This is a genomic window from Thalassospira sp. CH_XMU1448-2 (assembly GCF_037027285.1).
GTDB lineage: Bacteria > Pseudomonadota > Alphaproteobacteria > Rhodospirillales > Thalassospiraceae > Thalassospira > Thalassospira profundimaris_C.
Genome location: NZ_JAYMEA010000006.1, coordinates 173,015 through 265,068 on the forward strand (window position 1 = coordinate 173,015; position 92,054 = coordinate 265,068).

Sequence of the window (92,054 nt, forward strand, 5' to 3'; positions counted from 1 at the left end):
ACGTCTTCCGGGAACGGGAACGGAAAGCGCGGAATGTTACCCGGACTGTTGGCATAGGTGAAATCGTTGCGGAATGTCTCGTTTCTGAACTGGATGGTCATGTTGCCAATCCCCCTTACAGATCAAGCTCAAGGCGTTCACCGCGAAAACGCGAAACGCAGGGCATGATGAATTGCTTGGATGCACGCTGTTCGTCGTCAAGCCAATGGTCGTTATGGGCAATATCGCCTTCACAACTGACGACCTTTGTTTCGCACTGACCGCACGCCCCGCCACGACACAGGCAATTGACCGGGGTCCCGGATGCCTCGATGGCTTCAAGCAGGCTTTGTTCCGGCCCGACCGTGATATCAATTCCGGCCTTTGCCAGATGGACCGTGAATGCCTGTCCGACGGGCGGAGAAAGGAAATGTTCGAAATGGATGTGGGCAGCAGGCCAGCCAAGACCGGTTGCGGTTTGCACCACGGCTTCGATCATGCCCCTGGGTCCGCAAACATAGACATGGGTGCCAAGCGGCTGATCAGATAAAAGGCCCACCAGATCGGGGCCACCGCCCGCATCATCACAATAGCAACGGACATTATCGCCAAAGCGATCCTGCAGGCTGTCCATATAGGCCGCCTGCGAGGCGCTGCGTGCGGCGTAATGCAGTTCGAACGGCACCCCAAGCTCGGTCGCCTGCGTCATCTGGGCAATGAACGGCGTGATGCCGATACCACCGGCAATCATCAGATGTTTTTTGGCCCGCAGATCAAGCGCAAACAGGTTTACCGGGGGCGAGATTTTCATCTTCATCCCGGCTTTGACCTTTTCATGCATGAATTTTGAACCACCGCGCCCCTCATCATCCCGCCGGACCGAGATGGCATATTGGCCGCGTTCAAAGGGCGAGCTCATCAGCGAATAGGCATTTTTGCGCCTGGTCGGACCATCAAGCATTTCAACAACGATATGCGCCCCGCCCGAAAAGGCCGGAAGTTCGTTGCCGTCGATATGCTTGAATTCAAAGCGTTTGATGATCGAATTGACTTCGACAACCTTTGAAACCACCACCGGGATCAGATGATCGGATGCACTCATTTGAACATCTCCCTGATTTCGATGTCTTCGGTCGGGTCTTCGGCATTGATGCAAACGCCCTGAAAGGCAGCAAGGCGACGTGAATAATGATCGCGCACCAAAAGCAGCAGGTCACAAGACGGGCATTTTACCGGCTGGGTGGTGACTTTTTCGATCATGGTTTTGCAGTGAACGCATTGAACCCGCCGGGCCAGACTGCCGCGATGCTCACACTGGACCGCACTATGATCCAGACCGCATTCCTCGGCCACAGCCACAGCCTTGCCAATCAGGGTTTCCGTCCCGGCAAGGTAAAGCTGACTGCCCATTCTGGCATCGGACAACCAGTCACCAAGCCTGGCAACGGCATCATCAATGGTCGGGAAATGTTCGAACCGTTTTGCACCCAATGCATAAAGGGCGGTGATCAGTGCATTTTCACCGGGCGTTGGCACATAAAGAATATGTACCTTTTCCATGAAGTCCCTGGGGGCGGCTTCGGCCACACGAATAACGCATTCTGCGCCCGATGCATCGGCAACGAAATAATGTGCAAGGCCTGGCGCGATGGCCAAAGTGCCATAGGTCGGGCGGGAAAGAATGCTTTCTTCTATCAAACTCTCAGACATGGTAGCGGGGTCCCGTTCTGTCAGAAGCCAAAGGATCGGCTTGGCGATCCGGGGGCCTCTGACGGCCCCCGGCGCGGCGCATCAACCCTTGGCAGTTCTTTTGGACTTGGTCGGATCATCGAACGGCATGGTATGGGCCATGCCACCCAGCATGCCGTCGGCACCAGCGATTTCCAGACGCACGCCCTGTTCGGCACACTCAACGGCCAGTCGGGCAATTGCCATGGTCTGATCCTTAAGCGGGCTATACATCGCACAGGTCACAACGCCGACCTTCTCGCCGTCCCTGAAGACAGCAGCCCCCTCGGCCGGGACTTCCTTGCCATCAAACAGGATGCCGAAAATCTTGAATCGTTCCTTGCCCTTCAGACGGTAATGTTCCTCAGCCCCGCGGAAACCGGTCTTGCCGGGACTGACCGTGAAATCAAGGCCAAGCTCCCAAAGGGTGTCACCCGGTCCTTCGTTTTCGAACGGATACATCTGCGAGTTATCATAAGGGTAAAACAGCAGGTAGCTTTCAACACGCAGCATATCAAGCGTGGTAAAGCGGGTCGGAATGATGCCCATATCAGCACCCTCGGCAACGATACGGTCCCAGATCATTCCGGCATCCTGTCCGCGACAGAAAATCTCGTAACCGCGTTCACCGGTATAGCCGGTGCGCGAAATCATTACCGGTGCACCAAACAGCTGGGTTTGCATGTGATGAAAATAGGGAAGATCGCGAATGCCCGGCACATATTCGGCCAGATAATCCACCGCAAGCGGCCCCTGCAATGACAGGTCATGCAGATTGTCATCAAAGCGCACCGATACATCGCGTCCCATGGCCGCACGGGTCAGTTCTTCGTGGCCGGTGCCCGACCCATGAACCACCATCCATGAATTCGGCCCCATGCGGTAAATCACGCAATCATCGGTAAATTTGCCCTGATCATTGAGCATGCAGGCATAGACCGACTTGCCGGGATAGATTTTTTCGACATTGCGCGTGGTGGCGTAGTCAATGACATGCGATGCATGGGGACCGGTGATGTGAACCTTTTTCAGGCCCGAAACATCCATGATTCCGGCCTTGGTACGGATGGCGATATATTCCTCGTCCCAATCCTTGTCATAGGTCCATGCCGTTCCCATTCCGCTCCAGTCTTCAAGATTGGAACCGAGCGCCCGGTGACGGTCGGCAAGTGCGGAAAATCTCCAGCTTGCAGTCATTGTGATGGCCTCCTGATTTTGATCGCCCTTTCGCGCAATCAGCGCGCAATTATTGGCTTTTTATGTTCTCCATTCTGGCGGCAAGTTGTTCGCGAACGCAATAATTATTTTTCATCTAGTTAAATATTTATTCCTCAAGTGCTATTTTCTGCGGCATCGCAATAATTTATTTGCCCTGCGGGAAACCTGCGAAGTCGGAAAATGATTTTCCCTGTAGTTGATAAATCTTTCCTGGCAGTTTAAATGAATCAGCAAGGCATGATTGTCGTTCGACAGCACAATTCGTTGCAACGCAATGGCCAAAAATAAAAGACAGCCGCAAAGGCGGTCCGACAGGAAACGATCAGGAAATGCACCGGCCCGCCTGACTGCGGCCCCGGTGGCGAAGGAAGCCGCCACGATGGCAGATACGAATTCGAAGACGCCGAAACACAGCAATTCAAATAGCGAGCAAGGACACAGCATGGACTCCATGAACAAACCGGCCGCCCTCACCCAGGACCCGCATGCTCTTCGTGAGCCGAAGGAGAACAATCTGGAAATCGCGATCGGGCATGAAGTTCGCGCCTTGCGCAAGAAACTTGGCATCACCATCGCCGATCTGGCATCGGCAACCGGCATCTCGATGGGGATGCTGTCAAAGATTGAAAATGGTGTGACATCGCCGTCGCTGACATCGCTTCAGGCGCTGGCAAGTGCGCTGGGCGTGCCGCTGACCGATTTCTTCCGCCGCTATGAGGAACCGCGCAATGCGGTGTTTGTCAAATCGGGCGAAGGCATTGCCATTGAACGGCGCGGCACGCGCGCGGGCCATGAATATAACCTGCTTGGGCATATTGATAACAATACCAGCGGTGTTGTGGTCGAACCCTATTTGCTGACACTGACCGAGGAGTCGAGCAGCTTCCCCGCCTTCCAGCATGAAGGCATGGAATTCATCTATATGCTTGAGGGTGAAGTGCGTTATCGCCACGGGGACCAGCTTTATTACATGCAAGCCGGTGACAGCCTGTTTTTTGACGCAGATGCACGCCACGGACCGGAAGAACTTCTGTCATTTCCAATCCGTTACCTGTCGATCATCTGCTATCCCGCACGGGCGTAAACTTTCTTCACGGTGAAGAATATAATTCACCCTGATGAAATTTTTATTCTTAAGAGTTGATTCCGCAATCGCGAGCAGTTAGTCTCCATTCCAGCAACAGAATGGAGACTGTCCTGCCATGTGCGGCATTGTTGGTTTATTCCTTAAAGATAAAAGTCTGGAACCGCAGCTCGGCACTTTGCTGTCGGAAATGCTGGTGACCATGACCGATCGCGGCCCTGATAGTGCGGGGATCGCCATTTATGGTGCAGATCAGAACAATCTGGCCAAACTCACAATTCAGTCCCCGGACCCTGAAACCGACTTCGCCGGTCTGACCGATGAATTGCGCGCAGCCGGGATTTCAAATGCATCCATCCTGCCCAAAAGCACGCATGCGGTCATCACGGTTGCCGCCGACCAGATCGATGCCACCCGCAAGGCGCTTGGCGAATTGCGCCCGAATGTCCGGGTGATGGGCACGGGCAGTGTCATGGAAATCTATAAGGAAGTCGGCCTTCCCAAGGATGTGCTCGAACGGTTCAAGATTTCCGACATGTCGGGCACGCACGGCATTGGCCATACCCGTATGGCAACCGAAAGTGCGGTGACCACCCTTGGCGCGCATCCGTTTTCGACCGGACTGGACCAGTGCCTTGTCCATAACGGGTCGCTTTCCAACCACAACAACCTGCGCCGTGAACTGTCCCATCAGGGCATTCACATGGAAACCGAAAACGATTCCGAGGTTGCCGCAGCCTATCTGACCGGTGAAATGGCCAAGGGCAAGAACCTTGGCGAAGCACTGACCAGCGCGCTTGATGACCTTGACGGGTTTTTCACCTTTGTCGTTGGCACCAAGTCGGGCTTTGGCGTGGTACGCGATCCGATTGCCTGCAAGCCCGCCGTGATGGCCGAAACCGATGCCTATGTCGCGTTCGGGTCGGAATATCGCGCGCTTGTGAACCTGCCTGGCATCGAGGATGCCCGGGTTTGGGAACCGGAACCGGCCACGGTTTATTTCTGGGAACACTGATTATCAAGAACCCTGTCGGGTGCAGCGATAGCGCGCCCCGACCCGACCGCCCGATTGGTGCGGTCGCTTAAGGAAGGAACACACATGCCAGTGTTTGATCTTGCAACCACCGAACTGCGCGCGCTGAATGCGTCACTTCATGCGCTTGATAAAAATGGTGAGAACGCGGAATTCGAAGTCATCAATCCGCGTGGCGCCCATGCGGTTGCTGTCGGGATTGATGCCCCGGTCGATGTCCATATCAAGGGCAGTGTCGGCTATTACTGTGCGGGCATGAATGAAACCGCCAATATCACGGTCCACGGCCATGCCGGTCCGGGTGTGGCGGAAAACATGATGTCCGGCAAGGTCGTGATCAAGGGCGATGCCAGCCAGTATGCCGGGGCAACCGCCCATGGGGGCTTGCTGGTGATCGAAGGCAATGCCTCGTCACGGTGCGGCATCTCGATGAAAGGCATCGACATCGTGGTCAAAGGCAATATCGGCCATATGTCGGCCTTCATGGCGCAATCGGGCAATCTTGTTGTTCTTGGCGATGCCGGGGACGCGCTGGGTGATTCACTTTATGAGGCGCGGCTTTTCGTGCGCGGCAAGGTCAAATCGCTGGGTGCTGACTGCATCAAAAAGGACATGCGCCCCGAACATATCGAGCTTCTGGGCAAGCTTCTGTCCGATGCGGGCATTACCGATGTGAAACCCGAAGAGTTCACGCGATATGGCTCTGCCCGCCAGCTTTACAACTTCAATATCGACAATGCCGACGCTTATTGACGCGCAGCGCTGAAACATCGTTTCAGCCCAGAAACAGGATCAGACCATGAGCCACAAACATCCCGTTACCACGCCGCGCAAATCGGCAACCTTTGATGATTACACCCTTTCGGAAATCCGTCGTGCGGCTGCCACGGGCATCTATGACATTCGCGGAAGCGGCACCAAACGCAAGGTCCCGCATTTTGACGACCTTCTGTTCCTTGGTGCATCGATGTCGCGTTATCCGCTCGAAGGATATCGCGAGAAATGCGAAACCTCGGTCACGCTCGGCACACGCTTTGCCAAGAAACCGATTGAGCTGAAAATTCCGATTACCATCGCGGGGATGAGTTTTGGCTCTCTTTCCGGTCCGGCCAAAGAGGCACTTGGACGCGGGGCCACCCTTGCGGGCACGTCGACCACAACGGGCGATGGCGGCATGACCGAAGAAGAACGCGGTCATTCCGAAACCCTTGTATATCAGTATCTGCCGTCACGTTACGGCATGAACCCGCGCGATTTGAAACGCGCCGATGCGATTGAAATCGTCATTGGTCAGGGTGCAAAGCCGGGCGGCGGCGGCATGTTGCTGGGTCAGAAAATCTCGGATCGTGTCGCCCATATGCGCAACCTGCCCAAGGGCATTGACCAGCGTTCCGCCTGCCGTCATCCGGACTGGACCGGCCCGGATGATCTTGAGATTAAAATTCAGGAACTGCGCGAGATTACCGACTGGGAAAAGCCGATCTTTATCAAGGTTGGCGGGGCACGCCCCTATTACGATGTTGCCCTTGCGGTCAAGGCCGGTGCCGATGTCATCGTACTTGACGGGATGCAGGGCGGCACGGCCGCAACCCAGGAAGTGTTTATTGAACATGTCGGTCAGCCGACCCTTGCCTGCATCCGCCCGGCGGTAAAAGCGTTGCAAGACATGGGAATGCATCGCAAAGTACAACTGATCGTATCTGGCGGCATTCGCAATGGCGCAGACGTGGCAAAGGCATTGGCCCTTGGCGCGGACGCTGTTTCCATCGGCACCGCCGCACTGGTCGCCATCGGGGACAATGACCCCAAATGGGAAGAAGACTATAACGCGCTTGGTACCACTGCCGGTGCGTATGACGATTGGCATGAAGGCCGTGATCCCGCAGGCATCACGACCCAGGATGCCGACCTGATGAAACGGGTTGACCCGATTGCCGCCGGTCGGCGTCTGGCCAACTACCTGAAGGTCATGACACTTGAAGCGCAAACAATTGCGCGCGCCTGCGGCAAAAATCATGTGCACAACCTCGAACCCGAGGATCTGTGCGCACTGAATATCGAAGCGGCGGCCATGGCCGGTGTACCGCTTGCCGGGACCAGTTGGATTCCCGGTCAGGGAGGATTCTAGAACATTAACGCACCACCGGAACCGGTGTGCCTTTTGGCACGCCGGGATAACCGTTGGCACTGCATAAAATTCGTCAGGGGACTTCAATGACCAAGGATCTATCAGCCTTTGCCCGGGAACGCGGCATAAAGTATTTCATGATCAGCTATACCGACCTGTTTGGTGGACAGCGCGCCAAACTTGTTCCCACCCAGGCGATTGCTGACATGCAGGAAGACGGCGCAGGATTTGCAGGATTTGCCACATGGCTTGACCTCAGCCCGGCCCATCCGGACATGTTTGCTGTGCCCGACCCTGATTCTGTCATTCAATTGCCGTGGAAACCCGATGTTGCCTGGGTAGCCGCCGATTGCGTGATGGAAGGCCAGCCTCTTGAACAGGCCCCGCGCAATGTCCTTAAGGCCCAGATTGCCAAGGCCGCCAAGCTTGGCCTGAATGTCAAAACCGGGGTCGAGGCGGAATTCTTCCTGATCACCGAGGACGGCGCATCGATCTCCGATGCTGCAGATACCGCGGAAAAGCCCTGTTATGACCAGCAGGCGGTCATGCGCCGCTATGACGTGATTGCAGAAATCTGTGATTACATGCTGGAACTGGGCTGGGGTGCGTATCAGAACGACCATGAAGACGCCAATGGCCAGTTTGAAATGAACTGGGAATTTGATGATGCGCTTAAAACCGCAGACAAACATTCCTTCTTCAAGTTCATGGTCAAATCGATTGCCGAAAAGCACGGCCTGCGTGCGACCTTCATGCCCAAGCCCTTTGCCGGGCAGACCGGCAATGGTTGCCACTGCCATGTGTCGGTCTGGAACGATGCCGGGGAAAATGCCTTTTCCGACAAAAATGCGCCGTTCGGCCTGTCGGCCAAGGGCAAGCACTTCCTTGGCGGCATCATGAACCATGCATCCGCGATGGCGGCAATTACCAACCCGACGGTCAATTCATACAAGCGTATCAATGCACCACGGACCATCTCGGGGGCAACATGGGCCCCGAATTCCGTGACCTGGACTGGCAATAACCGCACCCATATGGTGCGCGTACCGGGACCGGGACGTTTTGAATTGCGCCTGCCAGACGGGGCTGTAAACCCCTATTTGTTGCAGGCCGTGATCATCGCAGCCGGACTGGATGGCATGGCCAATGCCGCCGATCCGGGACCGCATTACGACATCGACATGTATGAAGAAGGTCATCTGGTCAAGGACGCGCCGCGTTTGCCGCTTAACCTTCTTGATGCCGTGCGTGAATTTGGCCGCAACGAGGCGCTTCAGGCCGAATTGGGCATGGCGTTTTCCAAGGCGTTTCTCAAGCTCAAGCAAAAAGAATGGAATTCATACGTATCGCATTTCTCGCAATGGGAACGCGAAAACACGCTTGATATCTGATGCTTCTGCCCGGCCCCAAGACATTCCCCGATGGACGGGGCCGGGTTATTTTCAATCACTGCCAATTTGAAAGCCAGACGAGATGAAAAGCTACGTTCTGACAGTCACCTGTGACTCCCAGCGCGGTGTTGTTGCCGCCATTTCAACCTATCTGGCGGAACAGGGTTGCAACATTACCGACAGTTCCCAGTTCGACGACATGGAGACCGGCCTGTTCTTTATGCGGGTTGCGTTTGTCAGCGAAGAAGGCGTGGATCAGGAAACCCTGTCACGTGGCTTTGATGGTCCGGCAACCCAGTTTGGCATGAATTACCAGTTCCACGACAGTGCCGAAAAGATGAAGGTTCTTCTGATGGTGTCGCGGTTTGGCCATTGCCTGAATGACCTTTTGTATCGCTGGAAGATCGGGGCCTTGCCGATTGATATCGTCGGTGTGGTTTCAAACCATTTTGACTATCAAAAGGTCGTTGTTAATCACGACATCCCGTTCCACCACATTCCGGTGACCAAGGACAACAAGCCCGAAGCCGAGAAAAAGCTTCTTGATGTGGTTGCCAGCAGCGAGGTCGAGCTGATTGTTCTGGCGCGCTATATGCAGGTTCTTTCGGATAATCTTTGCAAGAAAATGAGCGGCAAGATCATTAATATCCACCATTCCTTCCTGCCAAGCTTCAAGGGGGCCAATCCCTATCGTCAGGCCTATGAACGGGGCGTGAAACTGATCGGGGCGACGGCGCATTATGTGACCGCCGATCTTGATGAAGGCCCGATCATTGAACAGGACATTGCGCGCATCACCCACGCCCAGAATTCGGCCGATTATGTTTCAATCGGGCGTGATGTTGAAAGTCAGGTTCTTGCGCGTGCGGTCCACGCCCACATTCACCACCGATCCTTTATCAACGGCAATCGCACGATTGTCTTCCCGCCTAGCCCGGGAAGCTATGCGTCCGAACGCATGGGGTAAGCTGCATCCCGAACATAAAAAAACGCCCCGGCCTTTCGACAAGCCGGGGCGTTTTGCTTTACCTGTGCATTAACGCCAGGACTTGATTGCACGGCGGTCAACTGCGCGTGGGACGATGCCGCGCGCCGCATTTCCAATCGCATCAAGGACGTTACTTGCCGCGATATCACATTGCCGGGCTTCCATCCGCAGCATCCGCCCTTCGAACAGTTCGGCCCGTTCCTTCATATCCCGCGGATCGGCAGCACGTTCTTCGCCTTTCAGGAAGGCCACCGGATCAAGCCAGTCGAGTTTCAGGGTCGTCAGGTTAAGACGCAACACATCCCCGTCACGCAAATATCCGATCCCGCCACCGGCAAAGGCTTCGGGCACCATATGGCCGATACAGGCCCCCTTGGTCACCCCGGAATAGCGCCCGTCGGTGATCAGCATTGAGGATGCTTCAAGAATGCGGTGATGGCGCAAATTCTGGGATGGGGAAAACATTTCAGGCATGCCATAGGCTTCGGGCCCCTGCCCGCCGATCACAAAGGCAAAGGACAAGTGCCCCTGCGCCAGCATGTCTTTGGGGGCATCCATATCCACATTATTGCCGCCATTGCGGCGCACGACCGCAGCAATCAGGTCTTCATCCACCCCATCGGTTTCAATCAGGCGCGTGACCAGATCAGGTGATGCGAAATCACCGTTACAGACATGTTCGTTCTCGTAATAGCGAACGATGAAAACATGGTCGTCGAAATGCGACAGCAAATGGTCGCTCATACCCGACGTCTTGACCGCGCAATTTTCAAAGAAACTGCCGGTGATCACATCCACCCCGGACCGACTGCGAACCGGGGTCGCACGAATAACCGATGCATCACCAAGGGCCAAATCAACCGGATTTTCCAGACCGGCAATCCGTTCGGCCCAGGATTTTCCCAGAACCGTTGGCGCATCAAGATCCATCGCCACACCCAGATCGGCCAGAATGCGATAGATGCTTTCCATGCCGCGATTTTTACCCTCGGCCATTTGCCGGGCCAGGACAAAGGTATCGCGATTTTCAGTCAGGCTATGGGCGAAGATTTCCGGTACCGGCGTATTCGTGCGGACATCCTGATAATCATCAATCGATACATCGAACCCGGCATAGCGCATCATGAAAGGCAGATGCAAAAGCATGTTACTGCTTGATCCCGTCGCATTATGGATGCGCACGAAATTGGCAAAGTTGGATTTCAACAAATTGCCAATCGCATATTCCGGCTTGTTGAAAACATTAAACAGCGCATCAACACCCACGGCCACGGCACTAAAGGGTGGCACATCGGTCAGAAGTTCGAGTTCCGGCGGGGTCAGACCAAAGGCCGCCAACATGGTGCGCGACGAATTGCCCGTGCCGTTAAAGGCACAAATTCCGCCCTTTGAATCGCATGTTGCCGCCGCAAGCTGATCAAGTACACGGCGCTCAAGACCGGCGTCAATCAGCCCCAGCAATCTTGCGCGTTCAAGCAACCCGGCAAAAGCCTCGTCCGAGGTGCATTGCAGGATATAGCGCATGTTTTCGCGAATATCGGAGCCCAGATCATCATGTCCGGCCTGATCGGCGTCTGACGCGATTTGATCAAGCATCCGTCGCGTGCCTTCGGGAATTTCCCCGCCCTTGAGAACATGTGACGGCGCAAAGACCGCCCAGACCGGGGCCTGATCCCCGCGATAGGCACGCGCATGATCGGCGGCGGCCAATCCGGCAACAACCGCAGCGGGGGATTTGTCGCAGCCTGCAATCACATAGGCCGCGTGATAACTGTGGCCTTCAAACGTGATATTGACGGCAGCAGCCGTGTGATTGCGCGATGCCAGCGAGTAGCTTTGCCCGATATTGTTTTGCGCCGTGCCATCACAGATGACCGGCACATGAAACAGAAACGGCACCCCGCCCATTTCCCATATGCGGATTGCCGCCATCAGGGCCTGAGGCCGATCCAGAAGATGAGCCGGATGATCGGGTGCCCCGCCAATGATTGCGATGCGCGGCCGGTTTTCGACCAGTCGCCCGACCACATCCTTTATTTCCGGCACAGCGAAACTGCGGTCGCGTGCAACCACCGGATTTTCATTGACCGCATCGCGCAGCAACTTGACAACCGTGATCGGCTGATTGGCGAGACCCTGAATACAATCGCGATACGGGTTGGCTTTTTCATCAATGATGATCGGAGATGCGGGCAGGTTCGTGGGCGACATAATGGATGTTTCTCAATCGAAGCGAAAACGGACGTGAAAGGTGAAACGGCAGGGCTATCTGTCTGACTTTGCCATTAATCAGACAATGCCGCCATCCACAATGAAGTTTTGCGAAGAACAGGCCGATGACACATCAGAGGCCAGAAACAACACCATCTGCGCAACATCATCACCAACCAGTCGACGCTTGACGCATTGCTGTTGCTGAATGCGTTCCTCATCCTCGGGCGAAATCCAAAGATCCAGCTGTCGCTGCGTCATGATACAGCCCGGCGTCACGGCATTTACGCGAATACCGTCATGCCCCCAATCACGCGCCAAAGCACGGGTCAGACCAATGATCCCGGCCTTTGCGGTTTCATAGGTCACAAGGTCAGGCAGCCCCATCATATAACTTACGGAACTGAAATTAATGATGCTGCCAGCCCCCTTTTCCTTCATGCCCGGCGCCACGGCCTGCGCACAGAAGAAATGATGGTTCAGGTTGACATCGAGCCCGTCGCGCCATTGATCCGGTCCGACATCTTCGGGGGAGTGACGATCATCGCGGGCCGCGTTATTAACCAGAACATCAATGGTTCCAATGGCGGAAGATATTTCGCGAACAGCGCCGGGAATCGCCGTTTGCATGCGCAAATCAAGCGATTTGTAGACAGGTGCGACACCTGTTTCGTCGCGGATCGAGTCAATCAGCTTTTGCGCTGCATCGTCATCAATATCGAAGAATCCGACACGTGCCCCCTGGGCACAGAATGCACGGACAATAGAAGCCCCGATCCCCGACGCACCGCCGGTTACAAGCACGGATTTCCCGTCAATGTCGTGATAACTCGCTGTCATAACGTTCCCTGTCATCTCTTTGTTTTATTTTAGGCAACCAAATTAAATGATGCGGTGCACCATGAACAAAACAGCCAAAAATCAACTGAAGATACCCGGTTTGGGGTCAATTTGATCGTCTAAAGGTCAGTTTTTAATTTATTCACTAAAAAAAATTTGACAGGACGCTCACTTCGCGTCAACATTTTTTCGACAACAAAAATAAATGTCATCACAAGACACACTCATTCAGGGAAGAAACCGATGAAAAAACTCCTTTCAACGGCCATGCTGGCCGGTACCGTACTGCTGTCTGCCAATGCCTTTGCCGCTGACCTGACGGTTGGCGTCAGCTGGTCGAACTTCCAGGAAGAACGCTGGAAAACCGATGAAGGCGCAATCAAGGCTGCTCTCGAAGCTGCTGGCGCGGAATACATCAGTGCCGACGCACAGAGCAATCCGTCCAAACAGCTTGCCGATATTGAAAGCCTGATTGCACGCGGTGCTGATGCACTGATCGTTCTGGCACAGGATTCCGCATCGATCGGCCCGGCCGTCGAACAGGCACTGAACGAAGGCATTCCGGTGGTTGGCTATGACCGCCTGATCGAAAATCCGAACGCCTACTACATTACGTTCAACAACAAGGAAGTCGGACGCCTTCAGGCCGAAGCCGTATTTGGCGCACAGCCCAAGGGCAACTACGTCTTCATCAAGGGCGCACCGACCGACCCGAACGCCAACATCCTTCACGAAGGTCAGCTTGAGGTTCTTCAGGCAGCGATTGATTCCGGTGCCATCAAGGTTGTCGGCGAGGCCTATACCGACAGCTGGCAGCCGGCCATTGCTCAGCGCAACATGGAACAGTTCCTGACCGCTGCGGATAACAAGGTCGATGCAGTTGTTGCCTCCAACGACGGCACGGCTGGCGGTGTGGTTGCCGCCCTTTCCGCACAAGGCATGCAGGGCATTCCGGTGTCCGGTCAGGATGGTGACCATGCTGCGCTGAACCGTGTTGCACTTGGCACCCAGACGGTTTCGGTCTGGAAAGACGCACGTCTTCTGGGCAAGCAGGCTGCCGAGATCGCAGTCAAGCTGGCCAAGGGCACCAAGCTTGGCGAAGTTCCGGGCACCGAGGACTGGAACAGCCCGAATGGCGTAACCATGAAATCCTTCTTCCTTGATCCGGTTGCGATCACCCAGAACAAGCTTGATCTGGTGATTGATGCCGGATGGGTTTCCAAAGACGTCGTATGCAAAGGCGTTCCGAGCGGCAAGGTATCTGCCTGCAACTAAGGTTCGCTTTTAGTTCCTTATGCCTAGCTTAACCCGGGGTCGGCTGCTGTTGCCGTGCGCAGATTACAGCATGTCGGCCCCGCTGCCTTACGAGCGTTTTCATGTCACGACTACTTTCTAAAATGGAAGTCGACCGCCGACTGGTTGGCCTTGCCGTTGTTCTGCTGGTCATCTGGATCGGTTTTGATATCGCATCGGGCGGGCGTTTTATTACCCCGCGCAACATCTTTAACCTGTCGGTTCAGACGGCATCCGTTGCCGTGATGGCCTGCGGGATGGTTCTGATCATTGTCACCCGGCATATCGACCTTTCGGTCGGCGCCATTCTTGGTGTTCTGGCAATGATCATGGGGGTCGTTCAGACCGATCTTCTGCCACAGTTTCTGGATTACAATCATCCGGCCACCTGGATCCTGACCCTTCTGATCGGCATTACTCTTGGTGCGGCTATTGGCGGATTGCAGGGCGTTGCCGTTGGATATCTTGGTGTTCCGGCCTTTATTGTCACGCTTGGCGGCCTTCTGGTCTGGCGCGGATCGGCATGGTGGGTCACACAAGGACGCACAGTAGCCCCGCTTGACCATAACTACATCCTTCTGGGCGGCGGCATCGAAGGTACGATTGGCGCGACCTGGAGCTGGATCGTGGCCCTGATTGCCATTCTTGCGATCATTTATGCCGCCATCATGGAACGCCGCCGTCGTCTTTCTTTTGAATTCCCGGTCAAACCGATCTGGGCTGAATATACCAATACCATCATCAAGGCCGGTCTGGTTCTTGCTGTAATCACGACCCTTAACGCCTATCACCTGCCAATTCGCGCTGCCGAGCGCCTGCTTGAGAACAAGGGCATTCCGGTCACCCCGGAAAATCTTGAAATCTCGCACGGCATTCCGATCCCGCTTCTGATCGTTGCGCTTGTTGCGATTGTTCTGACCATTGTCGTCAAGCGCACCCGGTTTGGTCGCTATATCTTTGCGATTGGCGGCAACCCGCAGGCAGCCGAGCTTGCCGGGATCAATGTCAAACGCATGACCGTTGCCGTCTTTGCCCTGATGGGCGTCCTGTGCGCAATCAGCGCTGCGATATCATCAGCCCGCCTGCAGTCTGCCGGCAACGATCTGGGGACACTTGATGAATTGCGCGTGATTGCAGCCGTTGTGATTGGCGGCACGTCGCTTGCGGGCGGTGTTGGCACAATTTACGGTGCGCTGATTGGTGCTCTTGTCATGCAAAGCCTGCAAAGCGGCATGGCGCTTCTGGGTGTGGATACATCCCTTCAAAGTATTGTCATCGGGCTGGTTCTTGTTCTGGCTGTCTTTAGCGACAAGTATTTCCACCGTCGTTACAGCGACCCGACCGCGTAAGGAGACCGGATATGACGACCACAGAGATGAATAAAGATCCGCTTGTCGAAATGCGCGATATCCATATCAGCTTTGGCGGGGTCAAGGCAGTCGACGGCGTTTCGATTGACCTTTATCCCGGCGAGGTTGTCGGGGTACTGGGCCATAATGGTGCCGGAAAATCGACCCTGATCAAGATCCTTTCGGGTGCATATCAGGCCGATAGCGGGCAGATCATTGTCGATGGCAAGGAAGCCAAAATCGAAAATGCCCGCGATGCCCGGGACAACAATATCGAGACGATCTATCAGAATCTGGCACTTGCCGATAATCTGGATGCGGCCCAGAACCTGTTTCTGGGGCGCGAGATCATCGACCGGTTCGGCTTCCTTGATGACGCGGCGATGGAACACAAGGCCCGTGAGGTTCTTCATCGTCTGAATCCGAATTTCAAAAAATTCACCTCCCCCGTTTCGGCCCTGTCAGGCGGGCAACGGCAATCGGTTGCGATTGCGCGCGCCCTTCTGTTTGAAGCCCGCGTTCTTATCATGGATGAACCATGTGCGGCCCTTGGCGTGCATGAAACAAAGATGGTCGGCGAACTGATTGATCAGTTGAAACGTGACGGGCTCGGTATATTGTTGATCAGTCACGATCTTCATGATGTGTTTGATCTTTCCGACCGCCTGCATGTGATGAAAAACGGAAAACTGGTCGGCAGTGTCCGCACAGAAGATGTCACCCATGATGACGTTCTTGGCATGATCATTCTGGGCAAGATGCCCGAACATCTATTGCATCTGGCCGGACCCGGGGCGACCAACGCCCCCGGCGCACCGGACGGATTGCCTCCTGCAAGCACCGCACATCAAAGCGAAACAAGCGAGAACACCCAATGACCCTAGGCTTTCCGGTAAACCAATCCGATATCCTGCCCCACGATGCCAATCGTGCAATTCTGATCGGGCGCATTTGGGACCCGCGGGTTTCCGGCCCGACCCCGGTTCTGGTTGATGGCGAAAATCTGCGCGATATCAGCAATCTTGCCCCGACGATCAGCCAGTTGCTTGAACGCGATGACCTGATTGCGCGCCTGTCCAATCCGGCAAGCTTCCCGACAGCAGCTTCACTGAGCGACATTCTTGAACAGTCACGTCCGGGCACAGACACCAAAACCGCCCATCTTCTGAGCCCCAACGATCTTCAGGCGATCAAGGCAAGCGGCGTGACTTTTGTCGCCAGCCTGCTGGAACGCGTGATCGAGGAACAGGCACGCGGTGACGCCAGCAAAGCCGACCAGATCAGAACCGAAATCACCGGCATCATCGGTGATGACCTGTCACAGATTGAACCGGGCTCGGCAAAGGCCGCCGAGATCAAAAGCGTCCTGATCGAAAAAGGCGCATGGTCGCAATATCTTGAAGTGGGCATCGGACCGGATGCGGAAATCTTTACCAAGTCACCGGTGATGTCCGCAGTCGGCCATGGAGCGCATGTCGGTCTCCATCCGATTTCAAACTGGAACAACCCGGAACCCGAAGTTGTCCTGACCGTCACGTCCAAAGGCAAGATTGTCGGCGCGACCCTTGGCAATGACGTCAATCTGCGTGATGTCGAAGGTCGATCCGCATTGCTTCTGGGCAAGGCCAAGGACAATAACGGTTCTTGCGCGATCGGCCCGTTCATTCGCCTGTTTGACGACAACTTCACGCTTGAAACCGTCAAGGCCGCAGATATCGCCATGGCCGTTGACGGCATGGATGGCTATCACCTTGATGCGGTGAGCTCGATGAGCCAGATCAGCCGCACACCCGAAAGCCTTGTTGGTCAGGCGATTGGCAAGCACCATCAATATCCTGATGGCTTCATGCTGTTTTTGGGCACGATGTTTGCGCCCACAGATGATCGCGGTGGCGCAGGCAAGGGCTTTACCCATGAAATGGGCGATCTGGTCACCATTTCGACACCAACCCTTGGCAAGCTGATCAATCAGGTTGACCGGTCGGACGCCATCAATCCCTGGCACTTTGGCATTACCGCCCTGATGACCAATCTGGCTGCACGCGGACTTCTGTAACATACAGAACACACGCCCCTTCTATCCCCTTGCCAAAACGGGATAAAAAATGCCCATATTTACAAGGCGGGCGAAAAGCCCGCCTTGCCATCCCAAAGGATACTAAGCCGCTTCATGAGCCGCCGTACAGAAGCCGACACCCCACGCCAGCCATCCCAGATCGCAATTCTGCGTTACTTGCGCATTCACGGGCCTGCGGCACGTATCGATATCGGCACCGCAACGGGATTGAGCCCGGCGACCGTAACATCGCTGACCGCTGACCTGATGGCACAGGGGCTGGTACATGAAAGCCAGGGCACAGCAACCGGAACCGGCAGCAACGGCAACGGGAATGGCGGATCCACCCGTGGTCGCCCCAAGGTTCTGCTTGACCTCGTTCCCAACGCTGCCTGCGTTATTGGCGTAAAGATCACGATCAATCTGATCGAAATCGCCCTTGGCAATTTCAAGGGCGAGATCGAATGCAGCTCTGAACACAGTATCAATACCCGCGATCTTGACGAGAAAGAACTCATCGCAACCCTGATCAGACTGATCGACGGGTTTATCGAAGAGCACAAGGATTTCTCGGCCCGTCCACCGGCAGGCATCAGTATTGCTGTACAAGGTGTATGTGACAGCAATAGCGGCGAGATCATATGGTCCCCCGCCCTTCGTCGTCGCAACATCGCGCTGACCAAGGCGCTGGGCGAACGGTTTGGCGGCATTGTGCAAATGTCAAACGATGCCAACTGTATCGCCACCGCCATTTCGCAAAATACCAACCTGCATCGTGGTGGCGATTTTGCCGTCATCATGCTGGGCTATGGCATCGGCATGGGGCTGGTCCTGAACGGGTCGGTCTATAATGGCGATTTTGGTACGGCCGCCGAGTTCGGCCACACCAAATATCAACCTGATGGTCCGCTTTGCAATTGCGGCAAGCGCGGTTGTCTTGAAGCCTATATCGGGGATTACGCCATTCTGCGCGATGCCCGTGGCCTGATTGATCTTCCCGATACGAACAGCCTGCATCCAAGCGAAGAACAGATGATGGATCTGGTTGCCCGCGCACGCGCAGGCGACGAGGATCTGGCGGATCTGTTTCGCCATGCAGGCAAGGTGCTGGGATATGGCATCGCCAATCTGATTGCCCTTTTGGGGCCCAAACAGATTTTCATCACCGGATCAGGCGCACGCGCCTATGACATGATGGAGCCGGAATTGATGCAGGGTCTTGCCCAGGCACAGGTTCCCGAATTACGGCGCGGACCCGAAATTACCCATCTGGCCTGGGACAAGGATCTGGCCCTGCAAGGGGCGATTGGTCAAAGCCTTTTGCGGCATGACGAGAACATGTTTCAGGCCATCACAACGATCTAGCCACAAGCATGCCACGAACAAAAAAGCCGCTCTGTTCGGAGCGGCTTTCTTTTGTCGTACATGACTTGAAACGTGCGGATTAACGCCCGTTTTTCTTGCGCCATTCTTCGTAATTGGCCTTGGTTTCATCCTTGGTTGCCGGATAAAGGCCAATGATCGGCTTGCCTGAAAGGACTTCTTCAAGAACGAAGTCCTCAAAACTTTCCATGCCTGCGCATTCTTCGGCAAGTTCATCTGCCAGATGGGCCGGAATGACAACAACACCGTCCTTGTCCCCGACCAGAACGTCGCCCGGAAATACCGGTGCATCACCGCATCCGATTGGCACATTAAGGTCATAGGCCTCATGCAGGGTCAGGTTGGTCGGCGCCGACGGGCGGGAGTGATAGGAATGAATGGCAAGCTTGCCGATGCCTTCGGCATCACGGAAACCGCCATCGGTCACGATACCTTCGACACCGCGTTTCATCAGGCGGGTAACAAGGATTGATCCGGCAGACGCCGCGCGTGCATCCTTGCGGCTATCCATCACCAGAACATGACCGGCCGGACATTGTTCGACCGCCACGCGCTGTGGATGGCTCGGATCGCGGAAAACCTCGATCGGATTGCGATCTTCGCGGGCCGGGATATAGCGAAGCGTATAGGCCTGCCCGACCATGTTTTCATCCTTGGGGGCAACCTGATGAACATTCTGGATGAACTGGTTGCGCAGATTGCGTTTGAAAAGTGCTGTGCACAGCGAAGCGGTGCTGATTTTCTTGAGCTTGTCGCGTGTCGCACTGCTCAGGACATAATCACTCATATTTTGTCTCCGTGGGTTTGCCCGGCGTCAAAGCACCGGGCGGCATCTTGGTAAAGGCAGTTACGCGATATCCGCAGGCAGAACATCGGTCGGGATGTTCTGATAGCAAACCGGACGCAGGAAGCGACGGATCGACATGGTGCCAACAGATGTCGCACCAAAGTTTGTCGATGCCGGGTATGGCCCGCCATGGACCATGGTGTCGGACACCTCGACCCCGGTCGGGAACCCGTTGGCAAGAACACGCCCCGCCTTGTGCTCAAGGATCGGCATCAGCGAGCGCGCATCGGCGGCATCCCCCGCATCCAGATGGAGCGTGCAGGTCAACTGACCTTCAAGTGCCTTGGCAATGGCCCGCATTTCCGCAACATCCCTGACCCGCACCACCAGACCAAGCGGACCAAAGACCTCTTCGCCCAGCACATGGTTCGACAGCCAGTTTTCACCGGTGGTTTCAAACAAATACGGTGTTGCGTTCCGAAGATCGCAAGACGTGGTCAGGACCTCTTTCACACCAGACGTTGCCGCAACGCGCTTGGCCCCTGTGCGATAGGTTTCGGCCATGCCATCGGTCAGCATAGTCTGGGCTGCCACTCCCGACAGGGCGTCCTTGGCGGCCGCAACGAATGTGTCCGCATCCGGCCCATCAATGACAACGGCAATCCCCGGATTGGTGCAGAACTGCCCGGCCCCCATGGTCAGCGACCCGGCCCAGCCAGTACCCAGTGCTTCACCGCGTGCCGCAACTGCCTCTGGCATCAGGAACATCGGGTTGACCGAGCCCAGTTCACCAAAGAACGGGATCGGTTCGGGACGAGCTGCGCACAGATCAAACAGTGCGCGACCACCACCAAGCGACCCGGTAAAGCCGACCGCCTTGATCAGCGGATGCTGTACCAGCGACTGACCAACATCACGTTTGCCGCCCTGAATAAGGCTGAAGACGCCCGGATGGACACCGCATTTCCTGATCGCCGCATCTATGGCCTGGGCAACGATTTCACCGGTTCCCGGATGGGCGGAATGGCCTTTGACCACGACCGGGCAACCCGCCGCCAGCGCAGAAGCCGTATCGCCACCAGCCACCGAAAACGCCAGCGGGAAGTTCGACGCCCCGAATACGGCCACCGGGCCAATCGGGCGCTGCATCAGGCGCAGGTCAGGACGCGGCAGCGGCGCACGATCAGGCAATGCTTCGTCATAACGACGATCCAGATAGGCACCATCAAGGATGTGGCTGGCAAACAGACGCAGCTGACCGACTGTCCGACCACGTTCGCCCTGAAGGCGGGCTTCGGGAAGGCCGGTTTCCTGGGTGCCGATTTCGGTGATTTCATCGCCGCGCGCATCAATCTCATCGGCGATGGTATTGAGGAATTTGGCGCGCTCTTCGCGGGTGGAATAGCCAAAGGCCCAGAAGGCTTCCTCGGCGGCCTTGGCGGCCTGATCGACCAGTTCTGGCGTACCGACCGGGAATGTATTGGCCGGACCGTGGGCCGGTTCGGACTGGAAGGTCGCGCTACCTGCAACCCAGTCGCCCGCGATCAGATGTTTTCCTGTCAGGGTATAGGACATGGATGTCTCCTCTGTGCGGCAGGGCCGCTTATTTCACAAGATTGTTCTGACGCATGAAGCCAACCAGCTTGTCATGCTGCGCATCGGTCAACGGCCATGCGGATGGCGGGCGCGTCGCACCACAATCATCCCCCAGCAGTTTAAGGGCTGCTTTGACACCGGTCACGTTCGTACCGTTCATTTCTTCGGCACGGACTTCTTCAAATGCACTCATATCGCGGATCAGACCGCGGGCCTTGGCATAGTCACCGGCCTCAAGGGCAGCGTGAATTGCCATCGAACGTTCCGGCCAAACGTTAATAAGGCCCGATGTAAAACCACGCGCACCCACCGCATAGAATGCCGGCGCCCAAGTTTCAGCCAAACCACCAACCCAGACAATATCGGGATCACAGGCATTGATCGCCTCGGACAGCTTCATGGCATTGGGCGTTGCCCATTTGACACCAGCCACACCTTCGATGGCACAGAGATCGGCAATGGCCTTGGTGCCGATGGTGTCATTGCGCAGATACAGCATCATCGGAAGACCGCCCGAAGCATCGGCGATGCGCTTGATATATTCGACAACACCACGCGGGGCGACAAAGGGATCTGGCGGCTGATGGATCATAAGGGCCTCCGCACCTGCTTCGGCAGATGCCTTGGCCAGCGCACAGGCATCACGCACTCCGCGCCCGATACCGGCCAGCATCGGCGCACGCCCATCGAGCATCTCGGCAACCGATTTGGCCATGGTGATGGCTTCATCCGTGGTCAGCGCATAAAACTCGCCGGTATTGCCATTGACGACCGGAAAATGAACGCCCGCAGACAATGCCCGATCAATGATCGGTTTCAGCTTGGCTGGTGCAAGATCGCCATTCTCGTCATAGGGCGTTACGAGAATGCCGGAAATACCCGACAGCACGCCACGCAGATCGGCTTTGGAAAGTGCCATGGATCGATATCCCTGATTGGTTTGGTTCGTGTTTCGGGGTCGGGGCGCATTCAACCACCCCATCCCTTGCGTCTGTTTCTGGTCTGGCGGCAAGCCTAGAAAATATCCGGCTCGCCCGCGGTTTCGCCAAATTCCGGCGACAGGAAGTCAAAGTCGCAGCCTTCATTGGCCTGGGTGACATGTTTGCCAAACATCCAGCCATAGCCACGCTGATAGCGGGGTTCCGGCGCCTGCCATGCAGCACGACGACGTTCAAGCTCGTCCTCGTCAACCAGCATGTCCAGACGGCGGCTATCAAGATCAAGCTTGACGATGTCACCGGTTTTCAAAAGGGCGAGCGGACCACCAATATAGGATTCCGGTGCGACATGAAGCACGCAGGCACCATATGACGTTCCTGACATACGCGCGTCCGAAATGCGCAGCATGTCACGATGGCCCTGTTTGATCAGCGCCTTGGGGATGGGCAGCATGCCCCATTCCGGGAAACCGGGACCACCCAGCGGACCGGCATTACGCAACACCATCACATGATCTGGCGTGATATCGAGATTTTCGTCATCCACCGCCTTTTTCATTTCAGGATAGCTGTCAAAGACAAGTGCCGGGCCCTGATGGTTGCGGAACCGTTCATCGCAGGCAGCAGGCTTGATCACCGCGCCATCCGGACACAGATTACCCCGCAGAACCGCAAGCGATCCTTCATGATAAACCGGATTGGACAGCGGACGGATGACATCATCATTGTAAACCGTCGCGCCTTCGAGCGTCTGGGCAAGTGTCTTGCCGGTCACGGTGGTAACCGAGGTATCAAGTTTATCGCCAAGCTGGGCCATCAGGGCGCGCAGCCCCCCGGCATAATAGAAATCTTCCATCAGGTAGTCGCCTGTGCCCGACGGGCGAATATTGGCGATCAGCGGTGTGGTGCGACCAAGTTCATCAAGATCATCAAGGGTGATCTTGATCCCGGCGCGACGCGCCATGGCAAGCAAATGAACAACAGCATTGGTCGAACAACCGGTCGCCATCGCAACCACAGCCGAGTTGCGGACAGATTGGGGGGTGACAATCTTGTTCGGGGTCAGGTCTTCCCAGACCATATCAACAATACGACGGCCACACTGGGTCGACATACGAATATGTCCGGCATCAGGTGCCGGGATCGAAGACGCACCCGGAAGGCAAAGCCCCATGGCCTCGGCAATGGCGGTCATGGTGGATGCTGTCCCCATGGTCATGCAGTGACCGTATGAACGGGCAATGCCGCCCTCGACACCCACCCATTCCTCGTCACTGATGTTACCAGCGCGGCGTTCATCCCAGTATTTCCAGGCATCCGAACCCGAACCAAGGATTTTACCGGCATAGTTGCCGCGCAGCATCGGGCCCGCAGGCAGATAGATCATCGGCACACCAGCCGAAAGCGCGCCCATCACCAGACCCGGCGTGGTTTTATCGCAACCGCCCATCAGAACCACACCATCAAGCGGGTGGGACCGGATCATTTCCTCGGTCTCCATGGCAAGCAGGTTGCGATACAGCATCGAGGTCGGCTTGGTGAAGGATTCATCAACCGAAATCGTCGGGAGTTCAACCGGGAAACCACCAGCCTGATGCACACCCTTTTTGACGTCAGCAGCGCGCTCACGGAAATGCAAATGGCACGGATTGATTTCCGACCAGGTATTGAGGATGCCGATCACCGGGCGTCCGGTCCAGTCTTCGGGATCGAGACCCATCTGCATCAGGCGTGATCGATGCCCGAACGAGCGAAGATCGTCAGGCGCGAACCAGCGCGCACTTCTAAGATCTTCCGCGGATTTTCTGTTTTTGTCGGACATGGCGTTCCTCCCGTCATTCGACCGCCGCCAATTTTGCCTCTGGGCGCAATCCGGGCGGCCTGCACTTTTGATTAATGATTTATGTATGCGCATACACTTACAAGATGTCAAGTGAACTTACATGCCAAAACCAAAGAAACATTCTGCGCAAAAATGCCGATAGATTCAGCGATTGACAGGATTTTACGCAAGATGTATCAAATTATGTATGCGCATACATAACGCTTGAAATTTTACAAGTTACCTAACAATAAGAACAAGCAACAAGAACAAGCAACACCAACGCCTTATGGGAACCACACCATCTGGCACAACGGGGACATCCCCACCATTCAGGAATGCGTCATTCGGGAGGAATCTTATGACCGGACTTTTAAAATCCATCGCTGCTGCTGCAGGTTTTGCTGCCATGGTTGCCTCGCCAGTTTTGGCTTCAGCTGCTGATCTGCCAAGCAACATCCGCCTTGTTATCGGGTCGAAATCGACCGGCGGCGATACCTATCAGAACAGTGCAATCGTTGCCGAAGCCCTGTCCAAGAAACTCGACATCAATGTGAAGGTTGATGCCGTTGGCGCGAGCGAGGCATTCAAGGCACTACAGCGCGATTCGCGCGGCACCACCATTATGATTTTCCACGATCAGTCCTATCTTGCGAACCTGTATGGCGTTCGCGGTTATGACGATATCTTTGAAAACTACGTCGTCGGCCCGACGGTCGCGATCAATCCGGGCAACGCTTATCTGGTTGCCAAAAACTCGCCGATGCAGTCGATGGAAGACGTCCTTGCCGCCGCCGCATCCGGTCAGCGCGTTCGTGTTGCCATTCAGGCCGGTGGCGTTTCGGAAATCGGCTTCTCGGCCATGAAAAACGCTGCCAAGATCATGAACCCGGGCTCCGAAAAAAACATCGTTCCGGTCAATACCGGTTCGCAAGCTGATAAAAACCAGCTGATGTTTGATGGTCAGGCTGATGTGATCAACGGTTCGGTTCAGGCGAACGAACAATTCACTCAGCTTGCCAATGATGACCAGAAAGCAATGCGCTTCATCTGGCTGACCGCACGCGAAGAAACCATTGAACAGGCAAATCCGGAAGGCATGGGCGATACCTCGCGCGATGAGCTTCTGGCTTTCACCACACCGAATGTGAATGTGACTTTTGACGGCAAAAAGAACTTCACCTTCGACAAGGAATTCTTCCTTCTGTTCAACAAGGACATGGACGCAGAACAGATTGCCGCCATCGACAATGCGCTGAAGGAAATCTATGCCGAAGGCGAGATCCAGAAAACGCAGAAAGCATCCTTCTTCATCCCGAACTACAAGCCGCAGGCTGAAGCATCGACATATCTGAAGGAAAAGCGCGACGAATACCGTCAGGTCATCGACGCGATTGCAACCAACTGACTTCCCGGTTGGCCCGGCATTTCAATGCCGGGCCACTTTCGCCTGATCCGGCGGATTTCAAAACCCGCCGCCACTTGCCGAATAGACACCCCGGACCAATTCCATTCCATCTGGAATTCGGAACCATGGGGAAAACAGGCACATCCGGAGGCGTCCCATGTCGTTTGACTCCCCCTTTCATGTGACGGTTGATTTCAACACGTCGCACATGATTTTCCCGACGATTATCGCCGTAATCCTCGGAATATTGTTCATTTCGATCCTGATCACGCGTGGCAGTACGATCCTTGCTACCGTGACCAGCGGCACCTGGTGGCCCGCGGGCATCGACCACAGACGGTTCTTTGGGACCATTGCACTAACCGTGATCTATTTTCTGGCGATGCCGGAAGTCGGCGATTTGTTCCCGAATACCGGACTTGGATTTTACCTGTGCTCGATCCCGTTTCTGTTCGCGCTTAGCACGCTTTATCTGCACGAGCACAGCCGTCGAACATTGCTGATCGCGGGTGCCAATGCGCTGATCGCGCCGAGTGTCGTCTGGTACATCCTGTCCGAACTTTTCAATATTTCGCTGCCATAAGGGGCGCTGTCCCCGGTTTGACGCGGCTTGATCCAAGAGATTTATCATGGAACTCCTATCCATCCTGACACCGCTATTCTTTGGGCTGGTTGCCGCGGGCACCGTGATCGGCATCATCTTTGGTGCGATCCCCGGCATGACGGCAACCATGGCGGTGGCTGTGTGTTTGCCGCTGACCTATTCGCTGGGCCTTGAAAACGGGCTGGCACTTTTGCTTGGTCTTTATGTCGGGGGCATTTCAGGCGGTCTGGTTCCCGCGATCCTTTTGAACATTCCCGGCACCCCGTCATCAATCACCACCACGCTTGATGGCTATCCGATGACCCAGAATGGCGAAGGTGAACGCGCCCTCAAGATCGGGATTACCTCGTCCCTCGTTGGCGGTCTGATCAGTCTGGCCGCCCTTTATCTGTTTGCCCCGGCACTGGCCGATTTTGCGATCAAGTTTTCCTATATCGAAAAATTCCTGATCATCTTCTTTGCGCTCACCGTGATGGCAGCGCTTTCGAACAGCCTTCTGGTCGGGATTTTCAGCGGCTTTTTGGGTGTTTTCATCAGCCTGATCGGCGCCTATGACATTTCGCGTGGCGGCAATGGCGAGCTTCGCCTCGTTCCGGAGTTCCTTGAATATTACCTTGAAAGTGGATTTTCACTTCTGCCGGTTCTGATCGGCTTGTTCGGGCTGGCAACCATCCTGATTGATGCCGAAGAAGGCATGAAGGAACGCAAGGGCCTTTCGGGGGTCAAGATCGGCGGCAAGCCCTTCAAGCTATCTGTGTTCAAAGGACAGATCATCAACCTGATCCGGTCTTCATCGATTGGCACCTTTGTCGGCATTCTGCCCGGTGTGGGCGGCAGCGCGGCGTCCATCCTTGCCTATAGCCAGGAAAAGAACTTTTCCAAGAACCCGGAAAAATTCGGCAAAGGCGCTCCGGCCGGGGTGATTGCATCGGAAAGCGCCAATAACGGCCTGACCGGCGGGGCACTTGTACCGCTGTTATCACTTGGCATTCCCGGGGATTCCACCACCGCCATCCTGATTGGTGCCTTTACCCTGCAAGGCATTCAGGTCGGCCCGCTCTTTATCGGCAACAATCCGGTGACCTGGGATGCGATGATCATCGCCATGCTGGCGGCCAATATCATCATGTTCCTTGTTATGGTTCTGGCCATCCGTCATATCGCCAAGGTCGTCACGGTTCCCAAGAACATTCTGTTCCCGATCATTCTGATGATGTGCGTGGTGGGTGCCTATACGATCAATTACGGCGTGATGTTCGATGTCTGGACGCTTTTGATCTTTGGCCTGTTTGGATATCTTGCCCACAAGATCAGGCTTGAAATCGCACCCTTTATCATCGGTTTCATTCTGGGCCCATCCGCCGAGATCTATTTTGTCAAAAGTCTGGAATCCTTTGGCACGCTTTCGATCTTCTTTACCAAAAGCTGGATCGCAATCCTGCTGTGGGGCTTGATTGCACTTTCGATTGCGTTTTCAATTTCGGTCGCACGCAAGAAAAAGCACATGAGCAGCGGCATCGACGATCAGGCATGACGTTTCAAGACCGGGCAAGAAGCAACAGTTCCCTCCCTGTGCTGTGAAGTGGTTTCCACCCGAACCACGCTTCTTGCCCACCATTTTTTGCTGATGTAATGTCCGGCTCAGGCAAAATCATCGTTTTCGGACAGCAACCAATGCCGCGCATCACCAACATGCGGCATTCAGATCAAGAGATCGTAACCCTTTGTCATCTGAGCCAAAACACACTGATCAGACAACGCTTGCCGAAATCAAAAGCGGCACCGTCACGATGGAAACCGTCGGACGGATCGCGGGCGTTTCGCAGGTCACTGTTTCGCGCGCACTCAATGACCCGAAAAAGGTCTCGGCCAAGACCCTGCAGCGTATCCAGGACGCGATCGAACTTACCGGATATGTGCCGAACATGGTTGCCGGTGCGCTGGCGTCCCGACGCAGCAAACTGATTGCCGCACTGGTGCCGTCAATCACCAACGTCATTTATTCCGACCTGATGCAGAATTTCATCAATGTCATTCGCGGGTCGGGCTATCACGTTCTGATGGCTGAAACCGGCTTTTCGCAGGATGAAGAACAGGCCGTTGTTTCAACCATGCTCAGCCGCCGCCCCGACGGCATCCTTCTGACCGGCATCCATCATTCGGCCAGTTGCAAGCGCATGCTGCTCGGCGCGGGTATTCCGGTGATTGAAGTCTGGGATATTACGGAAAACCCGCTTGATGTCTGTATCGGCTTTTCACATATCAAGGCTGGCGAGGAAATGGCCCGCTATGCCGCCCGCAAAGGCTATGACAAGGCGCTGATTGTTTCGGCCGGGGATGAACGCGCTTTGCGCCGCAAGGACGCCTTTGCCGCCCAGTTCGGACAACTGACCGGCAATCCGCCGATTGAAGTTCTTTATGAGGCCGGAGCAACCATTGAACGCGGGCGAAACGGCCTGACCAGTGGCCTTGCAAAGGGCTTTAAGAACGGCATCATCATGTGCAGCTCCGACCTTTTGGCACATGGCATCCTGATCGAGGCACAGGCGCGCGGCATCCGCATTCCCGAAGATATGGCTGTCCTTGGTTTTGGCAATCAGGATTTCTCGGCCTTTACCCTGCCCGCCCTGACCACGGTCGAGATTAACCGTCCCGATCTTGGCAAACGTGCGGCCGAGGCACTGGTGGCACGGATTGAAAATCAGCCATTACCAACCAAGTCGATTGATGTTGGGTTTGAGATTATCGAACGCGCATCAACCTGACCGTTATCGGATCAGGCAAAGCGGCGAAACAGCCCGCGCCGTTCGCGACAAATCAAGGTCAAGCCCGCCTGCCGTGCCAGATTAACCGCGGTCAATGTCGGCCCCGAAAGGGTGACAAGCCCGCCAATCCCGCATTGCACGGTCTTGGTGACGATTTCATAGGAACAGCGACTGGTCATCAGGATAAACCCGCCCGTCGCATCAATCCCCTGACGCGCAACAGCGCCCAGCACCTTATCAAGGGCGTTATGGCGTCCGATATCCTCGCGGACCAGCTTGATGTTACCGCCAACATCGACAAAGGCACTGGCATGCAAAAGCCCGCCGCCTTCACGATTGCGAGTCTGAAGATCGGGAAGCGCGTCAATGGCCCGCAAGACGATGTCCTGCGCCATATTACCCGGTACGACCTTGCCGATCTTGTCCATTGCCACCGCTTCGAGTGACTGCACACCGCACAGCCCGCAGCCCGACCGGCCTTCAAGGGTGCGGCTACGTTCATCAAGGCGATCAAACACGTCTTCATGCAGATCGGCTTCGATCACATAGCCCTGAAGGGTTTTTCGAACATCGCGCAAGGTGATTTGGGAAATGTCATCGGCAATCCCCTCGGACAGGGCAAAGCCGATCATGAAATCTTCGAGATCATGGGGCGATACCATCATCACCGCATGCGATTTGCCATTAAACGTCAAGGCAGCCGGAACTTCCGGCTGCAAGATCATTGGCGCATCGTCATTGCCGTCATCGCGTGAAATGGCGCGCGCCAGATCGACATCGCGACCGTCAAGAATGCGGTTCTCTGATGGCTTGGGCGTCATGCGGTTTCTTTGACCTTGCGGATCGAAGGGGCCGCTTCAAGAACCAGCGGATCAAAACCTTCGTGTCCGGCAGCAATCATGTCAAACAGCTGTTTGCGCATGCGCGGCTCCCAGAAATCGCTGATATGACCAGCGACACCCGCAGCCGCCTCTTCCTTGGGCTGCGATTTAAAAAAGGTCGCGATCTGATTGGCCATATAGACAAGTTTGTCAGGTGCCATTGCTGTTTACTCTTTGGCTGTAACTTTTCGATATTCAAAGGATTTGCCAGATATCATGCACAAGCGAGTATAGCACAATATCTGGCAGGGTATCCTATTCGGCAGCATCCATGCGCGGCTTGATCCGCCGCGACTGTTCGGCCTGACGGTCATATTCCACCTGCCATTCCGACGGTCCGTTGCTTGACGAGACCTGAACAGCTGTGACCTTGTATTCCGGGCAATTGGTCGCCCAGTCGGTAAAGTCGGTGGTGATCACGTTGGCCTGCGTACCCGGATGGTGGAAGGTTGTGTAAACCACACCCGGTGCGACGCGATCGGTAATGGTGGCGCGAAGGGATGTTTCGCCAGACCGCGATGCAAGACGGATCCAGTCACCTTCGCGAATGCCGCGCTGTTCTGCGTCATGCGGATGGATTTCCAGAAGGTCTTCCTTATGCCAGGCGGTGTTTTCAGTACGGCGGGTCTGTGCGCCCACATTATACTGACTAAGGATACGCCCGGTCGTGAGAAGCAGCGGGAAGCGCGGACCGGTACGTTCATCGGTTGCCACATATTCGGTGACAACGAATTTGCCCTTGCCGCGAACAAAGCCGTCAATATGCATGACCGGTGTTCCCAGCGGCGCCTTGTCATTGCATGGCCACTGCACTGATCCTTCGCGTTCGAGAAGGTCATAGCTGACATTGGCAAAGCTTGGCGTGGTCGCCGCGATTTCCGCCATCACCTGTGACGGGTGGGTGTAGCTCCAGTCCAGCCCCATGGCGCGCGCAAGGTTCTGGGTCACCTCCCAATCGGCAAAGCCGTTCATCGGTGTCATGACCTTGCGTACGCGGTTGATGCGGCGTTCGGCATTGGTAAAAGTCCCGTCCTTTTCAAGGAAGGTCGAACCGGGCAGGAAGACATGGGCATAGTTCGCTGTTTCGTTCAGGAACAGGTCATGGACGACAACACATTCCATCGCGGCAAGACCAGCGGCGACATGCTTGGTATCGGGATCAGACTGAAGGATATCCTCGCCCTGAATATAGATGCCCTTAAACGTGCCTTCGACCGCGGCATCAAGCATGTTGGGGATACGAAGCCCCGGTTCGTCGTCAAGTTTCACACCCCAGATATCTTCAAAGATATCGCGGGTCGCACTGTCCTGAATATGGCGATAACCCGGCAATTCATGCGGGAATGATCCCATATCACAGGATCCTTGCACGTTGTTCTGACCACGCAGCGGGTTCACGCCAACACCCGGACGGCCGATATTGCCAGTCGCCATGGCAAGGTTGGCAATCGCCATCACGGTGGTGGAACCCTGACTATGTTCAGTTACACCCAGTCCGTAATAGATCGCACCGTTGCCACCCGTGGCAAAGGCACGCGCCGCCGTGCGCATGGCATCGGCATCAACACCGGTCATTTCGGCAATCGCTTCGGGGCTGTGCTTGGGGTCGGACACAAAGGTCGCCCAATCCTGGAATTCATCCCAGTCACAACGTTCACGAACGAACGCCTCGTCAAACAGGCCCTCGGTCACGATGACATGGGCAAGGGATGTCAAAACCGCGACATTGGTTCCCGGACGCAAAGCCAGATGCGCAACCGCCTCGATATGCGGGGAACGAACCAGATCAATCCGGCGCGGATCAATCACGATCAGTTTCGCCCCCTGACGCAGACGCTTTTTCAAACGCGAGGCAAAAACAGGATGCCCGTCCGTCGGGTTCGCCCCAATCAGGATGACCACATCGGTCTGTTCGACAGAATCAAAATCCTGCGTCCCGGCCGATGTGCCAAAGGTGGTTTTAAGACCATACCCGGTCGGCGAGTGACAGACACGCGCACAGGTATCAACGTTATTGTTGCCAAAGCCCGCACGGACCAGCTTCTGAACAAGGAAGGTTTCCTCGTTGGTGCAACGTGATGACGTGATCCCGCCAAGTGCACCCTTGCCGTATTTGGCCTGAATGCCCCTGAACTTGTCGGCGGTGAAGCGAAGGGCCTCTTCCCAGCTGACTTCCTGCCAGGGATCATCGACACTTTCGCGGATCATCGGATTGAGGATGCGGTCCTTGTGATTGGCATAGCCATAGGCAAAGCGCCCTTTGACACAGGAATGACCACGGTTGGCCTTGCCATCCTTGAACGGCACCATGCGCACCAGCTCCTCCCCGCGCATTTCGGCCTTGAACGAACAGCCGACCCCGCAATAGGCACAGGTGGTAACGACCGAATGTTCCGGCTGACCGATTTCGATGACCGATTTTTCCTGAAGGGTTGCAGTCGGGCAGGCCTGAACACAAGCGCCACAGGATACACATTCGGAATCAAGGAAATCTTCATGCATGCCCGGCGAGACACGGGATTCAAACCCGCGACCTTCGATGGTCAGGGCAAAGGTGCCCTGCACTTCTTCACAGGCACGGACACAGCGCGAACAGACAATGCATTTCGACGGGTCATAGGTGAAGTACGGGTTGGTCTGATCCTTGGCCATATAGCGCGGGTTATCTTCCCCGTTCTGGCGGACCTGAACGTGGTTACCGCCTTCATAGCCATAGCGCACATCACGCAGACCAACCGCACCTGCCATGTCCTGAAGTTCACAATCACCATTGGCGGCACAGGTCAGGCAATCCAGCGGATGGTCGGAAATGTAAAGTTCCATCACCCCTTTACGGATTTTCTTAAGCCTTTCGGTCTGGGTATGGACCACCATGCCATCAGATGCTGGTGTGGTGCAGGATGCCGGTGTGCCGTTGCGGCCTTCGACCTCAACCAGACACAGACGGCAGGAGCCAAACGCATCAACCATATCGGTCGCGCAAAGCTTGGGCACCTGAATGCCTGCTTCCATCGAGGCCCGCATAACCGATGTGCCTTCGGGCACGGTCACGTCCCTGCCATCAATGGTCAGCGTGACGGTCTTTTCGGATTTGGCGGCGGGGGTTCCGTAGTCGACTTCTTTGATCAAGGACATCGTATTACTCCGCAGCTATATCAAGCGCACGTGGCTTGAAATCATCAGGGAAATGGTTCAGGGCACTCAGCACCGGATAGGGCGTAAAGCCCCCCAGTGCACAGAGCGATCCGAACTTCATGGTTTCACAAAGATCGCGCAGAAGTTCGATCTGCAGTTCGGGCTCTTCACCACGTTCAAGCTTGTCGACAACTTCGGTGCCACGGATCGAACCGATGCGGCATGGCGTGCATTTGCCACATGACTCAATCGCGCAGAATTCCATGGCAAAGCGGGCCTGCTTCATCATGTCGACCGTATCGTCAAAAACGACCACACCGGCATGACCGATCAGGCCATCGCGCTTGGCGAATTCTTCGTAGTCAAAGGGCGTATCAAACAGTTCACGCGGGAAATAGGCGCCCAGCGGCCCCCCAACCTGCACGGCCTTGACCGGACGACCGGTTGCCGTGCCACCGCCAATCTGTTCGACAATTTCGCCCAGTGTCAGACCAAAGCCGATCTCGTACAGACCGCCATGTTTGACATTGCCGGCAATCTGGATCGGGATGGTGCCACGTGACCGGCCCATGCCGAAATCGCGATAATATTCCGGACCCTTTTCAAGAATGACCGGCACCGAGCACAGGGAAATCACGTTGTTCACAACCGTCGGACGGCCCATGAAACCCTGAAGTGCTGGAAGTGGCGGCTTGGCACGCACAACACCTCGCTTGCCTTCCATGCTGTTCAGAAGCGAGGTTTCCTCGCCACAGACATAGGCACCTGCCCCCATGCGAACTTCCATATCGAATGCCTTGCCCGAACCAAGAACACTGGCCCCCAGAAGTCCCGCCGAACGGGCAACGTCAATCGCCTCGTTCATGATACGGATCGCGTCGGGATATTCCGAACGGGTATAGACATAGCCCTTGGTCGCCCCGGTCGCGAGACCGGCAATGATCATGCCTTCGATCAGGACGAAGGGTTCACCTTCCATGATCATGCGATCGGCAAAGGTGCCGCTGTCGCCTTCGTCGGCATTACAAACGATATATTTCTGATCGCCCGGCGCTTCGCGTACCGTGTTCCATTTGATGCCGGTCGGGAAACCGGCACCGCCACGTCCGCGCAGACCACTGTCGGTCACCGCCTTGACGATGTCGGCTACCGACATTTTCAAGGCATTTTCAAGACCCGTGAGGCCATCATGGGCGCGATAATCGTCAAGCGATACCGGGTCAATAATGCCGCAACGCTGGAATGTCAGGCGCGACTGGCTTTTAAGGAACGGGATATCCCGGGTACGGCCAAGATAACGTTTGTGTTCCCCGCCCTTAAGGAAGTCGGCAGCAAACAGGGCATCGATATCATCGGTGCTGACCGGGCCATAGGCGACACGCCCGCGTGGTGTTTCGACCTCGACCATTGGTTCCAGCCAATACATGCCAAACGATCCGTTGCGCACGATTTTGACATCGGCACCGATCTTTTCGGCCTTGCTGGCAATGGCGCTTGCCACTTCATCTGCACCAAGGGCAACAGCACCGGAATCCAGCGGGACATAAACCTTGATACTCATGCGCCCACCTCGTCGAGAATACGGTTCATGCGATCCCTGGTCACGCGACCAACCACCTTGCCATCAACCATCGCAGCTGGCGCACAGGCACAAAGACCAAGACAGAAAACCGGTTCCAGCGTGATCTTGCGATCAGATGTGGTTTGCGACCAGTCGACTTTCAGATGGCGACGGACCTGATCACCAAGCGCATCTGCGCCCATTGCCTGACAGGCTTCGGCACGGCAGATCTTGATGACATGCTTGCCCGCCTTTTCTTCGCGGAAGTCATGATAGAAGCTTGCCACCCCGTGGACTTCAGCCCGGCTGAGGTTCAGTTTTTTGGCAATTGTCTGAAGCGCGCCTTCGGGGATGTGACCGAACTCTTCCTGCACTTCGTGCAAAATGGGAAGTAGCGGGCCTTCCATCGTGATCATCTGATCACAAATGGCCTCGACGCGGACATTCTGGTCCTTGGTCGTTTCCGACATGCAAGCCTCTCTCTCAAGCATGTTGCAGATATCTTTGTTATTCTTGCCAGTGTCGGGCATCTGGACCGCCCGTTCAATAAAGCCATCCCGTTACGCGATAGCGAAAACCTATCAAGGAACGATCAGGCCGGTTCGAGTTCCGATAAAAGCTTTGCTTCTTTTAACAGCGCCGACACAACTGGCGTTGCCGGTTCGCGTTTTGCCGCGATCATTCCAACCAGATGAGCCGCATCGGGCTCTATGATGGGAATAGATTTCACGCGATCATGAAGACTGAACTCGCGGATCATCTTCACCGGCATGATGCTGGCCCAGTTTCCGGTATGAACATGGGTAAACAGGGCAATCATCGAATCACTTTCGAGGGTCGGTGCCACCCGTGCACCAGCCTCGTTAAGGTGTTGATTGATAATCCGGCGGTTCTGCATATCAGGCGTCAGAAGACAGAGCGGAAATTCCGCTGCTTCGCGCCAGGTGATGCTTTCGCGATCTCCGATATCATCGAAATTCGAGGTCACCAGATGATAGCGTTCATAATAAAGCGGGATTGATGTCACCCGACCAAGCGGTTCATTATCAAGATAGGTAATGCCGACATCAATTTGAAGATCATCAAGCAGAGCCTGAATTTCGGTTGATGTGCGCGACAGGATCGCAAATGTCACATCGGGGTGTTTTTCGCGAAACGGCGTGGTCAGTTCCTGCACCATCGAGAGCGCGGTTGGAATAACCGCAATCTGCACCTGCCCGGTCAGACCGAACCGCATGGCGCGCATTTCATCGCGCATCGAACGGGTGCTGCCGACAATATGGCGCGCCCATTCCAGAACACGTTCACCTTCGGGTGTCAGTCCCTGATAGCGCGATCCGCGCTTGACCAAGACGACACCAAGATGGTCCTCAAGCTGGCGGAGCGCACTGGACAAAGTCGGCTGTGTGACGCCGCATTCCTCGGCGGCATGTCCAAAATGCTGCTCACGGGCGAGCACCATAAACATTTCGAGTTTATCGATCATTTTATATCCGGCATCCGGTCAGGCCGGGATGCTGTGTTTTGCTGTTGAAGTCGGCCTTCTGTCCGGCCGTTACAAGAATTGAAAACGCGCGTTCTGACGCTTGCGTGTTCCGGTTGCAGGATAACCGATTATCCCCACGGGAAAAAAGGTTATTCCTGCAACAGAACGCGGGGCCGGGCTGGATGAACAAAATCCCGACCCGGGACATGACGATGCCAATCATGCCCCCGGATGGCCAACAGACAGACATTGCCAGCCAGTCGTCGGGCGTCGATCACAGGGAGCGATGATCGACGCCCTGGGTCCTTACGCTTTGGACGTTGCTTCACGTCCGGTGGCGGTTGCACCACCTTCCTGCGTTTCCATGTAGTGCTTGTCATCAATCGGACGGACCATTTTGTTGGCGACAAGTGCAATCGCCAGCAGGGCCGCCATCGCATACATGGTGGTGTTATACAGGCTTGAGGTCGGATCAACCGTTCCTGCCGGTGCGATTTCCATCAGACGCCCGATGGTCACGGTTTTGGCGGCAACCAGCTGATCAAGCTGTTCAAGGCCTGCACCGAATTTTGCCTGGAAGGCCGCCGGATCAACCTTGGCAGCCAGATCCTTGATCGAATTGGTGACCGAGGTCTGACGCAGCTGGGTGATGGCAAGCGGACCAAGTACACCCGCCGTACTCCACGCCGTCAGAAGACGACCATGAATACCGCCGACATATTTGGTGCCGAAAATATCCGCCAGATAGGCCGGGATGGTTGCAAAACCGCCGCCATACATCGTGAAGATGATCATGGTTGCGGCATAGAACATCACCAGATAGGTGACAGCCGGATTAATACTGACCTGCTGGGCAGCGAACGGGATCGACAGATACAGAGCAATGCCCAGAATAAAGAAACAGTAATAGGTATTCTTGCGGCCGATATAATCCGACATCGACGCCCAGAAGAACCGGCCACACATGTTAAAGACCGAAATCATGAACACATAGGTCGCGGCAAAGGCCGAGTTGACCACCAGCGGCAAGGTCGTGCCGAAGATTTCCGACATCATGGTTTTGGCAACGCCAATCACACCAATACCCGCCGTAACGTTAAAGCACAGCACAATCCACAACAGGTAGAATTGCGGGGTTTTCAGGGCCTGATCGATATGAACGTTCTTGTGCGTGATCATGCGCTTGGACGCTGCATCGGCAGTCGGTGGCGTCCACCCTGCCGGAAGCCAGCCCTCACGCGGGACACGATAGGAAAATGCTGCAATCATCATGACGATGAAATAGGCAACACCAAGGGTGAAGAAGGTCGCCGCAGCACCGGTATTGCCTGTGCCCGCAATATAAACGCCTTCCTGGATCGGAACCGGTGCAGAAGCCACCTGTGCGGCACCTGCCACAACAACCTCGACCATCTGGCCACCGACTTCGGCCATACGCTTGCCACCTTCGGTAACAAGGTTCACCGCGCTTTCCGGGCCAAGATATTCCGGCACCTTGTAAAACACCGAAAGCAGGCTTTCCTTGATCGGGGTTGCGATCATCGCACCACCGCCAAAGCCCATGATCGCCATACCGGTCGCCATGCCGCGACGGTCCGGGAACCAGCGGATCAGCGTTGAAACAGGCGACACATAGCCAAGACCAAGGCCACAGCCACCAATCACCCCATATCCGAGATAGACCAGCCAGAGCTGATGGGTGGCAATACCAAGTCCACCGACGATGAAACCGCCGCCCCAGCAGAAGGCAGCAACAACGCCCACCATACGCGGGCCGACTTCTTCAAGCCATTTGCCGCCAAAGGCAGCCGCAAGGCCAAGAAACACAATGGCGACAGAGAAAATCCAGACGACGGACTGCAGGCCCCAGTCACCCGAGCTAGCAGCGACCACGCCAAATTCCTTGATCAATGGCGGGTTGAAGATGCTCCAAGCGTAGACAGACCCGATGCAAAGATGAATGGCAATGGATGCTGGCGGTACCTTCCAGCGGTTAAAATCGTCACCCGCGACGATGTGCTCTTTCTTTAGGTTATCAAACATGACGTTGTTTCCTCCCGGCATTATGATTTTTCTTGCCTTGCCCACCCCCGGTTGAAGGCATTGTGCAGGGCAACCACGGTTGAACCCGGAATTCTCAACGTCGCAATCAGCGTGCCATCAGCCAGAAATCTTGATATTCTGCCGATCAAAGACAGATAAACGTCATATTGCAGCGCACGCGCATGGACAAAATGTCCAACTCACGATACGCGGAAAAGTAGCAATCAGACAAAATGTCCACTCGCAACTGCAGCAATTTCAATGCAAAGACCCGAGGCGCGTGCTGTAAGCGGACGAAGACCTGACGCCGCTTTCAATGCAGGAAAATCGCGCGATCCAAACGTCTTTATTCACGGCTGAACAGTCGGGAGATCACGACCAGGGAAAGAAATGCCATCAACCGGACAAGATCCTGTGCAATTGAAAAATCGTGCTGCGACAACCCTTGTCATTTCGCATTGCGCGTTATTAAGAAAGGGCCATGAGCCTGTTCCCATCCCCTTGCCCGCGAAGGACACAGATGAGCGAAATCATTACCGACAGACTGATCATCAGACGCTTTGCTGAAACCGATGCAGCAGAACTGTTCGACTACATTTCGAACCCGCGCGTAAACTGCTTTATGGATGACAAAGTCACAACGCTGGAACAGGCAAAGGTCAAGGCCCGGAAACGTGAAGGGGATAAGATGTGTCTTGCTGTATGCCTAAAAGACACAGGAGCCTTAATTGGTGAGCTGTTACTTCATCAAGATGATCCCGACACCTATTCCGTGGCATGGAACTTCAACGAAAAGGTTGAAGGTAAGGGGTATGCCAGTGAAAGCGCACGCGCCTTGTTTGACCATTTGTTTATCCAACTCGACGCAAGGCGGCTCTATGCCTATGTCGAGGACAACAATTTCAAGTCGCAGAAGCTTTGCGAAAAACTTGGTATGCGCAAAGAGGGTTGTTTTGTGGAGTTTATTTCGTTTGTCAACAATCCGGACGGCACGCCCAGATACGAGAATACTTTCCAGTATGCCATCCTGAAGAAGGAATGGCTGCACAAAGACACCTGAAAAAACCAAGCAAATTAATGGATCCTGCCGCAAAAGCCTTTTCGGGTTAGGTTACTGCGGCTCTAGTCTGCCTCCGGCAACCAGATGGTAAATATCGTACCCTTGCCCGGTTCGCTTTCGACAGCAAGAGTACCGCCTTGCCGGTCAATCAGGGTCTTGGTGATCGACAATCCCAGCCCGGTGCCTTCGCGGCGTTTGGTCGTATAGAACGGATCAAAGATGCGATTGAGAATGTCGGGCTCCATGCCGATACCGGTATCGCGCACCGTCATCAGGATACCGGGCCGACCATTCCGGTCTGCATCCTCGTCAATCAGGGTCAAAGTGCCGCGATCTGGCATCGCATGCAGGGCATTGACCATCAGGTTTACCAGTACCTGTTGCAGTTCCGTGCGGTTCATCAAGACCAGCCGGTTTGATTTATGTTCACGGATAACATCAATCTCGGCCCGGCTCAGCAGATGGGCGACAAGCGGCATACAATCCTCGATCACCTCGCCGACACTATGGCGTTCGACGTAACCTGCATATTCTTCGGGTTTGGCGAATTGCAAAAGCTTGGTGACAATCAAATTGATGCGATTGACCTGTTCATCAATCAGGCGGAATTCGGTATCGGCCAGACGGGTGTGATCGCCCAGAAGATCGCGCAACACATCAAGATTGCCCTGAAGAACCGCCACCGGATTGTTGATTTCATGCGCGACACCGGCGGTAATTTCGCCAATGGCCGCCAGCTTTTCGGACATGATCAGCTGTTTGGTGGTTTCTTCGAGTGCGCGGTTTGCTTCGCGCAGTTCACTGGTGCGTTCATCAACGCGCGCATTCAGTTCGTCATTCCAGGCGCGCAGGCGCTTGTCCCTTTCCTGCACCTGATCAAGCAGATCATCAAGATGATCAGCCACCAGCGAAATTTCATCCTGTATCTGTGTCAGATTGGTTCGCGCGGAAAGATCACCGCTTTCGACCTGTCCGATGGTGTTGGCCATGCGTTCAAGCGGTTTGAAAATACCCCGCGCCCAGCGCAGGAAAATTGGAACAGAAAGGGCGGCAACAAACAGAAACGCCCCGATCAGGATCAAAAGGCTTTCATATTTTGTCCGGGCGAAGGGGGTTTCAAGGAAGCCGACATAAAGCATCCCTACCCGTTTGCCATAGCTGTCCTTGATCGGCTCATAAGCCGAAATGTACCAGTCATTGACCACAAAGGCCCGATCCAGCCAGACCTTTCCGTCTTCAAGAACGGTCTTGCGCACAATGCCTGAAACACGCGTCCCCAAAGCGCGACGATCGGCAAACAGACGAACATTGGTACTGACCCGCACATCATCAAGAAACAGGGTTGCCGTGCCCTGACTGCCTTCGGGAAGGCTGCTTTGGCGATAGACAAGATCGTTGATCGTATCAATAAAGCCCAAATTCTGGTTGAGCAAAATACCGCCAACAAGGGCGGCCGTTCTTCCCGATGGCAATTCCACCGGACTTGCCGAATGCACGACCATACCACGCGTTTCCGCATCACGTGCCGTTGGTACCGCATTGGGCGTTTCAATCAGGTCAAGTCGGGCCCGTGCCGCAAGATCGGGCGAGATTGCCGCAAGGTCGGTATTGCTGAAGATATCCACGCTGGTTGAAGAGTTCCCGGCAAACGCACTGGCAATCACCGGCCAGTCACCAGCCTTGTCACGACCTTCGACCAGATACAGAAAATCAAGCCCCATGGCCAGCTGACGCTTGGCGAGCAATGCACCCACAGTGCCGGGATCACCGTCATTCAGGACATTGCGAAACGCCACCGATTGACCAAGAGCTGCGATCTGTTCGCCGGTATTTTCAAGAATATGGGCAAAATATTGATGGGCAATTGTCAGATCACCACTGACCTTTGACGTCAGCAGCGCATCAAACTTGGAATTCCAGCGCACCATCATCACGCCCAGCAACAGGGGCAGGATCACAAGTGTTGGCAAAAGTGCAATTGCCAACAACTTGAACCGGACAGATCGTGTGCGTTTGGGCCGTTCGGCGCGAATGCGCGAAAACAGCTTCATTCCTGTTCCCAGCTTGCGCATTTGCGATCAATGGTTTTACGCGATACCCCCAGACGACGGGCAGCTTCGTTACGATTGCCACCGGTTTTATGAAGCATCGCCAGAATGTGACGACGTTCCATTTCATCAAGCGTTTCATCGCCTTCGATCTGTGCGCCGTGATCGGCCTTTTCATCACGGAATTCATCGGGGAAACGTCCAAGGATCAATGTGCGTTCTATCAGGTTGCGCAATTCACGGACATTGCCCGGCCAGTCATACCGCGTCAGTCCGGCGCGCACGGCCCCGTCAATCGGGACCTGACGGACGCCAAGCTGTTTGGACAGCTTGGTCATGAAAAGTTCTGCGAGTTCGAGCACATCATCGCCGCGCGCATGCAAGGGCGGCATTTCAATATGCATGACATTGATGCGGTAAAACAGATCAGCCCGGAACCGTCCGGCTTCGACTTCGGCTTCAAGATCGGCGTTGGTGGCAAAGATAAAGCGCAGATCGACAGGCGCTTCGCGCTCTGATCCGACAGGGCGGATACGGCGGCTTTCGATGGCACGCAGAAGCTTGCTTTGGGTCGCGAGCGACAATTCACCGACTTCATCAAGGAACAATGTTCCGCCCTGTGCATGCATGAAAAGCCCATCACGTGCAGCCTGCGCGCCGGTAAAGGCCCCTTTGACATGCCCAAACAGCTCCGCTTCGATCATCTCGGATGGAATGGCGGCACAATTAATCGGAACGAACGGCTTTTGCGAGCGGTCAGACAGGGAATGCAGCGAACGGGCGGTGACTTCCTTGCCCGTCCCGCTTTGCCCGGAAATCAGGATCGAGGTCGGCAGGGGGGCCACCCGCGCAATGGTTTCACGGATTTCCTGAATTTGCGGGGAATAGCCGATCAGCTTGTCACGCAGCAATACATGGTCGGAGGTCGCGCGCAATTCATGGCGCAAGACATGGTTTTCACGCCGCAAGCGCATCCGGTCCAGACAGCGCGCCACCGCGTTCAAAATCTGGTTTGAGCGGAATGGTTTAAGGACAAAATCCACTGCCCCGGCCCGAAGCGCCTTGATCGCGGTATCAAGATCGGCATAGGCCGTCATCAGGATGGCATCGGAAAAAAAGCCGATCTCGCGCTGTTCGGTCAGCCATTCGACCCCGCTTTTGCCCGGCATGATGTTATCAAGGATCACCACATCAAAATGGTGTTGATCCAGAAGTGCTGTGGCTTCTTCACAATCGGCGGCCTCTTCGACCCGCTTGGCGCGCGGGCCAAGGGTACGGACCAGAAAGTTGCGCATGCCCGGTTCGTCATCGACGATCAGGATCGATGCCTTTTCAAGCCAGGGACCGAATTCCGGCCCCGGCCCGCTAAATGCCGTGTCATTGCCAACTGTGGGCGCTGCCCCATCGGACGCACCCAAAACGGTCGATCTCATGATGTTCCTCCGGAGAAGCTTATTTATTATTTTTTAAAAGCTTAGATCAGCGGAGGGAGAAAAGCAAAACCGTTGGTCATATAAACGCAGATCATTGCCGATCACTCTATGCAAAGATCGCTGCAAACAGCAAAGGACAGCTTGATGCTGCCCTTTGTGAAAATGGTATCCTAAATGACCGGTCAGTTCGGGATAACCGCCGTACCTTCAATCTCGAGCAATGCTTCGTCTTCGACAAGGGCGCTGACAACGACCATGGTCATTGCCGGGAAGTTCTTGCCCAAAACTTCGCGGTAAGCCCGGCCGACTTCGCGCTGTTTGGCGAGATATTCCTGTTTGTCGGTGACATACCAGGTCAGGCGCGTCAGATGTTCGGGCTTGCCGCCAGCAGCTTCGAGAACGGCGGCGATGTTCTTAAGCGCCTGTTCCATCTGTCCGACGAAATCCTTGGCAACGAAGACCTGATCTTCGTTCCAGCCAATTTGTCCGCCGATATACAAAGTCGCACCTTGTGCAAGGACGCCGTTTGCATATCCCTTGGGCTCTTTCCATCCGTCTGGCTGAACGATTTTATGCATTGTTTTCTACCACTTGATTGATTTCTTTTTCGATTTTGGCACGCAAATCATCTGGCCATGCCACTGACTTTCCGGCCCCTTTTTTCGTAAAGACCAGTGTTACCGTTGTTTTCAGGCGTTGCTCGTCACCCGCGAAAGCTGCGATTTCCAGCTCAAGGCTTGATCGTCCGATCCGCATCGGTTCCAGACGAAATTCCAGTTGATCACCCAGCATGCTTGGCGCCGTAAAAGCGATGGTAAGCCCCGCTGTCGGAACGGCCACCTGCATCGGGCCATGCATGGTTGGAAAGCCGCATCCGATAACGGCGTCAAACCATTCCTCGACCGTCGCATTCACCATTTCGAAATAGCGCGGATAAAAGACAATCCCCGCCGGATCGCAATGTTGAAACAGGACTTTCTGCTGATAGGTGAAAACAGCCATATCAGACCCCCAGATACCGGTCGGCGAGCTCGTCGGTCAGTTCGTTCACTGCACCAGTCCATGCCGTAACGCCCTTTTCCACGACGACATAGCGATCCGCGACACCAGAAAGTTCCTTAAGCGATTTATCAACAACAAGGATGGTGAGACCGGATTGTTTAAGCTGATTGATCGCAGCCCAGATTTCCTGACGAACGACGGGTGCCAATCCTTCGGTTGCTTCATCAAGGATCAGCAAACGCGGATTGGTCATAAGCGCGCGCCCGATGGCAAGCATCTGCTGTTCACCGCCCGAAAGGGTCATGGCCTTTTGATCGCGGCGTTCGGCAAGACGCGGGAAAAGTCCGGCAACCCGGTCAAAATCCCATTCACCCGGACGAGCCGCAGCAATCAGGTTTTCCATAACGCTCAGACGCGCAAAACACCGGCGCCCTTCAGGCACCAGCCCAAGACCAAGACGGGCTGCCTTGTGCGATGGCATCCTTGCCAGATCCTGACCGGCAAAGCGGATCAAACCATCACGATGTTCCATCATGCGACAGATGGTCTTGATCGTGGTGGTTTTTCCCATGCCGTTGCGGCCCATCAGTGCCACGGCCTCGCCCTCATTCAGCGACAGATCGATGCCAAACAAGGCCTGCGATGCGCCGTAAAAAGCAGTCACGCCACTAAGTTCGAGAAGTGCGGTCATATCAGGCTTCCTCCCCGAGATAGGCACGTTTGACGTCTTCGTTGCCCCGGATTTCGTCGACTGTGCCAGTCGCGATGATTCGGCCATAAACCAGAACCGAAATCCGGTCAGCGAGTGCGAAGACCGCATCCATGTCATGTTCGACCAGAAGGATCGGGGCCTGCGTGCGCAGACTGTCAAGGAAACCGGTCAGACGTTTGGAGCCCTCTGGCCCCATGCCTGCCATCGGCTCATCCAGAAGGAACGCCTTGGGTTCAAGGGCAAGGGCAACCGCCATTTCAAGCTGGCGACGTTCGCCATGCGAAATATCAGCCGCACGCATCTGTGCACGGTTGGCAAGACCAACACGTTCAAGCTGTGCCATGGCCGGTTCGACCAGCGACTTGTCACCGAGAACCGGACGGAAAAAGCGAAATACCTTTCCACTGACCGACTGGCGCGCCAGCATCACATTTTGCAGCACCGAGAATTCCGGCATCAGTGATGATACCTGAAACGTTCTGGCCAGTCCCATGCGCGACCGTGCAACCGCATCAAGTTCATTGATCTGCTGACCATTGAAATGAATATCGCCACTATCGGATTTGATCTCGCCTGCGATCTGTTTGATCAGGGTCGATTTCCCCGCCCCGTTCGGGCCGATCAGGGCATGGATTTCACCTGGGCGCAGATCAAGGGTCACGTCGTCACTGGCAAGCAGCGATCCGAATTGCTTGGTGATATGTGAAAGCGACAGAATGGCATCAGGCATGTTTACGCTCCCCGGCCAGAACACCGACCAAACCGCCGCGGGCAAACAGCACCACGATCAGCAACAACACACCAAGCGGCAGCTGCCAGAATTCCCAGACACTGCCAAGAAGATGTTCAAGGATGATATAAAGTGCCGCACCGGCCAGCGGACCGAACAACCGTCCGACCCCGCCCAGAATGACAAAGATCATGATCTCGCCAGACATATGCCAGGACAGCATGGTCGGGCTGACAAAGCGGTTGAGATCCGCATAAAGCGCCCCGGCAAGGGCGGTGATCATCGCCGAAATCACAAAGGCAACCAGACGAATGCGGAACGGTGCGATCCCGACGGCAGTCATGCGTTGCGGGTTCTGACGCGCGCCCTGAAGGGCAAGACCAAAGCGTGAGCGGATCAGTATGGCCGAGAACAGCATCACAATGCCAAGCATCACCGCACAAAGCGCAAAGAAACTGATCGGATCAAGGGTATTGAGCCCCGGGAAGCCATTGCGGACATAGATCGACAATCCGTCTTCCCCGCCATAAGCCGGCCAGGAAATGGCGAAGTAATAGATCATCTGTGCAAAGGCCAGCGTGATCATAATGAAATAGACACCACTGGTCCGAAGCGTAATCGCCCCGATGGCCAGCGCGACAAGTGCCGAAACGATCAGTGCCACAATCCAGATGACAATCATCTGGGTGGTGCCTTCGATCAGGAACGGGCTTTCCATGATCGGTTCATAGTTCAGCGCATGGCTGGCAAGAATGCCGGCAGCATAACCACCAATGCCGAAGAATGCGGCATGACCAAAGGACACAAGTCCGCCAAAACCAAGAACAAGGTTAAGGCCGACACCGGCCATTGCGAAAATCGCAACCTTGGTCGCAAGGGTAATGATGAAAGGTTCATTCATCCCCATCGCAATGACCGGCACGGCCACAAAGGCGACGGCAAGAATAGTGTTAATAAGAGTTTCGCGGTTCATGGTCATATCAGGCTTCCGTCCCGAACAAACCGCTTGGACGCAGGAACAGAACCAGCGCCATCACGATATAAATCAACATGGATGCAAGTGCCGACCCGATGGCGGTCGCACTGGACGGATCAAGGAAGGTCGCAAAGGCGTGCGGCAGAAGGAAACGTCCCATCGTGTCGGTAAACCCGACCAGAAGCGATCCGATAAGCGCACCCTTGATCGAGCCGATCCCGCCAATCACGATGACAACGAAGGCCAGAATAAGAACCGGCTCGCCCATGCCAACCTGAACAGACTGGGTGGTGCCGACAAAGGCACCGGCAAGCCCGGCAAGGGCAGCGCCAAGAGCAAACACCACCGTATAAAGCCGGTCGATATTCACACCAAGGGCCGCGATCATGCCACGGTCGGCTTCACCCGCGCGAATGCGCACGCCAAGGCGGGTCTTGCCAATCAAAAGGAACAGACCCACCGCAACCAGAAGCCCGGCAATAATGATCGCCAACCGGAAAATCGGATATTCAAGCGCGCCGGGCAGAATGACCGTTCCCGTCAAAATATCGGGAACGCTCAGGAAAAGCGGGAAGGAACCGAAAATCCAGCGGGTGCCTTCTGAAAAAACCAAAATAAGGGCAAAAGTCGCCAGAACCTGATCAAGGTGATCACGGTTATACAAGCGGCGAATAATAAACATCTCGACCAGCACACCGGCAAGGGCAGCAGCCATCAGGCTGGCAACAAGACCAAGCCAGAATGAACCGGTCCAGGCCGCAACAGCAGCACAGGCAAATGCACCGACCATATAGAGCGAGCCGTGGGCAAGGTTAATAAGACCCATCACACCGAAAACAAGCGTCAGTCCGGATGCCATCAGAAACAACATCAATCCCGACTGAAGGCTGTTTAACAGCTGCTCCAGGAAAAGAGAGAACATTATTGGAAACTCCGTCACAAGGTGGTCGGGGGCCGATCTCATTGACCGGAACCGGCCCCCACCGTCTTGTCAGCGCGTGATTACATCGAGCATTCCGATGCATAGGCATCGGCATGGTCAGAAAGCGCAATACCAACGATCTTGTTGGTCAGAACGTCGCCTTCTTTAACGACTTCACGAACATAGATGTCCTGAATCGGGTGCTGGTTCGGACCAAAGACGAACTTGCCACGAACCGAGTTGAAGTCAGCAGCACGCAGCGCGTCACGGAACGCTTCCTTGTCGGAAATGCTTGCCTTGCCCATTGCCGACAGCAAAAGGTTGGCAGTGTCAAAGCCATAGGACGCATAAAGCGACGGCAGACGACCATATTCAGCCTGGAAGGTTTCAACGAATGCCTTGTTGGTGGGATTGTCGATGTCTTTCGACCAGTTCGAGGTGTTCTTGAAACCGATTGCTTCGTCGCCAACCGCACCAAGGATGCCTTGATCCATCGAGAATGCCGGGCCGATCAGCGGAATATCAACACCGGACTGTGCATACTGTTTCATGAACGCGATGCCCATGCCGCCCGGCAGGAAGAAGAAGACGCTGTCTGCACCCGATGCGCGGATCTGTGCGATTTCAGCAGCATAGTCGGTCTGGCCAAGCTTGGTATAAACTTCTTCGGCGATGTCACCCATGAAGAAACGTTTGAAACCGGCAAGGGAATCTTTGCCCGCCGGATAGTTCGGCGCAAGAATGAAGGCCTTTTCATAACCGGCACTCGACGCATAACCGCCGGCTGCTTCATGCAGGTTATCGTTCTGATAGGAAACGCTGAAATAGTTTGCGTTGCAGCCCTTGCCCGCCAGCTGCGACGGTGCGGCGTTAACCGACAGATACAGCTTTTCCTGTGCAACAGCGGACGGAACAACCGCCATCGCAAGGTTCGACCAGATAATACCGGTCAGGACATCAACCTTTTCCTGCTGGATCATTTTATCGGCCAGCTGAACAGCAACGTCCGGCTTGCGCTGATCATCTTCGATCACGACCGTGAGTTCCGGATTGTTGGCCTGTTTGACAGCCAGCATGAAGCCGTCACGCGCATCAATACCAAGACCGGCACCACCGCCCGAAAGCGTGGTGATCATACCGACCTTTACCGGATCAGCCTGCGCTGCACCGGCCACAAGCAAAGCAGCAACAGCTGCAATGGTTGTCTTCATACCCTTCATTTAAGCCTCCGTGTTAATACATTCAGTTTTTTAGCAACACGTTGATCCCACGACATTTATGTCTTTTTGCGTCGTGGTTCTTGTGAACCTGATGCCTGCCCCTGATTTTGCAGTATTTGCATCGGGTCCGTCCATCCTCAAAGCGTGGTTCTTACTCGCCAGAGTTCCGGAAACAGTTCTACTTCCAGCATTTTCTTGAGGTAACTAACCCCACCCGTTCCACCGGTCCCGCGTTTAAAGCCAATCACGCGTTCGACCGTGGTCACGTGGTTAAAGCGCCACCGCCGGAAGTAATCTTCGAAATCGACCAGCTTTTCAGCCAGCTCATAAAGCGACCAGTGTTTCGCCGGGTCGCTGTAAACCTTGTGCCAGGCAGCAATCACTGCATCGTCCGGGGTATAGGGTGCCGATACATCGCGGTTCAGGATGTGATCGGGAAGCTCAATTCCCTCGGCCGCGACAAGGTTGAGGGCCTCGTCATACAGGCTGGGTGTTGCCAGTTCGGTCTTGAGCATTTCCAGAATGTCTTCACGATGCGCATGTGGACGCAACATGGCGTGATTGCGATTGCCCAGCATGAATTCGATCTGGCGATACTGATAGGACTGGAACCCGGATGACGGGCCAAGCGCATCACGAAATGTCGTGTAATCGCTTGGCGTCATCGTGCGCAAAACATCCCATGCATTATTGAGCTGTTCGAAAATACGTGAAACACGCGCAAGCATCTTGAAGGCCGGGCGCAGATCGCCACCCCGGATGGCGTTGCGGGCCGCACCGATTTCGCGGATCGCAAGCTTCATCCACAATTCGGACGTCTGATGCTGAATGATGAACAGCAATTCATCATGGGCATCAGAGTGCGGATGCTGGGCCGTCAGGATCGCATCAAGTGACAGATAATCGCCATAAGACATCTGATCGGAAAAATCCGTCCGGGCACCTTCGGTACTGGGATCATAAGGTTTGGTTGGCTTTACCATGATCAGGTCACCGCATTGCGTTTATGAAACTCCGGCTTGTCCCAAGCCTTTGTTTCCATGATCTCAGCAAGGATTTTGACCGCACCATCGACATCTGCATTGTCGATATAAAGCGGGGTAAAGCCAAAACGGATGACGTCAGGTGCTCGGAAATCACCAATCACACCGCGCGCAATCAGGGCCTGCATCACTGCATAACCCTGATCGAACTTGAACGACACCTGTGATCCACGGCGTTCCGCATCACGCGGGCTTGCCAGTTCAAGCATCGGACAGGATGCCTCGACACCTGCGATGAACTGTTCGCAAAGCTCGATGCTGCGCGCACGGATATCGGACATTTCAATACCGTCCCACGCCTTCATTGCTTCTTCGAGAACGGTCATCTGGATCACGGGCGGTGTACCAACACGCATGCGCGAGATATCCGGTGCCGGGGTGTAGTCCGGATCAAAGGCAAAGGGTGCGGCATGGCCAAGCCAGCCTGAAAGTGCCGGGCGCGCAACCTTGGCATGATCCGGGCGGACATAGATAAAGGCCGGTGCGCCGGGGCCACCATTCAGATATTTGTAAGTGCAACCCACCGCGAAATCTGCATTGCAACCGGCCAGATCAACCGGAACCGCACCCGCCGAATGGGCCAGATCCCAGATCACCAATGCACCAGCCGCATGCGCCAGTTCAGTGATGCGTTTCATGTCATGCATGCGGCCCGTGCGGTAATCCACCTGGGTCAACATCAACACTGCCAGATCTTCATTGATCAGGCTTTCGACATCTTCGGGATTTGGCGTTTTAAGGACATGGCCCTTATCAAGACTTTTGATCAGGCCATCCGCCATATAAAGATCGGTCGGGAAATTGCCGTTGTCCGAGACAACAACCTTGCGATCCGGGCGCATTTCAAGCGCACTTGCCAGCGCCTGATAAACCTTGATCGACAGGGTGTCGCCCATCACCACCGTACCGGGTGCCGCCCCGATCAAACGGGCGACAAGATTGCCGACACGTTCGGGTTGCTCCATCCATTTGGCTTCGTTCCAGCCCCGGATAAGCATTTCCCCCCATTCCTTTTCAATCATCTCCTTGGCACGGTTAGCCGCCGTTTTCGGCAGCATGCCAAGCGAGTTCCCGTCAAGGTAAATGATACCTTCGGGAATATGGAACAGGGATTTGGTGGCGGCAAAGTCGGTCATGCAGACATTTCCTGTTTAAGTCTGAAGCGCTGGATTTTTCCAGTCGCGGTTTTGGGCAATGTCTCGATAAAGACAACGGAGCGCGGATATTTGAACGGCGCGATCGTCGCTTTTACATGATCCTGAAGCTGTTTGGCCATCTCGGGTGTCGGGTGGAAACCATCCGCCAACACGATATGGGCCTGAACGATGGTGCCACGATCTTCGTCAGGGGCACCGATCACCGCGCATTCGGCCACCGCTTCATGGGATAGCAAGGCAGCTTCGACCTCTGGTCCGGCAATGTTATAGCCCGACGAGACAATCATATCGTCATTGCGCGCGGCAAAATGGTAGTAGCCATTTTCATCAACAAAGAACGCATCCCCGGTCAGGTTCCAGCCATCGCGCACATAGACCGCCTGACGAACATCATCAAGGTAACGACAGCCCGTCGGGCCCCGCACCGCAAGACGGCCAACCGTGCCTACCGGTACTTCGTTCATGTCATGATCAACGATCTTGGCTTCGTACCCGTGCACCGGACGGCCGGTACAGGCCGGGTGGCTGTCTCCAAAACGGTTGGAAATAAAGATATGGAGCATCTCGGTCGCGCCAATGCCATCAAGCATCGGTTTGCCGGTTTTGGCCATCCATGCCTCATACACCGGGGCTGGAAGGGTTTCACCGGCAGAAACAGCCGCGCGCAGCGATGACAGATCAGCACCGTCTTCCATGGCCGAAAGCATCACTCGATAAGCCGTCGGCGCGGTAAAACAGACCGTTGCCTTATAGGTTTCAATGATTTCGATCATGTTGGGCGGGGATGCTTTTTCAAGCAGCGTCGCTGTTGCCCCGAAACGCAGCGGGAAGATCGCAAGACCACCAAGCCCGAAGGTAAAGGCAAGCGGCGGGGAGCCGACAAATACGTCGTCTGGTGTAACGTTCAGGACTTCCTTGGCATAACCATCGGCAATGATCAGAAGATCACGGTGAAAATGCATGGTGGCCTTGGGGCTCCCGGTAGTGCCCGATGTAAAGCCAAGCAGTGCAACATCATCACGCCCGGTTTTGACCGCCTCGAATTTGACCGATTTGGTCAGGGCAATGCGATCAAGTTCGGCGTCGTGATTGGCGGTCCCATCAAAGCCGATGACCTTTTTCAAGAACTTGCTGTCCTTCGCACAGGCAACCAGTTCATCCATCAGACGGGTATCGCAAAGCGCAAATTCGATTTCGGCCTTGTCAACGATCTGGCCCAGTTCACCCGCACGCAGCATCGGCATGGTATTGACCACAACCGCACCGGCCTTGGTCGCGGCCAACCAGCAGGCCACCATTGCCGGATTATTGGCCGAACGGATCAGAACGCGATTACCCGGCTTGATGCCATAATCTTCGACCAGCGCATGGGCAATACGGTTGGTCCAGTCAGCCAGTTCCTTGTAGGTTCGCTGGCGACCATTTCCGATCAGGGCGGTATTATCCCCGAAACCCTGTTCGACCATTTTGTCGGTCAGCTCGACACCGGCATTCAGATATTCAGGATAGTCGAACCCATCCAGATTGATTTCCGGCCATTCATTGAGCGGCGGGAGCTTGTCCCGTGTGAAGCTATCGGTATGTGCGGTTGGTCCGAGCATTGTGAAGTCCCTGATACAGCCATTATTGCGCCAGCGTTTGCCGTGCGATGATTATTTTCTGGACGTCAGACGCGCCTTCATAAATGCGAAGGGCGCGAATTTCCCGGTATAGCGATTCAACGATGTGGCCGCTGCGCACACCATCGCCGCCATGAATTTGCACCGCCTTATCAATGACGGTTTGTGCATGATCGGTTGAATAAAGTTTTGCCATCGCGGCTTCGCGACTGACGCGCGCAGCCCCGCTGTCTTTGAGCCATGCGGCGCGATAGACCAGAAGTGCGCTGGCATCTATATCAAGTGCCATATCCGCCACATGCCCTTGCACCATCTGAAGATCAAATAACGGTGCACCAAACAGTTCGCGTTCCTGAACACGCTTGATGGTTTCATCAAGGGCACGACGGGCAAAGCCAAGGGCAGCTGCCGCCACGGTCGAACGGAAGACATCAAGAACCGACATGGCAATCTTGAAACCGTCCCCACCCTTGCCAATCAGGCTTGAAGCCGGAATACGGCAATCAGTGAATTTCAACCGAGCAAGCGGGTGCGGGGCAATGGTGTGCAGACGTTCGGCAATCTCGAACCCCGGAATATTGGCCGGGATTACAAATGCCGAAAGCCCCTTTGCGCCCGGAGCTTCGCCGGTCCGCGCAAACACGCAATAGAAATCGGCTATGCCGCCATTGGAGATCCAGGTTTTCTCACCATTCAGGACAAACGCGTCGCCATCGCGCTTTGCATCAAGCGCGATATTGGCAACATCCGATCCTGATTGCGGTTCGGTCAGGGCGAAGGCAGCGATCCCTTTGCCGGTACGTACTTTTGGAAGCCACTCCCCCCGGGTGGCATCAGAACCGAACAAAGAGATCGCGCCACTCCCCAGCCCCTGCATTGCAAATGCAAAGTCGGCCAGCCCGTCATAGCGCGCAAGTGTCTCGCGGATCAGGCAAAGTGATCTGACATCCAATTTTGAATTCGGATCGGTATGATCAATCGCGGCATGGCGAAGCCACGCACCGTCGGCCAGACGCGCGACGAGATCGCGGCATGCTGCATCGACGTCACTGTGATCAATATTGTTCAGAGTGGCGCTTGCCCATGCATCAAGACGGGTCGCCAGTTCACGGTGACGATCTTCGAAAAACGGCCAGTCAAGGTAGGATGTATCCGCCATCAGTTACCCTCAAACACCGGTTTTTCCTTGGCGACAAAGGCCTTGTAGGCACGATTGAAGTCCTCGGTCTGCATGCAGATGGCCTGCGCCTGAGCTTCGGCCTCGATGGCCTGTTCAATCGACATGTTCCATTCCTGGGCCAGCATGGTTTTGGTCATCATGTGACCGAAATTCGGGCCTTGGGAAATGCGGGTTGCAAGCGCAATTGCTTCGGCCTCAAGAATATCAGCCTCGACCAGACGGTTATAGAAGCCCCAGCGTTCACCTTCCTCGGCTGACATCGAACGTCCGGTATAAAGAAGTTCGGCCGCCCGGCCCTGACCGATGATACGTGGCAGGATTGCACATGCGCCCATGTCACAACCGGCAAGACCAACACGGGTAAACAGGAACGCGGTTTTGGAAGCAGACGTTGCCAGACGAAGGTCGGATGCCATGGCAATGATTGCCCCCGCACCCACACAAACGCCATCCACCGCCGCAATCACCGGCTTGCCACAGGCGATGATCGCCTTGACCAGATCACCGGTCATGCGGGTGAATTCCAGAAGTCCCTTCATGTCCTTGTCGATCAGCGGACCGATAATGTCATGCACATCCCCGCCAGAGCAGAAATTGCCACCGTTCGATCCGAACACCACGGCCTTGATATCATCGGCATAAACCAGATCGCGGAAGGTATCGCGAAGCTCGGCATAGCTTTCAAAGGTCAGCGGATTTTTACGATCCGGACGATCCAGTGAAATGACCGCAACGCCCCCCTCCATCCGCCAATTGAAATGGGTCGGCTTGATGTTGGCCATCTTAGTCATGGTGGGGCGCCTCGTTATGGTGGGAGATGGTGCGAAGAATTCGAATAAGGGCATCGGCATCCGATGACGAAAGATCGGAAAACAGATCAGATACCCAGCTTTCATGAACCAGTGCGCGCTCGGCGAAATCCTTTTCGCCCGCTTCGGTCAGGCGCACGATGGATGCGCGTCGATCATTTTCAACCGGCAAACGGACAACCAGTCCTTCGGAGACCAGTCGATCAACGATGCCCGTGACATTGCCGTTTGACACCATCAGCGATTTGGAAAGTTCGCTCATGCGCATGCCGTCGCGTTCGCGATAAAGGGCCGCAAGAACGTCGAAACGCGGCAGGGTCGATCCGAACTCGACGCGCATTTTTTCGCGAAGTTCGCCTTCGATCTTGCGCGATACTTTCAGGATCTGAAGCCATGCCCGCAGGCGTGCCTTGGAAAGATCGGACGTTTCATTTCCGCCCTGTCCGGCAAGGCCCTGGGAATTATCCATGTTCATGCTTCTCCTCCCGACACGGAAATTGTCTGGCCGGTGATTGATCGCGCATTGGCACTGCACAGCCACATGACGGTATTTGCGACTTCGTCTGGCTGGATAAAGCGGTTCTGCGGATTGATTTTTGCAAGACTTGCGCGTGCCTGATCATGGCTCATGCCGGTTTTTGCAACGATATTTTCCACCGACTTTTCAAGCATCGGTGTTTCCATAAAGCCTGGGCAAACCGCATTGACTGTGATCGGACTGTTGGCGAGTTCAACCGCCATGCCCTTGATCAGCCCGACAACGCCGTGTTTCGCCGCGCAGTAAGCGGTGACATAGGCATACCCCTTAAGACCGGCTGTGGACGCAATCGAAATCAAGCGGCCCGGCTTGGTCTTGTCCATTACAGCCAGTCCTTCGCGGAAGGTCAGGAAAGTACCGGTCAGATTGACATCAATTGTCCGTCGCCACAGATCGACGGACGTTTTACCAATCGGTGCGCTTTCGGCCATACCGGCATTGGCAATCACCAGATCAGGTGCGCCGATGGTATCGACCATGGTGGCAAACATGTTGCGCACCGATGCTTCATCGGTCACATCGGCGGCAATTGCCGTGATATTTTCATGATGGGCGACCGCGTCAAGTACATCGACCCGACGGCCAGAGACAGCAACCTTGACCCCGGCATCGGCCAGCATTCGGGCCATGACGGCCCCGACACCCGACCCGCCGCCGGTAATCAATGCACGCTGAATGGCAAGATCACCCATCACGACTTACACCTTTCCGGTCATGACATCGGCGCGCTCAGCCAAACGCCACATCTGGTCACGTCCGGCATAATAGGGAGCCGGCCAGTTTTCGGTGCGATTGCCAAGATTGGCCGCCTGATGCAGCGTCCAATATGGATCAGCCAGATGCGGACGGGCCAGACAGACAAGGTCCGCACGTCCTGCCATCAGGATCGAATTGACGTGATCGGGTTCGTAAATATTGCCAACCGCCATGGTCGCCATTTTGGCTTCGTTGCGGATACGGTCCGAGAACGGGGTCTGGAACATGCGTCCATAGACCGGACGGGCATCTTTGGTCGTCTGACCGGCGGACACGTCACAGATATCAACGTCATTGGCCTGAAGGATACGGGCGATTTCAACCGCCTCTTCTGGTGTTACGCCAGCATCACCAATCCAGTCATTGGCCGAAATACGTACCGACATCGGCTTGTTGGCAGGCCATGCCGCACGAACGGCATTAATGACTTCAAGCGGGTAACGCATCCGGTTTTCAAGCGATCCGCCATATTCATCAGCGCGGCTATTGCTGACCGGGCTGATGAAGGATGACAGAAGATACCCATGGGCGGCATGAACCTCGATCATGTCAAACCCGGCACGATCCGCCATCCTGGTCGATGCGACGAACTGATCACGAACCAAATCCATGTCTTCGCGCGTCATGGCCTTTGGCACCGCATTGCGGTCCGACCAGGCAATGGCAGAAGCCGACAAAAGCGGCCAGTTACCGTCTTTTAGCGGGGCATCCATTTCTTCCCAGCCAAGCTGGGTCGACCCCTTGCGTCCGGAATGACCAATCTGCATGCAGATTTTGGCATCCGTTTCGGCATGAACGAAATCAGTGATCCGCTTCCATGCCGCTTCATGGGCATCATCATAAACGCCCGGACAACACGGCGTAATCCGCCCTTCGGGCGAGACGCAGGTCATTTCGGTGTAAACAAGTCCCGCCCCGCCTTTGGCGCGTTCCGCGTAATGGATCAGGTGCCAGTCGGTCGGACAGCCATCAACCGCCTTGTACTGCGCCATTGGCGAGACAACGATACGGTTTTTAAGTTCCATATCACGCAGCCTGAAGGGCACGAACATCGGATGACGCACCGGTTCTGATGCGGGCAATCCTGCCTTGCGCTGGAACCAGCCTTCGGCACTTTCAAGCCACTTGGCATCGCGCATACGCAAGTTCTCGTGACTGATGCGCTGTGATCTGGTCAAAAGCGAATAGGTGAACTGGACCGGATCGAAATCGAAGTAGCGTTCGATCTCCTCAAACCATTCCATGGAGTTGCGTGCCGCCGACTGCAAACGCAGAACTTCAAGGCGACGTTCATCCTCATACTTGGCAAAGGCTGATTTCAGGTCCGGCTCGGAATGCAGATAGTTTGCCAGCGCAATGGCACTTTCAAGGGCAAGCTTGCTGCCCGATCCGATGGAGAAATGCGCAGTTGCCGCAGCATCCCCCATCAAAACGATATTTTCATGTGACCAGCTTTTGCAAAGCACACGCGGGAAGCTTAGCCATGCAGACCCACGAATATGGTGGGCGTTGCTCATCAGGGGATGGCCGCCCAGATGATCCTTGAAAATCGCCTCGCAGGTTGCGATCGAGTCTTCCTTGGACATCTCGCCAAAGCCGTATGCGTCCCACGTTTCTTGCGAACATTCGACAATGAAGGTCGCGGTTTCATCATCAAACTGATAGGCGTGCGCCCAAACCCAGCCCTTGTCGGTCTGCTCGAAGATGAAGGTAAAGGCATCATCAAATTTCTGATGAGTGCCCAGCCAGACAAATTTGCATTTACGCGTATCGATGTCGGGCTGGAACTGATCAGAAAATTCGGTGCGGGTTTTCGAATTCAAACCATCGCAGGCAACGACAAGATCATATTGCTTGGCGTAGGTTGCCGCACTTTCGGCCTCGGTCTCGAAACGCAGGTCGACGCCAAGTTCGCGGGCACGCTGCTGAAGCAGGATCAGAAGCTTTTTACGGCCAATGCCGCAGAAACCGTGACCGGTCGAAAGGGTCTTTTCACCGCGATATTGAACCGCAACGTCATCCCAATAGGAAAAGTTGGCGCGAATGGCCTCGGCACTTTTGGCATCATTGGCCGCAAGGTTGTCGAGAGTCTCGTCAGACAGCACCACGCCCCAGCCGAACGTGTCGTCGGGCTTGTTGCGCTCGATCACCACGACCTCATTGGCCGGATCGCGCAATTTCATCGAGATTGCAAAATACAGTCCCGCAGGACCACCACCCAGACAAGCTACTCTCACCAGCTTTTCCCTTCCTGATTTGTTTGGTTGTTTCGGGAAACTGATAAAACGGTACGCCTCGTTTTATTTTATTTCAAGTACAAATATTTTAAGTTTGAAATATCTTCGGATTTGCCTAGAATTTGGCCTGTAAACGAATTGTGCGCGCCTGTAGGATCCGGGCGACACGTGCCACTACACCAAACGATCAGGGATGAATTCACATGATTACCGACTGGGATGATGCCTATGCCAATGGTGACCACATTGCCAATGCCGGATCCTTTCCGGGCATGTGGGCAGAACAGTCATCCCGGTTTCGTGATGCCCTGATCGCCGATGGTCGAGCCGAACTTGATATCGCCTATGGCACCGCAGAGCGCGAAAAATATGACCTGTTCCTGCCCCATGGAACGCCCAAGGGCTTGGTCGTATTTGTCCATGGCGGCTACTGGAAGGCGTTTGACAAATCAAGCTGGTCGCATCTTGCAAATGGTGCGGTTGCCAAAGGCTGGGCTGTTTGCCTGCCAAGTTATACCCTTGCCCCTGATGCCCGTTTGTCGCAGATCACCCGACAGGTTGCATCGGCCATCAATCATGTCGCAGCACGCATTTCCGGCCCCATTCATCTGACCGGCCATTCGGCGGGCGGGCATCTTGTCAGCCGGATGGTATCGAATACCTCACCTTTGGCGCCGCCCGTTCTTGCGCGTGTTGAAAACACAGTATCGATTTCGGGCCTGCATGATTTGCGCCCACTTTTGAACACGTCGATGAATGATGTTCTGGGCCTGGATGAAGAAGAAGCCACAACCGAAAGTGCCGCTCTTCTCAAACCGGCACTTCCCTGTTCGATCACCTGCTGGGTCGGGGCAAACGAACGTCCGGAATTTGTCCGTCAGAACGATCTTCTTGCCAATATATGGACCGGGCTTGGCGCATCGACACGTTCGGTACATGCGCCGGATAAACATCATTTCGATGTGATCGCCGATCTTGCCGATCCTGAATCTGATCTGACGGCTTGCCTTCTGACTCCGATCTGTGGCGAGGGTAACTGATATGAGTACCGTCACCCTGACCCGTGAAGGCCATATTGGCGTTATCATGATCAATAACCCGCCGATCAACGCCACCAGTCATTCTGTACGTGAAGGTATTGTTGATGCCCTTGATCAGATCGATGCCGACCCAGTCATCAATGTTGCGATCCTGATCTGTGCGGGCAAGACTTTCATCGCCGGGGCGGATGTCTCAGAATTCGGACAACCGCCCAAGGCCCCGATCCTGCCAAATGTGATCAAATGTCTTGAAGCATCGACCAAACCCGTAATCGCAGCAATTCATGGTCATGCACTGGGCGGCGGGCTTGAGGTGGCGCTGGGATGTCATTACCGGATTGCCGACAAATCCGCCAAGCTTGGCCTTCCGGAAGTCAATCTCGGCCTGATCCCCGGTGCAGGCGGGACCGTGCGCCTGCCAAGGCTTGTTCCGGTGCATGACGCCATCAGCATGATCACGTCTGGGAAACCCGTTTCAAGCACCAAGGCCAACGAAATTGGCCTGATTGATGCGATTTGCCATGGTGCGCTTCTTGATGCAGCAAAGGATTTCGCCCAGACAATCCAGAAGCTTGATCTTCCGGTGCCATTGATCGCAAGGGAGCCTGTCAAAGCACCGTCCGCAGATGAATGGGATAGCATCACGACCACAACCATCAAGAAAGCCCGAGGTCAAGTCGCACCTGTTGTTGCAATCGACGCAATCCGCACCGGGATTGATGAGGATGCCCAAACCGGACTGACGTTCGAGCGCCAAAAGTTCGTTGAGCTGCGCGACAGCGACCAATCAAAGGCCCTGCGCCATATCTTCTTTGCCGAACGTTCCGTCGGGAAGCTTCCCGAGATTGATGGTGTTGCACCAAATACTATCCGCGAAGTCGGTGTCATTGGCGGCGGCATCATGGGAGCGGGCATTGCAACAGCATCCCTTCTGGCTGGCTTTAATGTAACGATCATCGAGCGTAACGATGAAGCGTGCGCAAACGGGCGCGCCACGGTCGAAAAGCATTTATCGGGGAGTGTAAAGCGCGGGCTGATCACGCAGGATCGCTTTGATCAGTTATTGGCCGCGTTTTCAACCAGCACCGATTACGCTGCCCTTCGCAATGCCGATCTTGTGGTTGAAGCTGTTTTCGAAGACATGAATGTCAAACATGATGTGTTTGGAAAACTGTCTTTGCATTGCAAGGCTGATGCGGTTCTGGCCTCGAACACGTCCTATCTTGATATCAACGAGATTGCGGCAAAATGCGTCAATCCTGGCCGGGTCATTGGCCTTCATTTCTTCTCGCCAGCCCATATCATGAAGCTGCTTGAAGTTGTGCATACAGACAAGGCAAATGCCAAAAGCCTTGCAACAGCTTTTGCCTTTGGCCGTGCACTTGGCAAGATTGCGGTGCCTTGTGGTGTGTGTGACGGTTTTATCGGCAATCGCATCATGTCGGCCTATCGCAAGCATTGCGAATATATGCTCGAAGATGGTGCCCTTCCTCATCAGATTGACGACGCAATGGTCGAGTTCGGTTTTCCGATGGGTCTGTTTGCCATGCAGGATATGGCAGGACTTGAGATTTCCTGGGCCACACGCAAGCGTCTTGCGCCCTTCCGCGATCCGGCCGAACGCTATGTCGCACTTGGCGATTATCTCTGCGAGATGGGCCGGTTTGGCAAAAAGAACGGTCTTGGCTGGTATCGCTATGACGAAACCGGCAAGGCGCAGCCGGCCCCGGAAGTCGATACCCTTGTGATCGCCGAGTCAGAGAAAAAGGGCATCACGCGACGCAGCTTCAGCCATGACGAAATCATCCATACCATCCTTACCGCCATGCGCAACGAAGGCGACAAAATCGTGGCGGAAGGCGTCGCCCGCAGCCCGGATGCCATCGATGTTGTGATGGTCAACGGTTATGGCTTCCCGCGTCACAAGGGCGGGCCGATGTACCTGACACGGAACTGATCCGAGAACATGCAAGGTGGGGCATTGAACAAGCCCGCCTTGCTTTGCTTTTTGAGGATCAGAACTCGCTTGGCAAAACTGCTTGTGACTTGTTCACAGGAAAGTTCTTTACTTTCCTGACGGTCAAACACAATTAAACTATTCCGTTACAATTATTTAACCGATAATCGTCAGAGTTTGGTTCTTCGTGAAAACCGCTAAACGGGTCATCCTGGTTTGGTCAGCTCATACAGAGAACCTTGCGCGGTGCCAGCGGATACGAACCAAAGCCGGTTCGCAGTTTTAACAGGGTTATAACCTTATATGATCAGGTCCTTCGTCAAGTGGGCAGACCAACCGCGTCAGAACGGGATTGTTGCGGCTATCGAGCAGGTCCTCGCACACGCTCCCTTGTCCATTCTTGATATGGGATGTGGTCACGGTCAGCTGGCAAAAAGACTGAAACAGAATAACGGCAAACGTCAAATCACCGGCGTCGATGTTGTTGTACAGCCCGATTGCGCCATTCCCGTCTCAGTCTATGACGGAACGACAATCCCGTTTGCAGATGATTCTTTTGATGCGGTTCTGTGCATTGACATGCTTCACCATACCGATAACCCGACAGCGATCCTTCAAGAAGCCAGACGCGTCGCGCGCAAGTGGGTCATTGTCAAAGATCATATCGCTGACAGCAAATGGGACCATCGCACTTTGACTGTTCTCGACTGGCTGGGAAATGCCGGAACAGGGGTCCCGTTGCCCTATAATTTCCTGTCATCAGCACAGTGGCAGTCGGCATTTGACCGCGCAGGTCTTGTGGAAAAGGCAAAAGTCCATCCGCTTCGATATTGGCCGGGTGTCATCGGACATCTTTTTGACCGCCAATATCATTTTGTCTCGAAACTGGAAAAGTACGCTCAGATGTAAGCCATCGCCCGGAAAGCCCCCGTCGCCCCAATCCCTTTAACCCGCAATGTCGCAAGAAATCGCTGGCAAGGTTAGAAAACGAGCACATGAGTTTACAAAAAAAAGTCCTGGTTACAGGTGGCGCCGGATATATCGGGAGTCATGTTTGCAAGGCATTGCATACCCATGGTCATATCCCGATTGCCTTTGACAATCTGAGCACCGGGCACAAAAGCTTTGTCAAATGGGGGCCTTTGCATCAGGGGGATATTACCAACGCCAATGACCTGAATGATGCCTTCATGAAGCATCGTCCCGATATGGTCATGCATCTTGCCGCCAGCGCCTATGTGCGGGAATCTGTCGCCGATCCCATGAAGTATTATGTGAATAACTGCGTTGGCTCACTGCGTCTTCTCGATGCGATGCAGTGTCATGGCGTCCATCATATCGTCGTTTCTTCGACCTGCGCGGTATATGGGGATTGCAAGTCACTTCCAATTGATGAAAGCACGGAAAAAGAACCGCAATCGCCATATGGGCGTTCAAAACTGTTTGTTGAACAAGCCTTGCATGACCTTGGAAAAGCGTCTGACTTGAAATGGGTTGCCTTGCGTTATTTCAATGCGGCTGGCGCAGACCCGGACCTTGAAATTGGCGAAGATCACACGCCCGAAACCCACATCATTCCGCTGACCATTCAGGCGGCCTTGGGCAAAGCACCCGCCTTGCAGATATTTGGCAATGATTTTGACACGCCCGATGGCACCGCGATCCGTGATTACGTCCATGTCAACGATCTGGCGACCGCACATGTCAATGCCATGACCTATCTTGAAAATGGCGGCGCGTCAGACGCGTTCAATCTCGGAACCGGAAATGGAACATCCATCAAGGACATCCTTGATACTGTCAAACGGCTGAGCGGAAAAGAAGTCCCGCATGCCATCGCCACGCGAAGCCCCGGCGATGTCCCCGCCCTTTATGCTTCGGCAGAACGGGCGAAGCAGCATCTGAACTGGTCGCCAACTCAAAGTTCGCTCGACAATATCATCAAGACAGCCCTGAACTGGCACCGGCATCACCGAACCGGGAATGACTGAATTCCCGGTTCGGTATTCGTATTTGTCGGTTTACTGATACATATATTCGCGGGTCAGCGGCATGTCGTTCTTCAGCCCGTTCGAGAACAGAACATGGAACAACCGGTTTTCACCATACCGGAATGACGCCGCACTGACTTGGAAATACAGGTAATAGCGACGCGCGAACTCTTCGTCATAATGTTCGCGGATCCAGTCAATATTTGCGTTGAAGTTATCAAGCCAGTGGAACAGGGTCAGTTCATAGTTCATCCGCAAATTATCAACGTCGATGACGTTCATTTTCTTTTTGCAGATGCCGCCAATAATGTTTGTAATATCAAGAACCTGTGCCCCCGGGAAAATGTATTTGTCCGTCCAGGGATCAGCTTTGTGAAGCTCGTCATTACCCACCAAATGGATCAACCCCAGTGATCCGGGTTTCAGGATTTGTTTTACCTTGTCGAAAAACACCGGCAGGAACTTAAGCCCGACATGTTCGAGCATGCCAATAGACACCACCTTGTCAAAGACGCCTTCGACATCGCGGTAATCTTTCAACTCGACACGGATTTTATCCTGCAAACCGAGTGATGCAATTCTGCGATTGGCATATTCGACCTGTTCACGAGACACGGTAACGCCCACACCGGTAATGCCGTAATTCTGGGCTGCATAAATCAAAAACCCACCCCAGCCACACCCGAGATCGGCAATCGTTTCGCCTTCCTGCAAACGCAGTTTGCGGCAGACAAGATCAAACTTGTTGGTCTGGGCTTCTTCGAGGGTGTTGTTCGGATCTTTGTAATAGGCACAGGTATAGGCCATCGTCGGGCCCAGCAGCCGCTCGTAGAAATCGTTACCGACATCATAGTGATGGCTGATGTTTTTCTTCGACCCCTTAAGCGTATTCTGATTAAGGAAATACTGCACAAGGATGTTCAGCTTGGCCTTCCATGACATTTTGTATTCGGTATAGCCAACCCTGAAACCGAGCTTGAACAGAAGCTGCATGTCCCCTTCAACATCGAGCATTCCGGTCATATAGGCTTCGCCAAAGCCCAGGAAACCATCAGCCAGTGTTTTTGACGCAGCCTCTTTCTCCTTGAACCAAAGCGTAAATGCCGGCTTATCGCCAATCTGAAACACATCATCATCCCAAAAGCGCACAGCAAAGCTGCTTTCCGGGTCGGTGTGATGCATTGCCTTGGCAATTTCCTGAATGGCATTCTTCATTGTATTTCCCTTTAAACCTTCTGCTCTTGTTCCTGAAATTGCTTCTTCTGGTATTTCGGACCTTTGATGAGTTCCCAATACGATGAAACAACCGAATTATTGTAGGCGGGTATTGTTGCCTTCAGATGTTGATGAAGGGCTGGCAAATTGTGGTACGGCACGCCCGGATACATGTGGTGGGCCGTGTGATAGCGAAAACCGATAGGCTGAATGATCACGGCAATCGGAGATTCAACGGTGAAACTGTCATACATCTGATCATCAGGAGATGACGTTTCGGCGTGGATTTCCAGTTCGTGCTCCAACGGAATACGCAGCACGATTAGCAACCAGGCACCAACAAGGACCGCATAAACAAACCCGACAAACTGTGGCAGCAACCAGACCAGCGCGATCAGATACAGCAATGAAAGACGCGATAACCAGACGACTTCGTTCTTCTTGGCGTCTGGGACCGGGGTACTGGTCGAGAAATTCAGATGCTTTTGCGAAAACCGATCAATCCGTTCTTCAAGCTGCATCCCGCCAATACTGGTAATAATTGTTTGAAACACAACATAAAGCGGGGTGGCAAAAGGCAGAACCAGCAAGACAAAAACCGCAAGTTTGGGGTCACTGCGCACCAGCAAATATTGCGGGTCTTTCTCGGTTCTGAACGTTCCGGTCTGATGATGAATTTTATGCGGCTGGGAAAACCGGGCAGACGGCACCATGATGATGCAGCCGATTGTTACATGCCAGAACCAGTAAAACACACGCAATGGCTTGCTGTTGGGGCGATGCGCCAGTTCATGACCAAAAATGCCTGCGCGATGCAGGCCAATGACACATAACAGATACCCCGCGACAAACAGAACACCGCTTGCCTGAATCGCACAAATGAGCCCCCCCAGAAACATTGCCATCGCGATCAACAAATCACGAAAGTAAATCCCCGGGCTCACGGCGAAGAATTTTTTATCAATCATGACTGTTCATGCGCCAATTAAAAATGAAATAAAAATTCACAAATGTAATTCCCCTAACCCCTTGCAGAAAATCACAAAATAGATTTATTGTCCATTGCAACCTCACGTTTAATCTCTAATTAAATCCGGTAATTAAATCTTTTGACATCACCCCAGATCGCGCCAGCAACAAATAAAGAGCATCCGTTCGATATCATCGTTTTATCGACAGCAGCTCTTCCCTGGCGAACCGGACCCTCTATATTTTCAGTCTGGCATGCCGGCGGGTTCGCGCAATTGGGGCATAAAACGGCTCTGGGCCTGCCATGGCTCGACCGGAAATCCCAGATTAAACTGTGGGGAAAGGAACTTTTCAAATCCCCGCAAGAGCAGGAAGACTGGGTCCGCAAAGAAGCAGAACATATGAATGTCCCGGCCTTGCCAGCCATTTTCTTCTTTAAGGGCGTCTTTTCCAAAGCAGCCTATAGTATCTTCATTACTGAAGATCCCTTTAAGGCACTTCCTGCTGCTGACTATTACGTTATTGAGGAACCCGAACATTTTGGCTGGCTACCCGTAGTTAGCGCACGCTCAAAGATCGCAGCGAAAAAGATTCTGGGCATCGTCATGACCAATTACGGATTTTACATCCGGCGTCCCGGTCGCCCTGATCGCGCCCTGTTTGCCAAACTGGTTGAAGCGCGCAACAAACAATTGATGCGTAAACATACCGACATTATCGCGCCGCTTTCGCCAGCAGTTGATCTTGAAAACCTTAATCACCCGATTGCCCGCCAGCAGGTTACCGGCGTACTCGATGCCTTCAAAACCGTTCCCGATGTTCCGGCCGACAATCAGGGTGTCTATTTCATGGGGCGGCTGGTGTGGGAAAAGGCACTTGATATTGTCATCGACACAGCCCGCACGCTTGATCTGCCAATAGACATCTATGGCGAAGGCCCCCATCAGGGCGAAATGGAAGCTCGGGCGAAGAAGATCAATGCGCCTGTACAGTTCAAGGGCCCGGCCTTTAGCCCGTGGGAACCGATTGCCAATTACCGCGTCTTTTTCAATCCGTCGCTGTCCGAAGTCCTGTGTACGACAACCGCCGAAGCACTGGTGGCCGGACGGCATGTTGTGATCCCCGATTGCCCTGCCAATACACCGTTCTACGATTTGCCCAATGTTCATGTTTATCACACCGAACAAGAAATCCCGGCTGCATTGCAAAAGGCACTGACAACCGATCCCGTCGCACCGCTCAAGGCGCGCGAACGGTTTGACTGGGCCAATGTATGCCGTTCGATTGTTGATCTTTTGAAATCACCTTCACCCTCTATTCGCAATCCAAAGGCATTGTCATGACCAGCCGCAGGCACATCATCGTTATTTATACAATGGCTGGCGGAGGGCACCTGAAGGCCGCTGAATCGCTTCGGGAAGTATTGGAGGCAACCGGGCGCTACAAAGTGACCCTGGTTAATCCATATGTGGAACTGATGCCCCATCTCGACCTTTGGCAGCGCCTTACCAAGCGGACATCAGAAGATATCTACAATCAGACAATCATTGGCGAGGGTAAAACAGGCTTGTTCTGCCTGACCTATTACGCCGGAATTTTGCTGAATTTCAAACTGGCTTACCGTGAAGGCCGCAAGCTTCTTGGTGATTATTTCAAAAGCCAGAAACCCGACATGGTCATCTCTGTTCTACCGATGTTAAATCGCGTGATTTTTGACGCGGTTGAGGATTATCGCAAGACGGTCGCCGATCCCCGATCAATACAAAGTGCGGTGCTCATCACTGACTGGACCGAATATGGTCACCATATCTGGTTCCCCAAAGGTCGGGACTATCACGCGATCTGTGGCACCGATGAATCCTTCAAAAAGGCCGGTTCTTACAAGAACCTTTCCGGGCGTGTTCATGCCACCCAGGGCATTTTGCTCATGCCGTCCTTTCAGGACACCTCGAACCTTGATAAACGTCAGGCCAAACTCGACCTTGGCCTTGACCCGGATGTGCCGGTGATCTGCATGCTATATGGCGGTCAGGGTAGCTGGCGCATGAAAGAACTGACCAAAAGCCTGATCGCTCATGCCCCCAGGGCCCAGATCCTCTTGCTTTGCGGGCGCAACACCGCCCTTGCACAACAGCTTGAAGAAATGGAAATGCCGTTTGCCCATCGGGTGGTCGGCTTTACCAATGAAGTTCCCCAATATCTTGGCGCGTCCGATATATTTGTTGGCAAGCCAGGTCCCGGAAGTGTCAGCGAAGCCCTTCATTTCGGGCAGCATCTTCTTCTGGACCGGACCATGGCACTGCCCCAGGAACTGCCGGTTCTGAAATGGGTCATTAAACATGGCGCAGGATCAGCTTTCAAAAGCACGCGCTCATTCATCAGCGCACTTTCCCGATTGCTCGACAAAACCACCCATGATGCGCAAGCTTTATCCCCGCGCCCGAACAAGGCATCTGAACAGATTCCTGCGATTATCGACGGAATTTTCGCACCGGGAGAGGCGACCGACGACGCCTAGATCAATCCGCTCCAGAATGCGGCGCCACCGGCAAAGAAATGCACAAGTGTCGGCCCGACCAGATTGCGATGACGTAAATACAGCATGCCAAACAGGATGCCCGATATCGCTGTCATCATCACGGCGGCAACACCGAAATGCAGGTGGAAAACCCCGAACAATACGGATGCCAGCACAACCGACCGCAATCCGCGCTTGTCATTCAAAAAGCGCTGGAAGGACGACTGCAAGAAGCCCCTTGCGATCATTTCCTGTAACAGACTGTGGAAGAAATAACTTAACGTCGGGCCCAGAATAAAGGGTGCCGGTGTCTGTTCCTTGATCCCGAGCGCCTGCATGGCCCAGGCAGCAGCAAACACAATCGCCATCGCGATGATGGAAAAGATAATGCCTTCCAAAAGTGACTTCCGGAACCCGATTTTCGTCAGGCCAAGCTCACGTAACGGAATACCCATTTTCCAGATGACCAGAAAACTCGGCACCAGAATAATCATCAGATACTGCCAGGCAAATGTCTGGGTATAGATATTTACCTTAAGCACATGTTTGGACAGAACATCATTGACGACCATACCGATCGCCATGACCCCCATCGTATACAGGAAGAACTGACCAAAAAGCTGCTGGTCCTTGATCGCGATCATCTCGCGCTCCATGGCCGCGATATATTTGTCGTTCTGATCGCGCATACGCCCCGTCACGGCAACGGCCAGACTGCCCCGAAGATCGGCAAGGACGTCTTCACCATTGGGCAATTCAAGAATGTCAGCCGGACTGAATTCAATCAGTTCGCTGGCTTCGACCACCCGGGCCGAGGCCGATCTTGGCTTGCCATCAAGAAGTGAAATTTCGCCAAGCACCAACCCGTCACGAAGGTCGCCAAGCAGACGTTCTTCTAGCCCGTCATGTGCTTCGCGATAGACAACGACATGCCCCTTGCGGATGTAATAGAACGAGTTCGTCAGATCGCCTTCCCTGATCAGCGTCGTCCCGGCAGGCGCTCTGTAACGTCGCATGACAGCATGAAGGGCCTTAAGCGTTTCAGGACGAACATCGGGCAGTATTTTTGCGATTTCATCAAGGCTGATGTCGCTCGGATCATCGGTGCCACGGTTTTGGTTTTCCACCATTTCCCCCATTTATTCAGGCCCTTCTAGGAAACCGCAACCTGACGGTTCAGCTTCATTCCACCAAGATAGAAACAAATAACAGCCGGCATCAGAACAACATGATAGGTGCCATAGATCCCGAACCCGTCAAACAGCTCAAACCCGACAATTGGAAGCGCTGACGCAACGAATGTGATGATAACACCTGAAATCATCGCAACCGACCCTGTCGCCTTGCGAAGCCCCATCATACTCAGAACAAGCAGCAAAATCATCGCTGCGGAATAGCTTCCCATCACGATAAAGAAGTTATCGGAAACAAACACGGCCACAATCACCGCTGCATTGACAATCCCGCTGATCCCGATCACCAGTTTCCGTGCTCGCGGCCCCAGAAACTGAACTGCCGCACTCACGCAGATAAAGAAGGACGTAACAGCGGCACAGGCCCGGGTTGCGATTTTCAATGGCTCATGTAACCAGTGTCCTGCCACTTCAAAGAAGCCGTGATCAATCGCCCCAAGCAGGAACGTCAAGGCGATCAATGTCATCGTAATTGCCCAGAACCAGGCGGCAGACTTCTTCTCAATATCCGGACGCATCATAAGACCGGCGGCAAAAGCTTGCAGGCATGCCAGAATAACATCGGTCAGTGCGGAATAGGTCAATTCATCAAGCATCATCATGCAGGGGCCATCGGGCCCCACCTTAATCCCGAAGATTAAAACAACGTCATTTGCCTGAAGACTCTCCCGAAATGCCGGAACCTCAAACAACGACAACCCAAGCCATAGCTCTTTAAGGCAGCAACACCTCGTAAGAATGCGTGTTCGATCTGATTTCGACTGGCAGCCTCAGATAGACATCTCCGTCACTTTGCACCGGGGACGCCTTATCGGCTGTATCAATCAGAACTTCGCGTGCTTCAAGCACCTTCACATCAGCGCAATCATGCAAACGTCCGCGAAGCAGCCCCAGACAATAACGCAGGATCGACCAGAAATCATTCCGGCCCAGAAGATAGATCTGAAAACCCGGCTTTGATACGCCGGTGTTGTAGCCAAGCCGGTAAGACCCGCCATAATACTGACCATTCATGACAATCACGGATTTGGCGGACTGTGTTTGACCATCACAGGTCACCTGAAACAGATCATTGCGGCAAAGGCCAATCGTCCTTAACAGGGCAACGATATAGGCCGGAACCCCAATTCTTCTTTTCAGATCAACGTTCAACCGCTCAACCGATCTGGCATCAAACCCGACACTTGCCGTCATGGTGAAACGCAACTGATTGATATTGCCAAGATGCATCTGGCGAATTTGACCATCTCGCAATGCCTGGTCGAAGGTCGCAAATGTCACGCCAAGTTCCCGGGACAGCAAATTTACGGTCCCCAGCGGCACAATCCCGAACGGGATATTGAGGTAATCCCCCAATCCGTTCAGAACATTGCTGATCGTCCCGTCCCCGCCAGCAATCAGAACCGCATCATGCCCCGGAAGATGGTCAATATAGGTCTGGCACAATCCGTCAATCGGTCGCCGTCTTTCGGTATGGACACTCCTGACGTCAAACCCTGACATCTCAAGCCGGTCGATGACCTGATCAACCTTTCGGCTCGTCACACCTCCGGCCCCCGGGTTCCAGAACAACAGTACTTTTTTGATCATTCTTTTGCTGTGAACCTGTTTGAAGTGTGTGACATCTGTTTTGTCCAAGATGCAAACACTTAAAGCAACCTTTTCTACTTTGAGGCAAGCTATTTCAGGTTTTATTTCCCAATAGATTCAGTAGGTAGCCGGGAAATTAGGGCTCCCGGACCGAAGAACCTGTGCTGTCTGCGGGCATTAAAAATGCCCCGCCCTTGAGGGCGAGCTGACAACGGCTAAATATCTTGATGTCTCACGAGCGCAGTCTGCGCGAGACCTGTCGGTCGCGCTCAACCTTCAGACTAAAATCGCTCCACTGGAGCGATTTCTTCACGTCTTCAGCCTTCAAGTTATGAGCACAGACACAGGCACAGGCACAGGACGCGCAAGTCCGCAAGGGCGAGAAAGGCACCATGATCGAATATTGGAAATGGTCTGAGCGCGAGAATATCTTGGACAACGATGGCAAACCGGTTCTTGACGACAAGGGTATCGCCCAAACCCGTGACGTGAGGCTGGACCACCCCAGAGTGTTTCATGCTGTGGTCTTCAATGCCGAACAGATTGCTGGCTTTGCACCCTATATCGCACCAGAGCCGACCTTCAGCCCGGTCGAACGGGCTGAGCTGATCCTCAAGCAGGGCAATGTGACGATCTTTCATGATCAGAATGACCGGGCCTTTTATCGGTCCTCAACAGATCAAATCCACATGCCCCATCAGGCGGCTTTCAAAGGCCAATACGAATATTACGCCACCGCCCTGCACGAGCTTGACCATGCCACCGGCCATCAATCACGCATGGCCCGCGAGTTCGGACCGTTTGGCTCAGAAGTTTACGCCAAGGAAGAACTCCGTGCCGAGATCGCAAGCTACATGCTGACCACCGAGCTCGGCCTTGGCCATTATCCGGAACGCCATGCGGCCTATGTTGGCTCTTGGAAGAAAGCGATCAAGGAAGACCGCAATGCGCTGTTCACCGCTGCGCGGGATGCAGAGAACATCCGCACCTGGATCATGGAGCCGGATCTGCGCCAAAGCCTGATCCCGGTTAAAGCCAAAGAACAAGCCAAAACCATCGCCCAAAACCCGGCTGATGAACGACAGAAGGAAAATGCCATGAACGCCGAGATGTCACAGGCTCCGAACCAGGACACCAGCACCGAACGCAAACGCATCTATCTTAATGTACCGTTCAGTGAAAAGGATGAGGCCAAGGCACTTGGGGCAAAATGGGATCGTCGGGCCAAAGCCTAGTATACCCGCGATGATATGGAGCTTGAACCCTTCAAGCGCTGGCAGGAAACCAAGGCCAAAACAACTGAACCCAAGATCAGCCCGGAACAAGAGTTTGCCCGGGCACTCAAAGAAAACGGTCTGATCCTTGATGGACCGCCGACCATGGATGGCAAATGGCATCGGGTAGCGGTTGAAGGAGACCGAAAGGGCCAAAAAAGCGGCTCCTATCGCGGGTTCCTCGAAGGGCTTCCGGCAGGCAACATCACCAACTACAAATCAGGGCAGGATCCGGTCAAATGGGTGGCGACCGGCACCAAGGTCGATCCCAAGGAACTGGAACAGGCCAGAGCCGAAGCCGCTGCCCGCAAGGCAGCCCAGGAACAGGACCTCCGCGCGCAATATCGCGCCGTGGCCAAACGCGCCTATGGGATTTTCCAAAATGCCGAACCAGCGCCAGACAATCACCCCTATTTACAAAACAAACAGGTGCCTGCTGGCGATCTGCGCATTGATCAGTCGGGCAACCTGCTCATGCCGATGGCCAATGACAAAGGCTTTATAGAGAACGTCCAGACCATCCAACCCGATGGTACGAAAATGTATCTGAAGGACGGCAAAAAGCGCGGCCTGATGCATGTGATCGAAGGTGATCCCAAAGGCCCGATGATCATTTCTGAGGGTTATTCCACCGGTCAAAGCCTGCATATGGCCAGTGGGCTGACGGTCGTGGTTGCGCTTGATTCCGGCAATCTCGCCCCCGTGGCCGAGGCCCTTCACAAGAAGCATCCTGATCGCGCTCTGGTGATTGCAGCCGATGACGATCATGCCAAGCAGCATAATGCCGGGATCAAGGGTGCTGAACGCGCATCTGAGCTGACCGGGGCGAAGATCCTGCGTCCGGATCTGAGTGAAGATGAAAAGGCCATGGGCTTGACCGACTTTAACGACATTCATCGGGAACGCGGGATTGAGGCGCTGAAACGCCTTGTCACCGAACAGCTCGGCCTGCCACAGCCAAAAGCTAAATCCAGAACACGGGGACGCGAGCAGCAGACCGCCAGCTTGGCCGTCTGAGCCCCTAATGCCGGTGGCGCAATGTACGCCACCGGCGATACTGGAACCATGCCATGGCCACCGAACGCCACGTCATCAAAACCTATCTCAACGACGAAGAGAAAGAGCGCATCGATCAGTTGACCCATCAGATGCGTCTGTCCCGCTCGGAACTGCTCAAACGCTTGTTGATGAATACCAAGCTGCCCAGTGCCAGCGACTTTGCCGCATGGCAGGGCATTCGTGATCTGCTTAAGGTCAATGCCGATCAGGCAAGGCTTGGGAACCTCTTCAAACTCGCACTTGATGAGCCGCTTTCAGCAGATCTTCTCAAAAAATTCGATGATCTAATCCGCGACATTGAAACAACCCAAGCAGAGCTCAAAGCCACCATTGGCGAGATCCGCGACCAGCTTCAACCGGGTAAACGCAAACAGGCCCAGTCATGATCGCGACTAAGATTGGCAAAAAATCAGGGGTGCCAGATAATTACACGCGCCTTGGCGAATACATCGCCGCAGCCGAGGAGAAAGGTGAGAAACTCCATCAGTTCTGGATCCGCAACTGCGATGCCGGCACAAATATCGAGGATCTCGATCTTGCTCTTTTGGAGATCGAAGCGGTGCGGCGGCAAAAGCCCGATATTGCCGACAAAACCTATCACCTTGTCGTTTCATTCCGGCCTGGTGATCAGGATAAACTAACCAAAGATGATCTGATGGCCATCGAGGCGGAATATGCAAAAGCTCTTGGCTATTCCGATCATCAGCGTGTGGTGGGAACACACATCAATACCGATAATTTCCACATGCATATTGCCTTTAACAAAGTGCATCCGGAAACGCTCAAGGTCGTCACACCGCATCGGGATTTTAAGATACTCGCCAAGGTCTCGCGCAAGATGGAGAAGAAGTACGGCCTCGCCATTGATCCCGGAATGACTGATGGCAAGGAGCGCGATCCCAAAAAGCTGTCATCCGCAGCGCGGAACTATGAAGCACATACCTGGCAAGAATCTTTCCAGAGGCATGTGTTGAAACATCGTGAGGAGCTACTTGAAGGTTTGGGGAAGGCGAAGAACTGGCAGGAAGCGCACAAGGTTCTGGCCGGATATGACATTAGCCTAAAGCTGAGGGGCAATGGCATGGTTTTGATCGGACCTGATGGACAGGCGATGAAGGCTAGCCAGTTGGATCGATCTTGTAGCAAAAAGAAACTAGAAGAACGGTTTGGGGTGTTTGAAGCACAGCAAACCAAACCACGCAGCAAAGGCGAATATCTAACCAGAACGAAACGACACTACAAACCCCGTCCGCTTGTTCGACATCGAAACACCCCTGCTCTTTGGCGGCGCTATCTCAGCACTCGAAAAGTCATACCTCGCCACCACAGTCTGACCGCCCGCGTTTTCCGTAATTGGAAGATATTTTTACTTATGGAAGCATATCAGGACCCACTGGCGATGGTCTTAACCATAGCGCATAAAAAATTCCTTTTAACAACCCTGGGGACGAATGTTTCGAACATCGAGTCACTCAACAAATATCTGTCTAACCAATATCCAGTCGATCAGTTTCCCGTAAAAACGCAGGGTCGATAGGATAGTTTGATACCCATATTTTCCAAGAGCGCTTTCTCGCATGAGGAAGTAACAACAACAGAAACAAATTCAGTTCCGCAGACAAATCAGATTGAGCTAAGGCAGTCTTAGCAGTTAAGGTGTTTTCTTGTTGGCCCCCTTAACTGCCGCCGCTTGTAGACACAGTGAATCCCTAGAAGGTAAAACATTGATAAATCAAGATACATTTAGATTCATCGACCTATTCGCGGGGATAGGGGGACTCCGAATTGGTTTTGAGAAAGCTGGTGGAAAGTGTGTCTTCACAAGTGAATGGAACCGCTTTTCTCAACAAACATACCAAGCAAACTTTAATGACAATCATGAGATCGCAGGGGATATAACTGCTATCAATGAAGCCGACATTCCAAACCATGATGTTCTTTTAGCTGGATTCCCCTGCCAACCTTTTTCAATTGCTGGTGTCAGCAAGAAAAAATCTCTAGGCAGAGCTCACGGTTTCGCTGACGAAACTCAAGGGACCCTCTTTTTCGACGTAGTGAGAATTCTACGCCACCACCAACCAAAAGCTTTCCTGCTAGAAAATGTGAAAAACCTATTATCTCATGACAAGGGCAATACTTTTCGTGTGATCATGCACGCTTTGGATGAGCTAGGCTATGAGGTTGACCACAAGGTGATAGACGCTGGACTTTGGGTTCCGCAACACAGAGAAAGAATATTCATTGTTGGTTTCAGGCGAGATCATCCGACACAGTTTTCTTTGGACGACGTAAGGCTCCCAGAAGGCGAGCGGCCTAAACTTTCTGATATATTGCATCCCGAAGATGGTTCGGAACCAATAGAAGAGCCATACACTACCGGTCCAATGGCAAAAGTGTCTCCGAAATACACCTTGACGCCAAGATTGTGGCAGTATCTGCAGGACTACAAAGCTAAACATCGAGCTGCGGGCAACGGTTTTGGATATGGCCTTTGCGAACCAACGGATGTCGCAAGAACTCTTAGTGCGCGCTATTATAAAGATGGCTCAGAAATCTTAATTGCTCAGTCTAACGGTATCCCACGACGTTTAACCCCGAGGGAATGCGCTCGGATTATGGGCTTTGATATGCCCAATGCTAAAGACCAATGGAAAATAGTCGTGTCAGATACTCAAGCGTATCGCCAATTCGGGAACGCCGTTGCCGCTCCAGTCGCAACAGCGATCGCAAATGCGATGGCCCCTTGGATCAAGAATACAGTCTCTATACGCCCAATACGCAGCGTTGTCGCATAGTCTCCATATAGTAACGCCCCTTTGCGCTTACTTGGTCTGTATCGTCATCAGCTTGTCGTTGCAAAACAGAGTAAGGAATTGATTTACTCTGTATTTTTGATGTTTATGAATCCTCATCTGACATATCGAGCCGCCGTGAACATGCTACAGACGGCGTTATATGGTAGCCCCAATTCGAACCTCCGGACTTACATTTCATTGAGCTTAACAAGTTTGCTTAACAAGCACTTGAAGAACACAACCAAAAATAACTACACTCCAAAGTCGCGCCTAGGATCAGAACTTCAAAGATACAGCGAACTGGAACTTCTCCGGGACACCTAAACATAATGGCTTAACAATTTAAGCTGTCATCAGCAGTACCGAACAGAGGGCAGAAATTTGTCTAAACTTATCAATGAACCAGATGCGTCACGCCTTATTTTTGGATTACGTGATACCGGTTACAATTTCAGAACCGCTGCCGCAGACATCATCGATAACGCGATTGCTGCAAACGCTGATACAGTGAACGTCCGAGTTGATCTATTAGCTGATGGCAGAAAATTTGTCTTTTTTGGGGACGACGGAGACGGAATGGATGAGAACGGAGTACACGCAGCCTTGCGCTACGGGGCTCCAGTTCGAGAGAACCTAGCCAGTCTTGGAAAATTTGGATTAGGTTTAAAGACTGCATCGAGTTCCGTGTGTCGGAATTTTGTTTTGATCTCTAGACAGTCGAAAACCGCACCCCTCACCAAACTGGGATGGGACCTAGACCATGTTGAAGAAACAGGGTGTTGGGAAATGCGGAACGACCCAATTGAAGCTCATGAGCACGACGCATTTGAAGAACTGTGTGGAGATAAAGGTACCTTAGTCGTCTGGTCGAAGTGTGACAGGATCCTCGCAAAAAACTATGACGAGCCTGGAGGAACCAAAGAGCAACAAGCAATACGGCGTCTACGTAAGAGCCTTGTTGAACACTTATCACTAATTTACCATCGTTTTCTTGACCCAGAAGACGCTCGAGAACGTCTTATAAAGATGAGCGTAAACGATGAAGCCGTAGAAGCTTGGAATCCATTTTACCCGGAAAAATCAGAACAGGTCCTATCGGTACAACAACAATTGATACCGATGGAATCTGTTGACGGCGAAGATATCGGCTCTGCGAAGATAAAAGCTTGGCTATTACCGCATAGCAATGACCTGAGTCCGGAGGAAAAAGGAAAAGCACGACTTAGCAACAAAGGCCAAGGGTTCTATATTTATCGCGAAGGTCGCTTGATTAACGAAGGTGGCTGGCTTGGTCTGTTTACTCTTGAACCACATTATTCGATGTTGCGCATTGAATTTGATTTTGATCATGAACTAGATGAAGCATTTTATGTAGATGTCAAAAAATCAAGAATACTCTTCGATCCCTCAGTTGAGGAGTATTTAACAGAGCTACTCAAAAATGCTCGCCGTGAAGCAAATAATCGATCACGAAGGAAGCAGCAAGCAGCGGCTGTTGCAGCAACAATTAATCATACCTCTGCAAACGTTTCCATAGGATCTACACCAAACACCAAGAAACCTACTATCGAGAGCGTCGACATTGAAAAGCAGACTGCGGTAGTAACTAACAATCACGGATCCGGCATCCGAATCAAACAACCAATTCAGAACAATGTTCCACATAATGAAATATATGTTGGTGCCGTCGATACAATAACTTCCGGCAACCTATGGGTTCCTGTTTTGCGCAGCGAAGGAACGGCCGGTCACGTTCCCGGCGTCGAGCTGAACAAGCATCACGATTTTTATCAGAAGGTGTACCTGCGGGCAGGTGCTTCTGGCTACTCTGTCCAAGGAATGGATCTACTCCTTTGGGCACTTGCCGCTTCAGAAACCGACTTTTCCAATGAAGAGATGGCACCAATATTCGAAGACATTCGGGAAGTGGTTTCGTCGAACTTGCGAAAACTTCTCAGAGATGTGCCCCTACCTGACAGCGCAGACCTGAAAGACGATATAGAGTCTTAGAATGCTTGCTAGCAAACGTAAGCTTATTGCTGATGAACTTGCCGTAGGGACCGGAGCAGACATCTCGGTTCGAGCGCTAGAGTTTGATCGCCGCACCGGATTAATGATTTGGTTCAGTGACTTAGATGAAAAGCATGGGCCAATCACAATACTGAAACCACATGGCCTTAAATCTCATGCGGTGCGGCTTTCTTTCGGTCAATTTTCGGCAAGAATTCTACAACAGATAGCAACTGCTAACGCTGAAGATGTCCAGCTTGCAAGGGCCCTCGTCAAATCGGCGATGAAATTTGCTGATTTATCTATTACCGCGCAAACAGCAGAAGACTGGTTGATCAAGGACGGCAACTTCGAAATCAATGCAACTTTTCGGCATGAAGACAAAATGCCGGACAGTGATGATGCATTGATCCAAACGTGTCGAGAAGTAATTGTTCCGATAATGGCCGCAATGGCTGAGCTAATTGGATATGACGTAATAGATTATGTTGAAAAAGAAGAAAAATTAGAAGAGGAAGGAAAAATAAGCCAAACTACAATCACTAGAAGAGAAAGAAATCCAAGGAACCGGCTTCTATGCATCCGCTTTCACGGAGAAAAGTGCTTTATATGCGGCCTATCACCCAAAGACATCTACAAAGAGGCGGGAAGTATAATTGAGGTTCATCATTTAGAGCCTGTTGCAACGCTATCTGCACCACGCCCATATAATCCAGAAACTGAATTAATACCACTCTGCCCAAACTGCCATAGGGCCGTCCATACTCGAAAACCTTTGCCCATCCCACCGGAGGAACTTTTGACGAAAATCAGAGGCTTGAATGATTGATCTTCAAAATTTCCCTCATACGTTTCAAGAATTAGAACACTGTCCCCCAGAAGGATACAGGCTTGCGCAACGAGTTCTCGACGCAGAAGTGCTGATTGATCGCACCCCTATAGGAATTACCGCAAATTTGGTGGGAATTCGATTTCTTAAGGGCGAAAAAAAGGTTCTCTTGCCACCAAGCCCAAATCATTGTTGGGTCGAAGACGGCGACACTCTTCGCCCCCTTCCAGTAGACGCTATTGAAGCATTTAAGACTATACTAGGAGACAACGACTCACGCCAGTTAAGCTTCCAAGCATCTATTCAGTTATTAAATTCCCTAGATAACATTCTACCAATATCGGCTACTGATGCAGTTCTATCCTCGGGAACAAACGCGGCAAGTCTATTGCCTTCTGAGATCACCATCCCTGGCTTAAATGCGACGCTTTTCCCCTATCAAGCAAAAGGCGTCGCTTGGATGTGTCAAACACTGCAATCATCTGATGGCCTAATACTGGCTGACGAGATGGGTCTTGGAAAGACAATGCAAATTATAAGCCTGCTACTCTTATCCCCCCCGCAGCCTTCCTCGCCAGCATTAATCATATGTCCAACAAGTTTGATCGCCAACTGGTGGCGAGAGATTGAAAAATTTTCTCCCTCGCTGTCTGTTTTAGTTCACCGCGGACCTAATCGTTGCGGAGTATTCCGGGGTCTTCAGACAACGAACGTTGTGATTACAACATACGACACCATGGTCAATGATATTGCGTTGTTTTCCGCATTTGAGTGGTCATGGGTAATATGTGACGAAGCACAAGCTCTCAAAAACCCCGACTCAAACCGACGCATAGCTATCTCGGAAATCCCACGGCGCAGAACTATACCGGTTACAGGAACGCCAGTTGAGAACACCCTTTTAGACCTTTGGTCCTTAGTTGATTTCGCAGTACCCGGACTTCTCGGCAGACGTGAGGTATTCCAACAGAATTATCCAGACACATTGGAATCCGCTGCTGCACTGAGCTCAGTTACTGACCCCGTTATACTGAAAAGAACAGTCAGTGAAGTGGCAAGCGACTTGCCAGAACGCATAGAGGTTGACACCCCCCTAGAAATGGATCCCCCTCTAGCCAATCACTATCGAGAAGTTTTATCTGAGACGTTAGAAAAATATCCTGTGGCTGGAGCCCTAGTCGCAACCCTTCAGCTGCAATTAGTTTGCGCTCACCCTTGGTTGCGCGAACCTAAATCCCAAGGCTTAGACGTTGAGTATTCCGAGATAGAACCAATGTCTGCCCTACCGCTGATGACCCCAAAAATGGAGCGGACATTAGAAATTCTTCACGAGGCATTTAGCAACAAAAAGAAAGTAATCATATTTTCTCTATTTAATCGTGTCGGAGATCTAATCAAAGAGGCCGGAAAAGGGCTTCCAGAAGCGTATTGGGGATCAATAAACGGCTCAACAAATCAGCTTATTCGACTAGATATAATTGATGAATTCTCTGAGTACGATGGCCCCGGTTGCTTAGTCCTAAATCCGAAAGCAGCAGGTGCCGGTTTAAACATTACATCAGCTACAATAGTAATTCACTTTACACCTGTATGGAATCCGGCACTGGAAGCGCAAGCAAGCGCCAGAGCCCACAGGAGGGGTCAAACCTGTCCTGTTACGATTTACAAGCTTTACTACGAAGACACAGTTGAGCGAGTTATGCTTGACCGCTCAGAGTGGAAAAATGAGTTAGGCAATGAAATCATACCTATGGCATCAAGAGATCAAGAAGATCTGGACCGAGCACTCAAAATCAAACCGGGAAAAACATGACCAAGAAGATATTTAGAAAAACGCTAAGCGCAAACGACGTTGGAGCAACGGGAGGGCACCAAGCTGGGATTCTTATACCCAAAGGTGAGACCGAACTCCTAGAAATACTACCACAACTAAACCCTCAAATTAAGAACCCAGATGCGTGGATAAGTTGCGTTGACCAAGACAATGATACGCACACCTTTCGATTTGTTTATTACAACAACAAACTCCACGAACCGAATGGAACTAGGAATGAATATCGCATAACTCACATGACGGGTTGGTTACGTAACCAAGGCGCAAAAACTGAAGATGCATTTGAGATTTGTGGAGCAAACAATGACGACACATACCAGATCCGAATTGTTTCCCATAATGAAAACGCGCCATCACCAGATCCAAACCAACCAGTGCGAATACGGTTGAAGGGCTGGCGAAGGATCCATTGAAAAGAAATATTGATGAATAGATTTTCATATATTGCCGCTCATGGAAATCAACTTGAAATAGAGCACCTTCAGTTAGATCAGAAAACCACTGATCACCTTAAGGCCCTTGGAATCTATACGATAGCGGAGTTGAGTAATTTCCTAGAACACACAAATTTTGACCTTATTGGCATTCAAGAGCCAATGGATACTCTTCTAGAGGCTACTTCCGAAAGAGGAATTGACTGGTTTTCATATTGGGAAAAGAGAAACTTTATTTTCCACCACCTGTTTTTAACTTGCGATGAACTTGCCAACTTCGATTCCGAGCATACTGTCTGCAAGATAGACAAAAGAAGCTTTGGGAACGCGGGGGTTATGTTAGCACGGTGCGGAATAGATACACTAGGAACTCTTGCTGAAAAACTGAGAACAGGCCTCCCCAACATTGCTGGCCTAGGAGCAACAAAGAAAGAAGAATTGTTCCACCGATTAGTCGAGATTGTCCGCGACTTGCGTTCAGGTCGCATTTCCCAACATGACTTAGAGAATTTATTTCCAATTCAAGAAGAAGAACGAACAGACACAATATCGTTACGGCAATTTAAGGAACCTGCTTTATCCTTAGAGATTGGAATTTTACATCTTGGAGCAAAGACCCAAAAACTTAGGACAGAGGGTTACATTACAGTAGAAGACCTTATACTCACTAATCCAGAAAATCTTCTTTCTATTCCCAGCATGGGAAAGAGCACTGTCAAAAAAATACAAGAATCTCTGCTAGCTCTACGAGTTTCTCAAGACAGCATCGGCACAATAAATTGGGACGTGTACTGCAAAACCCTCAACATACCGCTACTACCAGAAACAAAAACTATAGAAGATGGAAACACTTTTCTTAATTTAGCAGTGAACCTAATTAAAAACCTAGGGGAAACACTTGGAGATCATTCACTTCAAAAGATTATACACGACAGAATATGCCCCCAAATACAAGACAGAAAAACTCTTGAGAGCGTCGGAACATCACTCACCCCACCAATAACAAGAGAGCGTATTCGGCAAAAAGAGGAAAAACTACTAACATCACTTGCAAGCGCGCTTATCCACGATGATTACTCCACACTCAGAGTTCATTTTAGACCTGAGTTTTCCGACTTCTGGAAGCGTGCTGCGGATTACTTCTTATCTTACGAAGAAGAGATAACTTTTAAGAGCTTAGTGGAAGGATTATTAGAAATATGGGGCCCGGAAAAGCTTAAGCTACTTGAGAGCCTTCCTTCAATTACAGCAATTATAACCGGCGAAGTGACAACCTTCGGTGAAGCATCCAAATTAGCCCCCGAACTATTCACTCTCCCAAACTCCACGCGTAAAATCCCTTTAAGGCATTTACAGCTCGGGCGAAGTGCCCGTGCACTGGGTGAACAAGGCATAGAGACCCTAGGCGATCTAATAACCAAGGTGCTAAATGGGGAAGCCAAACGCACCTCCGGGGTAAACTTCCGAAAGGCAATTGATCACCTCGATATAGTTGCCAACTGCTTAGGGCCAGATAAGACATTTAGCTGGGAACGCTATAAAAGAACAACTAATGTCATATCTTTACCGACAAAAGATGATGCATTACCGAGCGATTTCTTTTGCGCTCTAACGGAAAACATTTCCGAAATCCTATTAATTTCTCCTCCAGCGGCAAGATCGAGAGAGGTCTTTGAATTGCGAACTTGCCGACCTCTTGAAACTCGCCTCACACTTGAGAGCGTTGCCGGAAAACTCCAGACATACCAGCCGGTCATAAGCCGTACAGAAACTGAGACGTTAGCCTATCTGAGCGAGATTATCCTTGGAGAAGACTTCTCTCTAGCAGCTCTTATGCTTAAACCAAATTTTTTATCGATGTGGCATAGAGTGCATAACATATACAAAAAGGCTGAGGGAGATGATGAGGCCTTCAAGTCAAGCTTGGCAATAGCTTTCGAGGTCGCGCCGTCAATAATCGATAAAGCAATACCTACTCTGATTGCCATTTTCACGGGATACGCACACGGCAGACTAACTAGACATGAAACAAAGCTTAGAGCTCAAGAAGAGCAAACCCACGAGTCTGCACAACAAGATGAGCAGGAACTAACTCAGTTTCCTACTAGGGTTAAGCTTCGTGGTTTCAGACGGTTACACTGAGGTCCATACCCTAATTAGACTTCACACCCTATACCACTGTAGAGCACGCTCCGTTCGCGGGAAATCAAACGACTGAATCGATAGTTTGGTGCCTCAGATGTAAGCGTCCGCCCCATTACCCAGACACCCAATACTTGTTTAGGTTCTGTTTGCAAACGATTACGCCTTCGTTGAGCATGGCACCGCCATGCGAATAAGCAGGAAGCTCGTTTGGGCTGTTTGGTGGGCCCACCAGACCTATCCTGCCCCCATAACGACAGGTGAAAGTTGTGCCATCTCATGCACCATCATGCAATCTTTTGCATTTTCGTGCAATCTTATGCACTCTCATGCAATCACATGCAGTGCGTTGTATTTACAGCATTTTCTTAAATACCTGTCCTTAAGAGAAATCGCTGATTTACCCTTGCGCATCAGCAATCCCGAAAGGTAATCAATCTGATCCAACCTTCGAGGATACAATCAGTGCATGTAGCAATCTACGCCCGACACTCAACAGACAAACAGGAAACCAGTACCCAGGATCAGATCCGACGCTGCCGAGAATATTGCAGCGTCAAAGGCTATCAGGTTGCCGACGTGTTTTTTGACGAGGGCATTTCAGGTTCTCACATTGCAAACCGCCCTGGCATCGGTGCACTTCTCGTCGCGGCGCTGAACGGACGATTTGAGGGTGTCGTTGCAGAAGACCTCAGCCGCATCAGTAGAGACCAGGCTGACACTGCCAATTTCTTCAAAAAGATGATGTTCTTGGGCCTTCCTGTTGAGACCGTCACAGATGGGGTAATCAACGAGCTGCATATTGGCCTGAAAAGCACCATGAATGCGCTCTATCTCAAGGATCTGTCTGACAAGACCCATCGTGGCGTGATCGCAGCTGTTCTGCGTGGCGGTGTGCCAGGTGGTCAACTTTATGGCTACGATCTTGTGCATGCCCTTGACGAGTTTGGCGAACCCATTCGAGGCAAGCGCAAGATCAACGACGAGCAAGCAGAAATCATTCGCGAGATATTTGAGTATTACGCGGAAGGCGGAAAGCTGAAACATATCTGCGACGATTTGAACCGGCGCGGGATTGACTCCCCCAAAGGCGGGAAATGGGCACCATCAAGCCTTGTTGGCTCGTTTGTCCGCCAGACAGGCATGTTACGCCAAACGCTCTATAACGGCGTCGTTACTTTCAACAAAATGCAGTACTGCAAACATCCGGAGAACGGCAAACGCCTATCAATCATGCGTCCGGAAAAGGAATGGATCACAGTCCCAATCCCCGAACTGACCATCATTGACGATGAGACTTTCACAAAGGTCCAGAAGGCTCTTGATGAACGATCCAGCAAACACCTTCAGCGCAAAATGATGCCCACTCTGATGACGGAGGAGGAGAAGCGCGAGACATCCATTCGCCGTTCAAAGGAATGGCGTCGCAATCAAGCTGCCACGAAAAAGCGTGCCAATGCGGTGTTTGGCGGCAAACTCTATTGCGGGGAGCACAATCAGAAAATCACAGCAACCTATGCAAAGCATTATACTTGCCCTGTCAAAGGCTGCGCGAACAGAAACCTTCACTATGACGAGATCATAAAGCTAGTGTTGGGCGCTGTCGCTGAACTCGACGAGGCAAAAATCATCGAGCATTTTGAGAGCGAGGAGATACAGCAAGTTCGCGCTCATCACGCACGCGAGATTGAACGTCTAACTCAGCATCTCGAAGATCTTCGTGCCAGTATCAACAAGGTTATCGATGCCTTGGGCCCAGACGCACGTTCAACTGAAATACGCGCATTTTTCGACGACAAAGCAGAACAGATCCAAAGGACGAAACTTGATATTTCCCGTCATCGCCGTGAATTAGGCGAAGCAAGCATCCCTAAAAGTCTGGGGCGACTCATACAGCGACACAATGGCTTGATAGCGAGACTGCACGTGTGGTCAAGAGACCCAGAAGCCGTGGCTCTCTTGCGAGACATAATTGATGCACTAGTGATCCACAACACTTGGGATCCTTCCAACAACATTTGGCGGCGGGAATGCAACGCAACATTCAACTTCAATGCACTGATTGCGGCAGATAAGAGGCGATTTTCCTAACAGGATCTGCGTTCTCAACCGGCAAAATTGTGCCGATTTTCTCGCGTTCTTTTATCTATTTTCTTACCCTGAGCGCACAGTACTCCACAACTGAAATGCAACCTTTGCTGGCTTAGACAACCCAACCTCAGTCACTATTAGTGCATTGTCTCATTTAATTTTCCCGTTAAAGTGCCCCCAAACGAGTTCAAATACTTTGCAAAAGGTAGTGCTTTATGCCTCTCCCAACTGAACCTGAAAAATTGATGCAATATTGGCGAGACAGCATTGCAGCAGGACAATTGCAACCGTTCAAACGCGACGACGCTGTCAAGATTGAATGGTCAACCTGCCGACAGGGGCATATCGACCCAGAACTTGCAGCTAGCCTTATTGACCGTTTTGAGAAGAGGCGCCCTCTAAAAGGTCGGGAAAAAGCACCAAAGCTCGAAAAAGTATATGTGGAAATCTCTCCTATAAACTTAAATATAGAGAGATCCATGGGGTCTGCACGATTGGGCCGCAACGCCGTCAGTTGCCCTTTGATCATTCCTGCGATCCTGCTTCGGAGTGGTCAACTTGCGGCAAGCAAAGACCATTTGCCATGGATAGACAGAAACGCACTAGAGCCTTCTTCCTCAAACGAGGTAACGATCGGAAGCCTGCAGGACTATGACCATTATCTTGCGTCCCACTTAGAACCGAATGAAGAATGGGCAAGCCTGTTGAGGTATGCCGACGAAATGTGCCTGTCTGTATCAGAGAAATCTATTCATGACTTTACTATTGAAGGGTACGAACGGACTGATGCACTTATTGCAGCGGTCGACCCTAAAAGTCATCCTGCCAAAAACATACAGGATATGGCAGATTACCTGATCAAAACAAAAACGAGCCGATCAGGAACGCTTTCGTCATTTTACAATCAACATGAACGACGCCCCACGATTGACAGGCAAAGCCGTTACATTGCGAGTAATAAACACCTCGGCCAAATGGGCGGGGAATATCCTCTTTCTGCCATGCAACGCGAAGCTGTTCATCACACAATACAATGCCCCGAAAATGCCATTCTCGCTGTAAACGGACCACCTGGAACCGGAAAGACGACCCTTCTACACAGCATCACGGCCAATCTTTATGTTCAGGCTGCCCTTGATGAAGCTGATGCTCCCGTTATCTTCATGGTCTCTACAAATAATCAGGCCGTAACAAATATAATTGACAGCTTCTCAAAAACAAAAGTACCGGCACATCTAAGAGGAAAAACACTAGCATCAAGATGGCTTGATGGCTTCAAGTCTCATGGTCTCTATCTTCCGAGCGCTAAGAGAAAAATCGAGAACTCTGACTACCATATTGCCTATCTCCCCAATTATGGAAACCCTCTCGCGGGATTTCCAACTGAATTGATCGACAAAGATCATATTGATCAATTGGAACTAACGTTCCTCAAACAAGCGTCCGAGCTGCTTGGAAACGATCTTGCCCAAGATCTAGAAACTACGAAGATATCCCTGCATACGGCGATCCAAAACAAAAGATCCGAACTTGAAGGAACATTGGCAACCGTAAAATCTCTAATTGAGCAGCGAGAGCTCTTTAATAACGAGCCACTTTCGGTCGTATCCGAGAAATTCGTTCATGTTCAGAAGAAAATCGAAACCGAGATTCTTGAGCTGCAACTGAAAATTAAGAGCACACAGGAAGCGCAGAACGCCAAAGTAGAACAACTAAAAGAGTTCGAAGACACATGCGGACGTGCTCTTCAGGGCTTGGCACCAAGTGGCATTTGGGAAATTTTGGTCGGCTGGCTCCCGACATTTAGGATGAAACGTTGGCACCGATGCAAAAAGATCATGAACGATCTCGATTTTCGCTCGGCTCCCTTTGACCAACTGCAAGCACCATCTCTTTCGTCAATTCCGAAAATGCTTCATGCCAACTTGTCAAATCGCCACAAGGCACTTGAGCAAGCTTCAAAAGAAGTTGAAAGTTTTGTTTCAGACACTCAACTACAAATAACTCATAAAAATGAAGAAATTCAGGAAAAACGCACCCAAATTGACACTTGGAAAACATCCGAAAATCTATGGCAAGATACCGTGAGTAACTTGTTTGAAGACGCCTCTGCGGAAATTCTTTTTTCCCAGTTTTCGAAACAAGACCTTATTAAAAACCCGGAACTTATCGAAAATTTTCTCGACATCGGTCTTCGATACGAAATGTTCCTTCTTGCGACTCATTACTGGGAAACGAGATGGCTAATCTCTACTAAAAACCTTCTTGAACGTGAGAACAATCCAGTCAAGGCCTTGTCAAAACGTTCGCGCTCAGACGTGGAACAAAGGTTTCGTTATCTCGCGCAAATGACGCCTTGTTTTGTATCTACGCTATATATGCTGCCGGGCCACCTCAATATATATGATTCAAAAGATACAACATCGGTAAATCCGCCACTCAGAGATTTCGTTGATCTGCTTATCGTTGACGAAGCAGGACAGGTTCCTGCGGAAATCGGTGCGCCTGCCCTTGCTCTATCCAAACGCGCGCTGATTGTCGGAGACATCGACCAAATTGAACCGGTATGGAACGTCGGTACCAGTGTAGATCATGGTAACTTACGAGCCCTTGGCATGACCGAAGATATAGCGTCCTTAGAAAATGCTGGAATGCTTGCTCACAATGGCAGCCTGATGAAAATTGCACGCCGTTTTACAACCTTCACACGCTCTGATGACGACGGAATGTTTTTGAACGAGCATAGGCGCTGCCAGACGCCTATCATCAGCATTTGCAATGACATGGTTTACAAAGGCCGACTAATACCCTGCACACCTAAAATTGATGATTCCCGTTACCCAAGTGTAGGCTGGGCAAATATCAGAGCCTCGGCCGTTCGATCAAGCAAAAGCTGGAAGAACCGGGGAGAAGCCGACGCTATCGCTGAGTGGCTCTCGCGGCAGCGCACGTATCTCGAACAACGATACCAGAAGCCGATGGAGGACGTTGTTGCAATTGTAACGCCCTACAGACCGCAAATTGGAGAATTATTCCAGGCTCTGAAAAAATACGACATCAAGTCAGATATAACCGTAGGGACAGTACATGCTTTACAGGGCGCTGAGAGGGAGTTGGTTCTTTTCTCCCCTGTCGTCACAGCAGATACTAACGCTAGACGTTTCTTTGACAGCGGTCCAAACATGCTCAATGTAGCGGTTTCCAGAGCCCAACATTCATTTTTGATATTTGGTGACGCTCGATTGTTCGACCCAAACAAATCCGCCCTGCCCTCGGGAATCCTAGCCAGACACCTATTCAGGCATGAAGCGCAGGAAATTAAGGATGTCATCTATCGACCAGATTTATTGTTAGGCAGCGACAGAAATTACACATCGCGTATCGAAAATTTGAAGGCCCATCAATCTGTGCTCACTGATGCCTTTCTAAAAGCGCATCATCGCATTCTGATTACCTCACCCTTTTTGTCGGCGACTGCAATTTTAAACGACAATGTCCCGCAGAACATTACTAACGCCCGAAAACGCAATGTCTCAGTAACTGTGATCTACGATCCATCATTCAATCTAGAGGGCAGTCAGCTAAAGAAGCGGGCCTACGATGGTATCAAACTTCTTGAAGAGGCCGGAGCAACAGTCGTAGCTATCCCTCGTACGCATAACAAAACACTCGCAGTCGACGAAAACTGGATCGTAGAAGGATCTTTTAACTGGCTTTCCGCCGTCAGAGAGGAAACTTCGTTATATTCGAGGAGAGAAATCTCTCTGAAATACGATGGACCCTTAGCTAAAGAGTTCTGCGACAAAGCCTGGGAACAAATTGAAACCAAGAGGTAATCCACTACACTTCCGTTCTCCTAAACCAAAAGATGTCTAGCAAAGACGAGGCTATTCAATCAATTGGAACCTAAACCATAAACCTCACAGAGATCAAATTGGCCATGCAATCTTATTAAAACGCTGAAGCAATTGGGCAGCATAACTAGGCTCGATCATATTTGCATAATCGATAAGCCCCCTAATATGGCACTTCATTCCCCAAACAGAGTCGAATGCACGTCTTTGTGCATGCTCGATTGAACCATGCTTTTCCAAGTAATACAGATGTTGACGGAGATTATCCTTAAACTCCCTACGAAGTCTGGGCCCCTCTCCATCGACTAAGAGGCCAAGAACGATTTTTCGACTGCCTGGGGGAATAATATGAGTTTTTCTATGCTGAGGTCTAAATCCGTCCTTCGAAAGAATCTTATTGATTTCATGAATAAAGGTCCGCGCTTGCTTGCGTGTAAACGCCTTATCGCGCGATGAAAATGTCAGGTCATCACTGTAACGCGTATAGGTTAAATCGAAATTCAGACAAATTTTCTGGATACACTTATCAATCTCTCTCATGACGAGATTCGAAAGCAGGGGGCTGGTTGGGGCTCCTTGCGGAAGGTATCCCAGAAGTGCAGAGTTATAAGCAGGGATCTGGATGTTTGATTTAATTGTTCGCCATGCAGCATCCCCCCACCTTGAAGTTCTTCCCCCGGGTCTAATTGTGCAAATTCTTCCCATTTCGAAAGCCACGAGTGGCTGATAACCAAGTTCTTTAAACACCCGACTTACTTGGATCTCCGAGATCGATTCAAAGAAACCCTCAACGTCCATTTTTACAAGCCATTGAGCGCCGGAATGTTTGCTCGCACATTTCAGGATTGAACTGTTAGGAGAAAACGCATGACTTGATCGATGACAAGGGACCGGCTTCAAAATGTATTCATGAATCCATTTCTGAGTTCGACAAAGCCAAGGATCAGGAACATGGATGAAGCGCCGTCCGCCTGATTGCTTGCGAATTGAGAATCTCCTGTAGGCCTCTTTCTCCTCACGCTGCACAATATTTCGCAGGTAGTTATAGGATACCCCCGTTCTGAGAGACAAATGCTTCAGAGATAAGATCGCCGGAAGGGGAGGGATTTCATCCTCAAGTGCAGTAATTTGCTCAACTGCTGCGTTAATGGTCTCCTTTGAAAGCCCTTTGGCCTTAGCTTCGGCCATGTACTTTCCAGGAGAAAAAGGTGCTGAAGAGGGTGACATCGTAGACTACTCCGACGCCGCCACGGCGAATGCGGACGGTGTCTTCCCGAGGCCCACGATGTAAGGAGACAGCGTTCGCAATCTCCGGCAATGCGTGAACTCTACCATAGGACAGTGGTACTCCACGCCCCAACAGACGCACTTCGTGCAACTGAAGCAAACATGTTGCTTGCTAACACTAGCCACGTGTCACCCTCCTCAACTGTGAGGGATAATAGTACTCTGAACCTTTTTCAGGCCCCCCCCAAGAAACATCCCGTCTGCGTCGCAGAGCAATCAGCTCAGCTTTACCTTTTGCAGTGAGCCTTCTTGTCTCACTCACAAAGCCAAGTCGAAAACAGCGATCAAGGGTTACCTCACATTGTCGTTCATCTAGACCAGTAGCGAAGCTGAGTGTCGAGCGTTTTCGCTGCCCTTTCGCAATAAAGGCCAAAATAAGTAGCATGCTTTCATTTGGACCTTTTATTCCTAGGTTGCGGATTGAAGACGCCAATCTTGGTTGTCCGACCTCAAACAATGCAACTTGTAAATCACGCCCAGCAACTTCAGGAGGAAAGATCGACTTTTCTCCCGACAAAACTACGCGATTGGGAAAAAGTGGCCGCCATGGTCTTCGCGGGGTTGTAGGTGCCCATAAGATAGAAGGAACGTTGTTAGGACAGCCATGCTCAAACACCATCGTTCCCATAGTTTGGGAATATCCTAGGCTCATGTGTCTTTTAGATGTTTTTGCCCCATATTTCTTGCAAACATGGGTGATAACCTCACGTTTCTTTGGGGACCAAATAACATTAGAAACAGTTGGACAGCGCCTCACAAAGACGACTTGAGGCCGAGACTTATGGCGTTCTACAGCTCGAACACCCCGATTGGTTCCCGAGTACGTAACTATGACAAATTTAGTATACTTCAGCGAATGCCAAGATGCGAATGTGGCATCCTTTAGAAAAGCATTGATAAATTCCAGAATTCTATTACCAGACCCAATAAAATCATCGACCAAGACGATGGTTCGGCATCTCGCAGCCCTCATTTTTTCAATGTCAGGATGATTTAGAAGGCTTTTAGGGCACGTCTTACACAAATTTCTGATTACCGCTGCGATCCGCGCTTCGCTCCCGTGGTCATTTCCCGGTGCAAGTGCGTTTAAATTCCCTGAGACGGTATCTTTCGACTGCGTAAAATACGATTTTTGTCCATCAACCTCGCGTACAGCAAAAAAAGCTACTGGCGCTAGATGTTCGTTTGCTTGTTCTTCTATCTTACTTTGTAGCCCTCGCTCGAATTCCGAGTGAGATATAAGGGTGAGATTGGATACCAGTAGCGCCGCAGCATCTTGGTCAGCGTCGGCAAATTGCCTTAGCCAATCATCACCGCGATCAGTAAACAAGAGACCACTTGGCGCTGCACTATCAACCACCTTGATCAACCCTCAACACGTTATGCTTTTTCCATCCAAAATCGTCGTTTTCGGGGAGAAGGTCACTGTGAACCGATATTTCCGTTAACACAAGCACCACCATAAAGCTAACTAATCGTTTGTTATCCCATGCACCATTAGGCCGCGCCGCCCTGCTAGGGCACGTATTTCAGCGAGTAAATGATTGCGCACGGTATCTCGAACGCAACAACTGTCGACTGATAGGGACAAGGTATCGCCTGTCAATGAAGCATCGATCTTTGATAACCACGCTCCCGGGTTCCTGCATCCAGAAAATTGTCTTTTAGAAAGCACCCCACATATCTCACGCCAAGCTTCTGGTCCTGCCTCGTTACATGCTTGAGGCCATTTGGAGCCTCCATCATCGGATGGTTTCAGGTCGTCAAGAACACCCAGTATCGCAAGACGCGAGGGTCTTTCTCCTTGATGTCGTAATCCATCAAGCTTCAACCTAACAGCATCAATGCCACCACGATTAATCGCCTCATTCACCCGCAAGCAAGCATTCGCCAGTGTCCAAGGTTCGGAACACAGCCGTTGCCATTCCGTTGATAAAATCAAACATTGATCATCGACGGCAGGAAGAACGGTTGCTCCGGTTCCAGAAACGGCATTAGCCTGTTCCTTTTCATCCGTGTTTTCTTCTTTATCCGTGTTCTTCTTATTGGAACCGGCATCGCATGCCGGTTTAACACCGGAATCTGATGCCGGTTTGATAGAACCAGATGCCGGTTTAGAACCAAGACCAACCAGTTGATAAGCGTTGCGATTACGAAGCCTGCCAACCGCCCGGCTTAGCTTGCCTACCAATCCAAGCTCAACCAAATGCTTAAGCGCTTGACGCACCTTACGATCATACAATTTTGTCTCACTCGCAATCGTCTCAATTTTGGGGAAGCATGCACGCGTACGATCATTGACGTGCGATGCCAGTACAACGGCAACACAGATTTCTGCTGTCGATAAATCCGGATGATGAAGGATCTGTTTCTGCACCCAGTGCCAACGGGCAACGGCAGAGGTTCCGACCGGTGCAGATTGTTCTGCAACCGCGCCTGTTTGCGCTTGCGAATATGAAAAAGTCATGCGTGGTATCGGCCAGAGTTCAAACACCGCATTTGTTCTTGACAAAGCGATCCCGTCGCCTAAACTCGACCTCAGATTTGATGAGGGGCCAAGTTTAAGCCTTTCCAAGAACCCGCTGCGCCAACAGCGGGTTTTTTTATTGTCTGAATTCTTGAAAAATCTGGGAAAATGAAACTCGGTTGCGCCGCCTCCTCTTGATGAGGGTATGCGCCCGAACTTTTTCTCTTGTTTCGCGAATCCGTCGAGTCTATATCTCAAAACTCAACGGATCGGAAAGAGTGGTTGCGGGGGCAGGATTTGAACCTGCGGCCTTCAGGTTATGAGCCTGACGAGCTACCGGGCTGCTCCACCCCGCG

At 52.8% G+C, this 92,054-nt stretch carries 78 protein-coding genes, 1 tRNA gene and 1 pseudogene (1 of these 80 cut by a window edge); 36 read left to right on the plus strand and 44 right to left on the minus strand.

What is annotated here, in order from left to right:
* The 5 genes from WA318_RS18785 to WA318_RS18805 all read right to left on the minus strand — a co-directional run.
* Positions 1-101, minus strand: the 5' portion of a protein-coding gene (locus WA318_RS18785; RefSeq protein WP_336083613.1) for a heme-dependent oxidative N-demethylase family protein. Its footprint begins 940 nt before the window's first position; the window shows 101 of its 1,041 coding nt (coding positions 1-101); the start codon lies at positions 99-101; its stop codon lies beyond the left edge, outside the window.
* A gap of 14 nt (positions 102-115) precedes the next feature.
* Positions 116-1,081 (minus strand): PDR/VanB family oxidoreductase, encoded by a 966-nt coding sequence (locus WA318_RS18790; RefSeq protein ID WP_336083615.1) that lies wholly within the window; start codon positions 1,079-1,081, stop codon positions 116-118.
* Positions 1,078-1,689, minus strand: coding sequence for a dimethylamine monooxygenase subunit DmmA family protein (locus WA318_RS18795; RefSeq protein WP_336083617.1), 612 nt, complete (start codon positions 1,687-1,689; stop codon positions 1,078-1,080). Before WA318_RS18795 ends, WA318_RS18790 begins: the two co-directional genes overlap by 4 nt.
* An 81-nt stretch (positions 1,690-1,770) precedes the next feature.
* Positions 1,771-2,904 carry an aminomethyltransferase family protein gene (locus tag WA318_RS18800; protein ID WP_114099927.1) on the minus strand — a complete coding sequence of 378 codons (1,134 nt, stop codon included), beginning with the start codon at positions 2,902-2,904 and terminating at the stop codon, positions 1,771-1,773.
* Between the two features lie 141 nt (positions 2,905-3,045).
* Positions 3,046-3,378: a hypothetical protein gene (locus WA318_RS18805; protein WP_336083620.1), complete on the minus strand. Its 333-nt coding sequence runs from the start codon at positions 3,376-3,378 to the stop codon at positions 3,046-3,048.
* Between WA318_RS18805 and WA318_RS18810 the strand changes: the two genes are divergently transcribed.
* The 6 genes from WA318_RS18810 to purU all read left to right on the plus strand — a co-directional run bounded on the left by WA318_RS18810 (position 3,368) and on the right by purU (position 9,528).
* Positions 3,368-4,009 carry a helix-turn-helix domain-containing protein gene (locus WA318_RS18810; RefSeq protein WP_114099984.1) on the plus strand — a complete coding sequence of 214 codons (642 nt, stop codon included), beginning with the start codon at positions 3,368-3,370 and terminating at the stop codon, positions 4,007-4,009. The two genes, WA318_RS18805 and WA318_RS18810, sit on opposite strands and share 11 nt — an antisense overlap.
* A gap of 118 nt (positions 4,010-4,127) precedes the next feature.
* A complete protein-coding gene (locus tag WA318_RS18815; protein WP_336083624.1) occupies positions 4,128-5,024 on the plus strand; it encodes a class II glutamine amidotransferase in 897 nt (298 codons plus the stop codon).
* 84 nt (positions 5,025-5,108) lie between these two features.
* Entirely contained in the window at positions 5,109-5,795 is a 687-nt protein-coding gene (locus tag WA318_RS18820; protein WP_114099929.1) for a GXGXG domain-containing protein, read from the plus strand.
* Positions 5,796-5,841: 46 nt separating this feature from the next.
* A complete protein-coding gene (locus WA318_RS18825; RefSeq protein ID WP_114099930.1) occupies positions 5,842-7,170 on the plus strand; it encodes an FMN-binding glutamate synthase family protein in 1,329 nt (442 codons plus the stop codon).
* Positions 7,171-7,256: 86 nt separating this feature from the next.
* The gene (gene glnT / locus WA318_RS18830) at positions 7,257-8,561 is read left to right on the plus strand and encodes a type III glutamate--ammonia ligase (RefSeq protein WP_336083626.1); all 1,305 of its coding nucleotides are present in this window, start codon (positions 7,257-7,259) and stop codon (positions 8,559-8,561) included.
* Positions 8,562-8,643: 82 nt separating this feature from the next.
* Positions 8,644-9,528, plus strand: a complete 885-nt coding sequence (gene purU, locus WA318_RS18835; protein ID WP_114099932.1) for a formyltetrahydrofolate deformylase — start codon at positions 8,644-8,646, stop codon at positions 9,526-9,528.
* Between the two features lie 69 nt (positions 9,529-9,597).
* On the opposite strand, the gene WA318_RS18840 is transcribed toward purU, so the two are convergent.
* Complete coding sequence (locus WA318_RS18840; protein ID WP_336083627.1) at positions 9,598-11,760, minus strand: dihydroxy-acid dehydratase domain-containing protein; 2,163 nt, start codon at positions 11,758-11,760, stop codon at positions 9,598-9,600.
* Positions 11,761-11,838: 78 nt separating this feature from the next.
* Positions 11,839-12,600: an SDR family NAD(P)-dependent oxidoreductase gene (locus tag WA318_RS18845; protein ID WP_114099937.1), complete on the minus strand. Its 762-nt coding sequence runs from the start codon at positions 12,598-12,600 to the stop codon at positions 11,839-11,841.
* A gap of 243 nt (positions 12,601-12,843) precedes the next feature.
* On the opposite strand from WA318_RS18845, the gene xylF reads away from it, so the two are divergent.
* The 5 genes from xylF to WA318_RS18870 all read left to right on the plus strand — a co-directional run bounded on the left by xylF (position 12,844) and on the right by WA318_RS18870 (position 18,663).
* Positions 12,844-13,875, plus strand: coding sequence for a D-xylose ABC transporter substrate-binding protein (gene xylF, locus WA318_RS18850; protein ID WP_114099938.1), 1,032 nt, complete (start codon positions 12,844-12,846; stop codon positions 13,873-13,875).
* Positions 13,876-13,976: 101 nt separating this feature from the next.
* Positions 13,977-15,242: a sugar ABC transporter permease gene (locus WA318_RS18855; protein ID WP_336083628.1), complete on the plus strand. Its 1,266-nt coding sequence runs from the start codon at positions 13,977-13,979 to the stop codon at positions 15,240-15,242.
* Between the two features lie 11 nt (positions 15,243-15,253).
* Positions 15,254-16,120: an ATP-binding cassette domain-containing protein gene (locus WA318_RS18860; RefSeq protein ID WP_114099940.1), complete on the plus strand. Its 867-nt coding sequence runs from the start codon at positions 15,254-15,256 to the stop codon at positions 16,118-16,120.
* A complete protein-coding gene (locus tag WA318_RS18865; protein WP_114099941.1) occupies positions 16,117-17,298 on the plus strand; it encodes a fumarylacetoacetate hydrolase family protein in 1,182 nt (393 codons plus the stop codon). The genes WA318_RS18860 and WA318_RS18865 overlap by 4 nt, the downstream gene beginning before the upstream one ends.
* A 114-nt stretch (positions 17,299-17,412) precedes the next feature.
* A complete protein-coding gene (locus WA318_RS18870) occupies positions 17,413-18,663 on the plus strand; it encodes an ROK family transcriptional regulator (protein ID WP_336083631.1) in 1,251 nt (416 codons plus the stop codon).
* 79 nt (positions 18,664-18,742) lie between these two features.
* Here the strand turns inward: WA318_RS18870 and WA318_RS18875 are convergent, their stop codons facing one another.
* The 4 genes from WA318_RS18875 to araD all read right to left on the minus strand — a co-directional run bounded on the left by WA318_RS18875 (position 18,743) and on the right by araD (position 23,824).
* Entirely contained in the window at positions 18,743-19,468 is a 726-nt protein-coding gene (locus WA318_RS18875) for a ribonuclease activity regulator RraA (RefSeq protein WP_336083632.1), read from the minus strand.
* A 60-nt stretch (positions 19,469-19,528) separates the two neighbouring features.
* Positions 19,529-21,043, minus strand: a complete 1,515-nt coding sequence (locus WA318_RS18880) for an aldehyde dehydrogenase (NADP(+)) (RefSeq protein WP_336083633.1) — start codon at positions 21,041-21,043, stop codon at positions 19,529-19,531.
* 28 nt (positions 21,044-21,071) lie between these two features.
* On the minus strand, positions 21,072-21,983 hold the full coding sequence (locus tag WA318_RS18885; protein WP_336083635.1) for a dihydrodipicolinate synthase family protein: 912 nt from the start codon (positions 21,981-21,983) through the stop codon (positions 21,072-21,074).
* A 95-nt stretch (positions 21,984-22,078) separates the two neighbouring features.
* Positions 22,079-23,824 carry an L-arabinonate dehydratase gene (araD, locus tag WA318_RS18890; protein WP_114099946.1) on the minus strand — a complete coding sequence of 582 codons (1,746 nt, stop codon included), beginning with the start codon at positions 23,822-23,824 and terminating at the stop codon, positions 22,079-22,081.
* Positions 23,825-24,185: 361 nt separating this feature from the next.
* Here araD and WA318_RS18895 point away from each other — a divergent pair, with 361 nt between their 5' ends.
* The 4 genes from WA318_RS18895 to WA318_RS18910 all read left to right on the plus strand — a co-directional run bounded on the left by WA318_RS18895 (position 24,186) and on the right by WA318_RS18910 (position 28,601).
* On the plus strand, positions 24,186-25,232 hold the full coding sequence (locus tag WA318_RS18895; RefSeq protein WP_336083638.1) for a hypothetical protein: 1,047 nt from the start codon (positions 24,186-24,188) through the stop codon (positions 25,230-25,232).
* A 157-nt stretch (positions 25,233-25,389) separates the two neighbouring features.
* The gene (locus tag WA318_RS18900; protein WP_114099948.1) at positions 25,390-25,815 is read left to right on the plus strand and encodes a tripartite tricarboxylate transporter TctB family protein; all 426 of its coding nucleotides are present in this window, start codon (positions 25,390-25,392) and stop codon (positions 25,813-25,815) included.
* A gap of 46 nt (positions 25,816-25,861) precedes the next feature.
* Entirely contained in the window at positions 25,862-27,370 is a 1,509-nt protein-coding gene (locus tag WA318_RS18905) for a tripartite tricarboxylate transporter permease (protein ID WP_336083641.1), read from the plus strand.
* Between the two features lie 190 nt (positions 27,371-27,560).
* Positions 27,561-28,601: a LacI family DNA-binding transcriptional regulator gene (locus tag WA318_RS18910; protein ID WP_258548809.1), complete on the plus strand. Its 1,041-nt coding sequence runs from the start codon at positions 27,561-27,563 to the stop codon at positions 28,599-28,601.
* Positions 28,602-28,612: 11 nt separating this feature from the next.
* Here WA318_RS18910 and fdhD read toward each other — a convergent pair whose 3' ends face one another.
* The 7 genes from fdhD to WA318_RS18945 form a co-directional block, all read right to left on the minus strand.
* Positions 28,613-29,422 (minus strand): formate dehydrogenase accessory sulfurtransferase FdhD, encoded by an 810-nt coding sequence (gene fdhD / locus WA318_RS18915; protein ID WP_336083644.1) that lies wholly within the window; start codon positions 29,420-29,422, stop codon positions 28,613-28,615.
* Positions 29,419-29,643 (minus strand): formate dehydrogenase subunit delta, encoded by a 225-nt coding sequence (locus tag WA318_RS18920; RefSeq protein WP_336083647.1) that lies wholly within the window; start codon positions 29,641-29,643, stop codon positions 29,419-29,421. Before WA318_RS18920 ends, fdhD begins: the two co-directional genes overlap by 4 nt.
* A gap of 94 nt (positions 29,644-29,737) precedes the next feature.
* Positions 29,738-32,617 carry a formate dehydrogenase subunit alpha gene (gene fdhF, locus WA318_RS18925; protein ID WP_336083649.1) on the minus strand — a complete coding sequence of 960 codons (2,880 nt, stop codon included), beginning with the start codon at positions 32,615-32,617 and terminating at the stop codon, positions 29,738-29,740.
* Positions 32,618-32,621: 4 nt separating this feature from the next.
* Positions 32,622-34,178 (minus strand): formate dehydrogenase beta subunit, encoded by a 1,557-nt coding sequence (locus WA318_RS18930; protein WP_336083651.1) that lies wholly within the window; start codon positions 34,176-34,178, stop codon positions 32,622-32,624.
* Positions 34,175-34,648 (minus strand): formate dehydrogenase subunit gamma, encoded by a 474-nt coding sequence (locus WA318_RS18935; protein ID WP_114099954.1) that lies wholly within the window; start codon positions 34,646-34,648, stop codon positions 34,175-34,177. The genes WA318_RS18930 and WA318_RS18935 overlap by 4 nt, the downstream gene beginning before the upstream one ends.
* Before the next feature lie 122 nt (positions 34,649-34,770).
* A complete protein-coding gene (locus WA318_RS18940) occupies positions 34,771-35,664 on the minus strand; it encodes a LysR family transcriptional regulator (protein ID WP_114099955.1) in 894 nt (297 codons plus the stop codon).
* A 306-nt stretch (positions 35,665-35,970) separates the two neighbouring features.
* Complete coding sequence (locus WA318_RS18945; protein ID WP_114099988.1) at positions 35,971-37,707, minus strand: OFA family MFS transporter; 1,737 nt, start codon at positions 37,705-37,707, stop codon at positions 35,971-35,973.
* A 520-nt stretch (positions 37,708-38,227) separates the two neighbouring features.
* Here WA318_RS18945 and WA318_RS18950 point away from each other — a divergent pair.
* On the plus strand, positions 38,228-38,767 hold the full coding sequence (locus WA318_RS18950; protein WP_336083656.1) for a GNAT family N-acetyltransferase: 540 nt from the start codon (positions 38,228-38,230) through the stop codon (positions 38,765-38,767).
* 62 nt (positions 38,768-38,829) lie between these two features.
* Here the strand turns inward: WA318_RS18950 and WA318_RS18955 are convergent, their stop codons facing one another.
* The 17 genes from WA318_RS18955 to WA318_RS19035 form a co-directional block, all read right to left on the minus strand.
* Positions 38,830-40,818, minus strand: a complete 1,989-nt coding sequence (locus WA318_RS18955) for a sensor histidine kinase (protein WP_336083658.1) — start codon at positions 40,816-40,818, stop codon at positions 38,830-38,832.
* Positions 40,815-42,248 carry a sigma-54-dependent transcriptional regulator gene (locus WA318_RS18960; protein ID WP_114099958.1) on the minus strand — a complete coding sequence of 478 codons (1,434 nt, stop codon included), beginning with the start codon at positions 42,246-42,248 and terminating at the stop codon, positions 40,815-40,817. Before WA318_RS18960 ends, WA318_RS18955 begins: the two co-directional genes overlap by 4 nt.
* A 182-nt stretch (positions 42,249-42,430) precedes the next feature.
* The gene (locus tag WA318_RS18965) at positions 42,431-42,826 is read right to left on the minus strand and encodes a RidA family protein (RefSeq protein ID WP_114099959.1); all 396 of its coding nucleotides are present in this window, start codon (positions 42,824-42,826) and stop codon (positions 42,431-42,433) included.
* Complete coding sequence (locus WA318_RS18970; RefSeq protein ID WP_336083661.1) at positions 42,819-43,250, minus strand: acyl-CoA thioesterase; 432 nt, start codon at positions 43,248-43,250, stop codon at positions 42,819-42,821. Before WA318_RS18970 ends, WA318_RS18965 begins: the two co-directional genes overlap by 8 nt.
* 1 nt (position 43,251) lies before the next feature.
* Positions 43,252-43,941, minus strand: coding sequence for an ABC transporter ATP-binding protein (locus WA318_RS18975; protein WP_114099961.1), 690 nt, complete (start codon positions 43,939-43,941; stop codon positions 43,252-43,254).
* Position 43,942: 1 nt separating this feature from the next.
* Positions 43,943-44,692, minus strand: coding sequence for an ABC transporter ATP-binding protein (locus tag WA318_RS18980; RefSeq protein WP_336083663.1), 750 nt, complete (start codon positions 44,690-44,692; stop codon positions 43,943-43,945).
* Positions 44,685-45,671, minus strand: a complete 987-nt coding sequence (locus tag WA318_RS18985; protein WP_114099963.1) for a branched-chain amino acid ABC transporter permease — start codon at positions 45,669-45,671, stop codon at positions 44,685-44,687. The genes WA318_RS18980 and WA318_RS18985 overlap by 8 nt, the downstream gene beginning before the upstream one ends.
* 1 nt (position 45,672) lies before the next feature.
* A complete protein-coding gene (locus WA318_RS18990) occupies positions 45,673-46,590 on the minus strand; it encodes a branched-chain amino acid ABC transporter permease (RefSeq protein WP_181850419.1) in 918 nt (305 codons plus the stop codon).
* Between the two features lie 80 nt (positions 46,591-46,670).
* The gene (locus tag WA318_RS18995) at positions 46,671-47,810 is read right to left on the minus strand and encodes an ABC transporter substrate-binding protein (RefSeq protein ID WP_336083666.1); all 1,140 of its coding nucleotides are present in this window, start codon (positions 47,808-47,810) and stop codon (positions 46,671-46,673) included.
* A 137-nt stretch (positions 47,811-47,947) separates the two neighbouring features.
* Positions 47,948-48,793 carry a tryptophan 2,3-dioxygenase gene (gene kynA / locus WA318_RS19000; protein ID WP_336083668.1) on the minus strand — a complete coding sequence of 282 codons (846 nt, stop codon included), beginning with the start codon at positions 48,791-48,793 and terminating at the stop codon, positions 47,948-47,950.
* A 2-nt stretch (positions 48,794-48,795) separates the two neighbouring features.
* Complete coding sequence (gene kynU / locus WA318_RS19005) at positions 48,796-49,989, minus strand: kynureninase (protein WP_336083670.1); 1,194 nt, start codon at positions 49,987-49,989, stop codon at positions 48,796-48,798.
* Positions 49,986-51,611, minus strand: a complete 1,626-nt coding sequence (locus tag WA318_RS19010) for an AMP-binding protein (RefSeq protein WP_336083672.1) — start codon at positions 51,609-51,611, stop codon at positions 49,986-49,988. The genes kynU and WA318_RS19010 overlap by 4 nt, the downstream gene beginning before the upstream one ends.
* Positions 51,612-51,633: 22 nt before the next feature.
* On the minus strand, positions 51,634-52,788 hold the full coding sequence (locus WA318_RS19015; RefSeq protein WP_114099968.1) for an acyl-CoA dehydrogenase family protein: 1,155 nt from the start codon (positions 52,786-52,788) through the stop codon (positions 51,634-51,636).
* Positions 52,788-53,600 (minus strand): enoyl-CoA hydratase family protein, encoded by an 813-nt coding sequence (locus WA318_RS19020; protein WP_336083674.1) that lies wholly within the window; start codon positions 53,598-53,600, stop codon positions 52,788-52,790. The genes WA318_RS19015 and WA318_RS19020 overlap by 1 nt, the downstream gene beginning before the upstream one ends.
* Entirely contained in the window at positions 53,593-54,087 is a 495-nt protein-coding gene (locus tag WA318_RS19025; protein WP_336083677.1) for a MarR family winged helix-turn-helix transcriptional regulator, read from the minus strand. Before WA318_RS19025 ends, WA318_RS19020 begins: the two co-directional genes overlap by 8 nt.
* 2 nt (positions 54,088-54,089) lie before the next feature.
* Positions 54,090-54,848 carry an SDR family NAD(P)-dependent oxidoreductase gene (locus tag WA318_RS19030; RefSeq protein WP_336083679.1) on the minus strand — a complete coding sequence of 253 codons (759 nt, stop codon included), beginning with the start codon at positions 54,846-54,848 and terminating at the stop codon, positions 54,090-54,092.
* A 6-nt stretch (positions 54,849-54,854) separates the two neighbouring features.
* Positions 54,855-57,149 carry a bifunctional salicylyl-CoA 5-hydroxylase/oxidoreductase gene (locus WA318_RS19035; RefSeq protein WP_336083681.1) on the minus strand — a complete coding sequence of 765 codons (2,295 nt, stop codon included), beginning with the start codon at positions 57,147-57,149 and terminating at the stop codon, positions 54,855-54,857.
* A 203-nt stretch (positions 57,150-57,352) separates the two neighbouring features.
* Between WA318_RS19035 and WA318_RS19040 the strand changes: the two genes are divergently transcribed.
* From WA318_RS19040 to galE, 4 genes are all read left to right on the plus strand, one after another.
* Complete coding sequence (locus tag WA318_RS19040; protein ID WP_336083683.1) at positions 57,353-58,189, plus strand: alpha/beta hydrolase; 837 nt, start codon at positions 57,353-57,355, stop codon at positions 58,187-58,189.
* Between the two features lies 1 nt (position 58,190).
* Positions 58,191-60,146, plus strand: coding sequence for a 3-hydroxyacyl-CoA dehydrogenase NAD-binding domain-containing protein (locus tag WA318_RS19045; RefSeq protein WP_336083685.1), 1,956 nt, complete (start codon positions 58,191-58,193; stop codon positions 60,144-60,146).
* Between the two features lie 303 nt (positions 60,147-60,449).
* The gene (locus WA318_RS19050) at positions 60,450-61,055 is read left to right on the plus strand and encodes a class I SAM-dependent methyltransferase (protein ID WP_336083687.1); all 606 of its coding nucleotides are present in this window, start codon (positions 60,450-60,452) and stop codon (positions 61,053-61,055) included.
* A gap of 86 nt (positions 61,056-61,141) precedes the next feature.
* Positions 61,142-62,137, plus strand: coding sequence for a UDP-glucose 4-epimerase GalE (galE, locus tag WA318_RS19055; RefSeq protein WP_336083689.1), 996 nt, complete (start codon positions 61,142-61,144; stop codon positions 62,135-62,137).
* 30 nt (positions 62,138-62,167) lie between these two features.
* Here galE and WA318_RS19060 read toward each other — a convergent pair whose 3' ends face one another.
* Both WA318_RS19060 and WA318_RS19065 read right to left on the minus strand, forming a co-directional pair.
* Positions 62,168-63,352: a cyclopropane-fatty-acyl-phospholipid synthase family protein gene (locus WA318_RS19060; RefSeq protein WP_336083691.1), complete on the minus strand. Its 1,185-nt coding sequence runs from the start codon at positions 63,350-63,352 to the stop codon at positions 62,168-62,170.
* A gap of 11 nt (positions 63,353-63,363) precedes the next feature.
* Positions 63,364-64,320, minus strand: coding sequence for a fatty acid desaturase family protein (locus WA318_RS19065; protein WP_336083693.1), 957 nt, complete (start codon positions 64,318-64,320; stop codon positions 63,364-63,366).
* A 276-nt stretch (positions 64,321-64,596) separates the two neighbouring features.
* On the opposite strand from WA318_RS19065, the gene WA318_RS19070 reads away from it, so the two are divergent.
* Positions 64,597-65,664, plus strand: coding sequence for a glycosyltransferase (locus WA318_RS19070; RefSeq protein WP_336083695.1), 1,068 nt, complete (start codon positions 64,597-64,599; stop codon positions 65,662-65,664).
* A gap of 104 nt (positions 65,665-65,768) precedes the next feature.
* A complete protein-coding gene (locus tag WA318_RS19075; RefSeq protein WP_336083697.1) occupies positions 65,769-66,839 on the plus strand; it encodes a glycosyltransferase in 1,071 nt (356 codons plus the stop codon).
* Here the strand turns inward: WA318_RS19075 and WA318_RS19080 are convergent.
* The 3 genes from WA318_RS19080 to WA318_RS19090 all read right to left on the minus strand — a co-directional run bounded on the left by WA318_RS19080 (position 66,836) and on the right by WA318_RS19090 (position 69,622).
* Complete coding sequence (locus WA318_RS19080; protein ID WP_336083699.1) at positions 66,836-67,978, minus strand: cyclic nucleotide-binding domain-containing protein; 1,143 nt, start codon at positions 67,976-67,978, stop codon at positions 66,836-66,838. The genes WA318_RS19075 and WA318_RS19080 overlap by 4 nt on opposite strands.
* Positions 67,979-67,992: 14 nt before the next feature.
* Positions 67,993-68,634 (minus strand): DUF6962 family protein, encoded by a 642-nt coding sequence (locus WA318_RS19085; RefSeq protein WP_336083701.1) that lies wholly within the window; start codon positions 68,632-68,634, stop codon positions 67,993-67,995.
* A gap of 112 nt (positions 68,635-68,746) precedes the next feature.
* Complete coding sequence (locus WA318_RS19090) at positions 68,747-69,622, minus strand: diacylglycerol/lipid kinase family protein (protein WP_336083703.1); 876 nt, start codon at positions 69,620-69,622, stop codon at positions 68,747-68,749.
* A 356-nt stretch (positions 69,623-69,978) separates the two neighbouring features.
* On the opposite strand from WA318_RS19090, the pseudogene WA318_RS19095 reads away from it, so the two are divergent.
* The 13 genes and pseudogenes from WA318_RS19095 to WA318_RS19150 all read left to right on the plus strand — a co-directional run.
* Positions 69,979-70,578 (plus strand): annotated as a pseudogene (locus WA318_RS19095) (zincin-like metallopeptidase domain-containing protein); the annotation flags it as partial.
* Positions 70,579-70,731: 153 nt separating this feature from the next.
* Positions 70,732-70,857 carry a DUF5710 domain-containing protein gene (locus WA318_RS19100; RefSeq protein WP_336083739.1) on the plus strand — a complete coding sequence of 42 codons (126 nt, stop codon included), beginning with the start codon at positions 70,732-70,734 and terminating at the stop codon, positions 70,855-70,857.
* Positions 70,858-70,872: 15 nt separating this feature from the next.
* Entirely contained in the window at positions 70,873-71,913 is a 1,041-nt protein-coding gene (locus WA318_RS19105) for a toprim domain-containing protein (RefSeq protein WP_336083705.1), read from the plus strand.
* 53 nt (positions 71,914-71,966) lie between these two features.
* The gene (locus WA318_RS19110) at positions 71,967-72,341 is read left to right on the plus strand and encodes a plasmid mobilization protein (RefSeq protein WP_336083707.1); all 375 of its coding nucleotides are present in this window, start codon (positions 71,967-71,969) and stop codon (positions 72,339-72,341) included.
* Complete coding sequence (gene traI, locus WA318_RS19115) at positions 72,338-73,492, plus strand: TraI/MobA(P) family conjugative relaxase (RefSeq protein ID WP_336083709.1); 1,155 nt, start codon at positions 72,338-72,340, stop codon at positions 73,490-73,492. The genes WA318_RS19110 and traI overlap by 4 nt, the downstream gene beginning before the upstream one ends.
* A 187-nt stretch (positions 73,493-73,679) precedes the next feature.
* The gene (gene dcm, locus WA318_RS19120) at positions 73,680-74,750 is read left to right on the plus strand and encodes a DNA (cytosine-5-)-methyltransferase (protein WP_336083711.1); all 1,071 of its coding nucleotides are present in this window, start codon (positions 73,680-73,682) and stop codon (positions 74,748-74,750) included.
* Positions 74,751-75,131: 381 nt separating this feature from the next.
* Positions 75,132-76,760, plus strand: coding sequence for an ATP-binding protein (locus WA318_RS19125; protein ID WP_336083713.1), 1,629 nt, complete (start codon positions 75,132-75,134; stop codon positions 76,758-76,760).
* Position 76,761: 1 nt separating this feature from the next.
* Entirely contained in the window at positions 76,762-77,589 is an 828-nt protein-coding gene (locus WA318_RS19130) for an HNH endonuclease (RefSeq protein WP_336083715.1), read from the plus strand.
* Positions 77,582-79,402, plus strand: a complete 1,821-nt coding sequence (locus WA318_RS19135; protein WP_336083717.1) for a DEAD/DEAH box helicase — start codon at positions 77,582-77,584, stop codon at positions 79,400-79,402. Before WA318_RS19130 ends, WA318_RS19135 begins: the two co-directional genes overlap by 8 nt.
* Positions 79,399-79,836: an EcoRII N-terminal effector-binding domain-containing protein gene (locus WA318_RS20360; RefSeq protein ID WP_443082651.1), complete on the plus strand. Its 438-nt coding sequence runs from the start codon at positions 79,399-79,401 to the stop codon at positions 79,834-79,836. Before WA318_RS19135 ends, WA318_RS20360 begins: the two co-directional genes overlap by 4 nt.
* 12 nt (positions 79,837-79,848) lie before the next feature.
* A complete protein-coding gene (locus tag WA318_RS19140; protein ID WP_336083719.1) occupies positions 79,849-81,999 on the plus strand; it encodes a helix-hairpin-helix domain-containing protein in 2,151 nt (716 codons plus the stop codon).
* Positions 82,000-82,464: 465 nt separating this feature from the next.
* Positions 82,465-84,090, plus strand: a complete 1,626-nt coding sequence (locus WA318_RS19145; RefSeq protein ID WP_336083721.1) for a recombinase family protein — start codon at positions 82,465-82,467, stop codon at positions 84,088-84,090.
* Between the two features lie 215 nt (positions 84,091-84,305).
* A complete protein-coding gene (locus WA318_RS19150; RefSeq protein WP_336083723.1) occupies positions 84,306-87,926 on the plus strand; it encodes an AAA domain-containing protein in 3,621 nt (1,206 codons plus the stop codon).
* A gap of 93 nt (positions 87,927-88,019) precedes the next feature.
* On the opposite strand, the gene WA318_RS19155 is transcribed toward WA318_RS19150, so the two are convergent.
* From WA318_RS19155 to WA318_RS19165, 3 genes are all read right to left on the minus strand, one after another.
* Positions 88,020-89,132 carry a reverse transcriptase family protein gene (locus WA318_RS19155; RefSeq protein WP_336083725.1) on the minus strand — a complete coding sequence of 371 codons (1,113 nt, stop codon included), beginning with the start codon at positions 89,130-89,132 and terminating at the stop codon, positions 88,020-88,022.
* A gap of 217 nt (positions 89,133-89,349) precedes the next feature.
* Positions 89,350-90,591, minus strand: coding sequence for a phosphoribosyltransferase-like protein (locus WA318_RS19160; RefSeq protein WP_336083728.1), 1,242 nt, complete (start codon positions 90,589-90,591; stop codon positions 89,350-89,352).
* A 111-nt stretch (positions 90,592-90,702) separates the two neighbouring features.
* Positions 90,703-91,698 (minus strand): helix-turn-helix domain-containing protein, encoded by a 996-nt coding sequence (locus tag WA318_RS19165; RefSeq protein WP_336083730.1) that lies wholly within the window; start codon positions 91,696-91,698, stop codon positions 90,703-90,705.
* On the opposite strand from WA318_RS19165, the gene WA318_RS19170 reads away from it, so the two are divergent.
* On the plus strand, positions 91,697-91,870 hold the full coding sequence (locus WA318_RS19170) for a hypothetical protein (RefSeq protein WP_336083732.1): 174 nt from the start codon (positions 91,697-91,699) through the stop codon (positions 91,868-91,870). The genes WA318_RS19165 and WA318_RS19170 overlap by 2 nt on opposite strands.
* 107 nt (positions 91,871-91,977) lie before the next feature.
* Here the strand turns inward: WA318_RS19170 and WA318_RS19175 are convergent.
* Positions 91,978-92,054: transfer RNA gene (locus tag WA318_RS19175), tRNA-Met, on the minus strand.

Excerpts from the sequence above, each read along its gene's own strand:
- WA318_RS18795 (WP_336083617.1), bottom strand. The coding sequence starts at position 1,689 with ATGTCTGAGAGTTTGATAGAAGAAAGCATTCTTTCCCGCCCGACCTAT.
- WA318_RS18875 (WP_336083632.1), bottom strand. The coding sequence starts at position 19,468 with ATGAGTGATTATGTCCTGAGCAGTGCGACACGCGACAAGCTCAAGAAA.
- kynA (WP_336083668.1), bottom strand. The coding sequence starts at position 48,793 with ATGGTAAAGCCAACCAAACCTTATGATCCCAGTACCGAAGGTGCCCGG.
- WA318_RS19090 (WP_336083703.1), bottom strand. The coding sequence starts at position 69,622 with ATGATCAAAAAAGTACTGTTGTTCTGGAACCCGGGGGCCGGAGGTGTG.
- fdhF (WP_336083649.1), bottom strand. The coding sequence starts at position 32,617 with ATGTCCTTGATCAAAGAAGTCGACTACGGAACCCCCGCCGCCAAATCC.
- WA318_RS19130 (WP_336083715.1), top strand. The coding sequence starts at position 76,762 with ATGCTTGCTAGCAAACGTAAGCTTATTGCTGATGAACTTGCCGTAGGG.
- galE (WP_336083689.1), top strand. The coding sequence starts at position 61,142 with ATGAGTTTACAAAAAAAAGTCCTGGTTACAGGTGGCGCCGGATATATC.
- WA318_RS18940 (WP_114099955.1), bottom strand. The coding sequence starts at position 35,664 with ATGATCGATAAACTCGAAATGTTTATGGTGCTCGCCCGTGAGCAGCAT.
- WA318_RS19135 (WP_336083717.1), top strand. The coding sequence starts at position 77,582 with ATGATTGATCTTCAAAATTTCCCTCATACGTTTCAAGAATTAGAACAC.
- WA318_RS18920 (WP_336083647.1), bottom strand. The coding sequence starts at position 29,643 with ATGGCACCTGACAAACTTGTCTATATGGCCAATCAGATCGCGACCTTT.
- WA318_RS20360 (WP_443082651.1), top strand. The coding sequence starts at position 79,399 with ATGACCAAGAAGATATTTAGAAAAACGCTAAGCGCAAACGACGTTGGA.
- WA318_RS19045 (WP_336083685.1), top strand. The coding sequence starts at position 58,191 with ATGAGTACCGTCACCCTGACCCGTGAAGGCCATATTGGCGTTATCATG.
- WA318_RS18865 (WP_114099941.1), top strand. The coding sequence starts at position 16,117 with ATGACCCTAGGCTTTCCGGTAAACCAATCCGATATCCTGCCCCACGAT.
- WA318_RS18805 (WP_336083620.1), bottom strand. The coding sequence starts at position 3,378 with ATGGAGTCCATGCTGTGTCCTTGCTCGCTATTTGAATTGCTGTGTTTC.
- WA318_RS18855 (WP_336083628.1), top strand. The coding sequence starts at position 13,977 with ATGTCACGACTACTTTCTAAAATGGAAGTCGACCGCCGACTGGTTGGC.
- WA318_RS19170 (WP_336083732.1), top strand. The coding sequence starts at position 91,697 with ATGCGTGGTATCGGCCAGAGTTCAAACACCGCATTTGTTCTTGACAAA.
- WA318_RS18955 (WP_336083658.1), bottom strand. The coding sequence starts at position 40,818 with ATGAAGCTGTTTTCGCGCATTCGCGCCGAACGGCCCAAACGCACACGA.
- traI (WP_336083709.1), top strand. The coding sequence starts at position 72,338 with ATGATCGCGACTAAGATTGGCAAAAAATCAGGGGTGCCAGATAATTAC.
- WA318_RS18970 (WP_336083661.1), bottom strand. The coding sequence starts at position 43,250 with ATGGCTGTTTTCACCTATCAGCAGAAAGTCCTGTTTCAACATTGCGAT.
- WA318_RS18985 (WP_114099963.1), bottom strand. The coding sequence starts at position 45,671 with ATGACCATGAACCGCGAAACTCTTATTAACACTATTCTTGCCGTCGCC.
- WA318_RS18965 (WP_114099959.1), bottom strand. The coding sequence starts at position 42,826 with ATGCATAAAATCGTTCAGCCAGACGGATGGAAAGAGCCCAAGGGATAT.
- WA318_RS18950 (WP_336083656.1), top strand. The coding sequence starts at position 38,228 with ATGAGCGAAATCATTACCGACAGACTGATCATCAGACGCTTTGCTGAA.
- WA318_RS18980 (WP_336083663.1), bottom strand. The coding sequence starts at position 44,692 with ATGCCTGATGCCATTCTGTCGCTTTCACATATCACCAAGCAATTCGGA.
- WA318_RS18995 (WP_336083666.1), bottom strand. The coding sequence starts at position 47,810 with ATGAAGGGTATGAAGACAACCATTGCAGCTGTTGCTGCTTTGCTTGTG.
- WA318_RS18960 (WP_114099958.1), bottom strand. The coding sequence starts at position 42,248 with ATGAGATCGACCGTTTTGGGTGCGTCCGATGGGGCAGCGCCCACAGTT.
- WA318_RS18810 (WP_114099984.1), top strand. The coding sequence starts at position 3,368 with ATGGACTCCATGAACAAACCGGCCGCCCTCACCCAGGACCCGCATGCT.
- WA318_RS19165 (WP_336083730.1), bottom strand. The coding sequence starts at position 91,698 with ATGACTTTTTCATATTCGCAAGCGCAAACAGGCGCGGTTGCAGAACAA.
- WA318_RS18885 (WP_336083635.1), bottom strand. The coding sequence starts at position 21,983 with ATGGCACTTTCCAAAGCCGATCTGCGTGGCGTGCTGTCGGGTATTTCC.
- WA318_RS19020 (WP_336083674.1), bottom strand. The coding sequence starts at position 53,600 with ATGACTAAGATGGCCAACATCAAGCCGACCCATTTCAATTGGCGGATG.
- kynU (WP_336083670.1), bottom strand. The coding sequence starts at position 49,989 with ATGACCGACTTTGCCGCCACCAAATCCCTGTTCCATATTCCCGAAGGT.
- WA318_RS19150 (WP_336083723.1), top strand. The coding sequence starts at position 84,306 with ATGCCTCTCCCAACTGAACCTGAAAAATTGATGCAATATTGGCGAGAC.
- WA318_RS18800 (WP_114099927.1), bottom strand. The coding sequence starts at position 2,904 with ATGACTGCAAGCTGGAGATTTTCCGCACTTGCCGACCGTCACCGGGCG.
- purU (WP_114099932.1), top strand. The coding sequence starts at position 8,644 with ATGAAAAGCTACGTTCTGACAGTCACCTGTGACTCCCAGCGCGGTGTT.
- WA318_RS18845 (WP_114099937.1), bottom strand. The coding sequence starts at position 12,600 with ATGACAGCGAGTTATCACGACATTGACGGGAAATCCGTGCTTGTAACC.
- WA318_RS18945 (WP_114099988.1), bottom strand. The coding sequence starts at position 37,707 with ATGTTTGATAACCTAAAGAAAGAGCACATCGTCGCGGGTGACGATTTT.
- WA318_RS19065 (WP_336083693.1), bottom strand. The coding sequence starts at position 64,320 with ATGATTGATAAAAAATTCTTCGCCGTGAGCCCGGGGATTTACTTTCGT.
- WA318_RS18815 (WP_336083624.1), top strand. The coding sequence starts at position 4,128 with ATGTGCGGCATTGTTGGTTTATTCCTTAAAGATAAAAGTCTGGAACCG.
- WA318_RS18930 (WP_336083651.1), bottom strand. The coding sequence starts at position 34,178 with ATGAGTATCAAGGTTTATGTCCCGCTGGATTCCGGTGCTGTTGCCCTT.
- WA318_RS18820 (WP_114099929.1), top strand. The coding sequence starts at position 5,109 with ATGCCAGTGTTTGATCTTGCAACCACCGAACTGCGCGCGCTGAATGCG.
- WA318_RS18975 (WP_114099961.1), bottom strand. The coding sequence starts at position 43,941 with ATGACCGCACTTCTCGAACTTAGTGGCGTGACTGCTTTTTACGGCGCA.
- WA318_RS19040 (WP_336083683.1), top strand. The coding sequence starts at position 57,353 with ATGATTACCGACTGGGATGATGCCTATGCCAATGGTGACCACATTGCC.
- WA318_RS19015 (WP_114099968.1), bottom strand. The coding sequence starts at position 52,788 with ATGGCGGATACATCCTACCTTGACTGGCCGTTTTTCGAAGATCGTCAC.
- WA318_RS19030 (WP_336083679.1), bottom strand. The coding sequence starts at position 54,848 with ATGGGTGATCTTGCCATTCAGCGTGCATTGATTACCGGCGGCGGGTCG.
- WA318_RS18935 (WP_114099954.1), bottom strand. The coding sequence starts at position 34,648 with ATGTCGGAAACGACCAAGGACCAGAATGTCCGCGTCGAGGCCATTTGT.
- glnT (WP_336083626.1), top strand. The coding sequence starts at position 7,257 with ATGACCAAGGATCTATCAGCCTTTGCCCGGGAACGCGGCATAAAGTAT.
- WA318_RS19155 (WP_336083725.1), bottom strand. The coding sequence starts at position 89,132 with ATGGCCGAAGCTAAGGCCAAAGGGCTTTCAAAGGAGACCATTAACGCA.
- WA318_RS19080 (WP_336083699.1), bottom strand. The coding sequence starts at position 67,978 with ATGGGGGAAATGGTGGAAAACCAAAACCGTGGCACCGATGATCCGAGC.
- WA318_RS18895 (WP_336083638.1), top strand. The coding sequence starts at position 24,186 with ATGACCGGACTTTTAAAATCCATCGCTGCTGCTGCAGGTTTTGCTGCC.
- WA318_RS18880 (WP_336083633.1), bottom strand. The coding sequence starts at position 21,043 with ATGTCCTATACCCTGACAGGAAAACATCTGATCGCGGGCGACTGGGTT.
- araD (WP_114099946.1), bottom strand. The coding sequence starts at position 23,824 with ATGTCCGACAAAAACAGAAAATCCGCGGAAGATCTTAGAAGTGCGCGC.
- WA318_RS18790 (WP_336083615.1), bottom strand. The coding sequence starts at position 1,081 with ATGAGTGCATCCGATCATCTGATCCCGGTGGTGGTTTCAAAGGTTGTC.
- WA318_RS19085 (WP_336083701.1), bottom strand. The coding sequence starts at position 68,634 with ATGATGATGCTTGATGAATTGACCTATTCCGCACTGACCGATGTTATT.
- WA318_RS18860 (WP_114099940.1), top strand. The coding sequence starts at position 15,254 with ATGACGACCACAGAGATGAATAAAGATCCGCTTGTCGAAATGCGCGAT.
- WA318_RS18900 (WP_114099948.1), top strand. The coding sequence starts at position 25,390 with ATGTCGTTTGACTCCCCCTTTCATGTGACGGTTGATTTCAACACGTCG.
- xylF (WP_114099938.1), top strand. The coding sequence starts at position 12,844 with ATGAAAAAACTCCTTTCAACGGCCATGCTGGCCGGTACCGTACTGCTG.
- fdhD (WP_336083644.1), bottom strand. The coding sequence starts at position 29,422 with ATGACGCCCAAGCCATCAGAGAACCGCATTCTTGACGGTCGCGATGTC.
- WA318_RS18990 (WP_181850419.1), bottom strand. The coding sequence starts at position 46,590 with ATGTTCTCTCTTTTCCTGGAGCAGCTGTTAAACAGCCTTCAGTCGGGA.
- WA318_RS19100 (WP_336083739.1), top strand. The coding sequence starts at position 70,732 with ATGTCACAGGCTCCGAACCAGGACACCAGCACCGAACGCAAACGCATC.
- WA318_RS19050 (WP_336083687.1), top strand. The coding sequence starts at position 60,450 with ATGATCAGGTCCTTCGTCAAGTGGGCAGACCAACCGCGTCAGAACGGG.
- WA318_RS19105 (WP_336083705.1), top strand. The coding sequence starts at position 70,873 with ATGGAGCTTGAACCCTTCAAGCGCTGGCAGGAAACCAAGGCCAAAACA.
- WA318_RS19110 (WP_336083707.1), top strand. The coding sequence starts at position 71,967 with ATGGCCACCGAACGCCACGTCATCAAAACCTATCTCAACGACGAAGAG.
- WA318_RS19140 (WP_336083719.1), top strand. The coding sequence starts at position 79,849 with ATGAATAGATTTTCATATATTGCCGCTCATGGAAATCAACTTGAAATA.
- WA318_RS19025 (WP_336083677.1), bottom strand. The coding sequence starts at position 54,087 with ATGGATAATTCCCAGGGCCTTGCCGGACAGGGCGGAAATGAAACGTCC.
- WA318_RS18840 (WP_336083627.1), bottom strand. The coding sequence starts at position 11,760 with ATGTCGCCCACGAACCTGCCCGCATCTCCGATCATCATTGATGAAAAA.
- WA318_RS18825 (WP_114099930.1), top strand. The coding sequence starts at position 5,842 with ATGAGCCACAAACATCCCGTTACCACGCCGCGCAAATCGGCAACCTTT.
- WA318_RS18870 (WP_336083631.1), top strand. The coding sequence starts at position 17,413 with ATGAGCCGCCGTACAGAAGCCGACACCCCACGCCAGCCATCCCAGATC.
- WA318_RS18905 (WP_336083641.1), top strand. The coding sequence starts at position 25,862 with ATGGAACTCCTATCCATCCTGACACCGCTATTCTTTGGGCTGGTTGCC.
- WA318_RS19010 (WP_336083672.1), bottom strand. The coding sequence starts at position 51,611 with ATGCTCGGACCAACCGCACATACCGATAGCTTCACACGGGACAAGCTC.
- WA318_RS19060 (WP_336083691.1), bottom strand. The coding sequence starts at position 63,352 with ATGAAGAATGCCATTCAGGAAATTGCCAAGGCAATGCATCACACCGAC.